The organism is Simplicispira sedimenti (assembly GCF_022760965.1).
Lineage (GTDB): Bacteria > Pseudomonadota > Gammaproteobacteria > Burkholderiales > Burkholderiaceae_C > Simplicispira > Simplicispira sedimenti.
In genome coordinates, this window is sequence record NZ_JAKVIJ010000001.1 from 1 (window position 1) to 114,020 (window position 114,020).

Sequence of the window (114,020 nt, forward strand, 5' to 3'; positions counted from 1 at the left end):
AACCAGAACCACCGCAAGCAGCAACCTTCTGTTCAGCGAAGCCTTGCATTGTACATCGGTTTTTAACCAACTTTCAAGTCACAAGGAACTTTTTTGCCCCACCGCCCAAATCCAACAAAACGGTCAGATCCAAGCAGCGAAGCCCGCTAGTGTATCACAGCCAATACGGGTTTTCCCTTGCGGACCGACATTAATGCGTTTTCGTGCAGCTGGCCTCCAGCGCATCGACAAACATGGCCGCCACATCGAATCCGGTTTGCTGCTGGATTTCCTGGAAACAGGTGGGGCTGGTGACGTTGATCTCGGTGACGCAATCCCCAATCACGTCCACCCCGGCCAGCAACAGACCGCGTTGGCTCAAGATGGGACCGAGCGCCTTGGCGATTTCCCAGTCGCGCTCGGACAGCGCCTGTGCCACTCCTTTGCCACCTGCAGCAAGGTTGCCACGTACTTCAGAGCCCTGCGGTATGCGTGCAAGGCAGTAAGGCACAGGTTGCCCACCAATGATGAGCACCCTTTTGTCCCCCAGGGCGATTTCGGGCAGAAACTTCTGCACCATAAGACTTTGGGCGCCTCCGCGGTTGAGTGTCTCTGTGATGCTGCCCAGGTTGAGCCCGTCCGGCCCCACACGGAAGATGCCCATGCCACCCATGCCATCGAGCGGTTTGAGGATGATGTCGCGGTGCTCGGCGTGAAAGCGCTGGATGTCGCGCGCGTCGCGCGTCACCAGCGTGGGGCCGATGAACTGCGGAAACTCCATGATCGCCAGCTTTTCCGGGTGGTCACGCAGGGCGCGCGGCTTGTTGAAGACCCGTGCGCCGTCGCGTTCCGCCTGCTCCAGCAGGTGGGTGGCGTAGAAATATTCGCTGTCAAAGGGCGGGTCCTTGCGCATGAGCACTGCACCGAAGTCCGCCAGCGGCGCCGCGCGCTGCTGGCGCACACGGAACCAATCATTGGCGTCGCCGGTGAGTTCAATGTCCAGCACATGGGCCTGCACCGGCGCACCCCTCTGCCACATGATGTCCTGCGGCACGCAGGCGCTGATGGTGTGGCCACGGCGCTGGGCCTCGCGCATCATGGCAAAGGTGGTGTCCTTGTAGGTCTTGAAGGATTCCAGCGGATCGGCGATGAACAACAGTTGCATGGTGGATGTCCAATATGAATAGGCGCCTGCACCGATGTGCAGGCCATCGCGCTCAGTGCTTGCGCGGCGCGTTTCGTCTGGCGTACTGTTGCACAAACAGCGCCACACTGCCGGCCACCACGCCCCAGAACGCCGAGCCCACTCCGCCAATCACCACGCCACTGAGCGTGACCAGGAAAGTGATCAGCGCCGCTTCGCGGTGGGGTTCGTCGCGCAAGGCGGTCGCCAGACCATTGCCAATGGTGCCCAGCAGCGCCAAACCGGCGATGGCCACCACCAATTCCTTGGGGAAAGCCGTGAGCAAGCCTGTGACCACCGCACCAAAGATGCCGATGGCAATATAGAACGCACCACAGGACGCGGCGGCGGTGTAGCGGCGGTTCGGGTCTTCGTGGGCCTCCGGCCCCATGCAGATGGCGGCCGTGATGGCACTGAAGTTAAGCGCAAACGCGCCAAACGGTGCCAACACCAGGGTGGCCAGACCCGTCATGGTGACCAGCGCGGAGACCGGCATCTGGTACCCCGTGGCACGCATGACCGCCACACCGGGCAGGTTCTGTGACGCCATGGTCACCACAAACAACGGAAGCGCCAGGCTGACGATGGCACTCCAACTGAACTGGGGCGCCACCCATTGCGGCATGGCCAGTTCAAAAGAGACCGCCGACCATTCCATCTGCCCACCCAGGGCCGCATACACAATGGCCGCCGCCAACGTCAGCACCACGGCATAGCGCGGTGCAAAGCGCCGCGCCACCAGGTAGCACCCCAGCATCAGCAACACCAACGGCAAGGCCGTCTGGGCTGCCGCAAAGGCCTGCAGCCCAAAACGCGCCAGCACTCCGGCCAGCAGCGCCGAGGCGATTTCCATGGGAATGCGGCTCATGGCGCGCTCGAACCAGCGCGTGGCTCCCGCCACCGTGATCAGCGCCGCGCAGACCATGAAGGCCCCCACCGCCTCGGCCATGCTGAATCCGCCTGCCAGCCCGGCCGTAGCCAGCACGGCCGCTCCCGGCGTGGACCAGGCGACCATGACCGGCTTGCGCAGCCACAGCGATGGCAGCAAGGTACACAGGCCCATGCCCAGCCCGAGCGCCCACATCCATGAAGTGATCTGCGCTGGCGTGGCCTGAAAGGCCTGCGCTGCCTGGAAGACGAGGGCGACGGAGCTGGTGAAGCCCACCAGCACAGCCACGAAGCCTGCCGTCACGGCAGAAAGGCTCAGGTCTTTGAAAAACTGCATGTGCCGATTCTGGCATTGCCAGGCTCCGTGCACAGGCTTTGCAAGGCCGCTACTGTTTTCATAGCTAATTGCGCTTTATTGACGGGCGCAAAAGGCCAATTTGGCCAAATTTATTTTCCCAGCATTACCCCCTCTGTGCACCCAACCCATCACAGCTCGATCTTGGAGCCCAACTCCACCACCGCATTGTTGGGCAGATGCAAGAAGTCTGCCGCCGCACTGGCGTTGCGGTGCATCTGGGCAAACAGCTTCTCGCGCCAGGGCGCCATGCCGCCACCAAACGAGGGGATGACCGTATCGCGCGAAAGAAAGTAGCTGGTCGTCATGGGCTCGACGGCGCAACCATGCCCACGCAACAGTTGCAACGCGCGCGGCACGTCCGGATCGTTCTTGAAGCCGTAGTGGATGGTGACCTGCCAGCAGTCGTGCCCCAAGGCCTCGATCTGCAGACGGCGGTCCAGGCCCACCCAAGGCTCCTCATGGTTGCACACGGTGACGAACAGGTTCTGCGCATGCAGCACCTTGTTGTGCTTGAGGTTGTGCAGCAGCGCATTGGGCACCACTCCCTGTTCGGCACTGAGAAACACCGCCGTGCCCTCCACCCGGGTAGGGGGGCTCACAAACACCGCATCCAAAAAAGAGCGCAAATCGATGGCATCGGACCGCAGCTTGTCGTTGAGCAACTGGCGCCCCCGCTTCCAGGTCATCATCAGCGTGAACACCGCACCGCCAATGAGCAGCGGAAACCATCCCCCCTGGAACAGCTTGAGCAGATTGGAGCTGAAGAAGGCCAGGTCAATGACAAAAAAGCAGCCTGTGGACGCCACGCACAACACCAGGGGATAGCGCCAGCCGTAACGCAACACAAAGAAAGTCAGCACCGTGGTGATGAGCATGTCCAGCGTGACCGCAATGCCGTAGGCTGCCGCCAGATTGCTCGAGGAGCGGAACATACCTACCGCCAGCACGATGGCCACGAACAGCCCCCAGTTGACGAACGGAATGTAGATCTGGCCCTTGTCATGCACGCTGGTGTGCAGGATGTTCAGGCGCGGCAGATAGCCGAGCTGGATGACCTGCTTGGTGACACTGAACGCCCCGGTGATGAGCGCCTGTGAGGCGATCACCGTGGCCAGGGTGGCCAGGCCCACCAGCGGCAGCAAGGCCCAGTCCGGGGCCATCATGAAGAAGGGATTCTTGACCGCCTCGGGTTCAGCCAGCAGCAGCGCCCCCTGGCCAAAATAATTGAGCACCAGCGCAGGCATGACCACCGTGAACCACGCGATACGGATGGGCCGCTTGCCGAAATGTCCCAGGTCTGCGTACAACGCTTCGGCGCCCGTCACGCACAGCACCACGGCCCCCAGGATGATGAAGCTGGTGCCCGGCTGGCTCCACAGAAAGCCCAGGGCGTAGTGCGGGCTGAGCGCGGCCAGAATCTCCGGGTGGTGCACGATCTGCGCGACCCCCAGCAGGGCAATCGAGAGCATCCACACCAGCGTGATGGGGCCAAAGAATCGGCCGATACCGGCCGTGCCCCGTTTCTGCACGACAAACAGGCAGAACAAGACCAGCAAGGTCAGTGGAAGCACAAACCGCTTGAAGTGCGGCGACACCACCTCCAGCCCCTCCACCGCCGACAGCACCGAAATCGCCGGCGTGATGACGCCGTCGCCATAGAACAGCGAGGTGCCGAAAATTCCCGCCGCAAGCAGGCCTGCGCGCAACTGGGGCCTGTCTTTCACCGACTGGGACGCCAGTGCCAGCATGGCCACCAGCCCCCCCTCGCCATGGTTGTCGGCGCGCAGCACCAGCACCACGTACTTGAGCGAGACAATGACCGTCAGCGTCCAAAAAAGGATGGACAGGATGCCGTACACGTTGGCCTGGGTGAAGGGAACGTGGCCGGAGCCAAAAACCTCTTTCACGGCATACAACACGCTCGTGCCGATATCGCCATAGACGACGCCGATGGCTGCCAGGGTCAACGCAGCCGTGGAGGACTTGGTGGTGCTCACTGCAATGCCCCGCGCGGTGGGCCATGGCCCGCCACACGGGTTCTGTGGTCTTGGGAAGGCGAATTCTGCGCCTGCGCGCAGAGGCCCGAAAGCCCGCCCGCAGAAAAATCACACAACTTGTTGCAATGCAACAACGACAGCGAATATCGACCGATCAGTCGTAGGTTTCGGCGTCCGGATTGGTGGCTTCCAGCTCATAGCTGGCCGCCAACATGGCCAGGCGTGCGATCACGCCATACATGTAGAAGCGGTTGGGCGCGCTCGCGCCAGGGCGTGCGCCCAACTGGGGCAACTGTGCGCCATGCGCAAAGGCCAGGGGCACAAAGCCCGCGCCGGGCGCGTTGAGGTTTTCGTCCACGCCCCGCTCGGCATGGATGCGGTAAAAACCGCCTACCACGTAGCGGTCCATCATGTACACCACGGGCTCGGCCACGGCGTCGTTCATGCGCTCCTGCGTGAGCACGCCCTCCTGGATGATGAGATCGTGCACGGGTTGCCCATCCTTGACCACCGCCATCTTGTTGCGCGTGCGGCGGTTGAGCGCCTGCAGTTCCTTGGCGTCGTGCACGGTCATGACGCCCATGCCATAGGTGCCGTTGTCGGCCTTGACCACGGCAAAGGGCTTCTCGTGGATGCCGTATTCCTTGTACTTGCGGCGTACCTTGGTCAGCAGCGCATCCACCTGCGTCTGCAACTCCTCCAGGCCCGTCTCGGCCGCAAAGTCCACCCCGGCACATTTGCCGTACAGCGGATTGATCAGCCAGGGGTCAATGCCCAGCAGCTTGCCAAAGCGCTTGGCCACTTCTTCGTAGTTGCGGAAGTGCTGGCTCTTGCGCCGCACCGTCCAGCCTGCGTGCAGCGGCGGCAGCAGGTACTGCTCATGGATGTCTTCAAGGATGCCAGGCGCCCCCGCCGACAGGTCGTTGTTCAGCAGGATGGTGCAGGGGTCAAAATTCTTGAGTCCCAGGCGCCTGCGCGTGCGCACCACGGGCTCCAGCGTGATGGTTTCGCCCGTGGGCAGTTCCACCACGGTGTCCTTCTTGATCTCGGGGCTGACCGAGCCGATGCGCACGTTCAGGCCCGCCATGTTGAAGATGCGCTGCAACTGCACCAGGTTGCTCAGGTAATAGCTGTTGCGCGTGTGGTTCTCGGGAATGATCAGCAGGTTGCGCGCCTCGGGGCAGATCTTTTCAATCGCCGCCATGGCCGCCTGCACCGCCAACGGCAGCATCTCGGGCGTGAGGTTGTTCCAGCCACCGGGGAACAGGTTGGTATCCACCGGCGCCAGCTTGAAGCCCGCGTTGCGGATATCCACCGAGGTATAGAACGGTGGCGTGTGCTCCATCCATTCCAGCCGGAACCATCGCTCCGTGGCGGGCATGGAATCGATGATGCGCTGTTCAAGCTCGTTGATGGGCCCTGTGAGGGCCGTGATGAGGTGCGGAACCATGGCTGTGCGTTTGGGTCGGGTGCGGCCCATTGTAGGGGCGCCGCATGGCAGCCCTGGGCGCTGCGATGACTGCGGCCTCAGCGCCGCCAGAACGAAGGGGCCAGCAGCGCCATCACGCTGAGAAACTCCAAACGCCCCAGCAGCATGGCCAACGTACAGACCCAGACCTGAAAGTCGGTCAACACCGCAAAGTTGGAGGACGGCCCCACAGCCCCCAGGCCTGGCCCCGTGCAGTGGACGCTGGCCAGCACGGCCGTAAAGGCGGTAACAGGGTCCAGGTCGGTCAACAGCAGCACCATGCTCAGGCCAATCACGGTACCCCCGTACACCAGCATGAAGGCCAGGACCGAGAAAATCACCGTGTGCTCCACCACCGTATCTCCCAAGCGCACGGGCTGCACGGCGCGCGTGTGCACCAGGCGTGTCATCTCGCGCCGCGCCTGTTTGAGGAGGATGAGCACCCGCACCATCTTGATCCCGCACCCCGTGGACCCTGCGCTGGTCGCCACCCCCGACAGCAGCAGCATGCTGACGGGCGCAAACACCGGCCACACCAGGTAGTCAGCCGTGGCATAGCCGGTGGTGGTGGCCACGGACACCACATTGAACACCCCGTAGCGCAAGGCATCCAGAGGGGCATAGGTGCCCTTGGCCCACAACAGCACCGACACCAACAGGCCGCTGCCCACCAGCACGCCCAGGGTGGCGCGCAGCTCCGGGTCACGCCACAGACCCGCCGTGGAACGCTTGCGCACCGCCACAAAATACAGGGCAAAGTTGCAGCTGGCCACCAGCATGAAGAGCACCGCGATGGCTTCCAGCAGCGGCGACTGGAAGTGGCCGAAACTTGCGTCGTACGAAGACAGCCCCCCCAGGCTCACGGTAGTGAACATGTGCATGAGTGCATCCAGCGGGCGCATGCCTCCCCACCAATAGGCCAGCGCGCATGCCACTGAAAAAAAGGCATACACGCCCCACAGCCCCTTGGCGGTTTCCGTCATGCGCGGGGTCAGCTTGGTGTCCTTGACCGGGCCTGCGGCCTCGGCTCGGAACAACTGGCTGCCGCCCACCCCCAGCAGCGGCAGCACCGCCACCGCCAGGATCAGAATGCCCATGCCCCCCACCCACTGCAGGAAGGTGCGCCACACGTTGACCGATACGGGCAGGCTGTCGAGCCCACTGAGCACGGTGGAGCCGGTGGTGGTCAAGCCCGAAACCGCCTCGAAATACGCATGCGTGAACGAGACCGGACGCCCCACCTGGTGCAAGGCCAGCATCAGCGGCAGCACGGCGCACAGCGGCAGCAGCACCCATACCAGCGTGACCAGCATCACGCCGTGGCGCGGCAGCAGCTCTCGCTGATGACGCCGCAGCCCGACCCACAGCGCAAGCCCCACCCCCATGGTCACTGCCATGGACACAGGGTACACGCGCCAGACACCATCGCCCTGCACCCAGGACACACCCAAGGGCAGCCCCATGGTCAGCGCAAACACCATGAGCAGAATGCCCAGCACGCGCAGAACGGGAAGCAGATCCAGCATGGGTGGCGGCGCAGTGCGCTAGAAGAACATGGCGCTGACGCGGAAGAGCTTTTCCACCTCGCGCACCAGCCGCTTGTGCGGCACGAAGAACACCACATGGTCGTTGGTCTCGATCACCGTGGTGCTGTGCGGGATGATGACCTGCGGCTCGACAGCCTCGGTCATTTCCTCGCCAGGCACGGGCAGACCACGCACGATCAGCCCCATGTGCACCTCGGGCGGCAAGGACAGCTCACTCACCTTGCGCCCCACCACGCGCGAGCTCTTGCGGTCACCGCGCGCCACGATCTCGAGTGCCTCGGCCACTCCGCGGCGCAGGCTGTGCACGGCCTGCACGTCGCCCTGGCGCACATGGGCCAGCAGCTCACCCAGCATGGCCTGCGCGGGCGAGAGCGCAATGTCGATCTGCGTGCCATGCATCAGGTCGGCATAGCTGCGCCGGTTGATGAGCGCCAACACGCGGCGTGCGCCCATGCGCTTGGCCAGCAGGCAGGACATGATGTTGTCCTCATCGTCCTCAGTCAATGCCAGAAACAGGTCGGTCTCTTCCACGCTTTCGCCTGCCAGCAGGTCTTCATCGGTGGTGTCGCCCTGCAACACCAGCACCTCCGAAGGCAGTTCCGACGCCAGGGCCACGCAGCGCTCAGGCAGCTCTTCGATGACCTTGAGGTGAAAGCGCCCCTTCTCGCGTGCGAGCTGGCGGGCCAGCCGCAGGCCCACCTCCTCGCCTCCGGCAATCATGATGCGGCGCACGGGCCTCTCGGGCTGGCCCTGGCGCCGGTGCAGCGCGGTCAGCACCTGGGCAATGTGTTCGCTGGCGGCGAGCACGAACACTTCGTCGCCCGGCTCCACCCGGGTGGAGCCGTCGCAGGCAATGAAGCGATCGGGCTCATCCTGAAAGCGCCGGTAAATGGCCACCAGGCGCATGTCCACACCGGGAAGAATCTGGCGCAGCTCGCCGATGCTGTGGCTCACCAGCGGAGCCCCCGCACGTGCACGCACCGACACCAGACTGGCACGCCCCCCGGCAAAATCGCGCACCTGCATGGCCTCGGGGTATTCGACCAGGCGCACGATGTAGCGCGTGAGCGACTCTTCGGGACAGATGATCCGGTCCACCGCAAAGCCATCGGGGCCCAGCAGCAGGTCCTGATCGACAAACCCGGAGGTGCGCACGCGGGCGATGCGGGTGGGTATGCCGTACAGCCGCTGCGCCACCTTGCAGCACACGAGGTTGGTTTCATCCTCGGCCGCACAGGCAATGAGCAAATCGGTGTCCCGCGCACCGGCTTCGGCGAGCACCGCCGGATCGATGCCGCTGCCCACCACGCCACGCAGGTCAAAACGGGATTCCAGGTCGCGCAGGCGCGCCGCACTGGTGTCGATGACGGTGATGTCGTTGTGTTCGGACACCAGGCTGTCCGCCACGCTTTCGCCCACCCGCCCAGCGCCGATGATGATGATTTTCACAATGGAATGATCGACTGCGGCCTGCCCGGCGTCAATGCAGGCAGGCCTGTGTGTAGCGCCGAGCCGTCAGTGGCGCACTTCACCCTCGCCCAGCACCACCCACTTGAGCGAAGTGAGCCCCTCGATGCCCACCGGGCCGCGCGCGTGGAACTTGTCGGTGCTGATGCCGATCTCGGCGCCCAGGCCGTACTCGAAGCCGTCGGCGAAACGCGTGCTGGCGTTCACCATCACGCTGCTCGAATCGACCTCGCGCAGGAAGTGTTGGGCGTGCACATGGTTCGTGGTGAGGATGGCCTCGGTGTGGTGGCTGGAATAGCGGTTGATGTGGGCGATGGCCTCGTCCAGCCCCGCCACCACCTTGACGCTGATGATGGGCGCGAGGTATTCCTCGCTCCAATCCTGTTCCGTGGCGTCCTGCACTTTCGCGCCCGGCAGCGCTGCCAGCAGGGCCTTGCTTTCGGGGCACACCCGCATTTCCACGCCCTTGGCCGCGAACACCGCGCCCATACGTGGCAGGAAAGCGCCCGCCACGCCGCGCGCCACCAGCAGGCTTTCGGTGGCGTTGCAGGGGCTGTACTTCTGTGTCTTGGCGTTCTCGGTGACCTTGAGCGCCAGTTCCAGGTCGCAGGGGTCGTCCACATAGGTGTGGCAGTTGCCGTCCAGGTGCTTGATGACGGGCACCTTGGCCTCGCGGCTGATGCGCTCGATCAGGCCCTTGCCGCCGCGCGGGATGATCACGTCCACATATTCGGGCATGGCGATCAGGTGGCCCACGGCCTCGCGGTCGGTGGTTTGCACCAGTTGCACGGCATCTTGCGGCAAACCAGCTTCAGCCAAGGCCTGCTGCACAAGCTTTGCCAGCGCCTTGTTGGAGTCGATGGCCTCGGAACCGCCGCGCAGGATGCAGGCGTTGCCGCTCTTGATGGACAGGCTGGCGGCCTCGATGGTCACGTTCGGCCGGCTCTCGAAGATCATGCCGAACACGCCGATCGGCACGCGCATGCGCCCCACGCGGATGCCGCTGGGCTGCTGCTGCAGGCCGATGATCTCGCCGATCACATCGGGCATGGCGGCGAGCTGCTCGCAGCCCTGGGCACAGGTTTCCAGCACCTGGGGGGTCAGCTTGAGCCGATCCACCATGGGCTCGGCCAAACCGGCGGCGCGGGCGCGCTCCAGGTCGCGCGCGTTGTCCACCTGCAGCGCCGCAGTCTGCTCGCGCAGCAGGCGTGCCAGCGCCCGCAGCGCTTTGTTTTTGATAGCTGCTGGCGCTTTGGCCATCAGCGCGGAGGCCGTTTTTGCCTGTAAACCGAGGGTGTGCGTGGTTTCAGCCACGTTGAGCGCGTTCATGGGGGGATTTTGCCGCAGTTGTGCACCGGGCGCCGGGCTGCGCTGTAATCGCCGCCAGCCAGGAGACCCGACATGCCAGACCACCCCGCCACCCAGCTCGCCACCTTGCAATCCGCCCTGGCGGCCCACGGCCAGGGCGACCTGAGCGCCACCGCCCTGGGCGACACGGCGCGTGCCCAGCAAGCCCTGCTGGCCGCCCTGCCACCCCGCTATGGCGAGGTGCTGCTGAACCTGATCGACCGGTTGGAAGCCAGCGCGCTGTTCACCGAGGAAAGCTGCTCCTTCAGCCGCTCCAGCCTGCTGGACCACCTGCAAGCCTGGGTGGACAAGGCGCGCAGTGCGTTGCCCGGCGCTTGATTGCTATTGTTTTAATAGCTAGTTGCGCTTATTGCACGGGCGCTAGAGGCCAATTTTTCTTAAAATTTCTCGCACTCAGCGCGCCGCCATGCCCAGGCGCGCGAGCTGCAGCGCCAGCCGCTGCAACGCCTGCCAGGGCTGGGCGGGCCAGTCGGCCACCTTCAGGCCCTTGACGATGCCGTCCACCTGGTGCGCCGCCTGCAGCAGGCGCGCGAGCTGCGCGTCGTTCGCGCGCGGCAGGATGCGCTCGTACAGCCGCTCCTTCACGCCCCAGACGCGGTTCTCGCGCAGCGCCATGGGCAGGGGCTTGCCGGCGTTCATGGCGTCCTTCACGCGCTTCAAGGCGCGGATGTCCTCGGACAGCGCCCAGTGCACCAGCACGGGCGCTTCGCCCTCGGCCTCCAGGCCGTCGAGCATGCGTTGCACGCGCAGCACCTGGCCGCCGAGCACGGCCTCGGAGAGCTTGAACACGTCGTAGCGCGCCACGTTGAGCACGGCGGCCTCGACCTGCGCCCACGATAGCTCGCCCGGCGGGTGCAGCAGGCCCAGTTTCTGGATCTCCTGGTGCGCGGCCAGCAGGTTGCCCTCCACGCGGTCGGCGAAGAACTGCAGCGTCCGTTGCCCCTCCTCGCCCGCCGCCACGCGCTGGCCCTGCGCGGCCAGGCGCTGAGCGATCCACTGCGGGAGCTGGGCGCGCTCGATGGGGTCGATCTGCACGGCCACGCCCGCGCCTTCCAGGGCGGTGAACCAGCCGCCGGTCTTGGTGGCCTTGTCCAGGCGCGGCAGCTGCACCAGCGTGAGCGTGCTGACGTTGCCGCGCGCGCTTTCCGCCACCTGCTGCAGCGCCACGCTGCCGTCCTTGCCGGGCTTGCCCGAGGGGATGCGGATCTCGATGATCTGCCGGTCGGCGAACAGGCTCAGACTGCCGCCCGCCGCCAGCACCACGCTCCAGTCGAAATGCGCGCCCGCCACGGTGAAGCTGCTGCGTTCGGTGTAGCCCTGGGCGCGCGCCGCGGCGCGGATGGCGTCGGCCGCCTCCTGCTGCAGCAGGGGTTCGTCGCCGTGCAGCACATACAGCGGGGCGAGGCCGCGTTGCAGGTGCGAAGAGAGTTGGGCCAGGGCGACTTGCATGCCCGGCAGTGTATCGCCGCGCCCATCCAAACCCAGCATTTGCGCATAACGCCATTTTTGCTTGGCGATTTGCTCTGCAAGCTGCATTAACTGCGCAGGTTTCTCACTTTTCTTTGGCCGTGCCCCTGCGGAGAATTCTTCCCAGAACACAAGTCAAGGAGATGGTCATGGTGAATTACCTCGGCGTGAACAGCGTGCGCGAACTGGTGCGGCAGGTGGGTTTTCCCCGCTTCCTGCAGCAACTGGTGGACGCCATGGACAGCGATTACCGCCGCTGGGAGCAGTTCGACAAGTCGGCGCGGCACGCCATCCATTCGCCCGTGGGCGTGATCGAACTCATGCCCACCAGCGACGGGCGGCTGTACTGCTTCAAGTACGTCAACGGCCACCCCAAGAACACGGCCGAGGGGCTGCTCACCGTCACCGCCTTCGGCGTGCTGGCCGATGTGGACACGGGCTACCCGCTGCTGGTGTCCGAGCTGACGCTCACCACCGCGCTGCGCACGGCCGCCATGTCGGTGCTGGCCGCTCGGCACCTGGCCCGGCCCGACAGCCGCCGCATGGCGCTGATCGGCAACGGCGCGCAGAGCGAGTTCCAGGCGCTGGCCTTTTACCACCTGCTGGGCATCCGCGCGCTGCGCCTGTTCGACACCGACCCGGGCGCCAGCCTCAAGCTGGAACGCAACCTGGCGCGCCTGGCGCTGCCAGGCCTGACGGTGGAACGCTGTGCCAGCGCAGCCGAGGCGGTGCGCGGCTGCGACATCGTGACCACGGCCACGGCCGACAAGCGCAACGCCACCATCCTGCTGCCGGAGATGATCGAGGCGGGCATGCACCTCAATGCGGTGGGCGGCGACTGCCCGGGCAAGACCGAGCTGCACGCCGACATCCTGCGCCGCGCCGACGCGCGCGTGGTGGTGGAGTTCGAGCCGCAGTCGCGCATCGAGGGCGAGATCCAGCAGATGCCCGCCGGCTTCGCGGTGACCGAATTCGCCCAGGTGCTGCGCGGCCAGGCCCCGGGCCGCCGCACGGCGCAGGAGGTGACGGTGTTCGACTCCGTGGGCTTCGCGCTGGAGGACTTCTCCGCCCTGCGCACGCTGCACGCGCTGCTGCAACAATACCCGCACCTGGGCACACCCATCGACCTGGTGCCGCAGATGAACGACCCCAAGGACCTGTTCGGCCTGTTGCACACCCCCGCGCCCCAGGCCCGCACCGCCCTGCAACCGGAGCCACAAACCGCATGACCCCGAACCGCCCCGCCCCCGCCGTCAGCCTGATCGGCGCCCCCACCGACATCGGCGCGGGCGCGCGCGGCGCCTCCATGGGCCCCGAGGCCCTGCGTGTGGCCGGGCTGCAGGCGGCGCTCGAAGGCCGGGGCCTGCAGGTGGCAGACCGGGGCAACCTCGCCGGCCCGGCCAACCCCTGGCTGCCGCCCGTGGACGGCTACCGCCACCTGCCCCAGGTGGTGGAATGGAACCGCGCCGTGTTCGACGCCGTGCGGGGCGAACTGCGCCAGGGCCGCCTGCCCATCCTGCTCGGCGGCGACCACAGCCTGGGCCTGGGCAGCATCAGCGCCGTGGCGCGCCACTGCGCGGAGGCGGGCAAGCAGCTGCGCGTGCTCTGGCTCGACGCGCATGCCGACTTCAACACCAGCACGCTCACGCCCAGCGGCAACGTGCACGGCATGCCCGTGGCCTGCCTCTGCGGCTTCGGGCCCGAGGCACTCACGCAGCTCGCAGGCATGCCCGACGGTGCCCCTGCGCTGCGGCCGCAGCAGATCCGCCAGATCGGCATCCGCAGCGTGGACGCAGGCGAAAAGCGCTTCGTGCACGAACAGGGGCTGGAGGTGTTCGACATGCGCTTCATCGACGAGGTGGGCATGCGCCAGACCATGCTGCAGGCGCTCGACGGCCTGGACGAGCACACCCACCTGCACGTGAGCTTCGACGTGGACTTCCTCGACCCCGACATCGCCCCCGGCGTGGGCACCACCGTGCCCGGCGGGCCGACCTACCGCGAGGCGCAGCTGTGCATGGAGATGATCGCCGACAGCGGCTGCCTGGCGTCGCTGGACATCGTCGAACTCAACCCCGCGCTGGACGTGCGCAACAAGACGGCCCTGCTGGCCGTGGACCTGGTGGAGTCGCTGTTTGGCAAGAGCACGCTGATGCGGCGGTAGCGCCTCGATTTTCTGCCACCCAAAGCCTTTGGCGACTTCTATACTGGTGACCATCGCCAGCAACGGGAGTCGGGTTTTGCCGGAACCTCGCGCCATCACCATGGCGGCCTTCATGGCCTCGCTGACGCTGGCCGCTTTGGCGGGCTGGCTGGCATCGCGCTCGCGTTATGCCCCTGCGCTGCGGTGGTGGGCAGCAGGCTCGGTGTGTGCGTCGGCCGCTGCCCTGTTGAATGTGTCGCAGGGCTTGGTGGCGTCGCACTGGGCACTCGTCGTGGGCAACCCGTTGATGGCGGTCGGCGTGGGCCTGCTGATCGACGGCACGCACCGCCTGGCTGGCCGTCCTTCGCAGCGGTGGTGGTGGGCCATCCCAGCCCTGTGCCTCGCGGGCACCTCGTTGTGGTGGGGGGTGTGGTACCCCCACCTTCCCTACCGGGTCGTGGTATTCACGGCAGTGGTGGTGTGGCTCATGGCAGGCCTGGGACGGGCCCTGTGGCCGCTGCGCCAGCGCGGTATTGGGGTGGGGTTGGCCTTCGTCGCCATCGCAGCGCTGCTGCTGTCCTTGCTGATGGTGGTGCGGGCCGTATGGGCCTTGCAGGGCCTGATCCAGCCGGTGTACGCGCTGGGCACGCCTTTCAATATGGTGGTGTACCTGGTGGGCGCCATGTCCTTTGTAGCCATTCAGACCGGGCTGCTGCTGGTGCACCAATTGCTGGTGATCGAAGACCTGCGCCTCGAAGCGGAGCGCGATCCGCTGACTGGCGTGCTCAACCGCCACGCGCTGGCCTCGCGCCTGCCGCTGTCTCTGGCCGGGTGGGCCCTGGTGGCTGTGGACGTGGACCACTTCAAAGAGGTCAACGACCAGCATGGCCATGCCGCCGGGGACCGGGTGCTGGCCTTTGTGGGTGAAGTGTTGCGCCGCCACCTGCGCGAGGGCGACCTGGCAGTGCGTATGGGCGGTGAAGAATTTGCTGTACTGCTGCAAGGCTTGCACCCCAGCGCAGCGCAGGCCGTGGCCGAGCGCCTTCGCTGCGACCTGGAGCGCCTGGCTGCACAGGGTGCAGGCCTGCCCATCACTGCCAGCCTGGGGGTGGCCCTGGCCACACCGGGTATTGACTTTGCAGCGCTGTGGAGCCAGGCCGATGGTGCGCTCTACCGTGCCAAGACCCTGGGCCGCAACCGTGTGGAGTGCACCGAAGCACCGGAGGGCACACCATGATGCCCACCGCCTGGGCTTTTCTCGACCCCCGGGGCATGGGCATCACGCTGTCGCTGTCGGCTGCACTACTGGCACTGGTGCTGTTGATCACCCACCGAGCCTTGGGCCGCCGTCTGCCGGGCATGCAGCCCGCTGCTTTCGGCCTGCTGCTGGCTTCGGCGGGCTTTGCACTGAACATGCTGCAAAGCTGGCTGCTGCCTGTGATGGGGCTGGTGCTAGCGGTGGTGTGCATGGTGAGCGGCGTGGCCCTGGTGCTGGGCGGCACCCGTCAACTGCGTGGCCTGCCCGTACGGCCAGGCCCCTTGGCGGCAAGCTGCCTGGCGAGTCTGGCCATCGCACTGTGGTTTGGTGTCTGGATGCCTGATGCGCGCTGGCGCATTGGTCTGCTGTCTCTGCTGCTCGCTGCTTTGGCCCTGCTGCTGGCCCGCACAGCTTGGGACGAAGCCCGCCCACAGCTACGTGCTGGCATGCGCCTGATGGCCTTGCTGGGAATGGTGTTTGCGGTGCTCATGGGTTTGCGCGGCGTGGCAGCGGCACTGGGCCAGATCGAGACCACCGTGACGCCCACGCTGGTCAATGCTGCGTCGGTGCTGGCCGCAGGCATGTCTCTCATTGGTGGCGTGGTGGGTTTGGTACTGGTGCTGTCGGGCGACCTGCTGGCCTTGGTGGAGCAACAGCGCACGCACGATCCACTGACCGGCCTGCTCAACCGGCAGGGGCTGCGCCACTGGGTGGCATCGCAGTCAGCCGAGGAACCCGTGGTCCTGGGCATGGTCGATCTGGACCACTTCAAGCAAATCAACGACCTGCATGGCCATGGCATGGGGGACCAGGTGATCCGCCACCTGGCGACGCTGCTGCAGGCCTGTGGGTCGGAGCACTGCCGTGCCGCGCGCCTTGGTGGCGAGGAATTTGTCGTCGTAGCACTGGGCTCGGGCCGCGGCCCCGACCTGCGGCAGATGCTGGAACGGCTACGCCAGCAATTTGCCGACACTGCCCCCCAGCCCGGGGCCACGCTCAGCGCCGGACTGGCACTGGGCTCGGTGGGCGAGTTCGAGGCCACACTGCGCGAGGCCGATGCGGCCCTCTACCGTGCCAAGCAGGCCGGGCGCAACCGCGTGGAAGCGGCGTTCAGCGCGATCTGACCGAGGCCAGGCGGCGCACGATCTGCTGCACGATGTCGGTCTGCATGTTGCGGTAGAGCAGCGCCTCTTCGGCCTCCTTGGCCAGCGCAATCGTTTCGCTGTAGCTGATGTCGCGGGACTGCAGCAGCTCGGTGTCGGGAATCCACTCGCTGCCATCAGCACCACGCAAACGGATGCGCACGCGCAGACGCAACTGCAACTCACGCACCTGGCCCGAGGTCGTGAGGCCGACCACGGCGCGCTCATGTTGTTCGGCCAGCAGGTCGAACACGGCCTGCGCGCTGGGCAGGGTTGCGGGCTCGCGCAGCACTTTCAGGCGCCCGCCCGAGGCTTCGAGCGTGCGCTGCAGTTCACGCGCCAGCGGCGAGCCTGCGGGAGCATTGAGGAACAGCGAGTCGAACGCAAATTCCGGCGCACCGCGCAGGCGAAAGCCACAGCCCGCCAGCAGTGCGGCGGGGGCGAAGGTCAACAGGGCACGCCGGTCCATGTCAGACGACGACGTTGACCAGGCGGCCGGGCACCACCACCACGCGCTTGGGCTGGGCTCCGCCCGAATGCGCTGCGAAGGCCTCACTGGCCAGGGCGATGCGCTCGATCTCGGCCTTGTCGGCTGCCGCGGGCACATGGATGGAGCCGCGCAGCTTGCCGTTGACCTGGAGCATGAGCTCGACTTCGTCCTGCACCAGCGCACCCGCATCCACCTGCGGCCAGGGGGCGTCGAGCAGGTCGCCCAGGTGGGCGGCGTAGCCCAGCTCGCTCCAGAGCTGGTGCGTGATGTGCGGCGTGGCGGGGTACAGGCAGCGCAGCAAGATACCGAAGCCCTCGATCAGCGCGACCTGCGCGCCCTCGCAGTCCGCAGCCTTGAAGTCCTCCAGGGCGTTGAGCATCTTCATGGCGCCCGAGACCACGGTGTTGTACTGCATGCGCTGGTAGTCGTAGTCCACCTGCTTGAGCACGGTATGGATTTCCAGCCGAAGGGCCTTGGCCTCCTTGCCGAATTTCACATCATTCAGGCTTGCAGCGCCCGCCACACTTGCGTTGGCAGCTACGCTATCCATAGCAGACAGCTTGACGCCAAAGTTCCACACGCGGCGCAGGAAGCGGTAGCTGCCCTCCACCGCCGCGTCGTTCCACTCCAGCGTGGCCTCGGGCGGCGCGGTGAACATGGTGTAGAGGCGCGCGGTGTCGGCGCCGTACTTCTCGATCAGGTCCTGCGGATCGACACCGTTGTTCTTGGACTTGGACATGGTGCCCACGCCCTCGTAGTCGATGGCCGTGCCCACGGGCAGGTCGCCGACGGCATTCTTCAGCCGGGCGCCGATGACCTTGCCGCCTTCGTCCAGCACATGTTCGACGTCGTGCGGCCAGAAGTACTCCTTGCCGCCCTTCTCGCCCTTGCGCGAGTAGATGTGGTTGAGCACCATGCCCTGCGTGAGCAGCTTGGTGAAAGGCTCATCGACTTTCACCAGCCCCAGGTCGCGCATGACCTTGGTCCAGAAGCGCGCGTACAGCAGGTGCAGGATGGCGTGCTCGATACCGCCGATGTACTGGTCCATCGGCATCCAGTAGTCGGCGCCGCCCGCCACCATCTTTTCGCTGTTCTTCGGGTCGCAGTAGCGCATGAAGTACCACGAGCTGTCCACGAAGGTGTCCATGGTGTCGGTCTCGCGGCGCGCGGCCTTGCCGCAGCAGGGGCAGACCACGCCGGCGTGGAAGGCCTCGCTTTTCACCAGCGGGTTGCCCGAGCCGTCGGGCACCAGATCCTGCGGCAGCACCACCGGCAGGTCCTTTTCGGGCACGGGCTGCGGGCCGCAGTCTGCGCAGTGGATGATGGGGATGGGCGTGCCCCAGTAGCGCTGGCGCGAAATGCCCCAGTCGCGCAGGCGCCAGGTGGTCTTCTTCTCGCCCAGGCCCTTTTCGCCCAGCGCATGGGCGACGGCATTGACGGCATCGCGGTACGGCAGGCCGCTGAAGCTGTCGGAGTTGACCGTCACGCCGCGCTGCTTGTCGGCGTACCAGTCCTGCCACTGGTGGTAGTTGAAGGTTTCGCCGTCGACCAGCACCACCTGTTTGATCTCGATGCCGTACTTGAGCGCGAAGGCAAAGTCGCGCTCATCGTGCGCAGGCACGCCCATCACGGCGCCGTCGCCGTAGGACATGAGCACGTAGTTGCCCACCCACACCTCGACCGGCAGGCCGGTGAGCGGGTGCGTCACGTTCAGGCCCGTGCGCATGCCCTCTTTTTCCTTGAGGGCCAGTTCGGCCTCGGTGGTGCCGCCCTTCTTGCATTCCTCGATGAAGGCGGCGAGCTGCGGGTTGCCGCGCGCGGCATGCTGGGCCAGCGGGTGTTCGGGCGCCACGGCGCAGAAGGTCACGCCCATGATGGTGTCGGCACGGGTCGTGAAGACGTACATCTTCCCGTCCTGGATCAGCGTGCCGTCCTCACCCCGGATGTCGTGCGTGAAGGCGAAGCGCACGCCCTCGCTCTTGCCGATCCAGTTTTCCTGCATCAGCCGCACCTTGTCGGGCCAGCCGGTCAGCGTGGCCTTGTCGTTGCCGATCTGGACATGGTCCAGCAGCTCCTGGGCGTAGTCGGAGATCTTCAGGTAGTAGCCGGGGATCTCGCGCTTTTCCACCACGGCGCCGGTGCGCCAGCCCTTGCCGTCGATCACCTGCTCGTTGGCCAGCACGGTCTGGTCCACCGGGTCCCAGTTCACCACCTGGGTCTTGCGGTAGGCGATGCCCTTTTCCAGCATCTTGAGGAAAAGCCACTGGTTCCAGTGGTAGTAGTCGGGGTCGCAGGTGGCGACCTCGCGGCTCCAGTCGATGGCCAGCCCCATCGCCTGCATCTGCTTCTTCATGTAGGCGATGTTGTCGTAGGTCCACTGCGCCGGGGGCACGCCGTTCTTCAGCGCCGCGTTCTCGGCCGGCAGGCCGAAGGCGTCCCAGCCCATGGGCATGAGCACGTTGTAGCCGCTCATGCGCAGCTGGCGCGTGAGCATGTCGTTGATGGTGTAGTTGCGCACATGGCCCATGTGCAGCTTGCCGCTGGGGTAGGGCAGCATGGAGCAGGCGTAGAACTTCTTCTTGCCGGCGTCCTCGGTCACGCGGTAGGCGTCGTTGGCCGTCCAGTGGGCCTGCGCGGCGCGCTCGACCTCGGTGTGTTGGTATTTGTCTTGCATGGATGCCTGCAACAGAGAGTGAATGACCGCAGCCTGCGGCCCTGCCCGGATTTTAGGCGCTGGAGAGAGACGTCTCAGCGTGCCGGCGCCGAGGGCGCGGGCGCAGCCGCCGGGTCGGCTACAAAACCGATGCGCTGCAGCCCGGCAGCATGCGCCGCGCCCATGACCTCCACCACCCGGCCATAGGGCACAGCAGCGTCGGCGCGCAACTGCAGTTCGGTGTCGGGGGCCGCCTGCGCCACCTCGCCCAGGCGGCGGGCCAACGCAGCCGCCGACGGCACAGGTTGGTCGTCCACGAACAACTGGCCCTGGCGGTCCAGCACCAGGGTGAGCGCACGCGGCGCTGCAGCGGGCGCCGTACCCTCGGCGCGTGGCAGATCGAGCCGGATGGCGCTGGCCAGCAAAGGCGCGGTCAGGATGAAGATGACCACCAGCACCAGCATCACATCGACCAGGGGCGTCATGTTGATGTCGCTCATGGGTTCGGCCCCACGGGTGCGTTCAAGGCGGCCAAATGCCATGGTGCACCCCGCCTTCTCAGGCGTCCTCGGCCGGGGCCTGTGCCGCCGTACCCAGCAGGAGCTCGCGCAGGTCCAGCGCAAAGCCTTCCAGGTCGGCCTCGATGCGGGCCACGGCACGGCCAAAGCCGTTGTAGGCCAGCACCGCCGGAATCGCCACGGCCAGGCCTGCGGCGGTCATGATCAGGGCCTCTCCCACCGGCCCGGCCACGCGGTCGATGCTGATCTGCCCCGCACCGGCAATTTCGGTCAGCGCATGGTAGATGCCCCAGACCGTGCCCAGCAAGCCCACGAAAGGCGCCGTAGAGCCCACGGTGGCCAGCAGCACCTGGCCGAATTGCAGCTTGGCCAACACAATGTGCAGCGCATCACGCAACACCCTCGTGAGCTGCTGGCTGCGGCTGCCCGCCTGGGCCAACGTGCCCGCGCTTTGCGCAGTGGCTACGGATCCAGCGGCATCGACCAGGGGCAGCACCAGGGCTTCGCGGTCGAACGCGGCCAGCGTTCGACAGGCAGCGTCCATGCCTGGCGCCTGCCAGAAGGCCGCCAGGCAGCGCGCCACATCGGTGCGGCCACGGTGCAGCAAGCGGGCCTTCCAGGCAATGACCACCCAGCTTGCCACCGACATGGCCAGCAGCGCCAGCGCCGTGGCCTGGGTCACGGCGTCGCCCTGGCGCCACCAGTGCAGCCAATCCATGTCAGTGATCCATTCCGCGAACGCGGCACCCGCGTCGCATGCAACTGTCGCCCCCCAGGCCAGGGCTCCCGCGCAAGGGCCGCACCGCCGCGCTGGGAGCGTCCCCCTGCCCGCAGCGCACAGCGCTGCGGGAGCGGGGGGAAGCGGCGCAGCCGCTCAGGGAGGTGTTCACGTTCACGCCAAACCCAGCACGTCGAACATGTCGAACATGCCATGGGGCTTGCCGCGCAGGAAGCGCACTGCGCGCAGGCTGCCCTGGGCGTAGGTGGCGCGGCTGGAGGACTTGTGCGTGATCTCGATACGCTCGCCCGTGCCCGCGAACAGCACCGTGTGGTCGCCGACGATGTCGCCGCCACGGATGGTGGCAAAGCCGATGCTCGATGGATCGCGCTCGCCGGTGACGCCCTCGCGGGCATAGACAGCGCAGTCCTTGAGGTCACGGCCCAGCGCGCCTGCGATGACCTCGCCCATCTTGAGCGCAGTGCCCGAGGGCGCGTCCACCTTGTGGCGGTGGTGTGCCTCGATGATCTCGATGTCGTAGCCAGTGGACAGGGCCTTGGCCGCCATCTCCAGCAGCTTGAGCGTGACGTTCACGCCCACGCTCATGTTGGGCGCCATGACGATGGCGGTGCGCTGTGCATGGGCGGCGATCTCGGCCTTCTGCGCGTCGGTAAAGCCCGTGGTGCCAATGACGGCCTGTACGCCCAGCTCGCGGCAGATGGCCAAGTGGGCCAGCGTACCCTCAGGGCGGGTGAAGTCGATCAGCACCTCGGCGTTCTGCAGCCCCTGGCGCAGGTCGGCCGTGATGGGCACACCGCTGGCCACGCCCAGGAACGCCGTGGCGTCCGAGCCGATGGCAGGGCTGGAAGGCACGTCCAGCGCGCCGGCCAGCACACAGTCGCCGCTGGCACGCACGGCCTCGATCAACATGCGGCCCATGCGGCCGGAAGCCCCGGCCACCGCCACGCGGTAGGGGGCATGGGAAGTAGCGGGGGAGGAAGTCCCTGTCATAGCGTTCCTTGAATGCGGTTGCACCGGCGCAGCATTCAGCGGGTGCTGGATTCGAGCGGTGGGTAGCGGGTGGCCGTGGGGGCGGGAGCAGGCTGCTGCTCGGTTGCCTTGGCGGGGGCCTGGGGTGCGGGGAACTTGGCGAGCTGCTCCTCGGTGGCTTCGAGTTGCGGCACCTTGCGCTTGCCCTTGCGTGCGTCGAGCGAAGCGACGAATTCGCTCTCGGTGGGCATTTCATCGCCCTCGAAACGCTCCAGGACATCGCCCTTGAAGAACACCGTCAGCTTGCGCGACTGTACCGGCTGCCCGGGCCGCTGGAGGGTGAAAACATACTCCCAGCGATCGGCATGGAACAGGCTGGTGACCAGCGGGGTGCCCAGGATGTCGCGCACCTGCTGGCGGCCCATACCGGCCTGCAAGGCCTCGACCTGCTCACGCGAAATGAAATTGCCCTGCACCACATCCACTTTGTAGGGTGTCACGACGCTGGCAATGCGCGCACTCGCACCGTCGAAGCTGCCACAGGCAGCCAGGCTGGCACCGAGCAGCAGGATCGCCCCCAGGCGGGCACTGTGAAAAGCGTTGGCGGACATGGGAAAAGGCCAGAGGATATGATGCAAGCCATTGTAGCGGCAGGCCCCGCCCAAGCGCGGCGCACCACCCAACCCCAAACCCTTGCCATGTCCAACATCGAAGAACTCAAGAGCACCGGCCTCAAGGCCACGCTTCCCCGGCTCAAGATCCTGGAAATCTTTCAGAAAGGCGCACAGCGCCACATGACGGCTGAAGATGTGTTCCGGGTGCTGCTGCAAGAGCATTCAGACATCGGCCTGGCCACGGTGTACCGCGTGCTGACGCAGTTTGAGCAGGCCGGCATTCTGAGCCGCAGCAACTTCGAGAGCGGCAAGGCCGTTTACGAACTGAACGAAGGCAAGCACCACGATCACTTCATCTGCACCGCCTGCGGCAAGGTGGAAGAGTTCTTCGACGCCGAGATCGAGAAGCGCCAGCAGAGTGTTGCCAAGTCCAAGGGCTGGGTCGTTCAGGACCACTCCATGGCCCTGTATGGGCAGTGCGCGCAGTGTGCCGCGCAGCAACGCGGAAAATAATCAGCCGCCCTTGTCCATGGCGCGGCGGTGGCGCTCGACAAATTCCTGGTAGGTATCAATCCCGCGCAACTGCAAGATTGTGTTGCGCACGGCGGCCTCCACCAGCACGGCAATGTTGCGCCCCGCCACCACCTGGATCACCACCTTGAGCACCGGAACGCCCAGCACGTCTTGCGTCAACGGTTCGTAGGGTAGCCGCTCGTAGTTGCGTTCCAGCGTTTCCTTGCGCACCAGGTGCACGATGAGCTTGAGGCGCATCTTGCGGCGTACTGCTGTCTCGCCAAAAATGGCGCGAATGTCCAGCAGACCGATGCCGCGCACCTCCAGCAGGTTTTGCAGCAGCTCCGGGCACTTGCCTTCAATCGTGGTCTGGTTGATGCGGAACAGATCGACCGCATCGTCGGCCACCAGCCCGTTGCCGCGCGAGATCAGCTCCAGCCCCAGCTCACTCTTGCCAAGGCCCGATTCCCCCGTGATGAGCACGCCAAGACCCAGAATGTCCATGAACACACCGTGCATGGTGGTGCGATCGGCGAAATGCTTGGACAGGTAGGCGCGCAGCACATCGATGACGAAGGCCGCCGACTCGCGCGTGGCGAACATGGGAATCTGGGCCCGTTCGCACATCGACACCAGTTCGTCGGGCGCCACCTGATCGTCGGCCAGCACCAGCACCGGAGGCTCCAGCGTGACGATGCGCGAAATCCTGCGCTTGCAGTCCTCCACCGTGGCATTGGCCAGGTAAGCGATTTCGCGCTCACCCAGGATCTGCGCCCGGTAGGGATGGATGTAGTTGAGGTAGCCCACCAAGTCAGCGCCAGAGCGCGCCGAGCGCACAGCCACCTCGTCAAAGCGGCGCTCCGAGGCCCCCAGGCCCGCGACCCATTCCCACTTGAGCAGGCCGCGAAACTCCTCGAACAGGACATCGGCGCTGACGACGTTGGGTTTCACGGGGAAGGAGCGCTGCGGAGAGGCGAAAAACTCAGGCCGTCTGCGTGGACTGCCAACCAGCGATCATGCGGTGCAGTTCGACCGCATCGGCGCAGCCCTTGATTCTCTCGCGCAAGGGCCCGTCGCTGAGCAACTCGGCAATTTCGGAAAGAATCTCCAGGTGTTTCTGCGTGGCCGCTTCGGGCACCAGCAGAAAGATGAGCAGGCCCACCGGCTGCTCGTCCGGCGCGTCGAACCCGATGGGTTGGGCCAGTTGAAACACGGCCGCCATCGGCGCCTTGAGCCCCTTGATGCGTCCATGTGGAATGGCCACGCCATGCCCCAGGCCGGTGGAACCCAGGCGTTCGCGGGCAAACAGGCTGTCGGTGATCAGCGCCCGCGACAGGCCGTGCAGACTCTCGAACAAGAGGCCTGCTTCTTCAAAAGCACGTTTCTTGCTGGTGGCATCAACGCTCACTAGCACTTGATCGGCAGGCAGGATGGAGGCGAGGCGGTTCATGGCAGTTTCTGGGCGCGATTATGCACCGCTTGGAACAAACGCTCACAATTGGCGCCGCAAAGCCGGTTCGGGCTTGCGGCACCCCCTGTGAAAAAACCGCCCCATCGGGCGGTTGGAGAGGCGGCGGGGCTGCCTGCCCGCCCGTCGCACTGCGTGAAGATCACGCGGCCATCCGGCGACGTGCATCGGAATGGTGGTCCTGGATGCGATCCTTGTGGCGCATCACTTGCCGGTCCATCTTGTCCACGAGTTCATCGACTGCAGCGTATAGATCGGCATGGGAGCATTCGGCGAACAGGTCGGTCCCTTTGACGTGGATATTGCATTCGGCGCGCTGGCGCTTTTCCTTTTCCTTTTGCTTTTCAACGGTGAGCAGGACCTTGACATCGACCACCTGGTCGAAATGCCGGGTGATCCGATCCAGCTTGGAGGTGACATAACTGCGCAGGGCGGGGGTGACTTCGAGATGATGACCGCTGATCGTCAGGTTCATAAACAGGTCTCCTGTGGCACTCGGAAGATAGGCGCCGCCACAGCACACCCTGTGGCGACCCGGCAGTCGGCTCCAACCGCCCGCCGTGCTTTCACTATGCGCCCGCCAGGTACCAAAAGCAATCCCATTCCGGTGCAGTGCAGCGGGTTTTCCCGCAACAGGTGCCAAACGCCCCAAAACGGCGCACAATGGTTGGGTTCCTCTCCTGCGCCGCCTCCACCTCGCGGACGGAAAGGCACGCCGCATACAATGCGCAGGCCCCCTGGGCCCAGACCGCCGCACGGCGGCATCCATTCGCGCACACTCCCCTGACAGCGTTTTTCCATGAACCTCCCGTCCAACCCCACCGCCCTGCACACCTCTGCCCTCAGCTCCCTGCCCCTGCTGGCGCGCGGCAAGGTGCGCGACAACTACGCCGTGGGCACCGACCGCATCCTGATGGTGGCCAGCGACCGCATTTCGGCGTTCGATGTGATCATGGGTGAGCCCATTCCGGGCAAGGGTGAGCTGCTGACCCAGATGGCGCTGTTCTGGTTCGACAAGCTGGGCCACCTGTGCCCCAACCACCTGACCGGCGAAGCCCCCGAGAGCGTGGTCAGCCCAGCCGAGGCAGCGCAGGTGCGTGGCCGCTCCATGCTGGTGCAGCGCCTGCAGCCCATTCCGGTGGAAGCCGTGGTGCGCGGCTACCTGGCCGGCAGCGGCTGGAAGGAGTACCAGGAGAGCCAGTCCGTGTGCGGCGTGCCCCTGCCCGCAGGCCTGACCAACGCAGCCAAGCTGCCCAGCCCCATCTATACCCCAGCGGCCAAGGCCGCCGTGGGTGAGCACGACGAGAACATCACCTTCGAGCGCACGGTGGAGATGATCGGCCCCGAACTGGCCGCCAAGATCCGCGACGTGAGCATTGCCATCTACCAGGCCGCCGCAGACATCGCGCGGACCAAGGGCATGATCATTGCCGACACCAAGTTCGAGTTCGGCCTGGACCCACAGGGCCGCCTGGTGCTGATGGATGAAGTGCTGACCCCCGACAGCTCCCGCTACTGGCCCGTGGAAGGCTACGCAGAGGCCCTGGCCAAGGGCGAAAACCCACCCAGCTACGACAAGCAGTTCCTGCGCGACTGGCTGGAGCAGGCCAAGGTCAACGGCAAGCCCTGGGACAAGACCGCCCCCGCGCCACGCCTGCCGCAGGAGGTCATCGAAAAAACCGCGGCCAAGTACCGCGAAGCCCTGCAACGCCTGACGGGCTGATGCCCCTGGCACCGCCCGGCCGGGCGATGTAGTAACCGGCTAACACCACAGATCGCGCCTGCGCCGCAAGAATGCGGACTCCTCTATCCAACCCCAGGAGACACGCATGGCCGGAAAAAAGATTCTGATGATCTGTGGCGATTACTGCGAGGACTACGAGACCATGGTGCCCTTCCAGGCACTGCTGGCCGTGGGCCACCAGGTGCACGCCGTGTGCCCCGACAAGAAGGCGGGCGAGCAGATCAAGACCGCCATCCACGACTTCGAGGGTGCCCAGACCTACAGCGAGAAGCCGGGGCACCATTTCACGCTCAACGCCAGCTTTGCCGAAGTGCGGCCCCAGGACTACGATGCCTTGGTGCTGCCCGGCGGGCGCGGACCAGAGTACCTGCGCACCTACCCCGCCGTGGTGGCTGCCGTGCGCCACTTTTTCGAGGCCGACAAGCCCGTGGCGGCCATCTGCCACGCGGCGCAGCTCCTGGCGGGCGCGGGCGTGCTCCAGGGCCGCAGTTGCTCGGCCTACCCGGCCTGCCGTGCCGAGGTGGAACTGGCCGGTGGCCGGTATGCCGACATCGCGGTGGACAAGGCCCACACCGACGGCAAGCTCGTGACTGCCCCGGCCTGGCCCGCGCACCCGGACTGGATTGCGCAGTTCCTGGCCGTGCTGGGTACGCGCATCACGCACTGAGTCCTCCGGGCTTGCCCGCTTGCACGCCCCTGTACGGGCGCGCAAGATGGCGGCTGCTTTCAGCCCCCTGGAGATACCCGCCATGTGCCAGGTCTTTATCAGTGCCGACCCCGCCCTGTACAGTTGCCGTGCCCGTTCGGTACGGCTGCATGGGGTGGCCACCAGCATCCGGCTGGAGAACCTGTTCTGGCAGGTGCTGGAAGAGATTGCCGCGCGCGACGGCATGGGTGTACCCCAGTTGTGCGCGCGGCTGCACGACGAACTGCTGGCCGAGCGCGGCAGCGTGGACAACTTTGCGTCGTTTCTGCGCGTGTGCTGCGGGCGCTATCTGGCGCTGCAGCTCTCGGGCGGGATTCCGCAGGACCGATCCATCCCCATCCGCAGCCTCAACCCCAGTCGGGTGCTGGCTACGGAGGGCGTGCCCGCCGCGCAGCCTGTGGTGCAGTCACGCCGGGCTGCGTGAAGGCGGCAGGCGTTCAGCTCAGCACCACCGAACTCAAGCGCCGGCGGTAGCTGGCCACCACGGGGTCTTCGGGCGGGATCTGGCCTTCGGCGACCTTGGGCTTGGGCGGCTCGATGATTTCCAGGATGGAGACATACGTCTTGCGCGCAGCCTCGTCGTTCCAGCCCTTGTCGCGCATGAGGATTTCAAGCAACTCGTCCATGGCCTCCGTCCAGCGCTGGTGGGCCATCAGCCAGCGTGCGCGGCCCAAGCGCGCTTCAAAGTCACGCCGGTTGGCAGCAATCTTTGCATCAAACTCGGCGATGGCGCCTTCTGGATTTGCGCCAATAGCTACAAAATCTATAGCATCCATCCACACCTTGAGCGCCCCCAGGCGGCGCGAGCCAGCGGCCTTGGCGATGACCGGAGCGAAGGCCACCTTGGCATCATCGTCGCGACCCAGTTGCAGCAGCAGCTTGACGTAGTCGAAGCGCGCATCGTCGTTGGCCGGGTCGGTGGCCACCGCGTGCTGGAGCTTTTCGAGTGCGGCATCGGTGTCGCCGCTGGCCAGAGCATCCTGGGCTTCCTCTTCCTCGGCTTCAGCGAGGGCTTCTTCGGCGCTGGGCACGTGGCGATCCAGAAACTCGCGCACCTTGCCCTCGGGCAGCGCGCCCGTGAAACCATCCACGGGCTGACCGTTCATCAGCAGCACGCAGGTGGGGATGCTGCGAATGCCGAACATGGCGGCAATTTGCTGCTCGGTATCGGAGTTGATCTTGGCCAGCACAAAACGGCCTGCGTACTCGGTTTCCAGCTTTTCGAGCACGGGCCCCAGGGTCTTGCACGGGCCGCACCAGGGCGCCCAGAAATCCACCAGCACGGGCACGTTCATGGAGGCAGCGATGACCTCGGCTTCAAAGTTTTCTACGGTGATGTCGATCATGTGGCAATGGCCCTTCCCCGGCACCGGGTGGCAAAAAGTAAAATCGTGGGTTCACACTCTGCAACAGGCGGCCAGCGCGGCGCTCTGCACCTCACACTATGACACCCATCCAGATCGGTGTGGTCATGGGCTCCAGCAGCGACTGGGACACCATGCAGCACGCAGTCGAGATTCTCCAGCAATTTGGCATCGCGCATGAGGCCCGGGTGGTCTCGGCTCACCGCATGCCCGACGACATGTTCGCCTACGCCGAGGCCGCCGCCGGCAGAGGCCTCAAGGCGATCATCGCGGGCGCGGGTGGTGCGGCCCATCTGCCGGGCATGATCGCGGCCAAGACCCCCGTGCCCGTGCTGGGCGTGCCGGTGGCCAGCCGCCACCTGCAGGGCGTGGATTCGCTGCACAGCATCGTGCAGATGCCCAAGGGCATCCCCGTGGCCACCTTCGCCATCGGCACGGCGGGCGCGGCCAACGCGGCGCTGTTCGCCGTGGCGCTGCTGGCCAACGAGAACCCCACGCTGCGCCAGCGGCTCGAAGCCTTCCGCGCCGCCCAGACCGAGGTGGCGCGCAACATGACCTTGCCGCCCGCCGCATGACCACCCACCCCGTCCGCACCCTCCTCCCCGGCAGCACGCTCGGCGTGCTCGGCGGCGGCCAGCTCGGCCGCATGTTCGTGCATGCGGCGCAGGCCATGGGCTACTTCACGGCCGTGCTCGACGCCGACCCGGAAAGCCCCGCCGGCCTGGTGAGCCACCACCACATCCAGACCGGCTACGAAGACCCCGACGGCCTGGCGCGGCTGGCGGCGCTGAGCGACGCCGTCACCACCGAGTTCGAGAACGTGCCCGCCGTCTCCCTGGCCGCACTGGCCGGGCAGTGCCCCGTGGCCCCGGCCGCGCGCGCCGTGGCCGTGGCGCAGGACCGCGCCCAGGAAAAGGCCCATTTCGTGCGCTGCGGCGTGCCCTGCGCACCCTATGCGGTGATCGAGACGGCCGAACAACTGGCCGCCGTGCCTGCCGATCTGCTGCCCGGGATTCTGAAAACCGCCCGCCTGGGCTACGACGGCAAGGGCCAGGTGCGCGTGAAGACCGCCGCCGAGCTGGCCGCTGCCTGGGCATCGGTCGGCTCCGTGCCTTGCGTGCTCGAAAAAATGCTGCCGCTGCAGCTCGAATGCTCGGTGATCGTGGCGCGCGGCGCCGACGGCGCCACCGTGCACCTGCCGGTGCAGCGCAATTTGCACCGCGACGGCATCCTGGCCGTGACCGAAGTTTATGAAGAAAATCTGCCTCCAGCGCTTGCCAGTCAAGCGGTAGGTGCTGCGATTTCCATAGCGCAAGGCCTCGATTACGTGGGCGTGCTGTGCGTGGAGTTCTTCGTGCTGCAGGACAACAGCCTGGTGGTCAATGAGATCGCGCCGCGCCCGCACAACAGCGGCCACTACAGCCAGAACGCCTGCGACGTCTCGCAGTTCGAGCTGCAGGTGCGCACCATGGCCGGCCTTCCACTGACGCAGCCGCGCCAGCACAGCGCCGCCGTCATGCTCAACCTGCTGGGCGACCTGTGGTTCGCCCGCGGCGAGACGGCGCAAACGCCGCCCTGGGCCGAGGTGCTGGCCTTGCCCGGCACGCACCTGCACCTGTACGGCAAGACGCTGGCCAAGCATGGCCGCAAGATGGGGCACCTGAATATCACCGCCCCCACGGCACCGCAGGCGCGCGCCACGGCGCTGCAGGCGGCCGCCATCCTGGGCATCGCGCCTTTCTGAGCCGCCCCATGATCCTCGACGGCAACGATCCCTCGGCCATCGCCGCTGCGGCACGCGCGCTGCGCGGCGGCGCGTTGCTGGGCCTGCCCACCGAAACGGTGTACGGACTGGCGGCCGACGCCAGCAGCGACGCCGCCGTGGCGCAGATCTTCGCCGCCAAGGGTAGGCCCAGCGACCACCCGCTGATCGTGCACGTGGCCGACGCATCGGGCATCACGCACTTCGCGCGCGAGGTGCCGGCCTTCGCCCAGGCCCTGGTCGATGCGTTCTGGCCCGGCCCGCTGACGCTCATCCTGCCGCGCTTAAGTGGCGTGGCAACGGCCGCCACCGGCGGCCAGGACAGCGTGGGCCTGCGCTGCCCGGCCCACCCCGTGGCCCATGCCGTGCTGCAGGCCTGCGCCGCGCCCGGCGACGGCCCCGAGTTCGGCGGCCCGCCCGTGTGGGGCCTGGCCGCACCCAGCGCCAACCGGTTCGGCCGCGTGAGCCCGACCACGGCCTTGCATGTGCAGGACGAACTGGGCGAGGCCCTGCTGGTGCTCGACGGCGGCCCCTGCGGCGTGGGCATCGAATCGACCATCGTCGATTGCACGCGCGGCGTGCCCGTGCTGCTGCGCCCCGGCGCCATCACGCGCACCCAGATCGCGGCCGCCTGCGGCATCGAACCGCTATCAAAAGAAGAGCTCCCCGCGCTGACACCACGGGCCTCAGGCACGCTAGAAGCCCATTACGCGCCGAACGCCAAGGTGCGCCTCATGGATGCCAAGGCGCTGCAGACGGGTCTGGACCTGCTCGGCGCCGAGGCCGCGCACCTGGCGGTGTATGCGCGCGCTCCGCTGCGCAGCGCGTCGCCGCAGGTGCTGCTGCGGCGCATGCCCGACGACGCCGAGGCCACGGCCCAGCAGCTGTTTGCCGCGCTGCGCAGTTTCGACGACGCCGGTGCACGGCTCATCTGGATCGAGACACCGCCCGACACCCCCGACTGGGAAGGTGTGCGCGACCGCCTGCAACGTGCCGCCGCGGCCTGAGGCCCGGCGCCACGCCACTCGTTAAACTACCGAACCCTTACCGGAGAACACAACATGGCAGCAAATTGGATGCGCCGCACCGCCTTGGTCGCCGCATGTGCGTCGGCAATGCTTCTGGCGGCCTGCGGCTCCAGCACCACGGAGTCGGCGATCACGCCCAACCGTTTCATTGCCTTTGGCGACGCCTTCAGCGATGCGGGGCAAACGGGCTCGCGCTACACCGTCAACAACGGCACGGTGAACAACTGGACGGTCCAGCTCGCTTCGCGCTACGGCAAGACCGTTGCCCCGGTTTCCACAGGCGGCCTGAGCTATGCCCAGGGCAATGCACGCGTCTCCAGCAAGCCCGATGCCGCGGGCAACGCGAGCACCCCGACCATCACCGAGCAAATCGACAGCTTTCTGGCAAGCAAGGCTTTTGAGCCCAACGACATCGCCGTGGTCAACGGCGGCATCAGCGACCTGATCGTCGGCATGGCCGCCGTGCAGGCGGGCACGCTCAGCAGCGCCGATTTCGTGGCGCAGGCCAAACAGAGCGGCCAGGCCCTGGCGGCACAGGTGCGCAGGCTCGTGAATGCCGGAGCCCCCCACGTGGTGGTGGCCGGCACCTACGATCTGAGCAAAACGCCTTGGGCGGTCAGCATCAAGCAGGAATCGCTGCTGGCCGATGCCAGCCTGCGCTTCAATGAAGGGCTGCTGATTGCCCTCAACGACCTGGGCAACAAGGTGCTGTACGTGGATGCGGCGTACTACGTCAACCTCTACACGTCGGTGCCGGGGGCCTATTTTTTCACCAACGCCGCCGACCCGGTGTGCACATCGGTGGACGCAGGCAATGGCATTGGCATCGGTACCGGCCAGGTGAACTCGGCACTGTGCACCGCTTCCACCCTGGTGTCCGGCGCCAACGTGGACGCCTATGTGTTTGCCGACAAGGTGTATCTCAGCCCATCGGCCCATCGCCAGTTTGGCAATTACGCCTACGACAAGTTGCGCGCCCGCTGGTAGCCCGGCGACCCTCCGCTCCACCGGCGGAGACAGACTCCCAAACAAAACGCCCCGGCCAAGGCCGGGGCGTTTTTCATGGTGCCTGCGTGTCCGCAGTCACTTCACTGCATCGAACAGGCCTCGCGCCTGGGCATGGCAGAACGGCGGCGTGTACGTGCCGTGGTACGAGCCGTAATACGTGGCAAAGGCGGCCGAGGTGGGATCGGTCGGGGCCTTGCCGCCGGGGCCATAAGTGGCCTGGATCATTGGATCCACATCCACCGAGCTGACGTTCTTCAAGCCACGGCTATCGAAATCTGCCTTCATCACCACCTGGTGTACGGCAGGAGGTACGGTCGGATCGCCCGCACCGCCACACAGCAGCACCTGCGCCTTGGGGTTCCAGCCCAGCAGGTCGTTCTTCTTGGCGGCTACCGCCAGAGGATGGGTGCTGCTGGTGCGCGCACCTTCCAGAAACTCGGATTGGAACAGTGCATCGCGCGCCTGGTTGGGCGTGCCGCTGGGGAGCGTACCGGTGGTCAGCAAGGTGGTGTAGTTGAGCGTGGGGTTGGGCAGCAGGTTCTCGATGTAGTTCGAATACGGCGCCTTGAACACGGTCTTGACGTCCGTGTACACCGTGCCATAGACCTTTTGCCACGCGGTGACGAGATAGGGCACAAAGAACTGGAAGCCCGCGATCGCATCGGGCAATTTGAGCGATCCCGACAGGTTGTAGGGACCCGACAGGTGGGCGCCAGCAACCACGTTGAATTCCGTGGGGTGGTCGCGCTCGGCGGCACGTTGCGCCGCCATGGACGCATGCCCCCCCTGCGAATACCCCGTGAACATGACCTTGCCCGACAACGTGGCGCCGACCGCGCCCGCAGCGTTGCGCGCGGCACGCACCGAGTCGATGACGGTGGTGGCTTCGGAATCGGCATGCAGATAGGGGTGGTAGGTGTACTGCGACTTGGCGAAACCCAGGTAGTCGGAAGCCACCACGGCATAGCCCTGGGCCGCGTACATGGCCGCCAGCAGGAAGGTTTCCTTGTCCTGCGGGTTGGCCAGGGTGCGGGGCTTCTCCAGATCGGTTCCCTTGGCATAGGCCACGAGTGCAGCGGGCGCCGTACAGGCCGCTCCGGCAGGCACCAGCATCACGCCTGAGGCGTTGCTGCTGTCGTTGCCCTTGGCGCCCACGGTGTTGTAGTTGAGTGCCACCACCTTGACGTCGCACTTGGCCTGGCCACTGAGCGCCTGCAGGCCACTGGCGGCCGTCGCTGCATTGATCTGTGCGGCACTCAGCGTGGTCACCACAACGGGCGTATCGATGAGCGAGCCCCGCACAGGATCGTCGGACCCGCCACAGGCCACCAGCAACAGGGCCGCACCAGCCACACAGGAGAGACGGAAAGCATTCATGGATTGATACCTCTGGTCACAAAAGCCCGATGGTGCCCAGCCGCAGGAACTCGGACATCGGGAATTACGCGAACCTGGTCTCACCAAAGACGCGTCTGCGACACATTTTTGACCCAAACCTCAACGGCTGCGCCCGTAACGCAGCTTCATGGCCAGAATGGCCGCCGCCAGGCACAGGGTGACCGCGTTGGCCACCACAATGGGCCAGGCCCGCAGCGCCACGCCATAGGCCAGCCACAAGGCAACCCCCAGCGTGAATGCGCTGTACATACCCAGGGAGATGCCGCGCACGTCGCGCGTACGGAAGGTGTGCAGTGCCTGCGGCACAAAGCTCAAGGTGGTCAGGCAAGCGGCCAGGTAGCCGATCCCGTCGATCCAGGGCATGGTCAGAATGCAGCTTGGTGGTGCTATTGGTCGCGTCCAGTCCAGTCCACCAGCGCATCGAGCACTGGCCGTGCCGCCGCAGCCGAAGGGTGGTTGACAATGGCCACCAGCACATAGCGGCGCCCGCTGGCGGCATGCACATACCCGGCCACGGCCAGCACATCGCGCAGACTGCCGCTCTTGAGGTGGGCCGCACCCGCCTTGCTCTTGCTGCGGCGCAAGGTGCCGTCGATGCCGACAATGGGCAGCGAGGACACCAGCTCGGGCATCACGGGCGACACCCAGGCCTGTTGCAGCATTCGCCCCAGGCCCAGCGCGCTGACCCGCGCCTCACGGCTGAGGCCCGCACCGTTATCGACCACCGGGGGCGCCTGATCGCCCAGGCGCGCGCGCCACCATTGCAGCAGCACCTCTTGCGCGCCCTCGAAGCTGGCCACCGGGTTTTTCTGCAAGGCCAAGGACAAGAACACATGCTGCGCCATGACGTTGTTGCTGTACTTGTTCACGTCGCGCACCACCTCGGCCAGCGCAGGGGAAATGGACTGGAACGCGGGGCGCAGCCCCGCAGGCACCTGGCCATCGCGCACGCGCCCGGTGAGCTTGCCGCCCAGCTCGCGCCACATGCCCTCCACGGCACGCGCGGCAAAGCCTGCCGGGTCGGCATAGGCGACGGCCCAGACACGCTCTGCGCAGCGGGCGGAATAGCTGCCTTGGAACACCGTGCGCTCGGGGTTGCCCAGGTCGGCGCGCAGACCTGCCCGCCAATCACCACACTCTGCCGTCGCAGGGGCCAGCGGCACGGTGGGCTGCAACTGCACGCCAGCCAACGGCGGGTCGTACTGCACGCGCGCCACGCCCGCCACAGGGTCTGGCACAAAAGTCATGACCACCGACTTGTAGTTGAGCAGCAGCGCATCCGGCGCCGCGTTGTAGGGGCGCAGCGGCTCGCCGTCAAAGCGTCCGGGGTCGTGTGCAGGCACGGTGAACGCACTGCGGTCCAGCACGATATCGCCCACGATGACCTGGACACCCTGCGCCTGCAGGCGCCGCAGCAGCAACCAAAGACGCTCGAGCACCAGCTTGGGGTCGCCCTGGCCCTGGATGTACACATTGCCCTTGAGGCTGCCGCCCTGCACCACGCCATCGATATACACCGGCGTGCTCCAGGTGTAGGCAGGCCCCAGCAGATCCAGCGCGGCGTAGGTGGTGACCAGTTTCATCACCGATGCGGGGTTGACCGGCTCCTGGGCCCGGTAAGCCAGGCGCGCGCTCGCACGGGCGTCCTGTGCATCGGCCACATACACCGACAGCGCCTCGCGCGGCAGCTTGGCGCGCGCCAGCGCCGCATCCACTTCAGCGGGCCAGGACATGCCCGGATTCGCCCAGGCGGCGGTGGCACCAACGGCCAGCACCGCACCGAGCATGCGGCGCAGGCACCGCAGGTCGAAAGCAGGAAACAGCATGCGGCGAGTCTAAGGGCTTGCCAAGCGACCCTCGACAGCCCTGGATCACCGGTGCGGAAAGCGCATGGCAAAGCGCTCGGCCAGGGCTGTGACCGTGAGGCTTGGATTGACCCCCACGTTGGCCGGGATGGCGCTGGCGTCCACCACATACAGACCGGGACACCCAAAAACCTGGTGGTCTGCATCGACCACACCCTGCTCCGGGCGGCTGGCGATGACAGCACCACCCAGCACATGCGCCGTCACCGACAGATTGCCCAGGCTCTCGAACAGCACATTCATGGCCTGGCCACCGCTGGCCTGCGCAAAATGCCGCGCGGCGGCGTTGGCCTGCGGCAGGTAGGACGGCGGCCGTGCTCCGCCAGGTACCTGAGAGCGCAAGCCCCAGCGCCCACCGCGCAGCAAGGTGCGCCCATAGCCGAAGGCCATGGCATTGTCTGCATGCTGCATCACGGTCAGCACCGACATGCGCCGATACCAGTGGCGCGCAAAGAAGGAGCGCGTGGAGCGCACGGGCCGCGCCACAAAGGCCCACAGCACCTGCGCCCCCCGCCGCCAGGGCCGCGCTCCATCGACCAAGGGCCCCATGTACATGCGCATGAAGCCATAGCTCGGGGGAAAGCGGTTCTGCGTGATGTGGGTGTGCGCATCCGGGTGGAAGTGGGTCGAGATGGTGGTGCCCTGCGAGATGTCGGTTTGTGCATCCTGCGCCAGGATTCCGACCACCGCCTCGCTGTTGGTGCGCACATGCTGACCCAGGGAAGCGGGCACATCCGGCAGGGTGCAGTAGCGGTCGCGCGAGGCGAACAAAATGTCCAGCGTCCCCAGCACCCCGGCAGACAGCACCACCCGGCGTGCGCGGATCGGCGGCAGGCTCACGCTGCGCTGCCATGGGTGGCGCAGGTGCAACCGGTAGCCCTCTCCCGGCAGTTTCTCCAGATGGGTGACCTGGCATTCCACCCGGACCGCCACTCCGGCCTTCTCAGCCAGGTGAAGGTAGTTCTTGTCCAACGAGTTTTTGGCGCCCACCGCACAGCCGGTGATGCAGCGGCCACAACGCTCGCACCCCTTGCGCGCCGGACCTTGCCCGGCAAAAAAGGGATCGGCATGTGCGCGGCCCGGTGCACCAAAGAAAATGCCCTGTGGCACAGGGCCGAAGCTGGGCTCCGCCCCCATCCGGCGGGCCGTTTCGCGCAGCCATTCATCCTGCAGTCCTGGGTAGGGATTGGTGGCCAAACCCAACATGCGCTCTGCGGTGGCGTAATGCGGCGCCAGCTCGGCCTGCCAGCCGCCCTCGGCGTCGGGCCAGGCGGGGTCGGTGAAAAACGCTTCCTGCGGACGCAGCAGCACGGCCGCATAGACCAGGCTGCCACCGCCCAACCCAATGCCACGCACGATGCCCACATGCTGAAAGACCTCCTGCGCCAACGGGCCGCTACGGCCCAGGCTGGGCATCCAGGCCAGGGCGCGGGCATCGGTTCCAGCGCGTTCCAGGTCTTCGGGCGACAGGCGGCGCCCCTGCTCCAGCAAGGCCACCTTCCAGCCCTTTTCTGCCAGACGCAAGGCGCTGACGCTGCCACCGAAGCCGGAGCCCACCACCACCACATCGTGGTCGAAGTCATCCGCAGAAGGCGTCATGCCTGGCGTTCCAGCAGGAAGGGAAAGGCCTGCCCGCGCAATCCTGGCAGGTCGATCACCGTCATGCCCAACAGATGGCTGGCATCCAGCGTGCGCAGCTCATCGCGCACCCAGCGCCAAGGTCGCGGCGCCTGGGCGCCGTAGTGCAGCAGGACGCTCGGCCGACCATCCATGGGCGATGGCCCCTCTGAGCAATGCATGTGCAGGCACTCGGTCCGCACCCCGCGGCGCGCAAGCACATTGGTGGCGCGATCTGGTGACAGAAAGCGTTTGCCCTGCCAACCTGGCAGCCCACCCAACGCCACACCCACAGGCCCGGACCAGCGCAGCCACCAGGGGCCGATGAACCGCGCCTGGTAGAAGCCTGCCCGCATGGCTGGCGCAGGCGCCGACAGGTCCTGAAACAAACGGCGCAGCTCGTTCAACGACAGGCTCGCAGGCACTGCCGCGTGGGCCGAGAGCGGCTCAGAAGGCATAGCCCGCGGTCAAGGTGAAGACGGCCGGCCGGAACCGGATGTCCATGGTGCGCGGCACGCCAGCGGTGGTGGCGGTCAGGCGGCTCTTCACCCGCGCCGTCATCAGAGCGCCCTGGATCGACCAGCGTTCATCGATGCGATAGCTCAGCCCCACCTGCGCGGCCAGGCCCCAGGAATCGCTCATCGAGATATGGGTCGGCCCACCGTTCAGCGCATTGCCCGCCGCCGCCGATGTGCGCTTGTCAAAGTTGGTGTAGTTGATGCCCAAGCCCACCGAGGGACGCCACCGGCTCGTGGGCTCGCCGAACTTGTAGTTCAGGAACACAGTGGGCGCAATCTGCCGCACCCGGGCCAGCACCTGCCCCTGGTACGCCAGCACATGCGCTGGCAGTGCGGGCGAGAGCTTGGCGGTCGAAGCGTGGGTGGGGGGGTAGCCCGCCGCAAACTCGACTTCCAGGTTGCCGTTGATCGAGCGCGCCACAGTGAAGTACAGCGTGCTGGCCGACTGCACCTCCAGGCCGATACCGGAAGGCGGCGGTGGCAGCATGGGCCCCGCCACATCGGAGGCCGTGGAGTGGGGCGAAATATGCGCCCCTCCCACACGCACAAAATACTGCTGCGCCATCACCGCGCTGCAAGGTGCCAGCAGCATGGTGGCACCCACCAGGGAAAGCATTTTTTTCATGGTTTTGTCTCCTCCGAAATATCACATGCCCGATGCGAGGACCTGCTGAAAGTACGCACGCGCGGCGGCGTTGCAGAACGGTGGGACCAACGTGCCGTGGTAGGCCTGCACCACGGCACTGGCCCCCCCCCGCTGCGGCGACCGACGCCTTGGCGCTGGCGAAACCCAGCTTGACGGCAGCGAATGGATCGTTGACGCCTGGCGCCGAGTCCACATCCAGCACATTCAACAGACCTGCCGGTGCCGCCGCCGGAGACGGCGCGGACCAGTAGCCCTGCATGACCTGGGTGTTGAGCCCATAGAACACCGTCGGGTCTGCGCGCCCGCCACACAGCAGCATGGGGCGCTTGGGCGTCCAGCTGCGCATGTCGTTCTTGCGCAAGGCCTGACGCATCGGGTGGCCGGGCGCTGCGGCCGGAGCGCCAGTGGTCGGCACAGGGACGACGCCATCCGGATGGGCCATGGCATCCTGCAGGTACGCCAGGCGGGCGGCGTTGGTGACCAGGTGTGGGGTGCCGAAGCCCAGCGCAAACAGTGCCGCCTGGTCCGCCGGCGACGTGGGGGGCGTGATGGCCGCCATCGATGGCACCGGAGGCGTGCTGCTGAACACGGCCGTCTGCGGCAGCTTACCTTGTCTGAAAAGTTCCGCCGCGCCCATCTTGCTGGGCAGCAGCGTCTCGATGCCTTCGGCATAGGCCGCTTCGTACAGATCGGTCGTCTTGCCGTAGATGTTTCCGTAGGCCTTTTGGTAGCTGGTGGACAAAAGAGGCGTGAACAGCGTGGCACCCAGGTTGACATTGCCGTAGTACACCGCGTCAGCAAAGGCTGCCAGCGCGTAGGGGCCAGACATGGGGGCCGAGGCCGTCACGGTTTGCCCGGCAGCCTGCAACGCGCGGTGCGTGGCCATGGCCACATGCCCGCCCTGCGAATAACCGGTGATGAACAGATGGCCCGAATCTCCCGCACCCAGATCCTTCATGGCCTTGCGCGCCGCCGTGAGCGAATCCACCATTTCGGACGACTGCTGCTCTGCATTCAGGTAGGGGTGGTAGGAAAGCGGTGAGGTGTCGTAACCCGCATAGTTGGGCGCCACGACTGCGAAGCCCTGCGCGGCATACATGGCTGCAATCAACAACCCCTCGCTCGCGCCAGGGCGCGAGAGGTCGGTGATGTCGGCGATGTTGTAGGCCTTTTCCGGGCTGGTGCCATGCGCATAGAGCACGATGGGGCGGGCACCGGTACAGGCTGGATCACTGCCGGTGGGCAGCATAAGGGCACCGCTGGCGCGGGTGGGCTCTGCGGCGCCGCCGACCGTGCCGTATTCGATGTAATGGAAGAGCACGCCGCACCGTGGAGCGCCGGTGACCTGGAGCAAGCCCTGTCCAGCCGCACTGCACTGCAGCCGGGCCGTGAACTCGGCAGCATCCATGCCGGTGATGCGCAATGGCGGGCTGTACACCAGCGAACCACGCGCGCCGCTCGTATCATGGGTGCTGGGCGCCCCCATGTCCGAACCGCCGCATAAGCCAGTCTCGTTCTATTGGGTGCCTCAGCACCACCGTTGTGAACTGGAGAAGATGCTACGGGGAGCGGTTGTTTTTCTATCGATGGATAAGTATCGATACCTAAAAATTATCTGCGTCAGCGATCAGCACCCTCTTTCGATTGGTGTCGTCGCATGACTCGCCAAAGGGGCCATCGCCACCGCCTGACGGTGATTTCGCGTTCGGTCAGCTTTCAGGCCTGAGGAAAGTCTGGCGATAATGCCCGCTTCCCCTTCTGACCGGCCCATGAACCTGCTCGCCTTCGATACCAGCACCGAAACCCTGTCCGTCGCCGTGCAGCGCGGCAACTCGGTGTGGGAGCACACCGGCCCGGGCGGCGCACAGGCTTCACACGGGCTGCTGGCGTCCATCCAGACGCTGCTGGCCCAGGCGGGCCTGGAGCTGGGAGCGTTGGACGCACTGGCCTTCGGCCGGGGGCCAGGCTCCTTCACTGGATTGCGCACCGCCTGCGCGGTGGCACAGGGCCTGGCGTTTGGTGCGGGTGGCGGGCGCGGCCTGCGTGTGCTGCCCATCGATACGCTCCATGCCGTGGCCGAACAAGCGCGCCACCAGCATGGTGCCCAGCAGGTGGTGGCGGTACTGGACGCCCGCATGGACGAGGTCTATGCCGCCCACCTGCATTGGGAACAGGACCGCTGGCACACCGAATCCGGCCCGGTGTTGGCAGCCCCCGAGCACATCCACGCTCCCGCAGGCTGGACAGTAGCGGGCAACGCCCAGGCCGCCTATCCCACCCGGCTGGCACCCACTGCCGAACATGTGAGGGCCCTGCCCACGGCCGCAGCCCTGTTGCGACTGGCCCCGGCCCTGCTGGCCGCAGGCCAGGATGTGGACGCCAACGGCGCCATGCCTCTGTACCTGCGCGACAAGGTGGCGCAGACCACGGCCGAACGCGAAGCGCTGCGCATGGGGAAGCCGGCATGAACACCGCTGCCATGCCCGCAGACACCCAGGCACTGGAGGCGCGCCTGGAGCCCCTGAGCCTGGCACGCCTGGACGAGGTGCTGGCCATCGAAGCCCAGGCCCACCCCCACCCCTGGTCGCGCCGCCATTTCACCGACGCCCTGGCCAGCGGCTACCGCATCGACATCCTCCTGGGCGGCGACCAGGTGCTGGGCTACTTTGTGGCCATGCGCGGCGTGGAAGAGGCCCACCTGCTGAATTTGACCGTGGCACCCGCCTTCCAGCGCCAGGGTTGGGGGCAAATCCTGCTGGACGCACTGGCCCTGTGGGCGCGTGAGCAGGGCTTGCAATGGCTGTGGCTGGAAGTGCGCGTCAGCAACGAGCGGGCCCGTGCGGTGTACCAGTCCAACGGTTTTCAGCAGGTCGGCCTGCGCAAGCGCTACTACCCGGCGGCCGGCGATGCGCGCGAAGATGCCATTGTGATGAGCCGCGCACTGTGATGGGCACTATGGCCCCTAGTCTGCCACTCGACCCCCGCCAGCGCGCCATGCTGCAGGAAATGGGCGTGCGGCTGTGGCTGCCGGAGGCAGGCGCGAATGCGCAGGCCCCCACGGCACAGCCCCCCGGGGGCGCAGGTACCACGGTGCCCGGCCCCGCAGCGAGCAACCTGCACCGCGGCACCGCTGTGCCGACGCCAGCACGCCCCACTGCGGCACCCAGCGCGGCAGTACCCACACCGGCAAGCCCTGCGCTCTCCACGCACGCCACCACGGAACAAGCGGTACTGCAGGAACCACGCACGCTGTACCCCGATGCCAACCCCGCACTGTGCCCACCCGCACTGGGCCCGGCCTGGCTGCTGGTGGCCGAAGGCGTGCATGGCAGCGCCGCCCTGGCGGATCAGGCCGGACGCCTGCTCGACAACATGCTGCGCGCACTGGGCCTGCACCAGCATCCCCAGGTGGCTCTGTGCACGCTCGACCAGGCCCCCTCTGGCGCCGAAGGTAACGGCGTGGACGACGCGCTGACCGAGGTGGTGGCACAGCTGGCTCCCGCCGTCGTGCTGGTAATGGGCCGCGTCGCCGTGCGCCACTGCCTGGGCCGCAGCGAACCCCTGGGGCAATTGCGCGGCCAGCCTTTCACACTGGCCGGGGTGCCTGCAGTGGTCACGTTCGATGCACCGGTGCTGTTGCGCTCACCGCACCTCAAACCTGCGGCCTGGGAAGACCTGTGCCGCGCCCGTGCACTGGCTGCCGCTGCAGCGCAGTAAGCGCTGCCACACAGCGTGCACTGCAACAAAGCCGGTGCGATAATTGCCAGCTTGCAATTTGGAGCCTTTGCCATGGAAGCCTATCCCAGTCGATAGCTTTCAGCTCCCTGGTTCGTGCCGGGGCTGAAAGCGCCCCCAACCCAGCCCCCGGCCACCCCCTTCAGGGAGCAATCGCATGCTCAATATCTTCACGCTCGCCAATGGGCGCCTCGTCCAGGAAGAAATCGAATCGCTGGAAGAGCTGTCTCGCTTCCAGCCCATCTGGGTCGATCTGGAATCCCCCACGCTGGACGAAAAGCGCTGGGTTTCGCAGTACTACGGCCTGTCCATCCCCGAGGATGCGATGGACGAGGACATCGAGGAATCGGCCCGCTTCTACGAGGAAGACAACGGCGAACTGCACATCCGCAGCGACTTCCTGATCGACGACCACGAGCAGCCACGTTCGGTGCGCGTGGCCTTCATCCTGAACCTCATCAACCCCAGTCTGCGCAGCAAGGGCGTGCTGTTCTCGCTGCACGACGAGGACATTCCGGTGTTTCGCCTCCTGCGCCTGCGTGCGCGACGCGCACCGGGGCTGATCGAGGACGCACGCGACGTGTTGCTCAAGCTGTTCGACGCCGACGCCGAGTACTCGGCCGACACGCTCGAAGGCATTTACGACGACCTGGAAAAGGTCAGCACCCAGGTGCTGGCAGGCGATGTGACCGACGCGCGCGCTGGTGAGGTGCTGGCCGCCATTGCACGCCAGGAAGACTTGAACGGCCGCATCCGCCGCAACGTGATGGACACGCGCCGCGCGGTGAGCTTCATGATGCGCAGCAAGATGCTCAACGCCGAGCAGTTCGAGGAGGCGCGCCAGATCCTGCGCGACATCGAGTCGCTGGACAGCCACACGGCCTTTCTGTTCGACAAGATCAACTTCCTGATGGACGCCACGGTCGGTTTCATCAATATCAACCAGAACAAGATCATCAAGATCTTCTCGGTGGCCAGCGTGGCGCTGTTGCCCCCTACCTTGATCGCCAGCGTGTACGGCATGAACTTTCAGTACATGCCCGAGTTGGGCCAGAAATGGGGCTATCCGTTTGCGCTGGCACTCATGCTGGCCAGCGCGCTGGGCCCCATGTGGTATTTCCGCAAGCGAGGCTGGTTGAAGTAAAAAAATGGCACCAGCGCTTATAAACAAAGCGCTGACAGCTATTATTTTTATAGCAAATTCATCAATTGCCGCACGATGTGGTCGGCATAGCGGCTGGCCACGTTCTGGATGAATACCGGGAAATCGACATGGGCGTCGTCGTCTGCCCGGTCCGAAATGGTGCGCACGGCGGCAAAGGGTACAGCGTAGTCCAGGCACACCTGGGCCACCGCGGCGCCCTCCATTTCCACGGCCAGCACATCGTGGCCTGCAGCCAGCAGCGGCTCGCGCAGCGCGCGCGAGACCTGGGCACAGGTGATGAAGCGGTCGCCACTGGCCATCAGGCCCTGGTGCAGACGGGGCGCACGGCCCGCTGGGCCCGTGTGCAGAAGTGCCCCTTCGGTGGTCAGGCAGTGGCGCACTGCCTGCGCCAACTGCGCCGAGAGTTCCGCATCGCAGGCCAGGCGCACACCGGGGTAGCCAGGCACCAGCCAGCGCTCGAACAGGGGCGACACATCCATGTCGTGCTGCACATAGTCGTGCGCCACCACCACATCGCCCACCTGCACGCCATCGCCCACCCCACCTGCCACGCCCGTGAACACGATGCGCTGGGATGCAAAACGCTCAATCAGCACCGTGGCGGTGGTGGCCGCAGCCACCTTGCCAATGCCCGAGAGCGCCAGCACCACCGGCTTGCCATGCAACGCCCCCGTCCAGAAGGAGCGCCCAGCGTGCATCACGCGCCGGGCTTGCTCCAGGCTTTCCACCAAACCGGATTGTTCTTCGGGAAGGGCACTGAGGATGGCTGTAGTCATGGGAAAGACAAAAAAAGAGCGGCCTTGGTGGCCGCTCGGCATTGTGGCGCAAAGAATGCGCGACGGCTTCAGCGTCGGCTTACTTCTTGTCGCGCAGCTCGCGCCGCAGGATCTTGCCCACCGGGGTCTTGGGCAGCTCGGTGCGGAACTCGATCACCTTGGGCTGCTTGTAGCCCGTCAGTTCGTGGCGGCAGTATTCGCGCACCTGGGCCTCGGTCAGGTCAGGGTCTTTCTTGACGATGACGAGCTTGACCGCCTCGCCAGACTTGTCATCGGGCACGCCCACGGCGGCACATTCCATCACGCCAGGGCAGTTGGCGACCACCTCTTCCACCTCGTTGGGATAGACGTTGAAGCCGCTGACCAGAATCATGTCCTTCTTGCGGTCCACGATCTTGAAGAAGCCGCGCTCGTCCATCACACCCACGTCACCAGTCTTGAAGTAGCCATCCGCCGTCATGACCTTGGCGGTTTCGTCCGGGCGCTGCCAGTAGCCCGCCATCACCTGCGGGCCCTTGATGGCGATTTCTCCCGGCTGGCCCAGTTCGGTGACCTGATTGCCCTCGTCATCGAGCAGCTTCATGCTGGTGCCGGGCAAGGGCAGACCGATGGTGCCGGTGAACTCGGTGGCCGTCACCGGGTTGCAACTGGCCGAGGGGCTGGTTTCCGAGAGACCGTAGCCTTCGCAGATCGGGCAGCCTGTCTTGTCCAGCCACAGCTTGGCTACGGCGCCCTGCACCGCCATGCCGCCGCCCACGGACACCTTGAGGTTCTTCCAGTTGACGGTGTTGAAGTCAGGATGATTGGCCAGACCGTTGAACAGCGTGTTGACGGCCGGGAAGCTGTGGAAGGTGTGCTTGGACAGTTCCTTCAACACTGCGGGCAGATCGCGCGGGTTGGGAATCAGGATGGTCTTGCCGCCGGTGCGCATGGACAGCATCATGTTCACGGTGAAGGCGAAGATGTGGTACAGCGGCAGCGCGCACACGGCCGTGGGCTGTTCGCCTGCGGGCACCTTGTTCATCACCGGTGCATTCCAGGCCTCGGACTGCAGCACGTTGGCAATGATGTTGCGATGCAGCAGCACTGCGCCCTTGCTCACGCCCGTGGTGCCGCCGGTGTATTGCAGCAGGGCGATGTCGTCGGGCTTGATGTCCGGCTTCTTGAGCGTTCCACGGGTGCCCTGGGCAATGGCCTCGTTGAAGCGCACGGCCCCCGGCAGGTCGTAGGCGGGAACCATCTTCTTGACGTTGCGCACCACGTAGTTGACCAGCGCGCCCTTGAGCAAGCCCAACTGGTCACCCATGGCGCACAGCACCACATGCTTGACCGGCGTGTGCGTGATGCACTGCTGCAGCGTGGTGGCGAAGTTTTCGATGATGACAATCGCCTTGGAGCCCGAGTCCTTGAGCTGGTGCTCCAGTTCGCGCGGCGTGTACAGCGGGTTGACGTTGACCACCACGAAGCCGGCGCGCAGGATGGCCGCAACCGCGACCGGGTATTGCGGCACATTGGGCATCATGATGGCCACGCGGTCGCCCTTGACCAGGCCCAGGCCCTGCAGGTATGTCGCAAAGGCCTTGCTCAGAGAATCGGTCTGCGCATAGCTGACATCCTTGCCCATGAAGCTGTAGGCCACGCGGTCTGCGTACTTCTGAAAGGCTTCTTCCATCAGCGCCACGAGGGAAGGGTACTGCCCCGGGTCGATGTCTGCAGGCACGCCAGACGGATAGCTCTTGAGCCAAATGCGGTCGGTCATCTCCAAGTCTCCTGATGGTTCAATCTCTGTTGTGTGTGAAAACCGTGCCCAAAACTCCGCACGGTCGTGCTTTTTCCTGTGGGAATTATGCCCTGTCAGCCCTTGAGTGCGCCCAGGACTTCATCCAGCATCTTCTTGGCGTCACCGAACAGCATGCGGTTGTTTTCCTTGTAGAAGAGCGGGTTGTCCACGCCGGCGTAACCCGATGCCATGGAGCGCTTCATCACGATCGAGGTCTTGGCTTTCCACACCTCAAGCACGGGCATGCCTGCGATGGGGCTGGTCGGGTCGTCCTGCGCAGCCGGGTTGACGATGTCATTGGCGCCAATGACGATGGCCACATCGGTATCCGGGAAGTCCTCGTTGATTTCGTCCATCTCCATCACGATGTCGTAGGGAACCTTGGCCTCGGCCAGCAGCACGTTCATGTGACCGGGCATGCGGCCCGCCACGGGGTGGATGGCAAAACGCACCTGCACGCCCTTGTCGCGCAGGGTCTTGGTGATGTCGTTGACGGTGTGCTGCGCCTGGGCCACGGCCATACCGTAGCCGGGCACGATGATGACGCTCTTGGCCTCGCGCAGCATCTCTGCCGTCTCGGCGGAGCTCACGGGGACCACCTCGCCCTGGGGCGCGGCCGCATCACCCGTCTTGGCCGGGGCTCCACCGCCGGAACCAAAACCACCCGCGATCACGCTGATGAAGTTGCGGTTCATCGCGTTGCACATGATGTAGGACAGGATGGCGCCCGAGGAGCCGACCAGCGCGCCGGTCACGATCAGCAGGTCGTTGCTCAGCATGAAGCCCGTGGCCGCCGCGGCCCAGCCGGAATAGCTGTTGAGCATGGATACCACCACCGGCATGTCTGCGCCACCGATGGCCATGACCATGTGGATGCCGAAGAGCAGCGCGATCACGGTCATCACCACCAGGGGCAGCATGCCCGACTGCACATCGTGCGCGGCCAGGAACTCCTTGCCGAACCAGATCACCACCAGCAGCGCGACCAGGTTGAGCCAGTGGCGCCCAGGCAGCAGCAGGGGCTTGCCGCCGATCTTGCCGTTGAGCTTGCCGAACGCAATCAGAGAGCCCGAGAACGTCACAGCGCCGATCAGGATGCCGACGTAGATCTCCACCTCATGGATGGCCTTTTCCGCACCTTGCAGTTGGATCGAGGTATCGACATAGCTGGCAAAGCCCACAAGACAGGCCGCCAGACCGACCAGGCTGTGCATGAGCGCGACCAGTTCGGGCATCTGGGTCATTTTCACGACCTTGGCGGCATACAGGCCGATGCTGCCGCCAACGACCAGGGCACCGACGATCCACACGATGCCCGAGGGGCTGACGCGCGGGCCGAACACCGTGGCCAGCACAGCCAGGGCCATGCCGATCATGCCGAACAGATTGCCGCGGCGGGATGTTTCGGGGTTGGACAAGCCTCCGAGGCTGAGGATGAAGAGGATGGCAGCGCCGAGGTAGGCGACAGTAGCGAGACTTTGGGACATGGGTTTGTTTCCTTGCTGTGGGTCTCGTTCTTATTTGCGGAACATGGCGAGCATGCGGCGCGTCACGGCAAAGCCGCCGAACATGTTGATGGCCGTGAGCACGATGGCGGCAAAGGCCAGCCAGAGGATCAGCCCGTCAGGCCTCCCGTTCACCCCGGCTTCGGGCGGGGCAATCTGCACCAGGGCCCCGATGGCAATGATGCTGGAGATAGCGTTGGTCACGCTCATCAACGGCGTGTGCAGCGCGGGCGTAACGTTCCACACCACCATGTAGCCGATGAAACAGGCCAGCACGAACACCGTGAAGTGCCCCAGGAAGGCCGCCGGCGCGTAGGCACCAATGAACCAGAAAGCCACCGCCGCCACGGCAAAGATGATGCCCAGGGTCTTGGCGGGCAAGGGGCCGCTGCTGCCATGCCCATGGCCGCCCTTCTTCTGCTCCACGGGGGCCGCCGCAGGCATGGGTGCGGGCGCCGGGGCCTGCCTGAGGGGCGGTGCGGGCCAGGTAACGGCGCCGTCCTTGATGACGGTGAGGCCGCGGATGGCGTCATCCTCCATGTTGACCACGGCCACGCCGTCCTTGGCCTTGCACAGTTCCTCCACCAAACGCAGCAGGTTGGTGGCATAGAGCGTGGACGATTGCTTGGCCAGGCGCGAGGCCAGGTCGGTGTAGCCGATGATGGTCACACCATGGCGCACCACGGCCTCGCCGGGCACGGTCAGTTCGCAATTGCCGCCCTGTTCGGCGGCCATGTCCACGATCACGCTGCCGGGCTTCATGCTCTGCACCATCTCGGCAGTGATGAGCTTGGGCGCCGGCTTGCCGGGGATCAGGGCGGTGGTGATGATGATGTCCGCATCCTTGGCCTGGGTGGCGTACATCTGGCGCTGCGCGGCCTGGAATCCTTCGCTCATGACCTTGGCGTAGCCGCCGCCGCCAGAGCCATCCTCCTCATAGTCCACCTTCACGAACTCGCCACCCAGCGACTTGACCTGGTCAGCGACTTCGGCACGCGTGTCGTTGGCGCGCACGATGGCGCCCAGGTTGGCCGCCGTGCCGATGGCCGCCAGGCCCGCCACACCGGCCCCGGCGATGAAGACCTTGGCCGGAGGCACCTTGCCCGCCGCCGTGATCTGGCCGTTGAAATAACGGCCGAAGGCATTGGCCGCCTCAATAACGGCGCGGTAGCCGCTCACGCCGGCGGTGGATGTCAACGCGTCCATTTTCTGCGCGCGGCTCAGGGTGCGCGGTAGGCAGTCGATGGCCAGCACCGTGACCTTGCGTGCGGCGAGCTGCTGCATCAGTTCAGGGTTTTGGGCAGGCCAGACAAAGCCGATCAGCGTCCCACCCTCGCGCATCAGCGCCACCTCATCGCTGCTCGGTGGGCGAACCTTGAGCACGATGTCCGACGCGGACCACAGCGCGACCGCATCGGGCAGCACTTCGGCACCGACTGCACGATAGGACTCATCACTGAAATTCGCAGCGTCTCCGGCGCCCGACTCAACAGCAACTTTGAATCCGAGCTTGATGAGCTTTTCCACCACGTCGGGCACGGTGGCCACACGTTTTTCGCCGGGATAGGTCTCCCTGGGCACACCGATGCGTTGCATCGTTGCTGTGGGGCTGGTTTGCATGGGTTATCTCCTCCAGGTTCATGGCCGGGGCACAAGCGCCGAGGCGCTTGCATGGGCTATGAGAAGGAACTTGCTTGCTGCCGTCCTCCCTTTGCCCGCGTTTTTTTGCTGACCGTGAGCTTACATGAAGAACGAGGCGCTCCTATCTCGCACAGGACAGCATCCAATAGAGTGCATCCTCCAATAGCAAAAACGGCAGCGCTCTGGCTGCCGTCTTGTCTGAGGAAAGGGTCAGATACTCAGTTGACCACTTGCGCCAACTCGCCCGCCACATACTTCTGTGCCATCACGGTCAAGGTGAACCCTTTGATCTTGCCGCCCTGGCCTTCGCAGCCGAATTCCAGGTAGCGCTGCTTGCACACGGCCTTGGCGGCCTCTCGGGCGGGCTTGAGCCATTCGCGCGCATCGAACTTGTCGGGGTTCTCGGCCATGAACTTGCGCACCGCGCCGGTCATGGCCAGGCGGATGTCGGTGTCGATGTTGATCTTGCGCACGCCGTACTTGATGGCTTCCTGGATTTCCTTGATCGGCACGCCGTACGTCTCTTTCATCTTGCCGCCGTACTGGTTGATGATGGCCAGCAGCTCTTGCGGTACCGACGAGGAGCCGTGCATCACGAGGTGCGTATTGGGAATACGGGCGTTGATCTCCTTGACGCGGCTGATCGCCAGCACATCGCCCGTGGGCGGACGGGTGAACTTGTAGGCACCGTGGCTGGTACCAATGGCGATGGCCAAGGCATCCAGTTGCGTGGCCTGGACAAAACGGGCCGCTTCTTCGGGGTCCGTCAGCATCTGGCTGTGGTCCAGCTTGCCCACAGCGCCAATGCCGTCTTCCTCACCGGCTTCGCCGGTTTCCAGCGATCCCAGGCAGCCCAGCTCACCCTCGACAGTGACACCCACCTTGTGTGCCATGTCCACAACCTTCCGGGTCACGTCCACGTTGTAGTCGAAGGAAGCAGGCGTCTTGCCGTCCTCCATGAGCGAGCCATCCATCATGACCGAACCGAAGCCCAGGTCGATGGCGCCTGCGCACACCTTGGGGCTGGTGCCATGGTCCTGGTGCATGACCAGCGGGATGTGGGGATAGGCTTCGCAGGCGGCCTGGATCAGATGTTTGATGAAGGACTCGCCCGCATATTTGCGCGCGCCAGCACTGGCCTGCAGGATCACAGGCGCACCCACCTCATCGGCGGCCGCCATCACAGCCTGGACCTGCTCCAGGTTGTTGACGTTGAAAGCGGGAATGCCATAACCGTTTTCAGCGGCATGGTCGAGCAGTTCGCGCATCGAGACGAGAGGCATGGTGGTGGATCCGTAAAGGTTGAAAAACGGGAGCGGCAGACCAGTGGCCGTAACCGCCTTGTAACCCGCAATTCTACCGACCCCAACCGCGCGCCGAACTTACCGGCACATGCCTGGCGCTCAAGATGCTCGGCAGATCTTCAGCATGTTGGTTCCCCCAGGCGCCCCCATGGGCTCGCCGCAGGTGATGGCGTACACATCCCCGCTGCCCACGATGTTGCGCATCTTGAGATGGCTCTCGGCCTGCTCCAGTGCGGTATCGCGGTCTGCACTGGTATCCATCAGCAAGGGGCGCACGTTGCGGAAAAGCGCCATGCGCCGCTGCGTGGCCACCTTGGGCGTGAGTGCGTAGATGGGAATGTGGATGCGATAACGGCTCATCCACAGTGCCGTGGAACCACTGTCCGTCATGGCCACAATGGCCTTGGCTCCCAGGTGATAGGCGGTGAACAAGGCGCCCATGGCGATGGATTGGTCAATGCTCGTGAATGTACGACCGGAGAAATCCGCGTCGAGCTGCGGATCCTCTGCCGCCTCTGCTGCGGCACAAATCTTGGCCATTTCTTGCACGGTTTCCAGTGGGTACTTGCCGGCCGCCGTTTCTGCACTGAGCATGACGGCGTCTGTTCCATCCAGCACGGCATTGGCCACGTCGCTGACCTCCGCGCGCGTGGGGACCGGATTGGTGATCATGCTTTCCATCATCTGGGTGGCCGTGATCACGACCTTGTCCATGTCACGCGCCATGCGGATCATCTTCTTTTGCAGGGCAGGCACAGCGGCATTGCCCACCTCCACGGCCAGATCGCCCCGCGCCACCATGATGCCGTCGCTGGCACGCAAGATGGATTCCAGGTGCGGAATGGCTTCAGCGCGCTCGATTTTCGCGATCAGCCCGGGCTTGTGGCGGTACTCCGCCGCAGCCACATTGCACAGCTGTCGCGCCATTTCCATGTCGGTCGCATTCTTGGGAAAGCTCACCGCGACATAGTCCGCCTGGAACTGCATGGCTGTGCGGATGTCCTCCATGTCCTTGGCCGTGAGTGCGGGCGCCGTCAGTCCGCCGCCTTGTTTGTTGATGCCTTTGTTATTGGAAAGCTCGCCACCAATACGCACCTTGGTATGAACCGCCTCGCCACGGACGGCTTCCACGGTCAGGACAATCAGACCATCGTTCAGCAACAACACGTCCCCGGGGCGGGTATCGCGCGGGAGCTCCTTGTAATCCAGGCCCACGCCCTCCTGATCGCCAAGTTCAGTGCGCGATGCATCCAGCACGAACGAGGCCCCGGCTTCCAACATGATGCGCCCCTGGGCAAACTTGCCTACCCGAATCTTGGGGCCCTGCAGGTCGGCCATGATGGCCACTTCCCTGCCCGCACGCTGGGCTGCCTCGCGCACCATCTGCGCCCTGTCCACATGGTCCTGGGCACTGCCATGGCTGAAGTTCAACCGCACCACGTTGACACCCGCCTGGATCATTCGCTCCAGCAACCCCACCTCACTCGAGGCAGGACCCAAGGTGGCAACGATCTTCGTGGCGCGGCGAGGGGAGAGAGACATGGATGCCCTTTGAACGATGTAATCGGGTTTCTATTTTCACACAGAATCAGTTACAGCACTGCATCAACGATACGTACCGAACGCTGAAACGGCGCCCAAGAAAAAACCGCCCAAAGGCGGTTTTTTCTTGGAGAACCTCGCCACTCAGCGGGGCACGGTCAGCATGCGCTGAACGTCACGGTCATTGGGCAAAGCGTAGTCGTGACCGCGCACAATGCGGCTGTCTTCGGTACGCACCAGCTTGAGGCTGACGTAAGTGAAGTTGGCCGCAGCGGAGTACGTTCCAACCAGCACCAGCGTAGCGTTCTGGCTGCGTGCGATGTCCTTGATTTCACGGGACAGCAACAGTTCGCCAGCGCCTTCCTTGACGAAGACATCACCACGCAGCTTGATTTCCTTCACGTTGAAGCCCTTGGCGGACATCACGGAAGCGTATTGCTCCGCCAAGGTACGACCCAAGGGGGCTGCACGGCTCATGTCGTTGACGTTGACCACGGTCGCCACCAGCACGGGGCCGCCACCGAGTGTCGAGACATCAAAACCAGCGACCAGCTTGCCCACGGCATCTGCGTTGGCCTGCAAGAACTGGCTGCTGGCGGCTTCCTGGTAAGTGGGCTCGGCACGCACCGGCGCATTGTTCGATGCGCAGCCTGCCATCAGCGCGGCAGCCAACGCGGTCAAGAGTGCGGTAGTTTTGAAGCTCATTGCGACACCACCTTCATGTTGACGCTCTTGGAAGGACGCATAAACAACGGCGTGTCTGCGTTTTCCAGGTAATACACGTCGGTCTTGCGAGCGAGGTACTGGCCACCACGCGCCACCGTCGTGGTCAAGATCATTTCAGTATTGGTAGGACCACCGGAATTGACGCTGGCACCGTAATCAGCCGCCACGGCCAAGCCCAGCGCACCCAGCATCTGGGCATCGAGGTGCTCGTGGCGCAAACCATAAGCAGCCATCAGACCTGCAGTGATCATTGTGAACTGACCGGGAATGAAATGAGGCCGCTCGCTGTTGTGACGCACCACTTGTGCGTGGTAGGTCACATCCAGGGTTTGACCGGGCATTTGTTGCACCGTGGCACCACTCTGAACCAGCTTGGTGATCAGGAAATCGCGAAAGCCGACGTCAAAAGCGCTGGGGTTGGGAGGCAGCGCCACATGCAGAGGCGTGCCGGGTGCCACACCCGCCTTGTCGAGCGTTGCCAGCGTCTGGGCCACGACATCGCGCGACACCAGTTCCCAATGCCCGGCAGAGCGAACCTTGGGCTGAACGGTCAACTCAAAATTTTCGGCCAGGGGAATGGGCGCACGGTTTGCACAACCCACCATCGTAGCCACAGCGCCAGCCAAAACAGCCAGGCTGATTGCCCTTGAAAACACCATGATTCCCTCCTACGGACTTGGACGGTAGAAAGCCAAGAAAACGAGCCACTACACGATTGAAATTGATTTTGGGTGCAGGCCTCAACAAAAACAAGAAAAAGATGCGCTAACTGCGCTTTGCAGCAGACGCTTTGTTGTTTTTGTCACAGTACCCACCTCGCCTGTAACAGGCGGTTTCAAATCAAGCTGCAGCCCGCTTTTCCAGTATCTCGAAGGCCGGGAGGGTTTTCCCTTCCAGAACTTCAAGGAACGCTCCGCCGCCAGTGGAGATATAGCCCACTTTCTCTTCAATGCCGTATTTGGCAATGGCGGCAAGCGTGTCGCCACCACCGGCAATCGAGAAAGCGGGCGACTCGGCAATCGCCTGTGCGATGGCCTTGGTGCCATTCTCAAAGGCCGCAAATTCGAACACACCCACAGGCCCGTTCCAGACGATGGTGCCCGCTGCCTTGAGTTGCGCAGCAAGCCTGGCCGCTGTTTCGGGCCCGATGTCCAGGATCAGGTCGTCATCGGCAACCTCCGAGGCCTTCTTGACCGTGGCTGCGGCGTCGGCGGCAAAGGTCTTGGCAACGACGACGTCGGTGGGAATGGGCACTTCGGCGCCGCGCGCCTTCATGGCCTCGATCACCGCCTTGGCCTCGCCCACCAGGTCGGCTTCTGCCAGACTCTTGCCGATGTTCAGACCCGCCGCCAACATAAAGGTGTTGGCAATGCCACCGCCAACGATGAGCTGATCCACATTCTTGGCCAGGCTTTGCAGGATGGTGAGCTTGGTGGACACCTTGGAGCCCGCCACGATGGCGGCCAAGGGGCGCTTGGGCGAAGCCAGCGCCTTGCTGATGGCGTCGATCTCGGCCGCCAGCAGCGGGCCTGCGCACGCCACAGGCGCAAACTGAGCAATGCCGTAGGTGGTGCCCTCGGCGCGGTGGGCGGTGCCAAAGGCGTCATTCACAAAGATGTCGCACAACGCAGCCAATTTGCGCGCCAGGTCTTCCTTGTTCTTCTTCTCACCCACGTTCAAACGGCAGTTTTCCAGCAGCACCAACTGGCCGGGCGCGACGCTCACACCACCCACCCAGTCGGTCACCAGGGGGACCTCGCGCCCCAGCAACTCGCCCAGACGTTGTGCGACGGGAGCCAAAGAGTCTTCCGGTTTGAACTCACCTTCCGTCGGACGACCCAGGTGGCTGGTCACCATGACCGCAGCGCCGGCCTGGAGTGCCATCTCGATGGCGGGCACCGAGGCGCGGATGCGTGTGTCTTCGGTGATGCGCCCTGCATCGTCCTGCGGAACATTGAGGTCGGCGCGGATGAAGACGCGCTTGCCGGCCACTTGGCCGCTGGCGCACAGATCGGAGAAGCGAAGGATGTTCATCGGTGTGAAGAAAGGGAACTGACGGATCGCCCTTGGAAGCGGTGGTCACCCATTCCAACGGCGGCTGGACCGCATTGTAGGCAAGCGCACCAGCCGCCCGAATGCCGCACCTACCAGCCCAGCCCCACATGCAGCGGCAGGTACACCAGCATGCCCACGACGATGGTGCCCAGAATGCCGCGCCGATAGAAGTAGTAGGCGCTGGCACACAGCACCGCGGGCAGCCTGGCGTCCTGCCAGGTGGTCAGCAGCACCCCCTGTGTCATGAACACCTCCGGGGCGATCACCGCCGTCAGCGCCGCCAGCGGAGCGTACTTGAGGCCCCGGCGCAACCAGCCCGGCATGGGGATCTCACGCCGGGGAATCATGAAAAAGGCCCGCGTCAACACGGTAATGAGCGCCAGGCCACCAATGGCCAGCATGGCCTGCAGGTCATCGCTGTTCACGGCGCACCCTCATGGTCCACAGCCAGCGTGCGTTGCGTCTGCACAGCCTCCACCAACAGGCCCGCAGCCACCGCTGCGGCAATGGCCACCAGGATATTGAGCTTGAGCGGAAGCGCGAAAGCTGCAACGGCCGCCGTGGCCGCCACACCCGTCGCCGTCCAGGTGGCGCGGTCCACCAGCAGCGACAACAACACACCCAACAAGGCCAGCACCCCGGCAAAACCCAGCCCCCAAGACAAGGGAATGGCGTGGGCCAGTGCGATGCCCAGCAACGAAGGCACTTGCCAAGCCACCCAATTGACGGTGGCTGCCCCCCAGAAGAAAGGCACCTGCCCCTTACCAGGGCGCGGCTCGGGGAAGCGCTTCATGAAGGCCACGAAGATGACATCCCCGCTGAAATACCCAATGGCCAAGCGCTGGCGCAAAGGCAAGTGCTGAAAATAGGAGCGCCAAAGGCTGCTGAAGATCACAAAGCGCAGATTCACACAACACGCCGTGAGCCAAACCACCCACAGCGGGGCTCCGGCCGCCAGCAGCGGAATCACCGCCAGCTGGGCGCTGCCTGCGTAGACCAGGAGCGACATGACGACGGCCACAGGCACCGACATGCCGCTCTTGACCATGGCGACCCCGGTGACCAGGCCCCAGGCGGCGATGCCCAGGGAGGCGCCCAGCATGTCTGCCACCCCCTGGCGGAACAGGGGATGGCGCCAAGTCCTGCGCTGCGCAACGGCGCTCACGCACCGGCCTCGCCGGACGCACCGTGCGCACCCAGCACCATGCCCGGCTGCAAGCCAAATCCACGCACGAAATCTGCCGCCCCCAAGCGCTTGCCCCCAGCACGCTGCAAGGCCGTGATGGCCAGCACGCCGTGCCCACACGCCACCAACACCGCATCAGCATTCAAGGCCAAAATATGGCCGCAGGGCACTCCAGACGGGCGCAAGGCGCTATCAATTTTGCACGACCACAGCTTGATGACCTCCCCCTGCACCGTGGTACTGGCACCCGGAAAGGGGTCGAAGGCACGGATGCGCCGGTCGATGGCCTCGGCCGAAAGAGACCAATCCACGGCGCTCTCGGATTTCTCGATCTTGTGGGCATAACACACCCCCGCCTCCGGCTGCGGCACCGGCACCAGCCCCCCGGCGTCCAGTTGGTGCAGCGCCTGAACGATGAGCCGCCCACCCTGAACGGCCAGGCGGTCGTGCAGGGTGGCTGTGGTGTCCTGGGGCAGGATATCCATCGCCTCGCGCAACAGCATGTCGCCAGTGTCCAGGCCCGCATCCATTTGCATGATGGTGATGCCGGTCTGCGCATCACCTGACTCAATCGCCCGGTGAATGGGTGCCGCCCCTCGCCAGCGAGGCAGCAGGCTGGCATGGATGTTGAGGCAACCCCAGCGCGGCGCGTCCAGCACCCACTGCGGAAGAATCAGGCCATAGGCCGCCACCACCATCACATCGGCCTGCGCAGCCATGATGGCTGCCTGCGCGCCAGCAGCCTCCTCGGCATACTTGCCATCCAATCGCAGGCTGCGCGGCTGTGCCAGGGCAATGCCATGTGCCTGCGCCAGCTGTTTGACCGGAGATGCCTGGAGCTTCATGCCCCGTCCGGCGGGTCGGTCAGGCTGGGTGAGTACCAGCGGCACCGAGAAACCGGCGTCGAGCAAAGCCTGCAAGGCAACGCGCGCAAAATCCGGCGTACCGGCAAAAATGACTTTCATGACCTGAAGGCTGACGATCAGCGGTAACGGTCGTCGGCCGCCGGGTCTTCGGCCACGTCCACCCGCGCCACGCTGCCGCCAGCGTCGAAATGGATGCGCGCGCGCCGGTGCACGCCATATTCCAGGAAAAAGTAGCTCCAGACGCTGCCCTTGTCCGCATCGGTCGCACGACGCGCGGGCGGGCCAAAGGTCTGCTGCACATCGGCCGCACGCCACTTGCCCGCCTCGATGGCAGCAAACTGCGCCACCGAGAGCACCTGCTCGTGGATCTGCTGCAACCTGCCCAGGGCATCGAAATCCAGTCGGCGAACCTGCCAGGGTTGCGGACTGTAAAACACCCGCTGGCCTTGCGCATGCTGGTACACGGCCTTGGGCGCACCCCACTGCGCCTGCACGTCGTCCAGCAGCACACCGGGGCGCACGGCTTGGCCGCCGCCGCTGGCACACCCCGCCAGCACGGCGCAAACCAACAGCCAGCCGATTCCTGGTGCAGCGGCCCTCATGCGCGTGCCTCGCGCTGGCGCTTGACCAGCTTGGATTTGATCCGGGTCCGCTTGAGTGGCGACAGATACTCGACAAACACCTTGCCCAGCAGATGGTCCAGTTCATGCTGGATGCAGATGGAGAGCAGGCCTTCGGCCTCCAGGGTTTGCTCCTGGCCTTGCGCGTCGAGTGCACGCACGCGCACCGCCGTGGAGCGCTCCACGCCGTCGTAAATGCCAGGCACCGACAGGCAACCTTCATCGCCCAATTGCTTTTCCGGGCTGGCCCAGACAATTTCAGGGTTGATGAGCACCAGAGGCTGATTGCGCTCTTCAGAAATGTCGATCACCACCAGACGCTCATGGACATCCACCTGTGTGGCTGCCAAACCGATGCCGTGGGCGTCGTACATGGTCTCGAACATGTCCGCCACCAAGCCGCGGATGCGCGCATCGACCTCACGAACCGGTTTTGCAACAGTATGCAACCGAGGGTCGGGATAACAAAGAATAGGGAGAATGGCCATGGCTGCGCACAGAAGAATGTCGTTATTTTCGCCACTTTTTCCATTCTGCGCACCCGCCGGGGACAATAATCATTGCCGAATCAAGGGCTTGAGCAGAGAATCTCAGACGATTTATGACGTATTTTTGCCATGGCAGCCGTTGCACGGATCTGCACATGGCTACAGCGAGGGGCGTTTAAACATGCAGAACAGGAACGACATGGGAGCAATGGCCGGTATGCCGCGGGTGGCCTTGGGCGCAGTGGGCTTCGTCTGTGCCATGCTGACCAGCCAGGCGGCCATGGCACAGACCGCACCCGTCAGCACGGCACAGCGGGCCACCGCTGAACAGGTGGCCCAACAAGGCATCCCGCTGGCAGAGCTTGCCGCCGACGCACCTGACACCTATGTCATCAAGCGTGGCGACACCCTCTGGGGAATATCGGGCATGTACCTCAAGCGCCCATGGCGTTGGCCCGAGCTGTGGGGTATGAACATGCAGGCCATTGCCAACCCCCACCTGATCTTTCCTGGACAGACCCTGTACCTGGAAAAGAAAGATGGCTACGCACGTCTGAGCACCCGTGCCACGGCCAGCGGCGAACCCGAGACCGTACGCGTCTCTCCGCGCACCCGCACCGACAGCCTGTCCGCCACAGCGCTGCCGACCCTCAAGCAGCACTTGATCGAACCCTTCCTGGCTGAGCCTCTGGTGGTGGACGAGCAAACGTTGCTGCGCGCTGCGCGCGTGGTAGCCACCATGGAAGACCGGGTGCTGATGGGCCCCACAGACCGTATTTATGCCCGGGGCGATGCGGCCAACCCGCTGCGTGCAGAGCCTGGTGAGCCGCGCCAGTACCGCATCTTCCGCGATGCCGTGGCCCTCAAGGATCCGGCCAGTGGCGCCATCCTCGGCTACGAGGCCCACTACCTGGGCAAGGCCGATCTGGTCCGTGGTGAGAGTTTTGAAGAGAGCAGCAACGGCAAGGGGGGCTACATCTCTGAATACGTGCCCGCCACGCTGGACCTGGCATCCAGCAAGGAAGAAGTGCGTGCTGGCGATCGGCTGCTGCCAGCACCGCCGCGCTCCTATGTCAGCTTTGCTCCGCACGCACCCCAGCTGCCTGTGGATGCACGCGTGGTCTCCATCTACGGCAGCTTTGGCATGTCCAACGCAGCCCAGAACAATGTGGTTGCCATCAACCTCGGCACCGAAGACGGCATGCAGCCCGGATTGGTACTGAGTCTGCTGACCAAAGGCAGCCGCATCACGGACAAGACAGAAAACGGCAAACAGACGATCAAGCTGCCCAGCGAATCCAATGGGCTGGCCATGGTGTTCAGGACTTTTGAGCGGGTTTCGTATGCCTTGATCCTTGAAGCCCGTCTGCCCGTGAGCGTGGGCGATCGGCTGGTCAATCCGGATTGATATGCTCAGGTACCGTGCAAGCGGAAATTGCCTTCTACTTGCACGGAAGAAACCATGGATGCCGATGAGCTGCGTGCTTGGCTACGCCTTGGCCTGACACCGGGCGTAGGCTCTTTGACGGGCCGGCGCTTGCTGGCGGCGTTCGGGTTGCCACAGCAGGTGTTCCTTCAAAGCACGCAGGCCTTGAAGGATCACACCACGGCGGCCCAGGCCGGTGCCTTGGCTTGCGTACCTGAGGCACTGGATGCCCAGTACCGCGCAACTACCCAATGGCTGGAGACCAACGGCCCACATGGCGAGCAGCGCAGCATCATCACACTGGGCGATCCGCGCTATCCGCCAGCCTTGCTGCAAACCGAAGATCCGCCCCTGCTGCTCTATGCATTGGGACCGGCTCGTTTTCTGCAGTCGCACAGCTTTGCGGCCCCTCAGTGCCTTGCGGTGGTGGGCAGCCGCAACCCCACGCCCCAGGGCGCGGAAAACGCCCGCTCTTTCGCGTCGGCACTGTGCAGCGCAGGCTGGACCGTGGTGTCAGGGCTGGCTCTGGGGGTGGACGCCTCCGCCCATGAGGGCGCCCTGTCTGCTTCAAAGGACAACAACAATTCCCCTGCCACCATCGCCGTGGTCGGAACCGGATTGGACCGTGTCTACCCCCGAAAAAACCTTGAACTGGCACACAGAATCGCGCAGCACGGGCTGCTGCTGAGTGAATACCCTCTGGGAACGCCGCCCCTGGCGGCCAACTTTCCCAAACGCAACCGCATCATCTCAGGCCTGTCCCAGGGTACCCTGGTGGTGGAAGCGGCACCCGCATCCGGATCACTCATCACTGCACGCATGGCTTCGGAGCAAGGGCGGGAGGTGTTTGCCATTCCCGGTTCCATCCATGCGATCCAATCGCGCGGTTGCCATGCCTTGATCCGACAAGGCGCCAAGCTGGTGGAAACCGTGCAGGACATATTGGAGGAGCTGCCTGGGTTCTGCACCCCCCTTTCTGCTGCCGGTTCGGCTCCCGCATCCCCCTGCAAGCCCCACAAGCACTCTGCGGTGCTGGAAGCAATGGGCTTCGACCCCACAGGACTGGACGCGCTGCAGGCACGCACGGGCATGGACACCCCGACACTGCAGGTTCAATTGCTGGAACTGGAAATCGAGGGCCTGGTCATGCGACTGCCTGGGGGGATGTTCCAGCGCATGGCCCAAGCCTAAAGGCGGCCACACACCATGATCACCCCAGGAGGCGCTCCGGATTGGCCTGCAACTTGGCCAGCGCATCGCGGGTCGCTCGCACCGTGAGACCCTCTTCTTCACGCGCAACCAACAACCCGGCCTGCAGATAAGCCGCCAAGCGCCGCAACTGGATCAGGTAGCAAGTGCCGTCAGTGGCGGCGAAAAGGTGCAATTGCTTGCGCTGGCTGTGCCACGAATACTGCACCTGCAGGCTGGCACCATTGTGGTCCAGGGTAAACCAGTTGCCCTTGGGTAACTCCAGCGCCCAGGCCACCATGGCCTCCTCCACCGGCGCGCCGTTGTCGGCAATCACGTGGATGGCCGAAGCGTCTATGCCAGTCATCATCTCGATGCTCTCGGCATCCAGCGGCATGTCGCCCATGTCGGCATCGCTGATGAAGTCTTCCAGGTTGGCCAGGCGCTTGGCCAGCGCTTGAATGTGCTCCACAGGAATAGCCGCCGTCTTCGACAGAAACGCCTCTGCCAGGGTGTCTGTCAATGCCTTGATCTGGGCGTCCTGTACCTGCCCCGTCATCCCCATCAAGGTCAACCCCTGGCGCAAACGCTGCAACAGCCCGGGCAGGCTTTGGATCACTTGCGCCCGCTCCGTGCGATTGGGCTTGGCGCTGGCCGCCCAGACCAGGTCGGCTGCCGTGCGCTTGTAGGCCACCGTATCGGCATGCTGCGGACCGTCACGCACGGCCGACATGGCCAGCACTTCTGCCCAGTTCTTGAAAAGAAACTCACGAATCTCGTCCCGCACCGGCATGTCCTTGAGCATGGTGCGCAACTCGATGGTGTACTGGATGGTCAGTGTCTCTTTCTGCTCCACCTGCTGTGCCACGCTGACGAGCTTGGCCGTGGATTGCTTGGCGGTGAGGAACTTGGCCAGAAAGGCCTCAAACTCATCGAACACCAGCTGAAAAACCCGCCTGCCGGTTTCAGGATACTGCTCGATCACCTGCACGATGCGCTTGATTTCTGCCTCCAGCGCACTGCCCGAAAGTGCCGTGGAGTCAAAACCCAGTGCAACCGAACCCATCCGGTCAATGAGCTTGCGCGCCGGGTGCTCCATGTTGCTGAAGAACTCGGGCTCAGCCAGCGCCACACGCAGCACCGGCACCTGCAAGCGCGCAAACCAGATTCGCACCGCGGGTGGAATGCGGTCCTCCGTCAGGATGCTCTGGAACATCAAGGCCACCACCTCGATGATGGCCTTTTCACCCTCGCTGTCAGCCTTCTTCTTGAACTCCGCGGACCGATTGCGCACCACGTTGGTCACTTGTACCACGGCCGCCGGACTGTAATCCTCTATGGGAGCCCCCACTGTGCCGTAGTAGCTCTCCGCCTGCACGCGATGGGCGGCCAATGCATGGGCCAGTGCCGCCGATGCAGGGGGCGCATTCACCATGTCAAAGCCAGTGGCGGGCTGGGTGAGCAGGCGCTTGAGCTGAACCATGACGCCTTGCGCACGCTGTCGCGCACGGGCCAGGGGAGACGCCCCGGCATACATCGATGGCATGGCCTGCTGCATGGGGTGCATGCTGGTCGGCGCCATGCGTGAGGCACCAAACCGGCTGGCCTGCGCAGCCATTTCGCGCGCGGAGGCCATGGCTTGCTGGGTCTGCGCCAGCGCCTGCGAGGCAGGGCTGTTCTGCAGAGGCGCTGCGCCCGATCCAGCGGGCGAGCGATTCACGCGCACGCGCAAATCCTGCTGCGCCACCACGCCCTGGGATTGCAAGAGATCGTTGCAGGCCTGGTACACCTTCAGCAAAACGGCAGCCAGCTCACGCTGCAATGGATCCAGCACCGTCTGCAGGTCATCACGGGCCATGCCCGACTTTACCCACTGTTCCACCAGATGGAGGGCCACGGTTTCGGGACGAAGAATGTCGTCCTTGGGAAGCTCACGCCCCTCCACCGACTGGACGCGCAAACGCAATAACTCAAAGCCAGCACTCACGGCCTCCATGACCGTCAGGGCAATGCGCGAGGCGACGATCTTGTTCTCCACCACATCGTCGTCCACCAGCTCAAAGCTCAACTCCGAAGCGTTAAAGCCACTGCCGCGCTGGGAACTGGGGGTTTCGGTCAGCGCCGAGCGCCAGGCCTCGGCCACATTGCGCATCCAATCACCACTGTGCTGCTGGAACGACTGCCAGGCATCACGGCGCTGCTGCATCTCCCGTTGGGTCCCGGTCTGCGCCATCAGGTTGCTGAAAAACTCCAGCAGCACCTTGTCGATATCAACCTGTCCCCGACACAGCCCCTCCACCAGCCGCTCACGCACCTGCCGCGCAAGCCTGCGCTGCGGCTGATGAGGAGCGGAAGAAGCGTGCATCACGCAATGTTATACGGGAACACTGTTTTGTGGTCAGACCACCGCACCTGCATTGGGATCGTTGGGGTCACCTTCCTTGCGCTGCGCCTTGACCAAATCCTCACGCTTGACACCCAGCCACATGGCGATAGCAGCCGCCACGAACACCGAGGAATAGATGCCGAACAAAATGCCGATGGTCAGTGCCAGCGCAAAATTGTGCAGGCTGGGACCGCCAAAGAAGAACATCGACAGCACCATGGCCTCCGTCGATGCGTGGGTGATGATGGTCCGGCTCATCGTGCTGGTGATGGCGTGGTCGATGACCTCGGTGGTCGTCATCTTGCGGTAACGCCGGAACGCCTCACGAATCCGGTCGAAGATCACGACCGACTCGTTGACCGAATAGCCCAGCACCGCCAACACAGCCGCCAACACCGACAGCGAGAACTCCCACTGAAAAAAGGCAAAGAAGCCCAGGATGATGACCACATCGTGAAGGTTGGCAATGATGGCAGCGACACCGAACTTCCATTCGAAGCGGAAGGCCAGATAGATCACGATGCCCACGACCACCATGGCCAAGGCCATGAGCCCGCCATGGACCAGTTCCTCGCCCACCTGCGGACCCACAAACTCTGTGCGGCGCAGCGTGACTTCGGGGTCGGCTGCCTTGAGCGCACCGATCACCTGCTCGCTCTGCTGCGCCGAGGAAACGCCCTTTTGCACCGGCAGGCGGATCATCACATCACGCGCCGTACCGAAGTTCTGCACCTGCACGTCATCGCCATAGCCCAGGCCTGACACCGTGCTGCGCACCTTGGCCAAGTCCGCTGGCTGGCTGTAGGCCACCTCCATCACCGTACCGCCGGTGAACTCCACCGACAGATGCAAACCACGGCTGAAGAGGAAGAAAACCGCCAGCGCAAAGGTGATGAAGGAGATCGCGTTGAAGACCAACGCGTGCTTCATGAACGGAATGTCTTTTTTGATGCGGAAAAATTCCATGTTTCTTATCCTTGTTTTGGAATTTCCAGAGGAAGCTCATATGCGCGTAGCGCATGTGATGCTGGAACCAAGAACTCCATGGTCTTCCTCCTTTATTCCGGCTTGACGGCGGTGGTGCCGTCGGCCCCGGGTTTCCAGATCTGGCCGATGGACAGGCTCTTGAGCTTCTTCTTGCCGCCGTACCAGAAATTGACCAATCCACGCGAGAAGAACACGGCAGAGAACATGCTGGTCAGGATGCCGATGCAGTGCACCACGGCAAAGCCGCGCACCGGGCCCGAGCCGAAAGCCAGCAGTGCCAAACCGGCGATCAAGGTGGTGACGTTCGAGTCCAAGATGGTGGCCCAGGCGCGCTCGTAGCCGGCGTGGATGGCCATCTGGGGTGACACACCCTCACGCAATTCCTCACGGATGCGCTCGTTGATGAGCACGTTCGAGTCGATGGCCACACCCAGGGCCAGCGCCATGGCGGCAATGCCTGGCAGGGTCAACGTGGCCTGCAGCATGGACAGCACCGCCACCAGCATCAGCACATTCACCCCCAGCGCGATGCTCGAGAACACACCGAACAGCATGTAATACACGCACATGAAGGCCGCGATGGCCAGCATGCCCCAGACCACACTGTTGATGCCACGCGCGATGTTGTCGGCACCCAGGCTCGGGCCAATGGTGAATTCCTCGATGATCTCCATGGGCGCGGCCAGCGAGCCAGCGCGCAGCAGCAGCGCGGTGTCGTTGGCTTCCATGGTGGTCATGCGGCCGGAAATCTGCACGCGGCCACCACCGATCTCGGAGCGGATGACCGGCGCTGTCACGACCTCGCCCTTGCCCTTCTCGAACAGGATGATGGCCATGCGCTTGTTGATGTTCTCGCGCGTCACATCCTTGAAGATGCGCGCACCCTTGGCATCAAGCGTCAGGTTGACGGTCGGCTCCTGCGTCTGCCCGTCGAAACCAGGCTGCGCATCGGTGAGGTTCTCACCGGTCAGGATGACCTGCTTCTTCACGATCACCGGCTGACCGTTGCGCTCCAGATAGCGCTCAGAACCGAAAGGCACGGCGCCCTGACCGCGTTCCGCCGCGCGCGCCTCGGTGGATTCATCCACCAAGCGCACCTCCAGCGTGGCCGTGCGGCCCAGGATGTCCTTGGCCTTGGCCGTGTCCTGAACACCGGGCAACTGCACGACGATGCGATCCAGCCCCTGCTGCTGGATCACGGGCTCGGCCACACCCAACTCGTTGATCCGGTTGTGGAGCGTGGTGATGTTCTGCTTGAGTGCCTGCTCCTGCACACGGCGCGTGGCCTCGGGCTTGATGGAGGCACGCAACTTGAACTCAGCACCATCGGGGGTGACCACCACCTGCAGATCGGTGAACTGGTCAGCGATCAGGTTGCTCGTGGCTGTGCGCGTGGCCTCGTCGCGCACGCGGATCTCGACGGCCTGACCGTCGCGGCTGATGCCGCCATGGCGGATGTTCTTGTCACGCAGTGCCGTGCGGATGTCGCCTGCGTAGGACTCCGCCTTCTTGGTCAAGGCCGCCTGCATGTCCACCTGAAGCATGAAGTGCACGCCGCCCCGCAAGTCCAGCCCCAGGTACATGGGCTGCGCGTGCAACGCGGAGAGCCAGGTGGGCGAGCGCGACACCAGGTTCAGCGCCACGATATAGGCCGGATCGGCCGGATCGGGTATCAGCGCCTTCTGGATTGCATCCTTGGCCTTGAGCTGGTTGTCGGGCGTATCGAAGCGCGCACGCACCGAGTTGCCTTCCAGGCTCACATAGTCAGGCGACAAACCTGCCGCACGCAAGGCTTCCTCCACCCGCTGCAGCACAGCAGCGTCCACTTTCACAGTGGCCTTGGCAGAAGACACCTGCACGGCAGGCGCCTCACCAAAAAAATTGGGCAGGGTGTAGAGCACCCCGATCAGCAGCGCGACCACCAGGATCGCGTACTTCCAGATCGGATAACGGTTCATGTTTACGCCTTTTCCACGCCCTGCCGGCAAACGCCGCACCAGGGCCACCCCGCCGCGCTGGCCATATCTCCCCTCTCGCCAACAACGCGAGAGAAGGAAGAGGCGCCCCAGCGACTCAGGGGAATGCTCATCAGTTACTTGATAGTGCCCTTGGGCAACACTTGCACGACCGAGGCACGCTGGACCTGCACCTCCACACCAGCGGCGATCTCCACCCCCAGATACTGCTCGCTCATGCGCGCCACTTTGCCGAGCATGCCACCGGCAATGACCACTTCATCCCCCTTGGTCAACGCGTCGATCATGGCGCGGTGCTCCTTCTGGCGCTTCATCTGGGGTCGGATCATGACGAAGTACAGCACCACGAACATCAGTACCAGCGGCAACATGCCTGTCAGGGAACTCATGATGTCGCCACCTGCAGCAGGGGCCGGTGCCGTCTGGGCAATAGCAGAAGAAATGAACACGGACAAGACTCCACAAATGGATGATTGGAAGGACAAACCAGCCCAGGTAGGCACCTGGCGGTAAACAGAACATTGTATGCGGGCCGATCCGGATGGCAGCCCGTCGATACCCCGCCGCCACTGCGGGGGTTTGCCGGACACGGGCCCGCGCAGGGCGGCCCATGGTCCGCCCGCCGCCTATCGCTAGGCCCGGAACAGCTGCTGCCACCAGGCAGCCCCCACCAGCGCCAGCGGGACGGCCAGCGCCATCCACGCCAGCGCCGCCCGCACGGGCGGCACGCGCTCGCGCGCCAGACGCGCCGCAGCCAGCGCCAGCGACGCAGCGAACGCCAAGGCCAGCACGGCCGCGCGGGCCGTGTCGAGCCAGGGCAGGTAGACGCCCTCGGCGCGCAACTGCGTCTGCGTGAGCAACGTCAGCCCCACGAACACCCCGGCACCGGCGGCAGGAACCCAGGCCAGGGCCAGCACCGTCCAGGGCAGGCGTGCCAGCCGCCCGGCCGCCCAGGCACCGGTCTGTAGCGTGCCGCCCAGCACCAACGTGACGGCGCCGATGTAAGCCGGAATCAACAGCCCGTCGAGCCAGGTGAAGGTGTCCCCCACCGCCGGGTAGTGCGTGAGCAGCCACCAGGGGGCATCGGTGTCCAGCAGTTTCCACCACGCGCGCTCGGCCAGCCAGGCCGCGGCCTGTTGGCGCCAGGCGACAAACAACGGATCGGCAGACCAGCGGAACGCCCCGATCGCCACCCCGAACAAGCCCCAGATCAACAGCCAGGCCTCGGCACGCCCCACGTCGCGCGGGCCACTGGCCAGGATCTCGACCACAGGTGAGCGCACACTCAGGGTCACGGCGTCGCGGTGCCCGGCGCAGCGCCCGCACGCATGGCACTGCGCGGCGCCGGTCATCTGCTGCACGGACAGCAGCGGGGCGCAATCCACGGCGGGGGTGCGCCGTGGATAGGCGGCCCAGGCTTCGCGGTCCACCTTGAAATGCAGCGGCGCCACGCGCGCCAGCAGCGCGAACACGCCGCTGACAGGGCACAGGTAACGGCACCAGACCCGCTTGCCACGCCCGTAGGCCCAGCCGATCGCCACCGCCGCCAGGGTGGACCCTCCCAGCACCAGCAGTGCGGCCTGGGGATATTCGTACACACTGACGAGCTGCCCATACACCGTGGTGGCGACAAAGGCGACCAGCGGCCAGCAGCGCCAACGCACCCAGCGCGGTATCGCCCCGCCACGGCCATGCCGGCTGGCGAACTCCGCCAGCGCCCCTTCGGGGCACAGCACGCCGCACCAGATGCGCCCGAACAGCATGGTGGCCACGATCACCCCCGGCCACCAGAGACCCCAGAAGGCGAACTGCGCCGCGAGGGTCAGGTTGTTGAGCAGGTTCGCGCCCGCCTCTGGCACGGGGAGAAAGGCCGGCACGGCCACCAGCACTGCATAGACCAGGACCACGGCCCACTGCACCGCCACAATGATCCGCCGGTGGCGCGCCATGGCGTCGCCCAGGCGCGCCAACGCACCGCGCCGCACATGCGGCACGATGCGGATGACGGAAGCGGTGGGGCCAAGTCCTTCAGCGCGCATGGAGCACCAGCACCCCCGTGACCGGATTGAATTCATCGACGAACTCGTGCTCACCCGGCGCCAGGGGGGGCAGCACCACGAACGAGCGCGCTCCCGCGCCCAGCACTTTTTCGATGTGCATCTCGTCGTTCTCGAATTCCAGCGGCCCGGGGCCATGGTTCACGAGTTCGATCTTGATGCGCCTGCCTGCGGGCACCTGCAGGGCCTTGGGCGTGAACACCCCATCCGTCACCTCGACGGTGAAGCTCGGCAGCGGCTCGGCACGCCGCGCCCGGGCGCTGGGTGGCGCCGCGCCTTCGTCCGGCGGCGACGCCACCTCCTGCGCCAGCGGCACACCCGCCAGGCACAAAACCAGCACCAAGCCCGCACCGGCCCATCCACGCGGCAGCCAGCCCTCGCGCATCAGAAAGCCCACTGCGCGCGCACGCCCAGGACGCGGATGGCCGATGCCGCGCCGTCGCCCCCCGGACGGCGGATCCATTGGACGCTGGGCGTGAGCTGCAGCCCGTTGCCCAGGCTCCAGCGGTAGTACAGCTCGGCCAGCGTTTCCGCGCCCGAGGCGCCATAGCTCCAGTCTGGCTGGCCATCGCCGTCGGCGTCCACCGCGGCCGAATCGGCGCCGAAGGCCTTGGCCGTGCGCAGACGGCCCCAGGCCACGCCGATGGCATCGCCTCCCCGGCCCCAGACATTGCCGCTCAGCTCCGCGCCAGCCGTGAGGGCCGTGTCGAAGCGTGGCTGCCCCTTGGTCAGGCGCCCCCAGCGCGTGAACACGGTCAACTCGTCGCTGACCTGCTGGTCGATCGACAGGCCCACGCCCTGTTGGCGCTGTGCCTGGCCCAGGTAGCCCGCAGCCTGCCCGTTGGTCCAGGCATAGAGCCGGTACGTCCCGGGCAGGAAACCGATGCGCCGCGTGGTTTCGATCTGCGCGATGGCCAGCGGCTTGCCCATGGAACCAGAGAAATTGGCCCCCTGGCCCGCGCCAAAGACCCCCAGGGAGTAGGTCCAGGCGGCCGATTTGTCGCGCTCGTCGATGTACTGCAGGATCGCGCCCGGCGCGAAACCGTAGGCATCGGCGCCGATGCCGCCCCCCGAATCGAGCAAGGGGTTGTGCACGAAGGCGTTGTTCTGGAAGCGCGTGGTCTCGTCATCGGCGATGGCATTGCCGTCGAAGAAGCCGAACATGTCGATCTTGCCGACCGTCACGCGCGCGCGCTGGGTGGCGGCCTGTGTGCTGCGGCCGCGGGGCAGCGGAGTGTCGAGCTGGTACCATCCCTGCGCCAGCACGGCGAACGAGGAATCCGGATCACCGACTCCGCCGACCTCGAAACCCACCGAATTGGGCGTGCTGGTGTAGGTGGGCCGCAGGCCCACGCCGCTGCCCTGGCCGAAGCGCACATGGGCAAACGCCGTGCCCGTGACATCGCCCCACTCCCCGCCGGGCAGCGTCACTTCGACATCGCCTCGGTAGTTGGCGCGGGTCTCGCGCTGGCCCGAGGCCGTGGCACCCGCGCCGGCGGACTGCGCCACGCCCGTGATGCTGCCTTCCACCTTGATGCCGTCCAGCGCCTCCATGCGCTTAACGGGCGCGTCCATGGCCTGGGTGCGCGCCTCCAGCGCCTTGAGCCGCGTGGCGATCTCCGGCTCGCGCTCGCTCAAGCGCTCGGTCGTCAGCGCGGTCTCCAGTTCCGCGTTGCGCTTCTCCAGTACCTCGACCCGCGCGGCGAGCTGCTCCATGAGCGCCTGCATCTGCGCCAGATCCGCCGCCTGCGCGGGCAGCGCGACGGCCGCGCACACGGCCGCAACCGCCAGCATGCGTTGCCCCATGTTCAGTACCCGCCTTTCTTGCCGATGCCGGCGAAGGTGAACTCCCATTCCACCTCGAAGGTCTTGAACCAGGGGCGCACGCCCGTGGCGCGGTCGGTGTGGCGGCCGAAATGCTGGCCCACCGGGTTGTCCTTGGACGATGGCGGATGGATGGTGAACTTCACCTTGTACTTGCCGGGGCCCTGGAGCTTGACGTTGTCGCCGTAGTGCGGGCCGTCGCTGGCCACCATGGGCATCATGTGGCCCCGGATCGGCTCGCCGCCGCCCACCTTCACCAGCTCATAGGCAATGTGCAGGAATGGCATCCAGGCGCCTTCCGGATAGCCGTTGACATTGCCCGCCAGCGCGTGGATGTCCGCCTCCAGGTGGATGTCCGATTCGGCGGCCTTGCGCATGTGCCCTTCCGGCTCCATATCGATGGCCTGCAGGTAGACGGCGGCCACCTCCATGCCATTTCGCTGGTACGGCGTACCGATGGGAAATTCCAGCGCGGCCGCCGGCATTGCAGTCCACAGTACGCCAGCCAGCGCCATCGCGCCCACGGCACGGGTCAGTCGGTAGTTCACAAACGCTCCTTGTCATCTGGATGAGTCAGGGCGTGAATATATTGCCAATGAGAATGATTACCAATACCAGTTGTTGATCTACTGCAAACCCCTGCGCAATTCTTCGACCCGGGACATGCGGCGCGCGGCGACCGGCCTGGGGTCCGGTGCGAGGTGGCGGAAAACGGCCTCCCCAGAAACGATACGGCCCCGGCCAGGATTGGCGGGGGCCGTGCCGGTCAACGCGTTCAGGCGGCCTGGCGCTGCGCCGGGGCGCGCCACTGGGCCATCAGGCCATCCCACTTGGCGCGCGCGGCCTTCAGGTGGCGCTCCTTCACGTGGCCGTAGCCCCGGATGTCCTCGGGAATGCGCGCGATCTCGGCCGCCAGCGCCAGCCGCTCGGGCGTCAGGCCGGCGAGCAGTTCCTCGATGCAGGCGCGGTATTCCACGATCAGGGCACGCTCCATCCGGCGCTCTTCCGTCTTGCCAAAGATGTCGAGCGCGCCGCCGCGCAGCCCCTTGAGCCCGCCGAGCACACCCAGCGCCCGGCGCATCCAGGGGCCGAACGACTGCTTGACCAGCTCGCCCTTGTCGTTGCGCTGGGCCATGAGGGGCGGGGCCATGTGGTGGACGATCTTGTAGTCGCCCTCGAACATGGCGGCGATCTTGTCGGTGAAGGCCTTGTCGGTGTGCAGGCGGGCCACCTCGTACTCGTCCTTGTAGGCCATGAGCTTGAACAGGTAGCGCGCCACGGCCTCGGCCAGGCGCGTGCTGCTGCCGAGCTTGGCTTCAGCGGCCTGCACCTTCTCGACGAAGGCGCGGTACTGGGCCGCGTAGGCCGCATCCTGGTAGCCGGTGAGAAACTCGACGCGCTGCGCCACCATCTCGGCCAGCGCGGGCTTCTTCACGAACTCGATCACCTGGGCCGCCTGGAACAGCGCCTGCACGGCCGACAGATCGTGCGCGCAGCGCCGACCCCATTCGAACGCGGCCTTGTTGTTGTCGATCTGCACGCCGTTGAGCTCCATGGCACGCATCAGCGCGGCGTGCGACAGCGGCACGCGACCCTTCTGCCAAGCGTAGCCCAGCAGCAGCGGGTTGGTGTAGATGCTGTCGCCGAGTAGCTGCACCGCTACCTGCTCGGCGTCGAAATGGCCCACCAGCTCCGCGCCCACAGCCGCGATGACGGCGCTCTCGCAGTTGCCGCCCGGGAACTGCCAGTTGGGGTTGGTGACGAACGAGGCCGTCGGCGTGCCGTGGGTATTGAGCGCCACGAAGGTGCGGCCCGGCTGCATCACGGCCAGCGTGGCCTTGTTCGCGGCCACGATGGAGTCGCAGCCAATCACCAGATCGGCCTTGGCGGTGTCCACCTTGGTGGTATAGATGGCCTCGGGCCGGTTGGCGATCTGGATATGGCTCCAGGTCGCGCCGCCCTTTTGCGCCAGGCCGCCCGCGTCCTGCGTGACCACGCCCTTGCCATCGAGGTGCGCGGCCATGCCCAGCAGCGAGCCGATGGTGATCACGCCCGTGCCGCCCACGCCGCCGACCACGATGCCCCAGGCCTCTTCCGCCACCGGCAGCACCGGCTCGGGGATCGGGGGCAGGCTGGCGAGGTCGCCTTTCTTCTCCTTCTTGGGCTTCTTCAGCGTACCGCCTTCGATGGTGACAAAGCTCGGGCAGAAGCCGTTGACGCAGGAGTAGTCCTTGTTGCAGGTGCTCTGGTTGATGCGGCGCTTGCGGCCGAACGGTGTCTCCACGGGCTCGACGCTCAGGCAGTTGGACTTGACCGAACAGTCGCCACAGCCTTCGCACACCAGCTCGTTGATGATCACCGTCTTGTCGGGCGTGGCGAGCTTGCCGCGCTTGCGGCGGCGGCGCTTCTCGGTGGCGCAGGTCTGGTCGTAGATCAGCGCCGTGCAGCCCGCGATCTCGCGCAGCTCGCGCTGGATGCGGTCGAGCTCGTCGCGGTGGTGCACCGTCACGCCGGCGGCCAGCGGCGCGCCGTCGTACTTCTGCGGCTCGTCGGTCACGATGACCAGCTTGGCCACGCCCTCGGCCTTGAGACTGTTCATGATCTGCAGCACCGAGTGGCCTTCGGGGCGCTCGCCCACCTGCTGGCCGCCGGTCATGGCCACGGCGTCGTTGTAGAGGATCTTGTAGGTGATGTTCACACCCGCGGCGATGCTCTGGCGGATCGCCAGCAGGCCGCTGTGGAAGTAGGTGCCGTCGCCCAGGTTGGCGAACACATGCGGCTCCTGCGTGAACGGCGCCTGCCCCACCCACGACACACCCTCGCCGCCCATCTGCGTGAAGGTGGAGGTGCTGCGGTCCATCCACACCGTCATGTAGTGGCAGCCGATGCCGGCCACGGCGCGCGAGCCTTCGGGCACGCGCGTGCTGGTGTTGTGCGGGCAACCGCTGCAGAACCAGGGCGTGCGCTCGCCGGTGTCGGTCTTGAGCTCCAGCATGGCACGCTCGCGCGCCTCGATGGTGGCGATGCGCGCGTCCATGCGCGCGATGATGTCCTGCGAAACGCCCAGCTTCTTCAGGCGCTTGGCGATGGCCTTGGCGATGATGGCTGGCGTGAGGTCGGCTTTGGCGCGCAGCAGCCAGTTCTGGCTCGGGTTGGGCATGCTCCATTCGCCACCCGAGGCGTCGCCGCCGGGCTCGTCGAACTTGCCCAGCACATGCGGGCGCACGTCGGCGCGCCAGTTGTACAACTCTTCCTTGAGCTGATATTCGATGACCTGGCGTTTCTCCTCCACCACCAGAATCTCCTGCAGCCCTTCGGCAAAGCTGCGCGTGATGGTGGCCTCCAGCGGCCACACCACGTTGACCTTGTGCACGCGGATGCCCAGCTGGCGGCAAGTGTCGTCGTCCAGGCCCAGGTCCATGAGCGCCTGGCGCGTGTCGTTGTAGGCCTTGCCGCTGGCGATGATGCCGAAGCGGTCGTTGGGGCCTTCGATCACGTTGTAGTTGAGCTTGTTGGCACGCACATAGGCCAGGGCGGCGTACCACTTGTAGTCCATGAGGCGCGCCTCCTGCTCCAGCGGCACGTCGGGCCAGCGGATGTGCAGGCCGCCGGGCGGCATGGCAAAGTCCTCGGGCAGGATGATCTTCACGCGGTCCGGGTCCACCGACACGCTGGCCGACGACTCCACCACCTCCTGAATGGTCTTCATGCCCGACCACACGCCCGAGAAACGGCTCATGGCGAAGGCGTGCAGGCCCATGTCGAGGATGTCCTGCACATTGCTCGGGAAGAACACCGGCGTGCCGCAGGCCTTGAAGATGTGGTCACTCTGGTGCGGCGCCGTGCTGCTCTTGCTGATGTGGTCATCGCCGGCAATGGCGATCACGCCGCCGTGCTTGGCCGTTCCCGCCATGTTGGCGTGCTTGAACACGTCCGAGCAGCGATCCACGCCCGGGCCCTTGCCGTACCAGATGCCGAACACGCCGTCGTATTTCTTCTTCTCGGGGTACAGGTCGAGCTGCTGCGTGCCCCACACGGCGGTGGCACCCAGTTCTTCGTTCACGCCGGGCTGGAAGACGATGTGGTTCTCGGCCAGGTGCTTCTTGGCGGCCCACAGCGCCTGGTCGTAGGTGCCCAGCGGGCTGCCACGGTAGCCGCTGATGAAACCGGCGGTGTTCAGCCCCGCCACGGCATCGCGCTGGCGCTGCAGCATGGGCAGGCGCACCAAGGCCTGCACGCCGCTCATGAAGGCGCGGCCTTCGCCCAGGGTGTATTTGTCTTCCAGCGTGACGGTTTCGAGGGCCTTGCGGACGGATTCGGGCAAGGGTGCGTTCATCGTGTTGTCTCCTTCGCGGGTTCGTGGGGCCGCGTCTTGTGGGGCGGAACGTGGGCGCCTGCCAGTTAGGGTGGCGGCTCCAGTGTGCAGAGGAGTGTATGCCCTTGTCGCCGATAGGTGTTTGCTTTTGATGCCGCATTTGCGCTATCTTGCGAAAGATCCTTTCTCATTTGGTGGATATTTTGAACAACCTGGACAAATTCGACCTGACCATCCTGCAGGAACTGCAATCCGACGCGCGCCTGACCAACGCCGAACTGGCCCAGCGCGTGGGCCTCTCGGCCGCGCCCTGCTGGCGCCGCGTGCGTGCGCTGGAGGAGACGGGCTTCATCAAGGGCTACCGCGCCGAAATCGATCGGCGCAAGATCGGCCTGGGCGTGCTCGCCTTCGTGCGCCTGGATGCCGACCGCAACACCGGCGGCCTCACGCAGGCCATGGAGGAGGCCATCCGGAAGATCCCCGAGGTGGTGTCGTGCCACTACATCAGCGGCACGGGCACCTTCGAGCTGCAGGTGGTGGCGCGCGACCTCGACAGCTTTTCGCAGTTTGCGCGCGACGTGCTGCTGCACCTGCCCAACGTGAAGGACATGCACACCAGCTTCTCGCTCGGCGAGGTCAAGGCCAGCGGTGCGCTGCCGCTCAGCCACCTGCGGCAGGGAGCCATGTGATGCTATCGTTTTCATAGCATGCGGCGCTTATCAATGAGGAGCTCCAGATGAATTTGCGCTTGAAAGCCATATTCGACAAGCGCCATAAGCTATGAAATTCATAGCGCTTCTGCACCCCCAAACCGACCCCGCTTCATCCACCTGAACGATGCCAGGCCCCGGCCCGCGGGCGTACCATGCGCAGCCCCTGCCTGCCGCCCCGCCGCCCTGTGACGCTCCCCACCATCGACACCCTGTTCGACACCGCGCAGTGCCTGAACTGCACCACCCCGCTCACCGGCCCCTACTGCGCCCAGTGCGGGCAGAAGAAGGCGGGCCGCATGGGCGCTGCCACCGTGCGCAAGGAGGCCTGGGCGCGCTTTCGCTGGTTCGAATGGGACATGGTGCGCAACGCGCTGCGCGTGCTGCCCCAGCCCGGCACCGTGGCGCGTGAATACGTGCGCGGCCGGCGCAAGGACCACCCGCACCCCCTCACATTGCTGTGCCTGGCCATTGGTTGCCTGCTGATCGTGCTGGGCCACACCGACTACCTCCGGCCCGCCTTTCCCAGCGAGGCCGCAGCGCGCATGTACGCGCTGGTCGCCGCGTATTCCAAGTGGTCGTTTTCCCTGGGCGCGCTGGCCGCCTTCGCCAGCGCCTGGCTGCTGCTGCGTCGCCGCATGGGCTACAACGCCACCGAGCTGCTGGCCTTGGCGCTGTACTGCCAGGCCGTGTTCATCGCACTGCAGATGGCCAACCAGCTACCTCTGGTGCTGGTGCCGTCCCCCGGCCTGATGCAGTGGCACAAGGCCTGGTCCCCCTGGTACATGACGGCGCTGCAGGCCCTGTGGTTCATGCTGGCACTGCGCCAGTTCTTCGTGCTGGACCTGCGGCGCGATGGCCTGCGGCTGCTGCTGGCCGGTGGGCTGTTCGCCGTGCTCAAGTGGCAAGCCACCGCGCTCTATGCCCGGGCGGTGGTGGAGCTGGTGCTGTGGCAGATGGGGATGTAAGAAACCGCAAAAGGCGTGCGAAAAGTCCGCCCCATCATCCACCTGGATGATGCCCCCTCGGTAGCGCACCCCTACCATCCAGCCCATTCCACGCAACCAACGCAGAAGGGCCGCAGTGAGCAACAAGAACTGGCACGCACAGCACCTGGCCATCCCCCGTTTCGAGGCCCTCATCGCCGAGAGCCTGGAGGCCGTGGGCGAGCCCGGCATGGTGCCGCGCCTGTTGCGCCATCTGGGCCAGGCACTGGGCAGCCACAAGGTGGTGCTGTTCTGTCCCCTGCCTGGCGAGGGCGACCCGCTGGCAGCCCACCAGTGGGGCATGCCCGATGACTTCCTGGAGCGCTACGCCCGGCTGATCCAAGGGCAGGACGCCTGGAGCGAAGCGCTGGAACGCCAGCACGAACAGGCCCTGGCACGCGGCGGCTCCCTGAGCCAGCAGCTCATCGCCACCAGTGCACTGAAACGAAGTGGCTTCTACGCCGACTACCTGCGCCCCCTGGGCATCGACGCCATGGTCAACAGCATCGTCGAAGCCTCGCCCGAGGTGGGCGTGCATGTGCTGGCGCTGTACAACGAGCTGGGCCAGCCCGAATTCACGCCCGCGCAGTTCGCCCAGTTGCGCGCCGTCACACCCTGGGTGCGCAGCCTCATGCGCGCCCAGCGCCGCCTGCAGCAGGCCCAGCGCCACACGCAGGCGCTGGAGCGCACGCTGGACCAGCTCCCGCTGGGCCTGTTGCACGTGGACCGGCAGGGCACGCTGCGCTACCTCAACAACCATGCGCGCACCTGGCTGGGCGTGGACGACGAGGGCCGCATTCTGCTGCGCCACGCCACCGGCTGGCAGGCGCGCGCCCCCATGCAACTGGCCGACCTCCATACCGCGCTCCCCCCGCTGCATGCGGCCAGTCAGAGCGCGCGCACGCCCGTTTCGGCCCGACTGCACACGCCGCAGGGCCTGGCCCTGGTGGCGCTGGCCACGCCGCTGCGCGGCGGCCCGGCAGCGCAGGAGCCGATCACCCAATTCGTCCTGGTGCCCGAAACCCTGCCCCAGGCCCACGCCGCCATGCCCGTGTGCGGCGCGCTCTACGGCCTGACACCCGCCGAGGCGGCCCTGCTGCCCCTGCTGCTGCAGGGCATGACGCCGCGCGAAATGGCCGACACCCAGGGCGTGAAGCTGCCCACCGTGCGCACCCAGCTCGCCAGCCTGTACGCCAAGACCGGCACCCGGGGCCAGGCCGAGCTGGCCCAGCGCGTGCTGCGCGTGGCGGCCCTGGTGGCTTGACGATGGGACACCCCCCTGAGTCGCCTTTGGCGCCTTCCCCCCGCTCTCGCAGCGCTGCGGGGCGGCCCTTGCGCGGGAGCACTGGCCTGGGGCGCGCCCGTATCGACGCCACGGCCCACTGAATTCACCGATCCAATCTGAGGAACCTGCACCCATGAAGCAACCCTACCTTCGTCCCGTGGCATGGGCCTGCGCCGCCCTGATCGGGCTCGCCAGCACAGGTCTGGCCCTGGCGCAAAAAGCCACCGTTGCCGGTGCCAAGCCCCAGCGTGCGCAACTGGCCGCCGAGCTGGCCGCCACGCTGCAGGCCTGCTCCTACGACGGCAGCCCGCTGGCCTTTTCGCCGCCCGACCTGTCCAAGGGCGGCAGCAGCGGCAAACAGGTGGTGGCCGAAATCATGCGCTACACCGGCCTGCCGGCCAACTTCGTGGTGGTCGAGGGCCAGGTGCCCAATGCCGCCGCGGTCATCATGGCCGGGCCCGACAAGGTGCCGCGCCGCGTCATCGCCTACAACCCGGCCTTCATGGGCGAAGTGATCCGCGCGACCCAAGCCAACAACTGGGCGCCCGTGAGCATCATGGCGCACGAGATCGGTCACCACCTCTCGGGCCACACCATCGTCCCCGGCGGCAGCCAGCCGCCTATCGAACTGGAGTCGGACAAGTTCAGCGGCTTCGTGCTCTACAAGATGGGCGCACCGCTGAAGGACGCGCAGAACGCCATCGCCACGCTCATCCCCGAGGCCGACGGCCAGACCCATCCCGGCCGCCGCAAGCGCTTGGCGGCCATCGCCAGCGGCTGGATCGAAGCCTGCGAGCTGCAGGGCGGCGGCGCGCAATGCCAGGGCGGCAAGCCGGTCGCCACGGCCCAGGCGCCTGTGGCCCCCGCACCCACCTCCAAGCCTGCCACCCAACCGGCCATGGCCCCAGTCATGGCAGCGCCCGCTGCACCGGCCCCGGTGGCCGCCACCGCCACAGCGCAGGTCTTGCCCAAGGCCGACACCAGCGCCCTGCCCTCCAAGGGCGGGCAATTCATCTACGACGAGTTCGGCGTCCTGGACCCGGCCATCCGTGCCCAGTTTGAAAAGCAGATGTACGAGCACGCGCAGGCCACGGGCGTGGAAATCGTGACCCTTCTGGTCAAGGACCTGGGCGGCAAGAGCGCCGAGGACTACGCCCACGCCATGATGCGCCAGTTGCGCGTGGGCAAGCTCGATGTGGGCAACGGTGCGGTGCTGGTGGTGGCGCCCGAGCAGAACCAGGCCGCTGCCGTGCTGGGCGCGGGCGTGCGGCTGGACATGGGCAGCCACGACAAGGCCGCGCAACTGGAGCGCTGGATCAAGACCGCCTGGCCCCTGTGCAAGAAGAAGAGCGCCTGCGGCGGCTGGACGGAAAACCTGATGCTCGCGGCCGACCACATCCGCCGCGACACCCGCCACTCCGACTGGACCATCGCCTACAACACCTTGGGCGACATCCAGAAGGCCGACGCCGCCGAGAACGGCAAGGCCGTGCCACCGCAGGACAGCAAGGTCTGGCGCAAGATTGTGCGCCTGTCGGGCACGGTAGAGAGCCTGAACCCGCCGCCCGGCAACAAGGCGGCATGGGTCAACGATGTGAAAGTCAAGAACGGCCAGAAGGCCGTGCTGATGCGCAGCAGCGAAGGCCTGACGGCCATGCTCTACATCGACCCGCGCACCGAATCGCTGATGCCCGGCGGCAAGATGGAGCAAGGCAAGACCTACACGGTGATCGCGCGCGCATCGGGCCTGTCGTGGAACCCCAAGGACACGCAGTCGCTCGACCTGCTGAGCTACAGCGTGGCCGAATGACCCCACCCCCAGGCCTGCAAGACCTGCGCCGCCACTTCGGTTTCGTGGAAGCCGACTGGGGCTTTGCCTTGGTCGAATTCACCGACCAGCCCCAGGCCTTCGACAACTTCGTGGCACGGTATGAACGCGCGCCCTTTGCGCTGTGCATCACGCGCGAGCGCGGTCAGGTCTTCATCGAACTGCGCCACGGCAACGGGCCTTGGCACGCCAGCGAGCCACTGCTGGCGCGCCTGGGACTATCGATGCAGCGCCGCCCCACAATGGACGACGGCGCCTGGAGCGGCTGGGGCATCGCCCCGCAGGCCCAGGCACTGCAATGCCATGGGTAGCAGCTCCTGCAAATCCTCCAGAATCCCTGATCACCATGCCCACCCCCCACACACCACCCAGCCACCGCGCACTGGTCTGCGCCGCACTGGCGGCACTGGCCACCCTGCCCGCCCAAGCCACCGCACATTTCTGCGGTCGCAGCGCGGCCCACCCCATCGACAAGACGCTGGCGGCGGCTGCGCAGCGCAGCGGCGGAGTCACGGTGGACCTGAGCGACGCCCAGAGCGCAGCCTATGAGGCCTGGGACAAGGAACTCAACCGCCTGTACGCCGCGCTGCTCAAGGCCACCGATCCTGCACAGCGCGAGGCCCTGCGCGCCGCGCAACGCGCATGGCTGGCGTTCGACAAGGCGCAGGGCCATTGGGTGGCCGTCCAGCACGCCGACGAAGGCACGTCAGCAGCACTGAACATCGGCGGCGCAGCGCTGGAGCGGCGCCGTGCGCGCGTGTGCGAGCTGCTGAACGACCTGGAAGGCTTGCAGGCCACGCGATGATGCGCCGCACACTGCTGCAACTGGCGGGCCTGCTGGTCCCCGCGCTCGCGCAGGCCCGCGAGGCGGTGTGGCTGCGCATCCGCAACGACAGCCCGCAGCCCTTTGAGCATGTCTGGCTGGGCCTGCCGCGCCAAGGCACCGATGTGGACCTGGGGCCTGTACCGCCGGGCCAGACCAGCCGCTGGCACGCCTTTCCGGCCGCGCCGCCACACTACCGCAAGGCCCGCGTGCAACTGGCCGCGCGCCAGCTCGTGCATGTCAACGACACAGCCTACCCACACGGCCACACCGCGCTGGCGCCGGGCCGCTACACCTTTGCCTACCGGATCGAGGGCGGGGCGCTGCAACTGACGGTGGTCAAAGAAGCGCCTGAAAGCACCGACTGATGCTATTATTTTGATAGCTACTAGCGCTTATAAAATAAGCGCCAGAGGCCAATTTGGCATAAAATTCAGCGCGGCCAGAGCGCCCACAGCCGCAGCCCCTGCTTGAGCCGCCCGGCGATCTCCCCGGCCTCCTGCCCCCAGCCGGTGAAGTAGTCGGCCCGCACCGCACCCAGGATGGCGCTGCCCGTGTCCTGCGCCAGCACCAGGCGGCCCAGTTGCACCTGTGGCCCGCTGGAGGCCAGCCACACGGGCGTGCCGTACGGAATGCTCTGGCGGTCCACGGCGATGGAGCGGCCCGGCGTCAGCGGCACGCCCTGCGCACCGCGCGGGCCGAAGCCGGCGTCGAGCGCATCGAGCGGCTCCTCCTTGAAGAACACGTAGCGCGGGTTGCTCCACAGCAGCTCGTTCACGCGCTGCGGGTTGGCGGCGATCCAGGCCTTGATGCCGGGCCAGGTGGCGTCGCGCGTGAGTCCCTGGTCCAACAACCAGCGGCCCACGCTCTGGTAGGGCTGGTCGTTGCTGCCTGCGTAGGCCACGCGCACCATGCGCACACTGCCGTCGGGCTCTTGCACGCGCAGGCGGCCCGAGCCCTGGATGTGCAACACCATGGCGTCCACCGGGTCGCGCAGCCAGGCAATGGCGCGCCCGGCCAGTTGCGCCTGCACTTCGGGCAGGGTGTCGATGTCCTGGCGCGAGTACCAGGGCTTGCGCTGACCCAGCGTGGCGGGAGGGCGGTACAGCGGCACCTGGTAGCCGTTGCCGCTGGTGCGGGCCGCGTCCAGCAGGGGTTCGTAGTAGGCGGTGAGCAGGCCCTCGGCCTGGCCGTCGTGCGTTTCAATGCGGTAGGGTTGCAGGCGCGCCACCATCCAGGCGCGTTGCTCGTCGCTGCTCGCAATGCTGAGCTGGCGCACCTCGCCACACAGCGCCTGGAAGGCGGGCGCGGGGCGCTCGCAACTGCGCACCCAGGCGTTCCAGGCCTCGTGCAGCGCATCGTCGGAAAAGCCGGGCAGCTCGGCCCAGCGCACCGGCACCCAGCGGCTCTTGGGCTGCATGCGCGCCGGGGGCAGGGGCCCCGCATCACCGGGCAGTGCGACGGGCGCTCGGGTGGACAGCGGTGGTTCGGGCGCGGTGTCCACATCGGGTGCCGAAGAGCAGGCCGCCAGCGTTCCTACAATCAGTGCCATCGCCCCAAGGCGCAGGAGATTCCATGTCATGGTTCTGATTTTGCTTGAAGCCCTGGCAGCGCTGCTGATCCTGGTGCTGATCGTGTGGTGGACCATGTTTTCGGGGCGGCCCGGAGGTGAGCCGCCGGACGAAGACAAGTAGGCCATCAGCGTTTTCAGGGCGCTTGCACCACCCGCGACGCATGAAACTGGCACGCCCCAGGCCAGGGCTCCCGCGCAAGGGCCGCCAGTATTCCCACGTGCGGGCGCTGGCAGCGTCCCCCCTCCCCAATCGCGCAGCGATTGGAGAGAGGGGGGAAGGTGCGCAGCACCTCAGGGGGGTGCTTCACTTCAACACCCGGTGCGTGAGCGCAGGCAGTTGCGCGCGCACCTGCTGCAGGTGCTGTGCATCCAGCGTGCCCACCACCAGTCCCGGGCCTTGCGCCTGCAGCGCCTGGACGCTGCCCCAGGCATCGACCAGCATGCTGTGTCCCCAGGTGCGGCGCCCGGTTTCGTGCCGCCCGCCCTGGGCCGGGGCCAGCACATAGGCCTGGTTCTCGATGGCACGGGCGCGCAGCAGCACCTCCCAGTGCGCCTGGCCGGTGGTGTAGGTGAAGGCGCTGGGCACCAGCAGCAGGTCGGCGCCTGCCTGGGCGTGCTGGCGGTACAGCTCGGGAAAGCGCAGGTCGTAGCACACGCTCAGCCCCACGCACCAGCGCTGGCCCGCGCGGCTGTGCAGGCTGAACTGCACGGGTGCACTGCCCGGTTCGATGACACTGCCTTCGTCGTAGCGTTCGCTGCCGTTGTCAAAGCGGAACAGATGGATCTTGTCGTAGCGCGCCACGCAATCGCCGCCTGGCGCATACGCCAGCACGGTGTTGCGCACCTTGTGCGGGTCTGGCGTGGCCAGCGGCACGGTGCCGCCCACGATCCACAGGCCCAGCGCACGGGCGCTTTCGGCCAGGAAGGCCTGCATGGGGCCTTCGCCCGGCGCCTCGCGCAGGGCGAGCTTGTCGGTGTCGCGCGCGCCGATGGCGCCAAAGTACTCGGGCAGCACCGCCAGTTCCACCCCCTGGGCGGCAGCCTGCTCCAGCAGGGCGCGGGCGCTGGCCTGGTTGTCGGCCCAGCGCGGGGTGGAGACCATTTGCACGGCAGCGATCTTCATCAGCGTTCTCCGGGTAAGGCGTCCGAGGCCGGCGTGGTGGCCCCCGGCTCGGTGGCTGCGCCTCGGGCGCGGCGTGGCAGGCGCGTGACGCGCGGGTCGGTCCAGGTGCCGTCGATACGGAATTCCTGCGTGGCCGCCTCGATCAGCGGGCCACGCAAGGCCATTTGCGCCAGAAAGCTGCCCAGCCCGATCACGGGGTTGATGGCCGTGGCCACGAGCGAGGCGGTCATGGCGTTGATCTCGGGCACCACCACCACGTGCAGGTCCTGGGTTTCGCGTTCGATGTCGGCGCGGCCCTCCATCAGCACGGCGGCGTTCACGCCCTTCATTTGCAGGTTGTTGGTCATGGCCACCCCCTGGTCAATGCGCACGTCACCACGCACAAAGTCAAAGCTGAAGCCCTCGCTGAACACGTCGCGGAAGTCCAGCGTCAGCCGCCGGGGCAGCGCCTGCAGGCTGAGCACGCCCAGGAGCTTGGCCAGACCGGGGTCGGCCTTGAGGAACTGGCCTGCTTCAATGGCCAGCTGCACCTGGCCGGTCATGGTCGCGTAGTCGGGGCTGACGGGCGCGCCGCGCCAGGCCACCATGCCTTCCATGCGGCCCTTGCCGCGGCGCAGCGCACCGCTCTGACCCAGGCGCTCCAGCAGTTGCCCGGCGTCCTGGATGTCGAGCCGGAAATTGAGCACCGTGCGCCGGGGGGCGGCCGTGCCCGTTGCCAGCCCCGGTGCCTGCAGCGAAGCCCAGTTCCCACTGGCCTGGAACTGGGCCTCGGGAGTGATCAGGTTGAACTTGGCCAGCCGCCACTCGCGCTGGCCGCCATCAAGTGCCCGGTTCTGGGCCTCGACTTCCAGGCGCCCCAGGCGGCGCCCGCGCAGCTCGAAGTCGTCCACCACGATGTCCAGCGCGGGCAGGCTGGCCGGCTGCGCGTCCAGCATGGCCTCCACCTGCGTGGCAGCGCTTTGCGGCATGGACATGCGCGCCAGGCGGGCGTGCAGGCGGGCACTGCCTGCATCGGGCGCCTGCGCCTGGCGGTACTCCACGTAGCCGCCGAGTTCACGTGCGTCGAGGTTGGCGCGCCAGACCAGGCCCTGGCGCGATCCGCCCACCACCACGTCGTGCAGGGTGCGCCCCTGCGCGGTCACCGAGCGGGCACGCAGGGCCAGCACGTTGGGCAGATAGTCCTGCAGCGTGCTGGCGGCGTCCTTTCCGCCCTGTGCCGGGGTGCCCGCCAGCAATGCCTGCCAGGTATCCACGTCCACATCGCCCAGCTGGAGGTTGGCGGCCACGCCGCGCTCCGGCGTGGGGGTTCCCTCCTGAGAGCCCAGGCCGAGCGTGACGGAGCCATTGACCACCTGGGACGTTCCGCCCACCCAGTCACGCAGGTAGTCCACCGCGCCCACGCCTTCCACACGCAACGCCAGCCGGTCCTGCAAGGGCACCGCCGCGCCGTTGGGCGCAGGCGCCAGCGACGCGCGTGTGACCTGGTTCTCGAAGCGCACCGGCAAGGCCGACTCGGCCGCCTTGCCCAGCGGCGCAGGCAAGGCCAGCGCCATGCCTTGCAGGCTGGTGCTGACCTGCAGCTCGGGCACCCCCCTGCGCACGGCAAACCCCAGGCTGTAGGGGGTGGTTCCCGTGGCCTTCTGGGCCAGTTGCGCCAGCACGCCGAGCTCGCGTGCCTGGCGCAGCCCTTCGGCACTGGCGGTGCCCTGGGCGCGCAATTGCAGCAGGGGCGCCTCCAGCGCCGCAGGGCCTGCGGTGGGCGGGCGCATGCCGCCTTCCAGGCGCACATCGCCCCCCAGCGCACGGGCCTGCACGCCCGCAAGGGCAAAGCCGGTCTCACTGAACTGCACCGTACCACGCGTGCGCGTCAGCGCCGGGGTGTCGGGCGTGATGCGCAGGTCGTTGCCTGCCAGGGTAAGCGCTCCCTGCACGCGCGACTTGTGCATATCGCTGATCGGCAGCTCCAGCTTCAGCCGAAGGTCGGCATTGCCACTGCCCTGGGCATCGTCCAGGGCGTGGCCGGTCATGGCCGACAGGGGTGAGGCCTTCATCAGCGCCAGCAGTTCAGGCAGGGGACCGCGCGCATCGGCGCTCACGCCCACCACGGTGTGGGCCAGGTCGGGAATCTCGGCCTGCACCTTGCTGGCCTGCAGGCCGGGGCGGCCCTCAAAGCGCCCGCTGGCGTCGCGCACGCGCATGGACGAGCGCTCAAAGATCAGCTCCCCGCCCAACTGCACCAGCACGGGCCAGGGCGGCTCACCCACGGGTTGCAGCCGCGGCGGCACGAAACCAAAGGTCACATCGCGCACCTTGGCCGCGATGCGAAACTCGCCCTGGCGCGGGTCGTTGAAGGGCATGTCGTACAGGTCGCCGCGCACGCGGAACTGCACATCGCTGGCCTTGCCTGCCAGCACCGCGTCGCGCACATAGTGGCGTGCATCGGGCGGGATGGACAGTGGCAGGTAGCGGTGCACGCGCGTGCCGTCGGCGCGTTCGAGTGTGCCGCTGAGGTCCAACACCCCCGGAAAGCGAGAGCGGCTGCCCGAACGCGCCGGATCGCTGGTCTGCCAACTGGCGCGGGCCACGCCCTGGGCATCGGCATTGGCAAAGCGTGCGTCGCTGATCTGCAGGCCGATGCGCTCGCCATCGATCTGCCATTGCACGCTGGCGTGGAACTGGTCCAGCGGCAGCACCGGCTCTTCAAACACCCCCGGCAACACCAGGGCACCCTGCTCCATGGACACCGTGGCCGAGCCGCCCTGCTGCGTCAGGTCGAAGTCCATGGTCGCGCCACGCAACCCGATCGCCTGGGCCTGCGCGCCATTCACCTCGGTGGGCTGCGGCCTGCCCGCCAGCGACAGGCCCGACACACGCCCACGTGCCTGGTAGCTGCGGGGTGCGGTCAGCGGCCCCTGCCAGCGCGCTTCGATGGCTTCCACCAGGCCCTGGGGCACGTAGGTGCGCAGTGCCTGGTGTGCCTGCGCGTCCAGTGGCAGGCGGTCGGCGATGCGCGCCAGCAGGGCCAGGTCCAGCCGGTCGGCCTGGAACTCCCCCTGCTCGGGGTTGCCCTTGCGCGCCTCGGTGTGCTTGATGCGGGCATTGCCACCGGGCCAGCGCAGTCCGTCGTCGGTGGTGAACTGCAGGTTCTGGGTCGAAACCTCCATGCCCCCCGCCAGACGCCGCGCCCCCAGGCGGCCCTGCACCGAGGGCAGCACCAGGGGCTGGAGTGTCTCGGCCAGGGTGGTGTTCACATCGGCCAGCGCCAGGTCCACAGTGCCGCCCATCCACTGGCCGCGCTCGACATCCACCCAGGCACGCACCGCCCCGCGCCCCTGTGCCACGGCAATGCCCAGGTCGGCATGGCGGTGCAGGCGCGAGACATCGACCCGCGCAAACTGGGCGTACAACTGCCCACTCCAGTCCTGCCAGCGCCCGCTGTGGGTGCTCAGCAGTGGCTGGCGGAACCGCCCCACCAGCGTGAATCGATCGCCCCATTCGGGCGGCGGCGTAGCGTCGATGCGCAGGCTGTGGCGCCAGTTGCCGTTGCGCACCACGATGTCCACATCCCGCAGCGCCAAGGGCGGCGCGCCGCGCAGCTCATCGGTCCAGCGCAGCGTACCTCCGCGGATGACGAGTTCCGGTTGCGAGAAGAACCAGTCGGCGGCCGCCCCGTCGTTCGGCCCCTGGTCGGGCAACTCCAACCCGGCCAGCAGGATGCGCCCTTCGGGCGTGCGCCGGATGTCCAGCTCGGGGCTGTCGATGTACAGCTGCTCGAAACCGAATTTCCACAGCGACCGGGGCGAGACCGCCAGCACCACCCGCGGCAGGCGCAGTGCCTCACGCCCCTGGGGGTCGAGCAAGGCCACATCTCCGAGCTCCACAGTCGGGATCAAGCCCTCGGTGCGCGCCGTCACCGTGCCCAGTCGCACCGGTACCCCCAGCACCTGCGTGGCCTGCTCTTGCAGCTGCGCACGGTAATTTCCGATACGCGGCACAATCCAGCCATGCAGCGCCCCCCAGGCCACCGCCATCAGCAATGCCACACCCAGCAACAGCCCCAGCGACCAACGGGCGAGCCATGCCATCGTTCGGAGCAGGCGCGTCGGATGGGCAACAGGCACGTTCATGGCAGGCATTGGATGTGGCCGGGATTATGACCCGCACCCCCGGTGCCGGTTCCTTCTCCCTGGCACTTGTTTTCCAGCCGTCTTGTCGCCCACCACTGTGACCACCGCCGCCCCCACCCTCGACCCGGCCCTGCACTCGCGCTTTTACCAACGCCTGCAGCGCCGCTATGCCGACGAATGGTCCCTGCTGCCGCCGGGCGCACCGGTGCGCGCCAACATGCTGCAGACATTGGCAGCGCTGCAGGAGCGCGGCCAGCCCCTGCCCGCAGCACTGCGCATCCTGCGCCAACTGGTCATGGCGCGCCTCATCGAGCTGGACTGCTGCGCCCAGGCGCCGCTGGCCACCATCACCCAGGCAACGACCGAGCTGGCAGAGATCGCGCTCGACCAGGCCTGCCGCCAGGCCCGCGCCGAACTGGACAGCCGCCACGGCCACCCCTGCGGCCCCGAAGGCCAGCCGGTCGAGTTCTGGATCATCGGCATGGGCAAGCTGGGCGCACGCGAACTCAACGTGTCCAGTGACATCGACCTGATCTACGTGTACGAGCACGACGGCGAAACCAGCGGCACCCCCGACGGGCGCGGGCGCATCTCCAACCCCGAATACTTTGCCCGCGTGGCCCGGCTCATCCACACCACGGTGGGCGACACCACCGAGCATGGCTGCGTCTTCCGCATGGACCTGGCGCTGCGGCCCAACGGCAACTCGGGGCCGCCCGCCGTATCGCTGGCAGCGCTGGAGGAATACCTGCAGGTGCAGGGCCGCGAATGGGAACGCTTTGCCTGGCTCAAGAGCCGCGTGGTTGCGCCCAGCGACAGCATTGCCGGTACGGCCGTGCAGGCCTTGCGCGGTGTGGTGCTGCCTTTTGTGTTCCGGCGCTACCTGGACTACAACGTATTCGAGTCCCTGCGCAGCCTGCACCGCCAGATCCGCGAACACGCCACCAAGCGCAGCGCAGGCCACCCCGAGCGCGCCAACGACGTCAAACTCTCGCGCGGGGGCATCCGCGAAATCGAGTTCACCGTGCAACTGTTGCAGGTGGTGCGCGGCGGGCAGTTCCCAGAGCTGCGCCGCCGCCCCACGCTGGACGCCTTGCAACGCCTGGCGACCGCAGGCCTCATGCCACCGCAGTCTGCACAGGCCCTGGCGCGCGCCTACACCTTCCTGCGCCAGGTGGAGCACCGCATCCAGTACCTGGACGACCAGCAGACCCATGTCCTGCCCACGCGCGATGACGACCTGACCTGGATCGCCCAGACCATGGGTTACCCCGACTGCCCCGCATTCCTGCACGAACTGAACCTGCACCGCGAATTGGTGGCGCAGGAGTTCGACACGCTGCTGGGCGCCGAAGAACCCAAGAAATGCAATGGCTGCAACGGCGGCTCTGCCAACGGTGCAGCCAGCACACCCGAGCTGGAAAGCCTGCTCGAACAGCTCCCTCCCCTGCTGCACGAACGCGTGGCCGAGTGGCGCAACCACCCCCGCGTGGCCGCTCTGCGCGAAGAGGCCCGGGGGCGATTGCTGCGCCTGGTGCAACGCACGGCCCAATGGGTGCGCGAGGGCCGCGTCGGCGAAGAAGCCGCCGTGCGCCTGGTCAACTGGCTGGAGCCGCTGATGCGCCGCGAAAGCTACCTGGCCTTGCTGCTGGAGCGCCCCGCCGTGCACGAGCAACTGCTGCACCTGCTGGGCGCAGCGCGCTGGCCCGCGCGCTACCTGCTGCAGCACCCCGGCGTCATCGACGAGCTGGCCGGCAGCCAGTTGCTGTCGGAACGCTTTGTCGCGGCCGACTTCGAGCGCGACCTGCAACTGCGCCTGGCCTCGCTGCGCTCCACCCAGGAAGACGACGACGAAGCACTGCTCAACCTGCTGCGCCGGGCGCACCATGCAGAGACTTTTCGCACCCTGGCGCGCGACGTGGAGGGCCGCATCACCGTGGAACAGGTGGCCGACGACCTCTCGCTGCTGGCCGACAGCGTGCTGCGCATCACCGCCCAATGGTGCTGGAGCCGCCTCAAGCAACGCCACCGCGACACGCCTCAGTTCGGCATCATTGGCTACGGCAAGCTCGGCGGCAAGGAGCTGGGCTACGGCAGCGACCTCGATATCGTGTTCGTCTTCGACGACGACGACGAACGCGCCCCCGAAATCTACGCCGCCTTCGTGCGCAAGCTCATCAACTGGCTCACCGTCAAGACGGGCGAAGGCGACCTGTTCGAAATCGACACCGCGCTCCGCCCCAACGGCAACTCCGGCCTGCTGGTCACCAGCTTCGAGGCCTATGCCAAGTACCAGCAACAGCGCGGCAGCAACACCGCCTGGACCTGGGAACACCAGGCCATGACACGCGCCCGCTTTGTGCTGGGCAGCGAAGACCTGCCCGGCGACGCCGCAGCCACCCAGCCCCCGTTGCGCGAACGCTTTGACGCCGTGCGCAAGGCAGTGATCACGGCAGAACGCGATCCAGCAGCACTGCGCCAGGAAATCCACGCCATGCGCGAGCGCGTTCGCGCAGCGCACCCCGCACCCGAGGGACAGTTCGACGTCAAGCACAGCCCCGGCGGCATGGTGGACGCCGAATTCGCCGTGCAGTACCTGGTGCTGTCGCAATCCGCCGCCCACCCCGAGCTGGTGGACAACGTGGGCAACATCGCCCTGCTGCAACGCGCCGAGGCCGCAGGCCTGCTGCCCCCCGGCGTAGGCCAGGCGGCTGCCAGCGCCTACCGCGAACTGCGCCGCGTGCAACACCGTGCGCGGCTGGACGAAGTTCCTACGCAGCGGCCGCTGGCAGAACTGCACAAGGAACAGACTGCCGTGCTCGCCTTGTGGGATGCGGTCTTTGGGGGCTGACGGTGTGCGGACCGGATCAATGGCCATTCGCCCCAATGGCCCTCCGTGCGTCACCGCATTTTCAAACAACTGTTTGAATTTGGTGTTCTAATGCGGCCCCATGGCCGTCCGTGAACCCATCCAAGCATCCACACCACGCGATCCGCGCAGCGACAGCGAGCCCACGCGCGAGCGGCTGTTGCTGGCAGCGCTGCGGCTGTTTTCGCAGCAGGGCTATGCCCGCACCTCGGTGCGTGCCATTGCCCAGGAGGCCGGCGCCAACGTGGCCGCGATTGCCTACCACTTTGGCGACAAGGCGGCGCTCTACACCGCCACGTTCTACGAGCCCCTGGGCAGCAGCCAGGAGCCGATTGCCTACTTCAGCGAACCGGGCATAGCGCTGGAGACGGCACTGCAGCGCTACTTTGAAAGCTACCTGGAGCCGCTGCGCCACGACGACCTGATGCGCCAGTCGCTGCGGCTGCACATGCGCGAGCTGCTGGACCCCACGCATGTGTGGCCCGAGCTGATCGAACGCGAATGCCGCACCCCACACATGGCCCTGCTGCGCCTGCTGTGCCAGCACCTGGGCGTGGCCCGGGCGGACGACGACATGCACCGCCTGACCTTTTCCATTGCCGCGCTGGTGATGCAGATGTGGACCCAGCACGACGTGCTGCAGGCCGTGGCACCCCGGCTGACGCGGCCGCAGGCCCTTTCCGCCTGGGCGCAGCGCCTGACTGGCTACGCCCTGGCCATGGTGCACAGCGAGGCTGAACGCCGCCGCGCACTGGCATCCCCTGCACCTTCCTCTCGAAAGGCCCCTCCCCATGCCTGACCACACCCTCCACCGCCTGTGGTGGGCGGCCTGCCTGCCCCTGGTGCTGACCGCCTGCGCCACCCAGGCCCCGCCACCACAGGTGGATGCACCCACCCCCACCGCCTGGCAGGCCCCGCTGCCGCACCAGGGATCGGTGCAAGCCCTGGGCGACTGGTGGGCACAGTGGGGCGACCCGCTGCTGGTGGAGTTGGTACAGGACGCACAAGCGCTGAGTCCGGATCTGGCACAGGCGCAGTCGCGCATCGTGCAGGCGCGTGCTGCACTGACGGGCAGCCGCGCCGCGCTGACACCCTCGGTGGATGCGCAAGCCAGCGCCAGCCGGGGCTTCAACGAGTCCGTCCGCGCCGTGGCCAGCACAGCCCAGGCAGGCCTGCAGGCGCAATGGGAGATCGACCTGTGGGGCGGCAATGCCGCCGCCGAGCGCGCCGCCAGCGAGCGGCTGCAGGGCGCACAGGCGCAATGGCATGCCGCCCGCGTGAGCGTGGCGGCCGAGGTGGCGCTGCAGTACAGCAGCCTGCGCACCTGCCTGCAACAGCAGGCCATTGCCGAGGACGATGAACGCTCGCGCGCGCAGACCGCGCGCCTGTCGCAGCAGAGCGAGCGCGCCGGCTTTACCGCCCCGGCGACCCACGCACTGGCCCAGGCCAGCGCCGCCGAAGCCGTGGTGCGCAGCGCCCAGCAGCGCATGCAGTGCGCGCTGGAACTCAAGGCGCTGGTGGCGCTCACGGGCCGCGATGAAGCCACGCTGCGTACCCGGCTGGCACCCACGCCGCTACAGCCACCGACCGACGCGCTGCTGCGCATTGCCACGCTGCCCGCCCAGGTGATTGCCCAACGCCCCGACGTGTACGCCGCCGAGCGCGAGGTGGCCGCCGCCAGCGCCGACGTGGGCCAGGCCCAGGCCCAGCGCTACCCACGCCTGGCGCTCAGTGGCACCATTGGTGCCGCCCAGGTGCGCACGCAGGGGTTGCAGACCGACCTGAACACCTGGTCCCTCGGCCCACTGGCCCTGAGCCTGCCGCTGCTCGAGGGTGGCCGCCGCGCGGCGCAGGAAGACGCAGCCCGGGCCCGCTACGACGAAACTGTGGCCCTGTACCGCGCCCGCGTGCGCCTGGCCGTGAGCGAGGTGGAGCAGGCCCTGGTCCGGCTGGACGCCAGCGTGGGCCGCACGGCCAGCGCCCAGGCCGCCGCCGAGGGCTACCGCACCGCCTTCCGCGCCACCGAGGCACGCTGGCGCGCCGGACTGGCCAGCCAACTGGAGCTGGAAGACGCACGCCGCACCGCCCTGGCGGCCGACCAGTCGTTGGCACTGCTGGCCCACGAGCGCGCTGGCGCCTGGGTCGCCCTGTACCGCGCCGCTGGCGGCGGATGGCAGGCCCCGGTCGCCATCACCACGGCTCAGCACTGACGCACCTACCCCCTTGTTGGGTTGCACCCCATCCACGGAGCATTCTTCATGCGCAACACCTTGACCTCCCACCCTGCCACCCTGGCGCTGGCCGTCTTCCTGCTGGCCAGCGCGGGCCTGTGGACCTACTCCAGCGCCACCCATGCGCAAGACAGCGCCAAGTCCCCACGCCCCGCACTCACGGTGCAGACCGCGCCGCCGCAACGCACCGCCATGGCCCAGCGCCTGGCCGCCAACGGCAATGTGGCCGCGTGGCAGGAAGCCAGCATCGGCGCCGAGAGCAACGGCCTGCGCCTGACCGAAGTGCGCGTGAACGTGGGCGACAGCGTCAAGGCCGGGCAGGTGCTGGCCACCTTTGCCGCCGAGATGGTGCAGGCCGACGTCGCCCAGGCGCGCGCCAGCCTGCTGGAGGCCAAGGCCCATGCGGCCGAGGCGGCGTCCAACGCCGAGCGCGCACGCACGCTGCAGGCCAGCGGCGCCTTGAGCGCGCAGCAGATCGAGCAATACACCACTGCCGCCCAGGCCGCGCAGGCCCGGGTCGAGGCGGCCCAGGCCTTGCTGCAGGCGCAGCAGCTGCGCTTGCAGCACACCCAGGTGCGCGCACCGGACCACGGCGTCATCAGCGCCCGCAGCGCCACCGTGGGCGCCGTGGTGGGTGCAGGCACCGAGCTGTTCCGCATGGTGCGCAAGGGGCGGCTGGAATGGCGCGCCGAAGTCACCGCCACCGAGCTGGGCCGCCTGCGTCCCGGCACGGCAGCCCAGGTCACGGCGGCCAGTGGCGCCAGCGTGCAGGGCCAGCTGCGCATGGTGGCCCCCACGGTGGACCCGCAAACGCGCAACGCCCTGGTCTATGTGGACCTGCCCGCGCACCCCGACCTGCGCGCGGGCATGTTTGCGCGCGGCGAATTCCTGCTCGGCCAGAGCGACGCGCTGACCGTTCCGCAAGAGGCGCTGGTGGTGCGTGAGGGCTTCACCTACCTGTTCGTGCTGGGCGCAGACCAGCGCGTGCAACGGCTCAAGGTGCAACCCGGACGGCGCGCGGGCGAGCGGGTAGAGATTCTTTCGGGCCTGGACGCCGGTGCGCCGGTGGTGGTGCGCGGCGCGGGCTTCCTCAACGATGGGGACCTGGTGCGCGTGGCCTCGGGCCCCGAGAAATCCGAAGACAAACCGGCTGCAGCGCCCGTCAATCAAGCGCAACCAGCTATCAAATAAGGAGCATTCGGCATGAATGTATCCACCTGGTCGATCAATAACCCCATCCCGGCACTGATGCTGTTTGTGCTGCTGTGCTTTGGCGGCCTGCTGTCCTTCAACGCCATGAAGGTGCAGAACTTCCCCGACATCGACCTGCCCACCATCTCGGTCACCGTGGCGCTGCCCGGCGCCGCGCCGGCGCAGCTCGAAAACGACGTGGCGCGCAAGATCGAGAACAGCATCGCCACGCTGCAAGGCCTCAAGCACATCTACACCAAGATCCAGGACGGCGGCGCCACGGTGACGGCCGAATTCCGCCTGGAGAAACCCACGCAGGAGGCGCTGGACGATGTGCGCTCGGCCGTGGCGCGCGTGCGCGGCGACCTGCCCGGCGATGTGCGCGACCCCATCGTCACCAAGATGGACCTGGCCGCGCAGCCGGTGCTGGCCTTCACCATTGCATCGAGCCGCATGGACGACGAGGCGCTGTCCTGGTTTGTGGACAACGACGTGGCCAAGAAGCTGCTCACCGTGCGCGGCGTGGGCGCCGTCAACCGCGTGGGCGGTGTGGAGCGCCAAGTGCATGTGGCACTCGACCCGCTCAAGCTGCAGGCCCTGGGCACCACGGCGGCCGACATCTCGCGCCAGCTGCGCCAGGTGCAGCAGGAGAGCGCGGGCGGCCGCACCGACCTGGGCGGCAGCGAGCAGCCCGTGCGCACCCTGGCCACGGTGCAGACGGCACAGGAGCTGGCCGGCCTGTCGCTGGCGCTGCCCGACGGGCGCGCGGTGCGCCTGGACCAGCTCGCCACGGTGCGCGACACCTTTGCCGAGCCGCGCGCGCTGGCGCTGCTCGACGGCCAGCCGGTGGTGGGCTTCGAAGTAGCGCGCAGCAAGGGCGCGAGCGAGGTCGAGGTCGGCGCCGCCGTGCAGGCCGCACTGGCAGAGCTGCGCGCACAGCACCCCGGCCTGGAAGTCACCGAGGCCTTCAACTTCGTTGCGCCGGTGCAGGAGGAATACGACGGCTCCATGCACCTGCTGTATGAGGGCGCACTGCTGGCGGTGCTGGTGGTGTGGCTGTTCCTGCGCGATGCGCGGGCCACCTTCGTTTCGGCCGTGGCGCTGCCGCTGTCGGTCATTCCGGCGTTCATCGGCATGTACCTGCTGGGCTTTTCCATCAACGTCATCACGCTGCTGGCGCTGTCGCTGGTGGTGGGCATTTTGGTGGACGACGCCATCGTGGAGGTGGAGAACATCGTGCGCCACCTGCGCATGGGCAAGTCCCCTTACCAGGCGGCCATGGAGGCGGCCGACGAGATCGGCCTGGCGGTGATCGCCACCACCTTCACGCTGATCGCGGTGTTCCTGCCCACGGCCTTCATGAGCGGCATCGCGGGCAAGTTCTTCAAGCAATTTGGCTGGACGGCCTCGCTCGCGGTGTTCGCCAGCCTGGTGGTGGCGCGCCTGCTCACGCCCATGATGGCCGCCTATATCCTCAAGCCCATCGTGGGCACGCACCACGAACCGCGCTGGATGGGCGTGTACCTGCGCTGGGCCGCCTGGTGCGTGCGCCACCGCTGGACCACGTTCGCCGCCACCATCGCCTTCTTCATCGGCTCGCTCGCGCTCATCCCACTGCTGCCCACGGGCTTCATCCCACCCGACGACAACTCACAGACCCAGGTGTACCTGGAGCTGCCGCCCGGCGCCACGCTGGCGCAAACGCGCGCGGTGGCCGAGGACGCACGCCAGCGCGTGATGGGTGTGGCGCATGTGAAGAGCGTGTACACCACCATCGGTGGCGGCACGGCCGGGGCCGACCCCTTCATGGGCAGCGGCAACACCGAAACACGCAAGGCCACGCTGACCATCCAGCTCGCACCGCGTGGCGAGCGCCCGCGCAAGCAAGGCATTGAGCAGGGCATCCGCACCGCGCTGGAAAGCCTGCCCGGCGTGCGCTACAAGGTGGGCCTGGGAGGCTCGGGCGAGAAGTTCATTCTGGTGCTCACCGGCGACGACCCGCAGGCACTGACCAGCGCCGCACTCGCGGTCGAGAAAGACCTGCGCACCATTCCCGACCTGGGCAACATTGCGTCCACCGCCAGCCTGGTGCGCACCGAGATTGCCGTGCGCCCTGACTTTGCGCGCGCTGCCGACCTGGGCGTGACCAGCAGCGCGATCGGCGAGACGCTGCGCATCGCCACCCTGGGCGACTACGACGTGGCACTGCCCAAACTCAACCTGGCATCGCGCCAGGTGCCCATCGTCGTCAAGCTGCAAGATGGTGCGCGCCAGGACCTGGCCCTGCTCGAACGCCTTGCCGTGCCGGGCAGCAAGGGGCCGGTGCTGCTGGGCCAGGTGGCGCAGCTCGAATTCAGTGGCGGCCCGGCCGTGGTGGACCGCTACGACCGCGCGCGCAACGTCAACCTGGAGGTGGAACTCTCGGGCCGGCCGCTGGGCGACGTGACGCAGGAAGTGCAGCAACTGCCCTCGCTGCGCAACCTGCCGCCCGGCGTGCGCCAGGTGACGGTGGGCGACGCCGAGGTGATGGGCGAACTGTTCGCCAGCTTCGGCCTGGCCATGCTCACCGGCGTGCTGTGCATCTACATCGTGCTGGTGCTGCTGTTCAAGGACTTCCTGCACCCCGTCACCATCCTGGCGGCACTGCCACTGTCGCTGGGCGGGGCCTTCGTGGGCCTGCTGATCGCGCAGAAGAGCTTCTCCATGCCCTCGCTCATCGGGCTCATCATGCTCATGGGCATTGCCACCAAGAACTCCATCCTGCTGGTCGAGTACGCCATCCTGGCACGGCGCGAACACGGCCTCTCGCGCTTTGACGCACTGATGGACGCCTGCCACAAGCGCGCACGCCCCATCATCATGACCACGCTGGCCATGGGCGCGGGCATGCTGCCCATCGCCATCGGCTTTGGTGCGGCAGACCCCACGTTCCGCTCGCCCATGGCGGTGGCGGTGATTGGCGGTCTGATCACTTCCACGTTCCTCAGCCTGCTGGTGATTCCGGCCGTGTTCACCGGTGTGGACGACCTGGGCCAATGGTTCGGCCGCATGGCACGCAGGCTGCGCCGATCGCCCCCGGCAAGCCACTGAAGGCGACGCGAACCTTGCGGTAAATCAGGTGTCCATGGAAATGGCGCCTGAAACCTGGGGTTTGCGTGCTTTTGCCCCCCAGGGGGGCGGCCGATAATGCGGCCACACCATGAACCTCGTACCGCTCAGCATCGACTCCATCCACTTCGGCCAGCCACTGCCTTTTGTGCTGCGCGGCGCCGATGGAACGCTGCTGGCGCAAAAGGGCTTCATCATCCGCAACCGGGAGGACTTGAACGTCTTGCTCGCACGCGGCGTGCAACTGTATGTGGACACGGATGAGTCCGGCGAAAGCCACCGCGCCTATGTCGCGGGTTTGCAGCGCATGCTGATCGCCGACACCAACATCGGCGAAATAGCCAGCATGAAGATCAGCGCGTCGGAGCCCGTGGAGCGCAACCGCCCGAACACCGGCCCGGCCGACTGGCCCGAGCTCCAGGAACGCGCGACCAAGCTGCTGCGCTTTCCCCAGGGGGGCGACTTCGGGTCGCGCTTTCAGGCGCTGCACGAGGAGCTGCTGCGCCACACCACCCAGACCCCGGACGCCACGGTGCTGGCGCTGATCTACCTGTCGGCCCAGGAAACCCGGCTCTACAGCGCCACACACGCCATGCTGGTGTCCTGCGTGTGCATGCTGACGGCGCGCGAGGTGCTCAACTGGCCCGAAGCCAAGGTGCTGACGCTGGGCCGCGCGGCCCTGAGCATGAACCTGGCCATGACCGAGCTGCAGGACCAGCTGGTGCAACAGGCGCACCCCCTGACGGCCACCCAGATCGCAGCCGTGGAGAACCACGCCACCCGCTCCGAGGCCTTGCTGCGCCAGCTGGGTGTGGCCGACCCGGTCTGGCTGGAGGCCGTGCGCTGCCACCACCACCGCCTGCCCGGCCCACTGAACGACAAGACCGAAGCGCAGCAGCTTGCACGGCTGATCCAGCGTGCCGACATCTTTGCCGCCCGCCTGGCACCGCGCGCGACACGCTGGCCCATGCCCGTGACCGCCGCAATGCAAGCCAGCTACTACGACGAGGAGCAGCATGTGGACGCCGCAGGCGCCGCCATCGTCAAGGCCCTGGGCATCTACCCGCCCGGCGCGTTCGTGCGCCTGGCCACGCAAGAGATCGCCGTGGTGCTCAAACGCGGGCCGTCGGCCACCACGCCGCGCGTGGCAGTGGTGATGAACCGCTCGGGCATGCCCACTGGCGAACTCATCCCACGCAACACGGCGCAGCCCTCGTGCAAGATCACCGGCCCGGTGGCGCACAAGGATGTGCGCGTGCAGATTCCGGTCACCCGCCTGATCGCCATGGTCTGAGGCCCGGTTCCGGGCCGCGTCAGGCGGAGGCGTGCTGGGCGCGCCAGCGCGCCACCTCGGAGTGCAACTCGCCCAGCACCGGCAACGCGCGCACCCCCGCCAATCCGCGCACACCCTGCGCTGCACCCCGGCCACCCGCCCAGACCTGCACCTTGGGCGCCAGCTGAGCCCGCAGGGTCTTGAGTCCGGCGTGTACCGCCTGCGGCCCCATCACCGAGGAAAAGCTCAGCGCCACGATGTCCGTGCGCTCCGCCTGCACGGCCCGCACGATATCGGCAATCGGCGTCTGCGGGCCCAGCGACAGGCAGTGGCAGCCCTCCAGCGCCAGCAACGCCTGTGCCATCAGCAGGCCCAGGCCATGCGCCTCCTGCGGCAGCGTGGTCAGCAGCACGCGGGGGGCCGCGTCGGGCGCCGGTGCCGGTACGGCGGCAATGGCGTTGCGCAGCACCCCGGTCATGCATTCGGTGTAGAGGTGCTCCTCGTACACCTGGATGCGTCCTTGCACCCAGGCCTCGCCCACTGCGGTGGTCAAGGGCGCCACCAGCGTGGTGACAAAGCGCACCAGCCCCATGCGCAAGGCCGCCTGGCCCAGCATGTGGCGCAGCGCGTACATGTCGTGCTGCTCCACGGCGCGCAAGCCCTCCAGCACCTGTTCGGCCACGCCTTCGGGGGCCGGCACCATGGCCGGTGGTTCTGGCGGTGATTCGGCTCCCCCCAGGTTCTGCAACTCATGCGGCGCCAGGCCCACGATGCGGCCAGGCCGGTGCCCCGCGTCCATCAGGCGGCGGATGGTGCGCAGGCGCTCGACCTGGTCTGCCGGATAGCAGCGGTCGCCCGCCGCATCGCGCTCAGGGCGCGGAAAGCCGTAGCGCCGCTCCCAGACGCGCAAGGTGTCCTTGGACAGGCCGGTGTCACGCTCCACCGCGGCAATGGAATAGAGCACAGGCGCCATACCGGCAGGGTCGTGATGCATAGGTGAGGTGCTCAAGGGGTCGGAGGTCCGGCTGCGGAACTGCGCATTGTCAGGGGAAATTCACAGGCCCTGCAGAGTTGGACAAACTGTGCTTAAATTCTATCACTGTCCTAGACAAACAAAGGATTTGTCCAATGCGAACCCTGACCTCCCACTCCTGCCCTGGCGCCCAGGCTCCAGGGTGGCACGCCCCCGGAGCACGGCGCGTCGGTGGCGCGCCTTGCAAAAATTTGCACAACAGGGTCTGGAACTTTGACAACCCGGCCCCACTCTATGCAGCACAGGTTTTGGTGTTGCGAAGCCTTTCCTGCCTGAGGGCAGTGACTGAAACCCTGGAGCGCTTCTCCTCCCTCCCTCTCTTCTTCGTTTCGGGACGCTTCGCAACCTTTTTCTTCCTGCCGACCCCCGGCACCGGGGGTCGGCCATGAGAGTCGCCATCATTGGTTCCGGCGTTGCCGGTCTGGGCGCCGCGCACCAGTTGCGCGGTCGGGCGCAGGTCACTTTGTTCGAGGCGGGCGCCTACTTCGGCGGCCATGCCCACACGGTCGATGTCACGCTGCCCGGCGCCCACGGCCCGGTCACCCACGGGGTGGACACGGGGTTTCTGGTCTTCAACGAACGCACCTACCCCCAGCTCCTGAAGCTGTTTGCCGATCTGGGCGTGGCGCAGGCGCGCTCGGACATGTCGTTCTCGGTGCAGGTGCCCGGCGTGCGCGGGGGCGGGCCGCTGGAGTGGAGCGGCACCAGCCTTTCCACCGTGTTCGCCCAGCGCGGCAACCTGGCACGCCCGCGCTTCTGGGGCATGCTCTCGGATCTGCTGCGCTTCAACCGCCTGTGCACACGCCTGGCCGAGCGCCCCATGGACAGCGCGCTGATGCAGCCGCTGGGCGACTTTCTGCAGGCGCACCGCTTTGGCGATGCCTTCCGCGACTGGTACCTGCTGCCCATGCTGGGCTGCATCTGGAGTTGCCCCACGGACCAGATGCTGCGCTTTCCGGTGGCCACCATGATCCGCTTCTGCCACAACCACGGGCTCATCCAGATCACCGACCGCCCGCAGTGGTGGACCGTGGCCGGGGGCTCGCGCCGCTACGTGGAAAAGATCGTGAGCGGCATTGCCGACAAGCGCCTGAACACCCCCGTGCGCCGCATCGAGCGCGACGCCAGCGGCGTGCGCGTGCACACCGATGGCCATGCCGAGCATTTTGACCACGTGGTACTGGCCACCCATCCCGACCAGGCCCTCGCACTGCTCGCCCAGCCCAGCCCGAAGGAGCGCGCCTTGCTGGGTGCCATCCGCTACCAGGACAACGAAGCCGTGCTGCACACCGACACGCAGGTACTGCCACGCGCACGCAGCGCCTGGGCCGCCTGGAACTATGAGCGCGCCGCCGATCCCGGCCAGGAGTCGGCCCGCGTGTGCCTGCACTACCTCATCAACCGCCTGCAGCCCTTGCCGTTCACGCAGCCGGTGATCGTGTCGCTCAACCCGGTGCGGCCCATTGCGCAGGAGCAAGTGCTGGGGCGCTACACCTACGCCCACCCCGTGTTCGACGGCGCCGCCATCCGCGCCCAGGCGCTGCTGCCGCAGTTGCAGGGGCGCCAGCACACCTGGTTCTGCGGTGCCTGGATGGGCTATGGCTTCCACGAAGACGGGCTCAAGGCCGGCCAGGAAGCCGCCCGTTCTCTGCTGGCCCACGCCCAGCAGCCCCTGGCGGAGGCCGCATGAACCGCCCACTGCCCGCACTGCCGCACCTGGGCTTTGGCCATGTGCACCACCGCCGCCTGCGGCCGCGCACCCACGCCTTCACCTACCGCACCTTCTTTCTGCTGCTGCCCATGCGCAGCCTGGCGCAGCAGACCGCGCTGGCATGCAACCGGCCCGCACCCATCAGCTTTTACGACCGCGACCATGGTGACGGGCGCAGCCCACAGCATGGCGGCGCGCTGGCCTGGCTGCTGGAACTGCTGCACCGCGAAGGCATTGACGATGCCGACGGCGACATCTGGCTGCACTGCTACCCGCGCGTGTGGGGCTACACCTTCAAGCCCGTGAGCTTCTGGTACTGCCACCGCGCTGACGGCACGCTGCGCGCCATCGTGGTCGAGGTCAACAACACCTTTGGCGAGCGCCACTGCTACCTGCTGGAAGACCCCCCAACCTGCGCCACGCTGACGGCACGCAAGGTCTTTCATGTGTCGCCTTTTTGCGAGGTGCGCGGCGACTACGCCTTTCGCTTTCAGACCCACAGCACCCGCGACGGCCTGCCGCGCAGCCAGGTACACATTGATTTGAACGACGAGCACGGCCTGCTGCTGCACACCAGCGTGAGCGGTCGGCTCGAACCCGTGACGCCCCAAACCCTGCGCCGCGCGCTGTGGCGCTACCCGGTCATGACACTGGCGGTGATCGCACGCATCCACTGGCAGGCGCTGCGCCTGTGGCTGTTGCGTGTGGGTTTCCACACCAAGCCGCCCGCCCCCACCGAATCCGTGACGCGCTGAACGCGCAGCCCCAGGAGAACCGCCATGCACAGCCCTTCTGCCTCCACCACCGCACCCCTGTGCCTGCCCCCAGGCATTCCGGCCAGCGCCCGCACCGCCCTGCGCCTGCTGCAACGCCTGCAGCACGGCAGCCTCACGCTGCGCCTGCCCGACGGCAGCCTGCAACACTTCGGCCCCGGCGGCGGCCCGAGCGCTGCGCTCACGCTGCACAACTGGAACGTGTTTGCGGCGGCGCTGCGCTCGGGCGACATCGGCTTTGCCGAAAGCTACTTTGCGGGCGACTGGACCACACCGCAGCTCACCGACCTGCTCAAGCTGCTGATCGCCAACCGCCACTCCGTGCAGGACATGGTCTATGGCCACTGGGCCGGACGGCTGCTGTACCGGCTGCGCCACCTGCTCCACCGCAACACGCGCCGTGGCAGCCGCAGCAACATCCAGGCGCACTACGACCTGGGCAATGCTTTCTACCAGCGCTGGCTGGACCCGAGCATGAACTACTCGTCCGCCTGGTTCCAGGGCGACCTGGCAGGCGACCTGACCCAGGCCCAGCACGCCAAGGTGCGCCGCGCCCTGCAGCAGGTGCGCCTGCAGCCGGGCCAGCGCCTGCTGGAGATTGGCTGCGGCTGGGGTGCACTGGCGGAAAAGGCCGCGGATGAATTCGGCGCACAAGTGACCGGCGTGACCCTGTCCACCGAGCAGCTCGCCTTTGGGCGCGAGCGTCTGCAACGCCAGGGCCTGCAGGGCGACCTGCGCCTGCAGGACTACCGCGACATCGACGACGCGCCCTTTGATGCCATCTGCTCCATCGAAATGGTCGAGGCCGTGGGCCAGGACTACTGGCCGACCTACTTCGAGACCGTGGCGCGCCTGCTGCGTTCCGGTGGCCGGGCGTGCATCCAGAGCATCGTGATCGACGACGCGCTGTTCCCGCGCTACATCCGCTCGACCGATTTCATCCAGCAGTACATCTTCCCCGGCGGCTGCCTGCCCTGCCCGGCCAAGTTCCGCCGCGCGGCACAGGCCGCAGGCCTGCAGGTGGAAGACGCGTTTGCCTTTGGCGCCGACTACGCCGAGACCCTGCGCCGCTGGCGCGAGCGCTTTGTGGCCGAACGCGCCCAGGTGCTGCAGCAAGGCTACGACGAGCGCTTTGCCCACATCTGGGAGTTCTACCTGGCGTACTGCGAGGCCGCCTTCGCCATGGGCGATATCGACGTGGTGCAGTACACACTGGTCAAGCCCTGACACCCGAGAATGCTATGAAATTCATAGCTATTGCCGCTTTATCCATAAGCGCTACAGCCTTTTTTTGCATGCAAACCGCCCATGCCAGCGGACACAGTGCGCCGGTGCAGGCCAGCGCACCACTGGCCGGTGCAGTGCCTGCGGGCGAAGGGGTGCTGCGCTTTTGGGGCCTGGAGATCTACCACGCCCGCCTGTGGGTGCCACCCGCGTTTGATGCACAGGACTGGGCCGCCCACCCGCTGGCGCTGGCGCTGACCTACCGGCGCGGCTTCGACGCCGCTGCCATCGCCCGACGCTCGCTCGAAGAAATGCGCCGCCAGGGGCCGCTGGACGAGGCGCTGGCCCAGCGCTGGGAGCAGCAGTTGCGCGCCGCACTGCCGCAGGTACAGCCGGGCGACCGCGTGGTGGGCCTGTACCGGCCCGGCGCAGGCGTGCAGTTTCTGCACAACGGCAAGCCCCACGGCAGCGTGGCCGATGCCGCCTTTGGCGCGCGCTTCATGGGCATCTGGCTGGCGCCGCAAACCTCGGAGCCCGCACTGCGCGCGGCACTGCTGGCCCTGCCGCGCTGAGGCCAGGCTGAGAGTCCACCCCCATGACCGCCACCACCACGCTCAGCACCGCCCAGGGCCTGCACTACGGCCTGCTGGGCATGCCGCTGGCCTTTGTGGCGCTGCCGCTGTACGTGCTGCTGCCGCACCACTACGCCAGCCAGTACGGCATGCCGCTGGCCACGCTGGGCGCCGTGCTGCTGGCGGCGCGGCTGTTCGACGCCTTCACCGACCCGCTGCTCGGGCGCTGGAGCGACCGGCTGCTGGCACGCTCCCACGGCGCACTGCTGACTGCTGCTGCGCTGGCCTGCGCGGTGCTGGCGCTGGGCCTGGCCGCACTGTTCCTGCCGCCCGTGCGCGGTGTGCAGGCGCTGGCGGCCTGGGCGCTGGCGGCACTGCTCGTCACCAGCCTGGCCTACAGCCTGGTCAGCATCGCGCACCAGGCCTGGGGCGCACTGCTGGGCGGCAACGAGGCGCAGCGCAGCCGCATCGTCGCCTGGCGCGAGGCGGCTGCGCTGGTGGGCGTGGTACTCGCCTCCGTGCTGTCATCGCTGGCAGGGGTAGGTGCACTGGTGGTCGTGTTTGCCGTGCTGCTGGCAGCCGGGTGGCTGGCCTGGGCGCGGGCACCACGCCCGGCGCTGACCCCGAGTGCGGGTGCGGCCATGCCCTGGTCCGCCCTCTGGCAACCCTGGCGCCAGGCGGCGTTTCGGCGCCTGATGGCGGTGTTCGTGCCCAGCGGCATTGCCAGTGCCATACCGGCCACGCTGGTGCTGTTCTTCATCGATGACCGGCTGCAATTGCCCGCCAACGTGCAAGGCGCCTTTCTGGGTGCGTATTTTCTGAGCGCGGCGCTGTCCATACCGCTGTGGCTGCGCGCCGTACCGCGCTGGGGGCTGGCGCGCACCTGGCTGGCAGGCATGCTGCTGTCGGTGGCGGTGTTCATCGGCGCGGCCACGCTGGGCGCGGGCGATGCCTGGCCCTTTGCGCTGGTGTGCGTGCTCTCGGGCCTGGCCCTGGGCACCGACCTGGCCCTGCCCGGCGCGCTGCTGGCCGGAGTGATTGCGCAGGACGGCGGCGATGCGCGCCACGGCGGCGCCTACTTCGGCTGGTGGAACCTGGCGGCCAAGCTCAACCTGGCGCTGGCCGCCGGGCTGGCGCTGCCGCTGCTGGGCCTGTGGGGCTATGCCCCCGGTGCGCGCAGCGAAGACGCGCTGCTGCCGCTGACCCTGGCCTACGCCGTGCTGCCCTGCGCGCTCAAGCTGCTGGCCGCCGCCTGCCTGTACCTGCTGATCCTGCGGCCACGTGCCGCGCCCACGGCCCTGGTGGCCCCAAGGAGTTTGTGATGCAACGCCGCCTTTTCATTGCCGCCACGGCCAGCACCCCCCTGTGGCTGAGTGCCTGTGCCAGCCAGTCGCTGGAGGGCTATGCCCAGGAGCGCCCGGTGCTGGACCTGGCGCGCTACTTCAACGGCGTGGTGGATGCACACGGCATCTTCCAGGACCGCAGCGGCCAGATCGTGCGCCGCTTCACGGTGGTGATGGACTGCCGCTGGGAGGGCGACCAGGGCGTGCTGGACGAGGCCTTCACCTATTCCGACGGAAGCACCCAGCGCCGCGTGTGGCGGCTCACGCGCCACGCCGACGGGCGCTACACCGGCCGCGCCGACGATGTGGTGGGCACCGCCGAGGGGCGCACCGTGGGCAACGCCTTCCGCTGGCAGTACACGCTGGCGCTGCCGGTGGACGGGCGCGTGATCGAGGTGCAGTTCGACGACTGGATGTACCTGATCGACGAGCGCGTGATGCTCAACCGCGCCACCATGCGCAAGTTCGGCGTCACGCTGGGCGAAGTCACCCTGTCGTTCACCCGGCGCAGCCCATGACCCTGGCCCTGAACCCGCCCCTGCGCCACTGGCAGGGCCGCCGCGTGTGGATCGTGGGGGCCTCCAGCGGCATTGGCCGCGCCACGGCCTCCCTGCTGCATGCGCGCGGGGCGCAGGTGATCGTGTCGGCACGCAACGCCCAGGCACTGCAGGCCTTTGTGGCCGCCCACCCCGGCAGCCAGGCGTTGCCCTGCGACGCTACCGACCCTGCCCAGGTGCAGCGCTGCGCGGCCCAGGTGCTGGCCGCTGGCACGCCCACCCTGGTGTGCTACTGCGCGGGCACCTACCAGCCGCTGCGCGCCAACGCCTGGAACCTGGGCGTGATGCAACAGCACCTGGCCGTGAACTACACCGGCGCCCTGCACCTGCTGGACGCTGTGCTGCCTGCGCTGCGCACCGCGGCAGCGCAGGGCCAGGCAGCACACATCAGCCTGGTGGGCAGCGTGGCGGGTTTTCGCGGCCTGCCGCAGGGCCTGGCCTACGGGCCGACCAAGGCGGCGCTGATCCACCTGGCCGAGGTGCTGTACCTCGACCTGCGCCCCCTGGGGCTGGGGGTGAGCATCGTGAACCCAGGCTTTGTCGAAACACCGCTGACCGCGGGCAACGACTTTCGCATGCCCGCCCTGCTGGAGCCCGAAGCTGCAGCCGCCGCCGTACTGCAGGGCTGGGAGCGGGGGCGCTTTCACATCCACTTTCCGCGCCGCTTCACCAACGTACTGCTGGGCCTGCGCCTGCTGCCCTACCGGGCGTACTTTGCGGCGGTGCGCCGTTTCACAGGCCTGTGATGACTTCTTCCAGCCCCACACCCACCTCCGAAGCCATCACCCGCGTGGTGGATTTCTTCGAGCACCTGCAGCCCGCCGATCTGGCGCAACTGGGCCAGTTTTACGCCAGCAATGCCCGCTTCAAGGACCCGTTCAACGAGGTGCAGGGCCTGGCCGCGATCGAGGGCATCTTCCGCCACATGTTTGCGGCACTGGAGCACCCGCGCTTCGTCATCACGGGCCGCGTGGAGCAGGGGGCCCAGTGCTTTCTGACCTGGGAGTTCCGCTTCGCCTTCCGGTCCTACGCCCAGGGCGTGGAACAGACCATCCACGGCGCCACGCACCTGGTGCTCGACGACGCGCAACGCATCACGCTGCACCGCGACTACTGGGACGCGGCCGAGGAGCTGTACGAAAAGCTGCCGGGCCTGCGCGTGCTGATGCGCTGGCTGAAAAAGCGTGCCAGCCAGTGACGCGTCCCCTTTCGTTTCTTGTTCATCCAGGAGTGTGAAGCCATGTTCTTGCTGCCAACGCGTCTTTTTCTGTGCACCGCCGCGCTGCTGGGCGCCGGTGCCGCCCTGGCCCAGCCCGCCACCGAATCCGCCTGGGGCGTGGGGCTGGGCGTCAACCTCAAGCAAAAGGCCTATGCCGGCATGGGCACCCGCACCACGGTGATTCCCTTGCTGAGCTACGAAAACCGCTGGGTCCGGGTGGCCGGGCCGGTGCTGGACCTCAAGCTCCCAGCGCACGGCCCGCTGATGATGGCCTTGCGCGCACGCTACGCCTTTGAGGACGGCTATGAGCCCGACGATGCGCCCGTACTCAACGGTATGGCCGAGCGCAAGTCGGGGGTGTGGCTGGGCGCCCATGTGCTGTGGCGCGGCAGCCTGGCCGACCTGGGTGCCGAATGGCTGGCCGACGCCTCGGGCCACATCAAGGGCCAGCGCTTGCGCCTGTCCGCCGAACGGACCTGGCGCATGGGTTCGGTGGGCATGACACCGCGCCTGGCCGTGCAGTGGAACGACCGCAAGACCATGGATTACTACTACGGTGTGCGCGCCAGCGAGGCCCTGCCCGGCAGGCCCGCCTACCGCGCGGGCGCGGCCACCCATGTCGAACTGGGGCTGCGCAGCACCTACACCTGGGCGCCGCAGCACAGCGTCTATCTGGACCTGAGCGCCACCCGGCTGGGCAGCGGCGCGCGCCACAGCCCGCTGGTGGACAGCAGCACCGAGTCGGCGCTGCGCCTGGGGTACCTGTACCGGTTCTAAGTCCGGCGGGTCAGGCGGGCTTGGTGTCGGCAAAGCTGGCGCGCTGCGCGAGCTTGTCCATGAGCTTGGCCAGGTTGGGGTATTCGGCGCGCCAGCCGATCTCCGGGAAGCGGAACTCCAGCCAGCCCAGCGCACAACCCACGGCAATGTCGGACAGGCTCAGGTGGATGCCGCTGCAAAAGGGCTTGTCGCCCAGGCCCTGCGCCATGGCCTTGAGGCTGGCGTGCACCTTGTCCATCTGCCGGTCGATCCAGGCCTGGCTGCGCTCGCTGGGCTTGCGGCCTTCAAAGGTGTTTTCCAGGCGCACCAGGATGGCGGCGTCGAGCAGGCCGTCGGCCAGCGCTTCCCAGGTCTTGACCTCGGCGCGCTCGCGGCCGGTGGATGGAATCAGCTTGCCCACGGGGGAAAGGGTGTCGAGGTATTCCACGATCACGCGCGAGTCGAACACGGCTTCGCCCCCTTCCATGACCAGGCAGGGCACCTTGCCCAGCGGGTTGGAGGCGGCGATCCGGGTGTCGGCAGACCAGACGTTGTCCAGCAGGAACTGGTAGTCGAGCTTCTTTTCCGCCATCACGATGCGCACTTTGCGCACATAGGGGCTGGTGGTGGATCCGATCAGTTTCATGGTTCTGCTTCCCCAAGGGGCGTCGAGGCGTCGGGGGGACGCCGGGCCGCTGATTCTATCGACAGCCGCCCACGCCCGCCTGACGCCCAAAGCACCCAATGATGCGCCCCGCCTACAATGTCACGCCATGAGCCAGACCACCATCACCGCCCTTTCTCCGTTGGACGGCCGCTACGCCGCCAAGCTTGCCCCGCTGCGCCCCATCATGAGCGAGCACGGCTACATGCACCGCCGCGTTCAGGTCGAAATCGCTTGGTTCATTGCGCTGTCGGACGCCGGTTTTGCTGAATTCAAGCCCCTTTCCACCGGAGCACGTGCTTACTTGCTGAGTCTGGTCAAGAATTTTTCCGAGCAGGATTCGGCCGCCATCAAGGACATCGAAAAAACCACCAACCACGACGTCAAGGCGGTGGAGTACTGGATCAAGTCCAAGTTCGAGGCCCGCCCCGAGCTGGAAAAGGCCGCCGAGTTCGTGCACTTTGCCTGCACCAGCGAAGACATCAACAACACCAGCCACGCGCTGCAACTGCGTGCCGGGCGCGACCAGGTGCTGCTGCCCGCGCTGGAGCGCATCGTGCAGCGCCTGCGCGAGATGGCGCACCAGTACGCCGACGTGCCCATGCTCAGCCGCACGCACGGCCAGACCGCCAGCCCCACCACCGTGGGCAAGGAGCTGGCCAACGTGGTGGTGCGCCTGAGCGCCGCCTGCACCGCCATCGCCGAGGTCAAGATCCTGGGCAAGATGAACGGCGCCGTGGGCAACTACAACGCCCACCTGTCGGCCTGGCCCGACTTCGACTGGGAGGCCTTCAGCCGCAAGGTCGTGGAGACGCCCGAGCCGCTGGGCCTGGGCCTGACCTTCCAGCCCTACAGCATCCAGATCGAGCCGCACGACTACATGGCGCAGCTGTTCGACGCCACGGCGCGCGCCAACACCATCCTGGTGGACCTGTCGCGCGACATCTGGGGCTATGTGAGCCTGGGTTACTTCAAGCAAAAGCTCAAGGCGGGCGAGATCGGCTCCTCGACCATGCCGCACAAGGTCAACCCCATCGACTTTGAAAACGCCGAGGGCAACCTGGGCCTGGCCAACGCAGTCTTGCGCCACCTGTCGGAAAAACTCCCCGTCAGCCGCTGGCAGCGCGACCTGACCGACAGCACCGTGCTGCGCAACATCGGCGTGGCCATGGGCTACAGCGTGCTGGCCTACAGCTCGCTGATGACCGGGCTGAACAAGCTCGAACTCAACGAGGAAGCCCTGGCCGCCGACCTGGACGCCGCCTGGGAAGTGCTGGCCGAGCCCATCCAGACCGTGATGCGCCGCTACGGCGTGCCCGGCGCCTACGAAAAGCTCAAGGAAGTGACGCGCGGCAAGAGCGTGACAGCCCAGGCGCTGCACGGCCTGATCCAGGGGCTGGACATTCCCCAGGCCGACAAGGACCGCCTGCTCGCCATGACGCCCGCCAGTTACGTGGGCAAGGCGGCAGAGCTGGCTCGGCGCGTCTGATTTTTGAATGATTTTGGCCTCCAGCGCTTATCAAACAAGCGCTGGTAGCTACATTTTCTATAGCACATGGCCCTCAAATCCACCATCTTCAAGGCGAACCTTGCGATCGCCGACATCGACCACGGCTACTACTCCGACCATGCGCTCACCCTGGCACGCCACCCCAGCGAGACCGACGAGCGCATGATGGTGCGGCTGGCGGCGCTGGCCCTGGCCGCGCACCAGCTCAACGACCTGTGCAACGGCGATGGCACCTTGGCCTTTGGTGCGGGCCTGTCGGACCCGGACGACCCGGACGCCTCGCTCACCGACTTCACGGGCCGCAAGCGCGTCTGGATCGAAGTCGGCCAGCCCGAGGACAAGCCCCTGGCCAAGGCCTGCAGCAAGGCCGACGCCGTGATCGTCTATTGCTTCCACCATGCGGCCGAGGTGTGGTGGAAAGGCATTGAAACCAAGCTCTCGCGCCTGGACCGGTTGCAGGTCTGGCGCATTCCCGCCGAGTCCGCGCAGGCCCTGGCACAGCTCGCCGAGCGCAGCATGCAGTTGCAGGCCACGGTGCAGGAAGGCGCACTCACGCTCAGCAGCACCCTGGGCAGCGTGCACCTGGAGCCGGTGCGCTGGAAGTAAACCCTTCGGCCTTTTCACTGGAGATGGCATGGAACAGTTTTTGACCCCCGAGTTCTGGGTCGCCGTCGGTCAGATCATCATGATCGACATTCTTCTGGGCGGCGACAACGCCGTCGTCATTGCCCTGGCCTGCCGCAAGCTGCCTGCGCACCAGCGCACCAAGGGCATTCTGTGGGGCACGGCGGGCGCCATCGCGCTGCGTGTGGTGCTGATCTTCTTTGCGCTCACGCTGCTGGCGATTCCGTTCCTCAAACTGGCAGGCGCAGCCTTGCTGGTATGGATCGGCGTCAAGCTGCTGGCGCCCGACCCGGAAGATGACCACGGCAACATCCAGGCCAGCGACAAGCTGCTGGCAGCCGTCAAGACCATCATCGTGGCAGACCTGGTGATGAGCATCGACAACGTCATCGCCATCGCTGGCGCGGCCCAGGGCGCTTCGGACCACCACCAGATGCCCCTGGTCATCTTCGGCCTGCTGGTGAGCATTCCCATCATCGTGTGGGGCAGCCAGCTCGTCATCAAGCTGATGGACCGCTTCCCCATGATCATCACCCTGGGGGGCATGTTGCTGGGCTGGATCGCGGGCACCATGGTCTTGTCCGACCCCGCCCTGGTCAGCCCCGACACGCTGGCCTGGATGCCCAAGATCGCCCCCGTGGGCGATGCCCTGAAGTACGGTGCAGGCGTGGCCGGTGCCCTGCTGGTGCTGGCACTGGGCAAGTGGATGCTGGCGCGCCAGCAAAGCGCTGCCGCCTGAAGAGCCCCCCTGTGGCCCTGCGGGCCTTCCCCCCGCTCTCGCATTGCTGCGCAATGCGGGCAGGGGGACGCTCCCGGCGCGGCGGGGCGGCCCTTGCGCGGGAGCCCTGGCCTGGGCAGCGCCGGTTTCCTGCGTCACGGGTGGCGGCGCGAGCCGCCATGGATAACTGACATGGGTTTGCGTTATGCTGAATCTATGAAACTCCTTGCCAAATGGCTGCTCAGCGCCTGCGCGCTGCTGTTTGTGGCCTACATCTACGGTGGCGTGCAGGTACAGAGCTTCCCGTCGGCCCTGCTCGCGGCCTTTGTCATCGGGCTGTTCAACGTGGTGCTGCGGCCCCTGCTGGTGCTGCTGACGCTGCCGGTCACCATCGTCACGCTGGGGCTGTTCCTGTTCGTCATCAATGCGCTCATGTTCTGGGCTGCTGCGAGCGTGCTCGACGGCTTCCACGTCACCGGCTTCGGCGCGGCCCTGCTGGGCTCGCTGATCTATTCGGTGCTGGGGCTGGTCATCGAGTCAGCGCTCGGCGGCCTGTTCTCGAAGCAGTGACTCCACGGCACGCAGCCGCGTGTCGATGATGGAGGCCTCCACATGGTCGGCGGCCGTGGTGCTGCGGCGCGCCAGGTCTTGCCCGGCCTTGAAACGGTCCACCGCCGCAGCGTAGTCGTAGCGGGCGGCATGGGCTTCGGCTTCGGCGCGCACGGCACGCAGTGGCACACCTTGGGCCTGCCATAGTTGGGCCAGCTGCAGCCAGGCACCGGCATCGCGCGGGTGCAAGGCCAGCCAGGTCTGCAGGGACTCGGTCTGGGCCGCCAGGGCCGCTGCATCGGGCTGCGGCGCCTTGGTGGCCACCTGCAGCAGGGCCTGACCCCGCAGCAGCAGTTCGGGCCGGGTGCGCGGATGGGGCGGCAGGTGGCGCAGGGCGGCACTGGCGTCGCCACCCGCCAGTTCCACCTCCGCAGCCAGCAGCCCGACCTGACGCTGCGCCACGGCATCGCCTTGCACGGTTTGCTGCAGGCGGGGAAGCAGCTTGCGCGCCAGCGCTACATCGCGCAGATGGCTGGCTGCCAACGCCGCTGCATACAAGGCCGCTGCCCTGCGGGGTGCAGGCAATTCGGCAAAGCTGCTGCCCTGGGGCTCGGCCATCCATTGGCGCAGCACGTCGGTGCCGGGGCGCGATTGCACGCGCGCACGCGCTGCCATCAGCGCATGCTCCAGCGTGGGCTGCGCCTGTGCACCCCCGGCGGGCAGGCGCGCCTGCATGTCGGCCTGGCGCTGCGTGGTCAGCGGGTGGCTGCGCAGGTAGGGCCAGGAGCCGTTGTCGTTGAGCCGGTTGGCCTGCTGGAGTTTGTCGAACATGGCGACAAAACCCTGGGGCGCAAAGCCTGCGCTGTCCATCAGACCAAAGCCCACGCGGTCGGCTTCGCGCTCCATGTCGCGCGAAAAGTTGAGCTGGTTTTGCACCGCCAGCGCCTGCCCGCCCACCGCCAGGGCCTGCGCAGCTTCGGGGTTCTTGCTCGCCGCCAGCACCGCCAGAATCATGCTGCCCAGCAACAGCGGCGCCTGCTTGCCTTGCTGCGCCACCAGGCGGGCAATGTGGCGCTGCGTGACGTGGCTGAGTTCGTGCGCCAGCACCGAGGCCAGCTCGTCACGGCTGGCAGTCACGCCAATCAGGCCCAGGTGCACGCCCAGGTAGCCCCCCGGCAGAGCAAAGGCATTGACGCTGCGGTCTCGGCCCAGCAGCACCTCCCAGGCAAAGCGCTCGTCCAGCTCGGGCGACACCTCACCCTGCGCCCGCGCCGCCGCCAACAAAGCCTGCCACTGGGTCTGCACGTACTCCACGAGCACCGGGTCGTCCAGGTAGTCAGGGTCGCGGTAGAGCTGGCGGGCAATGCCATCGCCCAGCCGCCGTTCGGCACTGGTGGTCAGTTCAGCACCGTCGCCCAGGGTGGGGAGTCGGTTTTGCGCCTGTGCCGATACGGGCGCAAGCAGCCCCATCGCTATAAAACCAATAGCTGCCAGCGCTTGCACACATTGCCCCAGATGCCATTTTTGCATTGATTTTTCGGGTGGTGCAGCCAGCAGGGCTTGGGGACCAGTGCAAGAGAGCGATGGGGTACGCATGCCCGTATGATGCCCTGTCTTGCCAAAGTTTCCGCCCGAGTCACAGCTTTACCTATGAACCCCCTCACGCACTTTGACGCCCAGGGCCAGGCCCACATGGTGGATGTGGCTGCCAAGGCGGCCACCCACCGCGTGGCCGTGGCCAGCGGCCGCATTGAAATGTTGCCCGCCACGCTGGCGCTCATCGAGGCCGGCAACGCCAAGAAGGGGGATGTGCTGGGCATTGCCCGCATCGCAGGCATCCAGGGCGCCAAGAAGACCAGCGACCTCATCCCCCTGTGCCACCCCTTGGCACTGACCCGCGTGGCGCTGGACTTTGCCCCCGCCAGCGCACAGTACCCCGGCGCCACCGGCATTGCCTGCACCGCCACGGTGGAAACGGTGGGCCCCACGGGCGTGGAGATGGAGGCCCTCACCGCCGTGCAGGTGGCCCTGCTCACCATCTACGACATGTGCAAGGCGGCCGATCGCGGCATGTCCATCCACGACGTGCGCGTGCTGGAAAAGCACGGGGGCAAGTCGGGGAGCTATGTGGCGGACTGATGCACGATGCTCCTTGCCAAGCGCCGACTGCTACCATGACCACCTACCCCGGAGCGAGCCATGTCCCTACCCGCACCACAGCCGTTTTTTGATGCCCAAGCCTACCTTGCCTGGGAGGCCGAGCAAAGCACCAAGCACGAGTACCACGACGGTGAGGTGTTTGCGATGGCGGGCGCGTCTGATGCCCATGTGACGGTGGCAGGGAATGTGTACATGGCCCTGCGCAACCACCTGCGCGGCAGCCCCTGCAGCGTGTTCATCTCTGACATGAAGCTGCGCGTGGAAGAAGACAACGCATTTTTTTACCCCGACATCTTCGTCACCTGCGCCGAGAGCGACCGTGGGCACAGCCACAGCAAGAGTGCCCCCGTGCTGGTGGTGGAAGTGCTGTCCCCCGCCACCAGCGCCTATGACCGCGGAGCCAAGTTTGCTGCCTACCGCAAGCTGCCCACGCTGCGCGAATACGCCCTGATCGACCCCGAGCGCCTGAGCCTGGACCTGTTTCGCCGCGAAGGCGACAGCAAGCGCTGGGTGCTGCACCCCATCGAGGCTGGCGGCCAGGTCGAATGGGCCAGCGTGGGCCTTCAAGTGCCGCTGGAAGCCCTGTACGAAGACGTGCCTATGACGACGGGGCCACAACCACACCCGGCTCCGGACCAGGCATAAGCTGCTCGCCCGACATCCCGTTCTTCTTCTGCCAGCGCGCATGGTCTTTGGGGTACGCCACCCGGTAGCGCTGCAAATGGAACTCGGCTTCGTCGTCCAGACCCAGCAAGGTGGCGCTTTCGATCAGGCGCTCGATCACGCGCGGCTCGGGTGAATAGTGCAGCATGCGCAGGGCCAGCGCGTGCAACTGCGGGGCGGTTTCGCGGTGGACCGGCATGGTGGTCAGCTCGGCAAAGGCAATGGCATCTTTGAAAACCCAACTGCCTTGCACCTGCGCCAGGGGGTTGTCGCGCATGGAAGGCATGCGCTGCGCCACAGGCGTGTAGATTTGACTGACGCGGTGGTACTGCCACCCCAGCGCCCCCCAGTGCACCAGACCCGCCACCGCCACCAGCACCCAAAGACCCAAGGGCACGCGCCGCATGGCTCGCACGGCTGCATCCAGCCCCGGCCCGCGCCAAAGCAGCGCCAAAGCCCACAGCGTGACGAGCTGGAACGGCCCGTACCACAGCGGAAACTCCAGCATGCTGTGCAGGCCGACTACCGCCAGAATGCCCCATGCCAACTGGCGCACCGGGTCGGTTTCTGCCCAGGGGCGTGCGCGCCACACCCACCACAGCACCAGCCCGCTGACCAGCAAAGCCAGGGGCAAGCCCAACTCCACCGCCAGATGCAGGGGCAGGTTGTGGGCGTTGTCCAGCAACACGCAAAAGCGCGTGCCCGGAAACAAGGTGATGTAGTGCGCATAGTCCAGCTCACCCCAGCCCCAACCCAGCCAGGGTTTTTGCAGGATCAGGTGCCACACGTTGGCCCACAGCACACCGCGACTGGTACAGCCCGGCGCTTGCCCAAAGCGGCTGAACAGCCCATCGGCCTGAAAGCCCGTCCATTGCCACAACAGCTCCGGTAACAGCCACGCCGCCCACCCGTACAGTAGTAGCCCCGCCAGCGCCAAGCCCAAAGGCACCAGCCCCCAGCTTACGCGCCACCAGAACAACAGCACGCACAACATCAACCACTGCGCCAGCCCCGTGCGCGAGGCAGTGGCGGCACTGCCCACCGCCAGCAAGGCCAGCGCCCAGGCCACGAGCAAGCCCAGCCCCACTGTGGCCATGGATCTCGTGCCTTGCCGCACCGCCGTACCTTGATTAACCTGGCCTTGAATGGACTGCGCCACCACCCACCACAACGCCCACAAACCCAAGCTCAGCAATGAGGCCTGCTGGTTGCGCTGCCTTAGCTGTCCCATGGCCACGCCCGGTTGCGCGGGATGCAGCCAGCCCCACCAGCCATCGGTCTGGCCAAAGTACTGCAGCAGGCCTACGGCACTGCCCAGCAAAGCCGCCAGCAGCACACCCGCCGCGCATTGCCGCGCCAGCGCGTGCCGGCCCGGCGCATCGGG

Annotated in this window: 102 protein-coding genes and 1 pseudogene (1 of these 103 running past the window's edge); 48 read left to right on the forward strand and 55 right to left on the reverse strand. The window is 66.5% G+C overall.

Translation table 11 applies throughout. The features are described from left to right. Positions 1–190: 190 nt before the first annotated feature. The 7 genes from gshB to MJ602_RS00035 form a co-directional block, all read right to left on the reverse strand. Positions 191–1,144, reverse strand: a complete 954-nt coding sequence (gene gshB / locus MJ602_RS00005) for a glutathione synthase (RefSeq protein ID WP_243018898.1) — start codon at positions 1,142–1,144, stop codon at positions 191–193. A gap of 52 nt (positions 1,145–1,196) precedes the next feature. Next, positions 1,197–2,387, reverse strand: coding sequence for a benzoate/H(+) symporter BenE family transporter (locus tag MJ602_RS00010; protein WP_243018900.1), 1,191 nt, complete (start codon positions 2,385–2,387; stop codon positions 1,197–1,199). A gap of 149 nt (positions 2,388–2,536) precedes the next feature. Further along, the gene (locus MJ602_RS00015) at positions 2,537–4,405 is read right to left on the reverse strand and encodes a potassium transporter Kup (RefSeq protein ID WP_243018902.1); all 1,869 of its coding nucleotides are present in this window, start codon (positions 4,403–4,405) and stop codon (positions 2,537–2,539) included. A gap of 154 nt (positions 4,406–4,559) precedes the next feature. Then, positions 4,560–5,855 (reverse strand): glutamate--cysteine ligase, encoded by a 1,296-nt coding sequence (gshA, locus tag MJ602_RS00020; protein WP_162014889.1) that lies wholly within the window; start codon positions 5,853–5,855, stop codon positions 4,560–4,562. Between the two features lie 77 nt (positions 5,856–5,932). Further along, positions 5,933–7,399, reverse strand: a complete 1,467-nt coding sequence (locus MJ602_RS00025) for a TrkH family potassium uptake protein (protein WP_243018904.1) — start codon at positions 7,397–7,399, stop codon at positions 5,933–5,935. Between the two features lie 18 nt (positions 7,400–7,417). Next, positions 7,418–8,869 (reverse strand): Trk system potassium transporter TrkA, encoded by a 1,452-nt coding sequence (gene trkA, locus MJ602_RS00030; RefSeq protein ID WP_162014887.1) that lies wholly within the window; start codon positions 8,867–8,869, stop codon positions 7,418–7,420. A gap of 66 nt (positions 8,870–8,935) precedes the next feature. Further along, positions 8,936–10,216, reverse strand: coding sequence for a glutamate-5-semialdehyde dehydrogenase (locus MJ602_RS00035; RefSeq protein ID WP_243018906.1), 1,281 nt, complete (start codon positions 10,214–10,216; stop codon positions 8,936–8,938). Positions 10,217–10,288: 72 nt separating this feature from the next. Here MJ602_RS00035 and MJ602_RS00040 point away from each other — a divergent pair, with 72 nt between their 5' ends. Beyond that, entirely contained in the window at positions 10,289–10,573 is a 285-nt protein-coding gene (locus MJ602_RS00040; protein ID WP_243018908.1) for a hypothetical protein, read from the forward strand. 75 nt (positions 10,574–10,648) lie between these two features. Here the strand turns inward: MJ602_RS00040 and holA are convergent, their stop codons facing one another. Then, a complete protein-coding gene (gene holA / locus MJ602_RS00045; protein WP_243018909.1) occupies positions 10,649–11,704 on the reverse strand; it encodes a DNA polymerase III subunit delta in 1,056 nt (351 codons plus the stop codon). A 167-nt stretch (positions 11,705–11,871) separates the two neighbouring features. Between holA and MJ602_RS00050 the strand changes: the two genes are divergently transcribed. The 4 genes from MJ602_RS00050 to MJ602_RS00065 all read left to right on the forward strand — a co-directional run bounded on the left by MJ602_RS00050 (position 11,872) and on the right by MJ602_RS00065 (position 16,247). Then, positions 11,872–12,951, forward strand: a complete 1,080-nt coding sequence (locus tag MJ602_RS00050; protein ID WP_243018910.1) for an ornithine cyclodeaminase — start codon at positions 11,872–11,874, stop codon at positions 12,949–12,951. Then, the gene (gene rocF, locus MJ602_RS00055) at positions 12,948–13,886 is read left to right on the forward strand and encodes an arginase (protein WP_243018911.1); all 939 of its coding nucleotides are present in this window, start codon (positions 12,948–12,950) and stop codon (positions 13,884–13,886) included. The genes MJ602_RS00050 and rocF overlap by 4 nt, the downstream gene beginning before the upstream one ends. Before the next feature lie 76 nt (positions 13,887–13,962). Beyond that, positions 13,963–15,102 carry a GGDEF domain-containing protein gene (locus MJ602_RS00060; RefSeq protein ID WP_162014881.1) on the forward strand — a complete coding sequence of 380 codons (1,140 nt, stop codon included), beginning with the start codon at positions 13,963–13,965 and terminating at the stop codon, positions 15,100–15,102. Beyond that, complete coding sequence (locus MJ602_RS00065; RefSeq protein WP_243018912.1) at positions 15,099–16,247, forward strand: GGDEF domain-containing protein; 1,149 nt, start codon at positions 15,099–15,101, stop codon at positions 16,245–16,247. Before MJ602_RS00060 ends, MJ602_RS00065 begins: the two co-directional genes overlap by 4 nt. Here MJ602_RS00065 and MJ602_RS00070 read toward each other — a convergent pair. The 6 genes from MJ602_RS00070 to MJ602_RS00095 form a co-directional block, all read right to left on the reverse strand. After that, complete coding sequence (locus MJ602_RS00070; protein ID WP_243018913.1) at positions 16,234–16,734, reverse strand: LPS-assembly lipoprotein LptE; 501 nt, start codon at positions 16,732–16,734, stop codon at positions 16,234–16,236. The two genes, MJ602_RS00065 and MJ602_RS00070, sit on opposite strands and share 14 nt — an antisense overlap. Before the next feature lies 1 nt (position 16,735). After that, a complete protein-coding gene (leuS, locus tag MJ602_RS00075) occupies positions 16,736–19,429 on the reverse strand; it encodes a leucine--tRNA ligase (protein WP_243018914.1) in 2,694 nt (897 codons plus the stop codon). A 74-nt stretch (positions 19,430–19,503) separates the two neighbouring features. Continuing rightward, positions 19,504–19,950 (reverse strand): ExbD/TolR family protein, encoded by a 447-nt coding sequence (locus MJ602_RS00080; RefSeq protein ID WP_162014877.1) that lies wholly within the window; start codon positions 19,948–19,950, stop codon positions 19,504–19,506. Positions 19,951–19,966: 16 nt separating this feature from the next. Beyond that, the gene (locus tag MJ602_RS00085) at positions 19,967–20,644 is read right to left on the reverse strand and encodes a MotA/TolQ/ExbB proton channel family protein (protein ID WP_243018915.1); all 678 of its coding nucleotides are present in this window, start codon (positions 20,642–20,644) and stop codon (positions 19,967–19,969) included. Positions 20,645–20,818: 174 nt separating this feature from the next. Continuing rightward, positions 20,819–21,655 carry a 4-hydroxy-tetrahydrodipicolinate reductase gene (gene dapB, locus MJ602_RS00090; RefSeq protein WP_162014875.1) on the reverse strand — a complete coding sequence of 279 codons (837 nt, stop codon included), beginning with the start codon at positions 21,653–21,655 and terminating at the stop codon, positions 20,819–20,821. Between the two features lie 35 nt (positions 21,656–21,690). Then, positions 21,691–22,245 carry an outer membrane protein assembly factor BamE gene (locus tag MJ602_RS00095; protein WP_243018916.1) on the reverse strand — a complete coding sequence of 185 codons (555 nt, stop codon included), beginning with the start codon at positions 22,243–22,245 and terminating at the stop codon, positions 21,691–21,693. An 87-nt stretch (positions 22,246–22,332) separates the two neighbouring features. Between MJ602_RS00095 and fur the strand changes: the two genes are divergently transcribed. Beyond that, complete coding sequence (gene fur / locus MJ602_RS00100) at positions 22,333–22,761, forward strand: ferric iron uptake transcriptional regulator (RefSeq protein ID WP_162014873.1); 429 nt, start codon at positions 22,333–22,335, stop codon at positions 22,759–22,761. Here the strand turns inward: fur and hprK are convergent, their stop codons facing one another. The 3 genes from hprK to hpf form a co-directional block, all read right to left on the reverse strand. Beyond that, entirely contained in the window at positions 22,762–23,712 is a 951-nt protein-coding gene (gene hprK / locus MJ602_RS00105; RefSeq protein ID WP_243018917.1) for an HPr(Ser) kinase/phosphatase, read from the reverse strand. 31 nt (positions 23,713–23,743) lie between these two features. After that, positions 23,744–24,211 carry a PTS sugar transporter subunit IIA gene (locus tag MJ602_RS00110; protein ID WP_162014871.1) on the reverse strand — a complete coding sequence of 156 codons (468 nt, stop codon included), beginning with the start codon at positions 24,209–24,211 and terminating at the stop codon, positions 23,744–23,746. Between the two features lie 160 nt (positions 24,212–24,371). Then, positions 24,372–24,704 (reverse strand): ribosome hibernation-promoting factor, HPF/YfiA family, encoded by a 333-nt coding sequence (gene hpf / locus MJ602_RS00115; RefSeq protein ID WP_162014870.1) that lies wholly within the window; start codon positions 24,702–24,704, stop codon positions 24,372–24,374. A gap of 324 nt (positions 24,705–25,028) precedes the next feature. Between hpf and MJ602_RS00120 the strand changes: the two genes are divergently transcribed. From MJ602_RS00120 to MJ602_RS00130, 3 genes are all read left to right on the forward strand, one after another. Then, positions 25,029–25,952 (forward strand): phosphoribosylaminoimidazolesuccinocarboxamide synthase, encoded by a 924-nt coding sequence (locus tag MJ602_RS00120; RefSeq protein WP_162014869.1) that lies wholly within the window; start codon positions 25,029–25,031, stop codon positions 25,950–25,952. Between the two features lie 106 nt (positions 25,953–26,058). Then, a complete protein-coding gene (locus MJ602_RS00125) occupies positions 26,059–26,640 on the forward strand; it encodes a DJ-1/PfpI family protein (RefSeq protein WP_162014868.1) in 582 nt (193 codons plus the stop codon). An 82-nt stretch (positions 26,641–26,722) separates the two neighbouring features. Next, positions 26,723–27,103 carry a ribbon-helix-helix domain-containing protein gene (locus MJ602_RS00130; protein ID WP_162014867.1) on the forward strand — a complete coding sequence of 127 codons (381 nt, stop codon included), beginning with the start codon at positions 26,723–26,725 and terminating at the stop codon, positions 27,101–27,103. A gap of 13 nt (positions 27,104–27,116) precedes the next feature. On the opposite strand, the gene trxA is transcribed toward MJ602_RS00130, so the two are convergent. Further along, the gene (gene trxA, locus MJ602_RS00135) at positions 27,117–28,025 is read right to left on the reverse strand and encodes a thioredoxin (RefSeq protein ID WP_243018918.1); all 909 of its coding nucleotides are present in this window, start codon (positions 28,023–28,025) and stop codon (positions 27,117–27,119) included. Between the two features lie 98 nt (positions 28,026–28,123). Here trxA and purE point away from each other — a divergent pair, with 98 nt between their 5' ends. The 4 genes from purE to MJ602_RS00155 are packed head-to-tail and all read left to right on the forward strand — an operon-like array spanning position 28,124 to position 31,820. Then, the gene (gene purE, locus MJ602_RS00140; protein ID WP_243018919.1) at positions 28,124–28,618 is read left to right on the forward strand and encodes a 5-(carboxyamino)imidazole ribonucleotide mutase; all 495 of its coding nucleotides are present in this window, start codon (positions 28,124–28,126) and stop codon (positions 28,616–28,618) included. Next, complete coding sequence (locus MJ602_RS00145; protein ID WP_243018920.1) at positions 28,615–29,787, forward strand: 5-(carboxyamino)imidazole ribonucleotide synthase; 1,173 nt, start codon at positions 28,615–28,617, stop codon at positions 29,785–29,787. The genes purE and MJ602_RS00145 overlap by 4 nt, the downstream gene beginning before the upstream one ends. Before the next feature lie 8 nt (positions 29,788–29,795). Continuing rightward, positions 29,796–30,812 (forward strand): L-threonylcarbamoyladenylate synthase, encoded by a 1,017-nt coding sequence (locus tag MJ602_RS00150; protein WP_243018921.1) that lies wholly within the window; start codon positions 29,796–29,798, stop codon positions 30,810–30,812. Between the two features lie 54 nt (positions 30,813–30,866). Continuing rightward, entirely contained in the window at positions 30,867–31,820 is a 954-nt protein-coding gene (locus MJ602_RS00155) for an SGNH/GDSL hydrolase family protein (RefSeq protein ID WP_162014862.1), read from the forward strand. A gap of 96 nt (positions 31,821–31,916) precedes the next feature. On the opposite strand, the gene MJ602_RS00160 is transcribed toward MJ602_RS00155, so the two are convergent. From MJ602_RS00160 to MJ602_RS16775, 7 genes and pseudogenes are all read right to left on the reverse strand, one after another. Further along, positions 31,917–33,218 (reverse strand): lipase family protein, encoded by a 1,302-nt coding sequence (locus MJ602_RS00160; protein WP_243018922.1) that lies wholly within the window; start codon positions 33,216–33,218, stop codon positions 31,917–31,919. 120 nt (positions 33,219–33,338) lie between these two features. Then, positions 33,339–33,602: a SemiSWEET transporter gene (locus MJ602_RS00165; RefSeq protein ID WP_243018923.1), complete on the reverse strand. Its 264-nt coding sequence runs from the start codon at positions 33,600–33,602 to the stop codon at positions 33,339–33,341. Between the two features lie 23 nt (positions 33,603–33,625). Further along, a complete protein-coding gene (gene dacB / locus MJ602_RS00170) occupies positions 33,626–35,065 on the reverse strand; it encodes a D-alanyl-D-alanine carboxypeptidase/D-alanyl-D-alanine endopeptidase (protein WP_243018924.1) in 1,440 nt (479 codons plus the stop codon). Between the two features lie 45 nt (positions 35,066–35,110). Continuing rightward, on the reverse strand, positions 35,111–36,703 hold the full coding sequence (locus MJ602_RS00175) for an FAD-dependent oxidoreductase (RefSeq protein ID WP_243018925.1): 1,593 nt from the start codon (positions 36,701–36,703) through the stop codon (positions 35,111–35,113). Further along, positions 36,700–37,179 carry a hypothetical protein gene (locus MJ602_RS00180; protein ID WP_243018926.1) on the reverse strand — a complete coding sequence of 160 codons (480 nt, stop codon included), beginning with the start codon at positions 37,177–37,179 and terminating at the stop codon, positions 36,700–36,702. The genes MJ602_RS00175 and MJ602_RS00180 overlap by 4 nt, the downstream gene beginning before the upstream one ends. Beyond that, positions 37,169–37,864 carry an OmpW/AlkL family protein gene (locus MJ602_RS00185; protein WP_243018927.1) on the reverse strand — a complete coding sequence of 232 codons (696 nt, stop codon included), beginning with the start codon at positions 37,862–37,864 and terminating at the stop codon, positions 37,169–37,171. Before MJ602_RS00185 ends, MJ602_RS00180 begins: the two co-directional genes overlap by 11 nt. Before the next feature lie 949 nt (positions 37,865–38,813). Continuing rightward, a pseudogene (locus MJ602_RS16775) lies at positions 38,814–39,371 on the reverse strand (alpha/beta hydrolase family protein); the annotation flags it as partial. Between MJ602_RS16775 and MJ602_RS00195 the strand changes: the two are divergent. The 5 genes from MJ602_RS00195 (at position 39,274) to corA (ending at position 42,764) form a co-directional block, all read left to right on the forward strand. Next, positions 39,274–39,546, forward strand: coding sequence for a hypothetical protein (locus MJ602_RS00195; RefSeq protein WP_243018928.1), 273 nt, complete (start codon positions 39,274–39,276; stop codon positions 39,544–39,546). The pseudogene MJ602_RS16775 and the gene MJ602_RS00195 sit on opposite strands and share 98 nt — an antisense overlap. Before the next feature lie 108 nt (positions 39,547–39,654). Beyond that, positions 39,655–40,353, forward strand: a complete 699-nt coding sequence (tsaB, locus tag MJ602_RS00200; protein ID WP_243018929.1) for a tRNA (adenosine(37)-N6)-threonylcarbamoyltransferase complex dimerization subunit type 1 TsaB — start codon at positions 39,655–39,657, stop codon at positions 40,351–40,353. After that, complete coding sequence (gene rimI / locus MJ602_RS00205; protein WP_243018930.1) at positions 40,350–40,832, forward strand: ribosomal protein S18-alanine N-acetyltransferase; 483 nt, start codon at positions 40,350–40,352, stop codon at positions 40,830–40,832. The genes tsaB and rimI overlap by 4 nt, the downstream gene beginning before the upstream one ends. An 8-nt stretch (positions 40,833–40,840) precedes the next feature. Continuing rightward, positions 40,841–41,602, forward strand: a complete 762-nt coding sequence (locus MJ602_RS00210; RefSeq protein WP_243018931.1) for a uracil-DNA glycosylase family protein — start codon at positions 40,841–40,843, stop codon at positions 41,600–41,602. A 175-nt stretch (positions 41,603–41,777) separates the two neighbouring features. Further along, on the forward strand, positions 41,778–42,764 hold the full coding sequence (gene corA / locus MJ602_RS00215; RefSeq protein WP_162014853.1) for a magnesium/cobalt transporter CorA: 987 nt from the start codon (positions 41,778–41,780) through the stop codon (positions 42,762–42,764). Positions 42,765–42,811: 47 nt separating this feature from the next. Here corA and MJ602_RS00220 read toward each other — a convergent pair whose 3' ends face one another. The 14 genes from MJ602_RS00220 to def all read right to left on the reverse strand — a co-directional run bounded on the left by MJ602_RS00220 (position 42,812) and on the right by def (position 57,274). Further along, positions 42,812–43,561, reverse strand: a complete 750-nt coding sequence (locus MJ602_RS00220; protein WP_162014852.1) for a 5'-methylthioadenosine/adenosylhomocysteine nucleosidase — start codon at positions 43,559–43,561, stop codon at positions 42,812–42,814. A 79-nt stretch (positions 43,562–43,640) separates the two neighbouring features. Continuing rightward, entirely contained in the window at positions 43,641–45,320 is a 1,680-nt protein-coding gene (locus tag MJ602_RS00225; protein WP_162014851.1) for a long-chain-fatty-acid--CoA ligase, read from the reverse strand. 95 nt (positions 45,321–45,415) lie between these two features. Beyond that, positions 45,416–46,828: a Re/Si-specific NAD(P)(+) transhydrogenase subunit beta gene (pntB, locus tag MJ602_RS00230; RefSeq protein WP_162014850.1), complete on the reverse strand. Its 1,413-nt coding sequence runs from the start codon at positions 46,826–46,828 to the stop codon at positions 45,416–45,418. Between the two features lie 30 nt (positions 46,829–46,858). Next, a complete protein-coding gene (locus tag MJ602_RS00235; RefSeq protein ID WP_243018932.1) occupies positions 46,859–48,466 on the reverse strand; it encodes a Re/Si-specific NAD(P)(+) transhydrogenase subunit alpha in 1,608 nt (535 codons plus the stop codon). Between the two features lie 239 nt (positions 48,467–48,705). Next, the gene (gene fba, locus MJ602_RS00240) at positions 48,706–49,770 is read right to left on the reverse strand and encodes a class II fructose-bisphosphate aldolase (RefSeq protein WP_162014848.1); all 1,065 of its coding nucleotides are present in this window, start codon (positions 49,768–49,770) and stop codon (positions 48,706–48,708) included. Positions 49,771–49,890: 120 nt separating this feature from the next. After that, complete coding sequence (gene pyk / locus MJ602_RS00245) at positions 49,891–51,333, reverse strand: pyruvate kinase (protein WP_162014847.1); 1,443 nt, start codon at positions 51,331–51,333, stop codon at positions 49,891–49,893. Positions 51,334–51,477: 144 nt separating this feature from the next. Beyond that, positions 51,478–52,038: a FlgO family outer membrane protein gene (locus MJ602_RS00250; RefSeq protein WP_243018933.1), complete on the reverse strand. Its 561-nt coding sequence runs from the start codon at positions 52,036–52,038 to the stop codon at positions 51,478–51,480. Beyond that, the gene (locus MJ602_RS00255) at positions 52,035–52,718 is read right to left on the reverse strand and encodes a hypothetical protein (RefSeq protein WP_162014845.1); all 684 of its coding nucleotides are present in this window, start codon (positions 52,716–52,718) and stop codon (positions 52,035–52,037) included. Before MJ602_RS00255 ends, MJ602_RS00250 begins: the two co-directional genes overlap by 4 nt. Before the next feature lie 181 nt (positions 52,719–52,899). Next, positions 52,900–54,093 carry a phosphoglycerate kinase gene (locus MJ602_RS00260; RefSeq protein ID WP_243018934.1) on the reverse strand — a complete coding sequence of 398 codons (1,194 nt, stop codon included), beginning with the start codon at positions 54,091–54,093 and terminating at the stop codon, positions 52,900–52,902. 110 nt (positions 54,094–54,203) lie between these two features. Beyond that, positions 54,204–54,515, reverse strand: a complete 312-nt coding sequence (locus tag MJ602_RS00265) for an AzlD domain-containing protein (RefSeq protein WP_279235656.1) — start codon at positions 54,513–54,515, stop codon at positions 54,204–54,206. A gap of 20 nt (positions 54,516–54,535) precedes the next feature. Continuing rightward, entirely contained in the window at positions 54,536–55,216 is a 681-nt protein-coding gene (locus tag MJ602_RS00270) for an AzlC family ABC transporter permease (protein ID WP_243019260.1), read from the reverse strand. Positions 55,217–55,275: 59 nt separating this feature from the next. After that, positions 55,276–56,265: a methionyl-tRNA formyltransferase gene (fmt, locus tag MJ602_RS00275; protein WP_243018936.1), complete on the reverse strand. Its 990-nt coding sequence runs from the start codon at positions 56,263–56,265 to the stop codon at positions 55,276–55,278. 17 nt (positions 56,266–56,282) lie between these two features. After that, positions 56,283–56,768, reverse strand: coding sequence for a hypothetical protein (locus MJ602_RS00280; protein WP_243018937.1), 486 nt, complete (start codon positions 56,766–56,768; stop codon positions 56,283–56,285). Then, positions 56,765–57,274 (reverse strand): peptide deformylase, encoded by a 510-nt coding sequence (gene def / locus MJ602_RS00285; RefSeq protein ID WP_243018938.1) that lies wholly within the window; start codon positions 57,272–57,274, stop codon positions 56,765–56,767. Before def ends, MJ602_RS00280 begins: the two co-directional genes overlap by 4 nt. Positions 57,275–57,473: 199 nt before the next feature. Between def and MJ602_RS00290 the strand changes: the two genes are divergently transcribed. Both MJ602_RS00290 and dprA read left to right on the forward strand, forming a co-directional pair. After that, entirely contained in the window at positions 57,474–58,682 is a 1,209-nt protein-coding gene (locus MJ602_RS00290; protein WP_243018939.1) for a LysM peptidoglycan-binding domain-containing protein, read from the forward strand. Positions 58,683–58,736: 54 nt separating this feature from the next. Further along, positions 58,737–59,891: a DNA-processing protein DprA gene (dprA, locus tag MJ602_RS00295; protein WP_243018940.1), complete on the forward strand. Its 1,155-nt coding sequence runs from the start codon at positions 58,737–58,739 to the stop codon at positions 59,889–59,891. A 19-nt stretch (positions 59,892–59,910) separates the two neighbouring features. Here the strand turns inward: dprA and MJ602_RS00300 are convergent, their stop codons facing one another. The 9 genes from MJ602_RS00300 to MJ602_RS00340 all read right to left on the reverse strand — a co-directional run bounded on the left by MJ602_RS00300 (position 59,911) and on the right by MJ602_RS00340 (position 73,454). Continuing rightward, positions 59,911–62,253, reverse strand: a complete 2,343-nt coding sequence (locus tag MJ602_RS00300; protein ID WP_243018941.1) for a DUF1631 domain-containing protein — start codon at positions 62,251–62,253, stop codon at positions 59,911–59,913. Positions 62,254–62,286: 33 nt separating this feature from the next. Then, positions 62,287–63,240: a protein translocase subunit SecF gene (gene secF / locus MJ602_RS00305; RefSeq protein WP_162014836.1), complete on the reverse strand. Its 954-nt coding sequence runs from the start codon at positions 63,238–63,240 to the stop codon at positions 62,287–62,289. Between the two features lie 92 nt (positions 63,241–63,332). Beyond that, positions 63,333–65,219 carry a protein translocase subunit SecD gene (gene secD, locus MJ602_RS00310; protein ID WP_243018942.1) on the reverse strand — a complete coding sequence of 629 codons (1,887 nt, stop codon included), beginning with the start codon at positions 65,217–65,219 and terminating at the stop codon, positions 63,333–63,335. 134 nt (positions 65,220–65,353) lie between these two features. Continuing rightward, positions 65,354–65,686 (reverse strand): preprotein translocase subunit YajC, encoded by a 333-nt coding sequence (gene yajC / locus MJ602_RS00315; RefSeq protein ID WP_162014834.1) that lies wholly within the window; start codon positions 65,684–65,686, stop codon positions 65,354–65,356. Positions 65,687–65,869: 183 nt separating this feature from the next. Then, positions 65,870–67,240 carry a 4Fe-4S binding protein gene (locus tag MJ602_RS00320; RefSeq protein WP_423246677.1) on the reverse strand — a complete coding sequence of 457 codons (1,371 nt, stop codon included), beginning with the start codon at positions 67,238–67,240 and terminating at the stop codon, positions 65,870–65,872. A 25-nt stretch (positions 67,241–67,265) separates the two neighbouring features. Beyond that, positions 67,266–67,691, reverse strand: a complete 426-nt coding sequence (locus MJ602_RS00325; RefSeq protein WP_243018944.1) for a cupredoxin domain-containing protein — start codon at positions 67,689–67,691, stop codon at positions 67,266–67,268. Further along, the gene (locus MJ602_RS00330) at positions 67,679–69,100 is read right to left on the reverse strand and encodes a carbohydrate porin (RefSeq protein WP_243018945.1); all 1,422 of its coding nucleotides are present in this window, start codon (positions 69,098–69,100) and stop codon (positions 67,679–67,681) included. Before MJ602_RS00330 ends, MJ602_RS00325 begins: the two co-directional genes overlap by 13 nt. A 2-nt stretch (positions 69,101–69,102) precedes the next feature. Next, positions 69,103–69,633 (reverse strand): iron transporter, encoded by a 531-nt coding sequence (locus tag MJ602_RS00335; RefSeq protein ID WP_243019261.1) that lies wholly within the window; start codon positions 69,631–69,633, stop codon positions 69,103–69,105. A 260-nt stretch (positions 69,634–69,893) separates the two neighbouring features. Next, positions 69,894–73,454, reverse strand: a complete 3,561-nt coding sequence (locus tag MJ602_RS00340; protein WP_243018946.1) for an indolepyruvate ferredoxin oxidoreductase family protein — start codon at positions 73,452–73,454, stop codon at positions 69,894–69,896. Positions 73,455–73,636: 182 nt separating this feature from the next. Between MJ602_RS00340 and MJ602_RS00345 the strand changes: the two genes are divergently transcribed. The 7 genes from MJ602_RS00345 (at position 73,637) to MJ602_RS00375 (ending at position 79,433) form a co-directional block, all read left to right on the forward strand. Beyond that, positions 73,637–74,122, forward strand: a complete 486-nt coding sequence (locus MJ602_RS00345) for an Lrp/AsnC family transcriptional regulator (RefSeq protein ID WP_243018947.1) — start codon at positions 73,637–73,639, stop codon at positions 74,120–74,122. Positions 74,123–74,331: 209 nt separating this feature from the next. Continuing rightward, on the forward strand, positions 74,332–75,111 hold the full coding sequence (locus MJ602_RS00350; protein ID WP_243018948.1) for a DUF3667 domain-containing protein: 780 nt from the start codon (positions 74,332–74,334) through the stop codon (positions 75,109–75,111). Between the two features lie 115 nt (positions 75,112–75,226). Beyond that, positions 75,227–76,393, forward strand: coding sequence for a helix-turn-helix transcriptional regulator (locus MJ602_RS00355; protein ID WP_243018949.1), 1,167 nt, complete (start codon positions 75,227–75,229; stop codon positions 76,391–76,393). A gap of 154 nt (positions 76,394–76,547) precedes the next feature. Further along, positions 76,548–78,224 carry a TPM domain-containing protein gene (locus tag MJ602_RS00360; RefSeq protein ID WP_243018950.1) on the forward strand — a complete coding sequence of 559 codons (1,677 nt, stop codon included), beginning with the start codon at positions 76,548–76,550 and terminating at the stop codon, positions 78,222–78,224. Beyond that, entirely contained in the window at positions 78,221–78,553 is a 333-nt protein-coding gene (locus tag MJ602_RS00365; protein ID WP_243018951.1) for a hypothetical protein, read from the forward strand. Before MJ602_RS00360 ends, MJ602_RS00365 begins: the two co-directional genes overlap by 4 nt. A 35-nt stretch (positions 78,554–78,588) precedes the next feature. Further along, a complete protein-coding gene (locus MJ602_RS00370; protein WP_243018952.1) occupies positions 78,589–79,047 on the forward strand; it encodes a lysozyme inhibitor LprI family protein in 459 nt (152 codons plus the stop codon). After that, positions 79,044–79,433 carry a hypothetical protein gene (locus tag MJ602_RS00375; RefSeq protein WP_243018953.1) on the forward strand — a complete coding sequence of 130 codons (390 nt, stop codon included), beginning with the start codon at positions 79,044–79,046 and terminating at the stop codon, positions 79,431–79,433. The genes MJ602_RS00370 and MJ602_RS00375 overlap by 4 nt, the downstream gene beginning before the upstream one ends. A gap of 65 nt (positions 79,434–79,498) precedes the next feature. On the opposite strand, the gene mltA is transcribed toward MJ602_RS00375, so the two are convergent. The 3 genes from mltA to MJ602_RS00390 form a co-directional block, all read right to left on the reverse strand. After that, positions 79,499–80,647: a murein transglycosylase A gene (gene mltA / locus MJ602_RS00380; protein WP_243018954.1), complete on the reverse strand. Its 1,149-nt coding sequence runs from the start codon at positions 80,645–80,647 to the stop codon at positions 79,499–79,501. Between the two features lie 295 nt (positions 80,648–80,942). Next, entirely contained in the window at positions 80,943–81,761 is an 819-nt protein-coding gene (locus tag MJ602_RS00385; protein WP_243018955.1) for a carbon-nitrogen hydrolase family protein, read from the reverse strand. Further along, a complete protein-coding gene (locus MJ602_RS00390; protein ID WP_243018956.1) occupies positions 81,761–85,888 on the reverse strand; it encodes a YhdP family protein in 4,128 nt (1,375 codons plus the stop codon). The genes MJ602_RS00385 and MJ602_RS00390 overlap by 1 nt, the downstream gene beginning before the upstream one ends. Between MJ602_RS00390 and glnE the strand changes: the two genes are divergently transcribed. The 6 genes from glnE to MJ602_RS00420 all read left to right on the forward strand — a co-directional run bounded on the left by glnE (position 85,887) and on the right by MJ602_RS00420 (position 96,581). Then, complete coding sequence (gene glnE / locus MJ602_RS00395; RefSeq protein WP_423246673.1) at positions 85,887–88,739, forward strand: bifunctional [glutamate--ammonia ligase]-adenylyl-L-tyrosine phosphorylase/[glutamate--ammonia-ligase] adenylyltransferase; 2,853 nt, start codon at positions 85,887–85,889, stop codon at positions 88,737–88,739. The genes MJ602_RS00390 and glnE overlap by 2 nt on opposite strands. A 100-nt stretch (positions 88,740–88,839) precedes the next feature. Further along, positions 88,840–89,556 (forward strand): TetR/AcrR family transcriptional regulator, encoded by a 717-nt coding sequence (locus tag MJ602_RS00400; RefSeq protein WP_243018958.1) that lies wholly within the window; start codon positions 88,840–88,842, stop codon positions 89,554–89,556. After that, positions 89,549–90,967, forward strand: coding sequence for an efflux transporter outer membrane subunit (locus tag MJ602_RS00405; protein WP_243018959.1), 1,419 nt, complete (start codon positions 89,549–89,551; stop codon positions 90,965–90,967). The genes MJ602_RS00400 and MJ602_RS00405 overlap by 8 nt, the downstream gene beginning before the upstream one ends. Before the next feature lie 48 nt (positions 90,968–91,015). Then, on the forward strand, positions 91,016–92,179 hold the full coding sequence (locus MJ602_RS00410; RefSeq protein WP_243018960.1) for an efflux RND transporter periplasmic adaptor subunit: 1,164 nt from the start codon (positions 91,016–91,018) through the stop codon (positions 92,177–92,179). Between the two features lie 12 nt (positions 92,180–92,191). Then, positions 92,192–95,269 (forward strand): efflux RND transporter permease subunit, encoded by a 3,078-nt coding sequence (locus MJ602_RS00415; RefSeq protein WP_243018961.1) that lies wholly within the window; start codon positions 92,192–92,194, stop codon positions 95,267–95,269. A gap of 109 nt (positions 95,270–95,378) precedes the next feature. After that, a complete protein-coding gene (locus tag MJ602_RS00420; protein WP_243018962.1) occupies positions 95,379–96,581 on the forward strand; it encodes an HD-GYP domain-containing protein in 1,203 nt (400 codons plus the stop codon). Positions 96,582–96,600: 19 nt separating this feature from the next. Here the strand turns inward: MJ602_RS00420 and MJ602_RS00425 are convergent, their stop codons facing one another. Beyond that, positions 96,601–97,533: a MerR family transcriptional regulator gene (locus MJ602_RS00425; protein ID WP_243018963.1), complete on the reverse strand. Its 933-nt coding sequence runs from the start codon at positions 97,531–97,533 to the stop codon at positions 96,601–96,603. 445 nt (positions 97,534–97,978) lie between these two features. Here MJ602_RS00425 and MJ602_RS00430 point away from each other — a divergent pair, with 445 nt between their 5' ends. The 9 genes from MJ602_RS00430 (at position 97,979) to MJ602_RS00470 (ending at position 105,769) form a co-directional block, all read left to right on the forward strand. After that, positions 97,979–99,283, forward strand: coding sequence for an NAD(P)/FAD-dependent oxidoreductase (locus MJ602_RS00430; RefSeq protein WP_243018964.1), 1,305 nt, complete (start codon positions 97,979–97,981; stop codon positions 99,281–99,283). Continuing rightward, a complete protein-coding gene (locus tag MJ602_RS00435) occupies positions 99,280–100,059 on the forward strand; it encodes a DUF1365 domain-containing protein (RefSeq protein WP_243018965.1) in 780 nt (259 codons plus the stop codon). Before MJ602_RS00430 ends, MJ602_RS00435 begins: the two co-directional genes overlap by 4 nt. A 24-nt stretch (positions 100,060–100,083) precedes the next feature. Next, positions 100,084–101,304 carry an SAM-dependent methyltransferase gene (locus MJ602_RS00440; RefSeq protein ID WP_243018966.1) on the forward strand — a complete coding sequence of 407 codons (1,221 nt, stop codon included), beginning with the start codon at positions 100,084–100,086 and terminating at the stop codon, positions 101,302–101,304. A 68-nt stretch (positions 101,305–101,372) separates the two neighbouring features. After that, positions 101,373–101,873, forward strand: coding sequence for a chalcone isomerase family protein (locus MJ602_RS00445; protein ID WP_243018967.1), 501 nt, complete (start codon positions 101,373–101,375; stop codon positions 101,871–101,873). Positions 101,874–101,896: 23 nt separating this feature from the next. Next, positions 101,897–103,195 (forward strand): MFS transporter, encoded by a 1,299-nt coding sequence (locus tag MJ602_RS00450; protein WP_243018968.1) that lies wholly within the window; start codon positions 101,897–101,899, stop codon positions 103,193–103,195. After that, positions 103,195–103,734, forward strand: a complete 540-nt coding sequence (locus MJ602_RS00455; protein WP_243018969.1) for a DUF3833 domain-containing protein — start codon at positions 103,195–103,197, stop codon at positions 103,732–103,734. The genes MJ602_RS00450 and MJ602_RS00455 overlap by 1 nt, the downstream gene beginning before the upstream one ends. Before the next feature lie 2 nt (positions 103,735–103,736). Further along, the gene (locus tag MJ602_RS00460) at positions 103,737–104,519 is read left to right on the forward strand and encodes an SDR family NAD(P)-dependent oxidoreductase (protein ID WP_243019262.1); all 783 of its coding nucleotides are present in this window, start codon (positions 103,737–103,739) and stop codon (positions 104,517–104,519) included. Next, entirely contained in the window at positions 104,519–104,971 is a 453-nt protein-coding gene (locus MJ602_RS00465) for a nuclear transport factor 2 family protein (RefSeq protein ID WP_243018970.1), read from the forward strand. Before MJ602_RS00460 ends, MJ602_RS00465 begins: the two co-directional genes overlap by 1 nt. Before the next feature lie 42 nt (positions 104,972–105,013). Continuing rightward, entirely contained in the window at positions 105,014–105,769 is a 756-nt protein-coding gene (locus MJ602_RS00470) for a MipA/OmpV family protein (protein ID WP_243018971.1), read from the forward strand. A gap of 10 nt (positions 105,770–105,779) precedes the next feature. Here MJ602_RS00470 and MJ602_RS00475 read toward each other — a convergent pair whose 3' ends face one another. Continuing rightward, entirely contained in the window at positions 105,780–106,394 is a 615-nt protein-coding gene (locus tag MJ602_RS00475) for a glutathione S-transferase C-terminal domain-containing protein (protein ID WP_243018972.1), read from the reverse strand. Positions 106,395–106,521: 127 nt separating this feature from the next. Here MJ602_RS00475 and purB point away from each other — a divergent pair, with 127 nt between their 5' ends. The 4 genes from purB to MJ602_RS00495 all read left to right on the forward strand — a co-directional run bounded on the left by purB (position 106,522) and on the right by MJ602_RS00495 (position 109,834). After that, complete coding sequence (gene purB, locus MJ602_RS00480; protein ID WP_243018973.1) at positions 106,522–107,901, forward strand: adenylosuccinate lyase; 1,380 nt, start codon at positions 106,522–106,524, stop codon at positions 107,899–107,901. Positions 107,902–107,967: 66 nt separating this feature from the next. Continuing rightward, complete coding sequence (locus MJ602_RS00485; protein ID WP_243018974.1) at positions 107,968–108,528, forward strand: YaeQ family protein; 561 nt, start codon at positions 107,968–107,970, stop codon at positions 108,526–108,528. Positions 108,529–108,556: 28 nt separating this feature from the next. Next, positions 108,557–109,285: a TerC family protein gene (locus MJ602_RS00490; protein WP_243018975.1), complete on the forward strand. Its 729-nt coding sequence runs from the start codon at positions 108,557–108,559 to the stop codon at positions 109,283–109,285. 195 nt (positions 109,286–109,480) lie between these two features. Continuing rightward, positions 109,481–109,834: a phage holin family protein gene (locus MJ602_RS00495; RefSeq protein WP_162014801.1), complete on the forward strand. Its 354-nt coding sequence runs from the start codon at positions 109,481–109,483 to the stop codon at positions 109,832–109,834. On the opposite strand, the gene MJ602_RS00500 is transcribed toward MJ602_RS00495, so the two are convergent. Further along, complete coding sequence (locus MJ602_RS00500) at positions 109,802–111,343, reverse strand: M48 family metalloprotease (RefSeq protein ID WP_423246674.1); 1,542 nt, start codon at positions 111,341–111,343, stop codon at positions 109,802–109,804. The genes MJ602_RS00495 and MJ602_RS00500 overlap by 33 nt on opposite strands. A gap of 120 nt (positions 111,344–111,463) precedes the next feature. On the opposite strand from MJ602_RS00500, the gene moaC reads away from it, so the two are divergent. Both moaC and MJ602_RS00510 read left to right on the forward strand, forming a co-directional pair. Then, the gene (gene moaC / locus MJ602_RS00505) at positions 111,464–111,952 is read left to right on the forward strand and encodes a cyclic pyranopterin monophosphate synthase MoaC (protein ID WP_243018976.1); all 489 of its coding nucleotides are present in this window, start codon (positions 111,464–111,466) and stop codon (positions 111,950–111,952) included. 60 nt (positions 111,953–112,012) lie between these two features. Further along, entirely contained in the window at positions 112,013–112,618 is a 606-nt protein-coding gene (locus MJ602_RS00510) for a Uma2 family endonuclease (protein WP_243018977.1), read from the forward strand. Here the strand turns inward: MJ602_RS00510 and MJ602_RS00515 are convergent. Next, positions 112,572–114,020: the 3' portion of a Wzy polymerase domain-containing protein gene (locus MJ602_RS00515; RefSeq protein WP_243018978.1), read on the reverse strand. Its footprint extends 156 nt past the window's final position; the window shows 1,449 of its 1,605 coding nt (coding positions 157–1,605); the start codon falls outside the window, past its right edge; its stop codon occupies positions 112,572–112,574. The two genes, MJ602_RS00510 and MJ602_RS00515, sit on opposite strands and share 47 nt — an antisense overlap.

Coding starts and splice junctions, on each gene's coding strand:
- gshB (WP_243018898.1), bottom strand. CDS start 1,144: ATGCAACTGTTGTTCATCGCCGATCCGCTGGAATCCTTCAAGACCTAC.
- MJ602_RS00010 (WP_243018900.1), bottom strand. CDS start 2,387: ATGCAGTTTTTCAAAGACCTGAGCCTTTCTGCCGTGACGGCAGGCTTC.
- gshA (WP_162014889.1), bottom strand. CDS start 5,855: ATGGTTCCGCACCTCATCACGGCCCTCACAGGGCCCATCAACGAGCTT.
- MJ602_RS00025 (WP_243018904.1), bottom strand. CDS start 7,399: ATGCTGGATCTGCTTCCCGTTCTGCGCGTGCTGGGCATTCTGCTCATG.
- MJ602_RS00035 (WP_243018906.1), bottom strand. CDS start 10,216: ATGAACGCGCTCAACGTGGCTGAAACCACGCACACCCTCGGTTTACAG.
- MJ602_RS00040 (WP_243018908.1), top strand. CDS start 10,289: ATGCCAGACCACCCCGCCACCCAGCTCGCCACCTTGCAATCCGCCCTG.
- holA (WP_243018909.1), bottom strand. CDS start 11,704: ATGCAAGTCGCCCTGGCCCAACTCTCTTCGCACCTGCAACGCGGCCTC.
- MJ602_RS00050 (WP_243018910.1), top strand. CDS start 11,872: ATGGTGAATTACCTCGGCGTGAACAGCGTGCGCGAACTGGTGCGGCAG.
- rocF (WP_243018911.1), top strand. CDS start 12,948: ATGACCCCGAACCGCCCCGCCCCCGCCGTCAGCCTGATCGGCGCCCCC.
- MJ602_RS00065 (WP_243018912.1), top strand. CDS start 15,099: ATGATGCCCACCGCCTGGGCTTTTCTCGACCCCCGGGGCATGGGCATC.
- MJ602_RS00070 (WP_243018913.1), bottom strand. CDS start 16,734: ATGGACCGGCGTGCCCTGTTGACCTTCGCCCCCGCCGCACTGCTGGCG.
- leuS (WP_243018914.1), bottom strand. CDS start 19,429: ATGCAAGACAAATACCAACACACCGAGGTCGAGCGCGCCGCGCAGGCC.
- MJ602_RS00080 (WP_162014877.1), bottom strand. CDS start 19,950: ATGGCATTTGGCCGCCTTGAACGCACCCGTGGGGCCGAACCCATGAGC.
- MJ602_RS00085 (WP_243018915.1), bottom strand. CDS start 20,644: ATGGATTGGCTGCACTGGTGGCGCCAGGGCGACGCCGTGACCCAGGCC.
- dapB (WP_162014875.1), bottom strand. CDS start 21,655: ATGACAGGGACTTCCTCCCCCGCTACTTCCCATGCCCCCTACCGCGTG.
- MJ602_RS00095 (WP_243018916.1), bottom strand. CDS start 22,245: ATGTCCGCCAACGCTTTTCACAGTGCCCGCCTGGGGGCGATCCTGCTG.
- fur (WP_162014873.1), top strand. CDS start 22,333: ATGTCCAACATCGAAGAACTCAAGAGCACCGGCCTCAAGGCCACGCTT.
- MJ602_RS00110 (WP_162014871.1), bottom strand. CDS start 24,211: ATGAACCGCCTCGCCTCCATCCTGCCTGCCGATCAAGTGCTAGTGAGC.
- hpf (WP_162014870.1), bottom strand. CDS start 24,704: ATGAACCTGACGATCAGCGGTCATCATCTCGAAGTCACCCCCGCCCTG.
- MJ602_RS00120 (WP_162014869.1), top strand. CDS start 25,029: ATGAACCTCCCGTCCAACCCCACCGCCCTGCACACCTCTGCCCTCAGC.
- MJ602_RS00125 (WP_162014868.1), top strand. CDS start 26,059: ATGGCCGGAAAAAAGATTCTGATGATCTGTGGCGATTACTGCGAGGAC.
- MJ602_RS00130 (WP_162014867.1), top strand. CDS start 26,723: ATGTGCCAGGTCTTTATCAGTGCCGACCCCGCCCTGTACAGTTGCCGT.
- trxA (WP_243018918.1), bottom strand. CDS start 28,025: ATGATCGACATCACCGTAGAAAACTTTGAAGCCGAGGTCATCGCTGCC.
- purE (WP_243018919.1), top strand. CDS start 28,124: ATGACACCCATCCAGATCGGTGTGGTCATGGGCTCCAGCAGCGACTGG.
- MJ602_RS00145 (WP_243018920.1), top strand. CDS start 28,615: ATGACCACCCACCCCGTCCGCACCCTCCTCCCCGGCAGCACGCTCGGC.
- MJ602_RS00150 (WP_243018921.1), top strand. CDS start 29,796: ATGATCCTCGACGGCAACGATCCCTCGGCCATCGCCGCTGCGGCACGC.
- MJ602_RS00155 (WP_162014862.1), top strand. CDS start 30,867: ATGGCAGCAAATTGGATGCGCCGCACCGCCTTGGTCGCCGCATGTGCG.
- MJ602_RS00160 (WP_243018922.1), bottom strand. CDS start 33,218: ATGAATGCTTTCCGTCTCTCCTGTGTGGCTGGTGCGGCCCTGTTGCTG.
- MJ602_RS00165 (WP_243018923.1), bottom strand. CDS start 33,602: ATGCCCTGGATCGACGGGATCGGCTACCTGGCCGCTTGCCTGACCACC.
- dacB (WP_243018924.1), bottom strand. CDS start 35,065: ATGCTGTTTCCTGCTTTCGACCTGCGGTGCCTGCGCCGCATGCTCGGT.
- MJ602_RS00175 (WP_243018925.1), bottom strand. CDS start 36,703: ATGACGCCTTCTGCGGATGACTTCGACCACGATGTGGTGGTGGTGGGC.
- MJ602_RS00180 (WP_243018926.1), bottom strand. CDS start 37,179: ATGCCTTCTGAGCCGCTCTCGGCCCACGCGGCAGTGCCTGCGAGCCTG.
- MJ602_RS00185 (WP_243018927.1), bottom strand. CDS start 37,864: ATGAAAAAAATGCTTTCCCTGGTGGGTGCCACCATGCTGCTGGCACCT.
- tsaB (WP_243018929.1), top strand. CDS start 39,655: ATGAACCTGCTCGCCTTCGATACCAGCACCGAAACCCTGTCCGTCGCC.
- rimI (WP_243018930.1), top strand. CDS start 40,350: ATGAACACCGCTGCCATGCCCGCAGACACCCAGGCACTGGAGGCGCGC.
- MJ602_RS00210 (WP_243018931.1), top strand. CDS start 40,841: ATGGCCCCTAGTCTGCCACTCGACCCCCGCCAGCGCGCCATGCTGCAG.
- corA (WP_162014853.1), top strand. CDS start 41,778: ATGCTCAATATCTTCACGCTCGCCAATGGGCGCCTCGTCCAGGAAGAA.
- MJ602_RS00220 (WP_162014852.1), bottom strand. CDS start 43,561: ATGACTACAGCCATCCTCAGTGCCCTTCCCGAAGAACAATCCGGTTTG.
- MJ602_RS00225 (WP_162014851.1), bottom strand. CDS start 45,320: ATGACCGACCGCATTTGGCTCAAGAGCTATCCGTCTGGCGTGCCTGCA.
- pntB (WP_162014850.1), bottom strand. CDS start 46,828: ATGTCCCAAAGTCTCGCTACTGTCGCCTACCTCGGCGCTGCCATCCTC.
- MJ602_RS00235 (WP_243018932.1), bottom strand. CDS start 48,466: ATGCAAACCAGCCCCACAGCAACGATGCAACGCATCGGTGTGCCCAGG.
- fba (WP_162014848.1), bottom strand. CDS start 49,770: ATGCCTCTCGTCTCGATGCGCGAACTGCTCGACCATGCCGCTGAAAAC.
- pyk (WP_162014847.1), bottom strand. CDS start 51,333: ATGTCTCTCTCCCCTCGCCGCGCCACGAAGATCGTTGCCACCTTGGGT.
- MJ602_RS00250 (WP_243018933.1), bottom strand. CDS start 52,038: ATGAGCTTCAAAACTACCGCACTCTTGACCGCGTTGGCTGCCGCGCTG.
- MJ602_RS00255 (WP_162014845.1), bottom strand. CDS start 52,718: ATGGTGTTTTCAAGGGCAATCAGCCTGGCTGTTTTGGCTGGCGCTGTG.
- MJ602_RS00260 (WP_243018934.1), bottom strand. CDS start 54,093: ATGAACATCCTTCGCTTCTCCGATCTGTGCGCCAGCGGCCAAGTGGCC.
- MJ602_RS00265 (WP_279235656.1), bottom strand. CDS start 54,515: ATGCTGGCCATTGGTGGCCTGGCGCTCATTACCGTGTTGACGCGGGCC.
- MJ602_RS00270 (WP_243019260.1), bottom strand. CDS start 55,216: ATGCTGGGCGCCTCCCTGGGCATCGCCGCCTGGGGCCTGGTCACCGGG.
- fmt (WP_243018936.1), bottom strand. CDS start 56,265: ATGAAAGTCATTTTTGCCGGTACGCCGGATTTTGCGCGCGTTGCCTTG.
- MJ602_RS00280 (WP_243018937.1), bottom strand. CDS start 56,768: ATGAGGGCCGCTGCACCAGGAATCGGCTGGCTGTTGGTTTGCGCCGTG.
- def (WP_243018938.1), bottom strand. CDS start 57,274: ATGGCCATTCTCCCTATTCTTTGTTATCCCGACCCTCGGTTGCATACT.
- MJ602_RS00290 (WP_243018939.1), top strand. CDS start 57,474: ATGGGAGCAATGGCCGGTATGCCGCGGGTGGCCTTGGGCGCAGTGGGC.
- dprA (WP_243018940.1), top strand. CDS start 58,737: ATGGATGCCGATGAGCTGCGTGCTTGGCTACGCCTTGGCCTGACACCG.
- MJ602_RS00300 (WP_243018941.1), bottom strand. CDS start 62,253: ATGCACGCTTCTTCCGCTCCTCATCAGCCGCAGCGCAGGCTTGCGCGG.
- secF (WP_162014836.1), bottom strand. CDS start 63,240: ATGGAATTTTTCCGCATCAAAAAAGACATTCCGTTCATGAAGCACGCG.
- secD (WP_243018942.1), bottom strand. CDS start 65,219: ATGAACCGTTATCCGATCTGGAAGTACGCGATCCTGGTGGTCGCGCTG.
- MJ602_RS00330 (WP_243018945.1), bottom strand. CDS start 69,100: ATGGGGCAACGCATGCTGGCGGTTGCGGCCGTGTGCGCGGCCGTCGCG.
- MJ602_RS00335 (WP_243019261.1), bottom strand. CDS start 69,633: ATGGCGCTGGCTGGCGTACTGTGGACTGCAATGCCGGCGGCCGCGCTG.
- MJ602_RS00340 (WP_243018946.1), bottom strand. CDS start 73,454: ATGAACGCACCCTTGCCCGAATCCGTCCGCAAGGCCCTCGAAACCGTC.
- MJ602_RS00360 (WP_243018950.1), top strand. CDS start 76,548: ATGAAGCAACCCTACCTTCGTCCCGTGGCATGGGCCTGCGCCGCCCTG.
- MJ602_RS00365 (WP_243018951.1), top strand. CDS start 78,221: ATGACCCCACCCCCAGGCCTGCAAGACCTGCGCCGCCACTTCGGTTTC.
- MJ602_RS00370 (WP_243018952.1), top strand. CDS start 78,589: ATGCCCACCCCCCACACACCACCCAGCCACCGCGCACTGGTCTGCGCC.
- MJ602_RS00375 (WP_243018953.1), top strand. CDS start 79,044: ATGATGCGCCGCACACTGCTGCAACTGGCGGGCCTGCTGGTCCCCGCG.
- mltA (WP_243018954.1), bottom strand. CDS start 80,647: ATGACATGGAATCTCCTGCGCCTTGGGGCGATGGCACTGATTGTAGGA.
- MJ602_RS00385 (WP_243018955.1), bottom strand. CDS start 81,761: ATGAAGATCGCTGCCGTGCAAATGGTCTCCACCCCGCGCTGGGCCGAC.
- glnE (WP_423246673.1), top strand. CDS start 85,887: ATGGCAGGCATTGGATGTGGCCGGGATTATGACCCGCACCCCCGGTGC.
- MJ602_RS00390 (WP_243018956.1), bottom strand. CDS start 85,888: ATGAACGTGCCTGTTGCCCATCCGACGCGCCTGCTCCGAACGATGGCA.
- MJ602_RS00400 (WP_243018958.1), top strand. CDS start 88,840: ATGGCCGTCCGTGAACCCATCCAAGCATCCACACCACGCGATCCGCGC.
- MJ602_RS00405 (WP_243018959.1), top strand. CDS start 89,549: ATGCCTGACCACACCCTCCACCGCCTGTGGTGGGCGGCCTGCCTGCCC.
- MJ602_RS00410 (WP_243018960.1), top strand. CDS start 91,016: ATGCGCAACACCTTGACCTCCCACCCTGCCACCCTGGCGCTGGCCGTC.
- MJ602_RS00415 (WP_243018961.1), top strand. CDS start 92,192: ATGAATGTATCCACCTGGTCGATCAATAACCCCATCCCGGCACTGATG.
- MJ602_RS00420 (WP_243018962.1), top strand. CDS start 95,379: ATGAACCTCGTACCGCTCAGCATCGACTCCATCCACTTCGGCCAGCCA.
- MJ602_RS00425 (WP_243018963.1), bottom strand. CDS start 97,533: ATGGCGCCTGTGCTCTATTCCATTGCCGCGGTGGAGCGTGACACCGGC.
- MJ602_RS00430 (WP_243018964.1), top strand. CDS start 97,979: ATGAGAGTCGCCATCATTGGTTCCGGCGTTGCCGGTCTGGGCGCCGCG.
- MJ602_RS00435 (WP_243018965.1), top strand. CDS start 99,280: ATGAACCGCCCACTGCCCGCACTGCCGCACCTGGGCTTTGGCCATGTG.
- MJ602_RS00440 (WP_243018966.1), top strand. CDS start 100,084: ATGCACAGCCCTTCTGCCTCCACCACCGCACCCCTGTGCCTGCCCCCA.
- MJ602_RS00445 (WP_243018967.1), top strand. CDS start 101,373: ATGCAAACCGCCCATGCCAGCGGACACAGTGCGCCGGTGCAGGCCAGC.
- MJ602_RS00450 (WP_243018968.1), top strand. CDS start 101,897: ATGACCGCCACCACCACGCTCAGCACCGCCCAGGGCCTGCACTACGGC.
- MJ602_RS00455 (WP_243018969.1), top strand. CDS start 103,195: ATGCAACGCCGCCTTTTCATTGCCGCCACGGCCAGCACCCCCCTGTGG.
- MJ602_RS00465 (WP_243018970.1), top strand. CDS start 104,519: ATGACTTCTTCCAGCCCCACACCCACCTCCGAAGCCATCACCCGCGTG.
- MJ602_RS00470 (WP_243018971.1), top strand. CDS start 105,014: ATGTTCTTGCTGCCAACGCGTCTTTTTCTGTGCACCGCCGCGCTGCTG.
- MJ602_RS00475 (WP_243018972.1), bottom strand. CDS start 106,394: ATGAAACTGATCGGATCCACCACCAGCCCCTATGTGCGCAAAGTGCGC.
- purB (WP_243018973.1), top strand. CDS start 106,522: ATGAGCCAGACCACCATCACCGCCCTTTCTCCGTTGGACGGCCGCTAC.
- MJ602_RS00485 (WP_243018974.1), top strand. CDS start 107,968: ATGGCCCTCAAATCCACCATCTTCAAGGCGAACCTTGCGATCGCCGAC.
- MJ602_RS00490 (WP_243018975.1), top strand. CDS start 108,557: ATGGAACAGTTTTTGACCCCCGAGTTCTGGGTCGCCGTCGGTCAGATC.
- MJ602_RS00495 (WP_162014801.1), top strand. CDS start 109,481: ATGAAACTCCTTGCCAAATGGCTGCTCAGCGCCTGCGCGCTGCTGTTT.
- MJ602_RS00500 (WP_423246674.1), bottom strand. CDS start 111,343: ATGCAAAAATGGCATCTGGGGCAATGTGTGCAAGCGCTGGCAGCTATT.
- moaC (WP_243018976.1), top strand. CDS start 111,464: ATGAACCCCCTCACGCACTTTGACGCCCAGGGCCAGGCCCACATGGTG.
- MJ602_RS00510 (WP_243018977.1), top strand. CDS start 112,013: ATGTCCCTACCCGCACCACAGCCGTTTTTTGATGCCCAAGCCTACCTT.